Source organism: Reyranella sp. CPCC 100927, from assembly GCF_007859315.1.
Lineage (GTDB): Bacteria > Pseudomonadota > Alphaproteobacteria > Reyranellales > Reyranellaceae > Vineibacter.
This window is the reverse complement of record NZ_VOHA01000005.1, coordinates 54841-168145: the sequence shown is the minus strand read 5'-3', so window position 1 is coordinate 168145 and position 113305 is coordinate 54841. Positions and strand designations below refer to the sequence as shown.

The following is a 113305-nucleotide window of genomic DNA, read 5'->3' as shown; positions in this document are numbered from 1 at the left end:
CTCAGCGCGCTATTTCTCGGCGAGATCCGACATGCCGATATTGTCGGAGATCTTCGGCTCTCGTGGCGGCACGTAGGTCAGCTTCGCCGCGGCGGCCAGTTTCGGCAGATCGCCCTGCTGCTCGAGGGCGCCTATGGCGCCGTCGACCGCCTCGATGAGCGCTGCGTTGGCGGCAAGCCCGACAAAGCCCATGTTGACGCCGATGCGGTGATAGAAGCCGGTGGCCTTGATCTTCGTCTCCGGATGCTTGGCAACGTAGGCATCGAGGCGCCGCAGGTTGACCATCGTCGCATCGAAGGCGCCGGCGTCGAGCATCGCCAGCGGATCCTGCCGCTCGGGAATCAGGTGCGTGATCTGGTTGACGAAGCGCCCGTCGCGGTAGGTCATCAGGATCGCATCGCCGAGCGTGCCACCTTCGAGGCCGATCTTCAGCCCGTCGAGATCGGCCAGGGACGCAATCGGCTTGGTGACCGTCCCGCCGTTCACCACGATGGTCAGGACCGAGCGGTGATAGGGTCTGGTCGGCACCAGCGTGCCGAGCGTCACGCGGCGGCGGCGGTCCTCCGGCTTGCCGCCGTCGAAGCCCGGCAGACGGGCGATTTCGACGCGCGGCTTGCCGAGCGTTCCCTTGATGAGCGGATAGCCCGCGACAAGATCGCAACGCTTGTCCGACAGCAGGGCGTTGGCCTGAACGGTGAGGCTCGAATCCATCTCCAGCTTGGTCTCGAACCACTGGATCTCGAGCTTGCGATCGAGCCGTTTGGCCACGGCCTCGGCGACCGCCAGATCGAACCCGCTCGCTTCGTTGCCCTGGTGCAGGCTGTAGAGCGGGATGTCCTCGTTGAGGCATACCCTGAGGCTGCCCTCGGCGAGCACCGGGGGACTGCACAGTGCCGCGACGGTGCCGGCGATCACGAATGCCGCGCGTACAGGCCCTTTGCGCATCACTTGCCCCGCGTGAGCACGTAGGCCCACAAATCATCGATCTGTTGAGCCGACAGCTTGTCGCCCCACGGCGGCATGTTCTTCTTGCCTTTCGTGACCGACTCCTCGAAGCGCGGCTTGTCGCCCTCGGGGAACTGCCGCAGATCGTAAGCCACCGTGCCGGGAGTCACCATGTTGCGGCCGTGACAGTGAAGGCAGTTTTTGGCGTAAAGCTGTTTTCCCTTGTCGGCGTCCTGCGCTGCTGCGCCGACGCTGATCGTTGCAACCACTGAGAACACCATCACGAACGCATAGTGCCGCATCATCGTATCGAAACCCTCGAATGAAAAAGAGGGCGGCCCCTGTCGAGGGCCGCCCGCTCCCGTCTATTCGGGCAGCAGCCCGAAGACCCACAGCGAGCCGCCGGGCGGCACCGCGGCCAGACGCTCGTCACCGGCGAAGATCGAGTAGACGCCGCCGATGCCGCTGGTGACGGCCACGTACTGCACGCCGTCCTGCTCCCAGGTGACCGGCTGGCCCTCGATTCCGGAGCCGGTCTTGAACTGCCACAGCTTCTTGCCGTTATCGGCGTCGAACGCCTCGAACTCGCCGGTCAGCTGGCCGCTGAAGACGAGGCCGCCGGCGGTCGAGAGCACGCCGGAGAAGCGCGGAATGGCGCTCGGCACTTCCCACTTGGACTTGCCGGTCATCGGGTCGATGGCCTTGAGGTAGCCGCGCGGGCCGTCCTTGGGCCAGACGAAGCCCAGGCTCAGGTCGATGCCCAGGTACCATTCGCCGACCTTCCACTCCGCCGGAATGGCCTTGTAGTTGAGGCCGAAGTTCAGCGTGTTGGCGTAGGCCAGGTTCTTGGCCGGATTGTAGGACATCGGCTGCCAGTTCTTGCCACCCAGCAGCGAGGGTTGCACCTCGACCTGCTCGCCGGCGCGCGCCTTGCGCGGAACGTCGGTCTCGATCGGCCGGCCCGTCTTCAGGTCGATGCCGCTCGCCCAGTTCACGTTCGCGATATACTTGTTGGCCGCCAGCGGCTTACCCGTCGCACGGTCGATGACGTAGAAGAAGCCGTTGCGGTTGGCGGTGAGGATGACCTTGGTCGGCTTGCCGCCGATGTTGAGCGTGGCCAACACCATCTCGGCGACCGAGTCGTAGTCGAACGGATCGTTGGGCGAGAACTGGTAGTGCCACTTGATCTTGCCGGTCTGCGGATCGAGCGCCAGCACCGAGTTGGTGTAGAGATTGTCGCCCTTGCGCACGGCGGCGTTGAACGGGCCCGGATTGCCGATGCCCCAGTAGACCGTCTTGGTCTCCGTGTCATACGACCCCGTGATCCAGGTCGAGCCGCCACCGATCTTGGCCGTATCGCCCGGCCAGGTATCACCGCCCGGCTCACCCGGCAGCGGAATGGAGTGCGTGCGCCACAGCCGCTTGCCGGTCGCCGGATCCCAGCCGTCGATGAAGCCGCGGGTGCCGAACTCGGCGCCCGAGATGCCGGTGATCACCACGCCGTCCGCGACGAGCGGCGCCACGGTCATCGAATAGCCTTCCTTGAATTCGGCCGCCTTGACCTTCCACAGCTCCTTGCCGGTCTTGGCGTCGAGTGCCTGGACATGGGCGTCGAGCGTGGTGCGGAACAGCTTGCCGTCATAGATCGCCACGCCGCGATTGATGATGCCGCAGCACACGATGCGCGGCGTCTCCGGCGGATACTCGACCTTGACCTTCCACAGCTGCTTGCCGGTCTTCGCCTCGATCGCCATCGTGGCGGCGTTGGTCGTGATGTAGATCACGCCGTTGTGGACGATGGGCTGCGATTCCTCGGCCCGGTTGTCGTCGAGGCTGTAATGCCACAGCGGCACCAGCTTCTTGACGTTGGTCTTGTTGATCTTGGTCAGCTTGCTGTAGCGCTGCAGATCGTAGCCCATCCCGTAGTTCAGGACGTTGCGCGTATCGTTCTGGCCTTTCGCCAGATCCGCCGCGGTCTGCGCGTACGCCCCCACGGGCACCAGCGCCGCTACCATTGCTCCAAAGAGCAGTTGTCTCATGCTCCCCTCCCTCTCATCTCCAGGATGCCGTTACATTCGACCACGCGCCCATCCGCTCGCCGGCACGTTGGACCGGCGCTTTCGGCGCACTGCAGTGTGATGCGTGAACGTGTTTGTTGACGGAACTGCGCCTGATGAGCGGATCGTGGATTAGGCGACACGCACGGCCGCCTACACCGTCATCCGTCGCGGCTCCTGTTTTTCATGTGCTCCCTCCGCCTTGGTGATCCGCTTCACTCCCGTGGGTGTTCTGATCGTTTGACCAAATTGTGAAACTAGTTCGTGGTGGTGTCTAGTGAACGTTTATACAGCTTGATTCACCACGGTGCTCAAACAGCGGTTGCCCGGGCCGGCCGATCGCAGTGCGATCGCTGCAACCACAGGTACATCGCGATCGCACTCGTTTCCCAAGGAGATCACATGCCAGCCGAGCAACCCGTTCGCCGCTATCCCGAGATGCGAAGCAAGGTTGTCGTCGTGACCGGTGGCACCAGCGGCATCGGCCTTGCCGCGGGGCAGGCCTTCACCCGCGAGGGCGCGGTCGTGGTCCTGGCCAGCCGCGACGAGGCACGCGCTCAGGCAGCACTGCGCCTGTTTCCCGACGACGCGCCGGTATCCTGGATCACCTGCGATACGGCGGACGGCGCGTCGGTCGCCGCGCTGATCGAGCAGGTCCAGGCTCGCCATGGCCGCCTCGACTACGCGTTCAACAACGGCGGCAGCAGCGGTGGCGGCGGCCCGATCGCAACGATGAGCGAGGACACCTGGCGCAAGGCCATCGACGGTTACCTGACGTCGGTGTTCCTCTGCATGCGCCAGCAGATCCCCGTCATGCTGGCGGGCGGCGGCGGTGTGATCGTCAACAACGCGTCGGTCGACGGCCTGCGCGCCTATCCCTTCCCCGGCGGCGGCGCCTATGCCGCCGCCAAGCACGGCGTGCTGGGCCTGACCAAGAGCGCCGCACTGGAACACGCATCCAGCGGCCTGCGCATCACGGCCGTCTGTCCCGGCTGGGTCGATACGCCACCCGTCGCACGGTGGTTGAACGATCCCGCGGCCGCGGCCGACATCATTCGCCAGACGCCACGCGGGCGCATCGGGACGCCCGAGGAGATCGCCAACGCCGTCCTCTGGCTGTGCTCCGACGCCGCCTCGTTCATGATCGGCAGCCCGCTCATCGTCGACGGCGGCTACATGGCGTGACGGCAGCGCGCCGCCGGCGCGCTGTGGCTCTCACAACCCCAGCAGCGCCTTGGCCATGATGTTGCGCTGGACCTCCGAGGAGCCGCCGTAGATCGTGGTCTTGCGCTGGTTGACGTAGCGCGGCGCGGCATCATCGACGTACTCGCCGCCCACCGGCACGATATTGGAGTCGTAGTTGCGCAGTTCGGTGAAGGGCTGCGCGTAGTTGGCGACGGCCTCGACGGCAAGCTCGGTGACCTTCTGGCCGGCCTCGGTGCCGCGCATCTTCACCACCGAGGCCATGAAGCCCGGCGTGTCGCCGGTCTTGAGCGAGCTGTAGAAGCTGAGCTCGTTCATCTCCACGGCATCGATCTCGATCTCCAGCGCCGCCATCTTCTCGCGCCACGTCGGATCGTCGGGCAGCTTGCGGCCGTCCTTGGTCTGCGTCGCGGCGAGTTCCTCCAGGTGGCGGTAGGCCTTGCGCAGGCGCGGCCCGTAGGCCTGCCCGCCGCGCTCGAACTCCAGCAGGTATTTGGCGTAGGTCCAGCCCTTGTTCTCCTCGCCGACGCGGTTCTCGACCGGCACCTTGACGTCGGTGAAGAACACCTGGTTGACCTCGTGGCGGCCCGGCGCCCGCGTGCCGTCGCCCAGGTAGATCGGATCGACCTTGATGCCCGGGCTTTTCATGTCGATCAGCAGGAAGGAGATGCCCTCCTGCGGCTTGCCCTCGCCCGACGTGCGCACCAGGCAGAAGATCCAGTCGGCCCAGTGGGCGTTGGTGGTCCAGATCTTCTGGCCGTTGACGACGTAGTGGTCGCCCTCACGCACCGCGCGCGTGCGCAGCGACGCCAGGTCCGAGCCCGAGCCCGGCTCGGAGTAGCCCTGGCACCACAGTTCCTCGGCGGCGGCGATCTTGGGCAGGAAGCGCTTCTTCTGCGCCTCGCTGCCGTACTTCATCAGCACCGGTGCCACCATCTTGATGCTGAACGACGACAGGTACGGCGAATCGGCGCGTGCCATCTCCATCTCGAAGATGAACTTCTGCGTCGAATTCCAGCCCGGCCCGCCATGCTCCTGGGGCCAGTTGGGGCACAGCCAGCCGCGCGAGGCGAGGATCCGCTGCCACTGCACCAGCCGCTCGCGTGAGACATGGGAGCTACGGCTGCGGCGCGACTCCTCGGCCACTTCCTTGGGCATGTTGGCCGCGATCCAGTCGCGCACCTCGCGCTGGAACGCGAGCTCCTCGGCCGTGAATCGCAGGTCCATGTCGTCACTCCATCGTCCGTTCATCACCCTGTCACGCAATTGTCGGACAACGGCGGCGGGGACTCAAGGCGCCGTCGGTGCCCTCTTTCGCGCCTCGCGGGCGGAAGCAATGTCGGCCGGCAGTGTACGTCCCTTGACGCATGGCGCAGGCAGCGTATGTATGCGTCGCGCCTTTGGGCGCAGGATCAAGGAGGTTCAGGAGTTCGAGATGGCCAGCATGGCGAACAAGCCCAGTGTCTTCATCGACGGCGAGGCCGGCACGACCGGGCTCGGCATTCGCGAGCGTCTGCGCGCGGTGTCGGGCATCGAGGTCAAGAGCGTCTCCGCCGAGCGACGAAAGGACCCTGAGGCGCGCCGTGCCGTGATGGCCGAGGTCGACGTCGTCGTGCTGTGCCTGCCCGACGATGCCGCCCGCGAGGCCGTCACCATCGCCGACTCCCTTGGCGACAAAGCGCCCCGCGTGCTCGACGCCAGCACCGCGCACCGCGTCGCGCCGGGCTGGGTGTTCGGCTTCCCCGAGCTCACCCCGGCGCAGCCGGCGGCGATCCGCGCCGCGCGCAAGGTCGCCAACCCGGGCTGCTACCCGTCCGGTGGCATCGCGCTGGTGCGACCGCTGGTCGATGCCGGCATCATGCCCAAGGACTACCCGCTGATCGTCCAGGCCGTCAGCGGCTACAGCGGCGGCGGCAAGAGCATGATCGAGGCCTTCGAAGGCGGCACGGCGCCGGCGTTCGAGGTCTATGGCCTGCGCATGGAGCACAAGCACGTGCCCGAGTTGCAGGTGTACAGCGGGCTCACCCGCCGGCCGATTTTCGTTCCGTCGGTGGGCAACTACCGCCAGGGCATGATCGTCGACGTGCCGCTGCACCTCGACACGCTGATCGGCAAGCCGACCGCGCGCGACCTGGAAGCGGTGCTGATCGAGCACTACCGCGGCAGTTCGCGCATCAGCGTCGTGCCGGTCAACACGGCCGACAAGGCGAGCGACCGGATGGAACCGGAAGCGCTCAACGAAACCGACCGCATGGAACTGCGCGTCCACGGCAACGAGACGTACGGCCAGGTGATCCTCTCGGCACGCCTGGACAATCTCGGCAAGGGCGCCTCGGGCGCGGCCGTGCAGAACCTCGAAGTGATGCTCGATCTGGCGGCCTGAAGCGCCACGCGCAAATTGCAGAATGGGCGCCCCACAGGGCGCCCATTTTCTTTGCTTATCGATGCCATAAGAAATCGAAAGAGGCAGGGTATCGCTAACCGTGATTTAAATGATGGCTCACCCGTATCGAGGGAGGTCAACGGTGCGCCTGTTCATGATGATCCTGCTTGTGGCATTGCTGCCGCAGACCGCACACGCGGCCTGGTACATCTACTGTCGCAACGATCGCATCGTGATCGACATGCGGCCTCTGTCGCAGATGAAAAGTGGCCGCGACGACTCGACAATCTGCATCATCGGCCCAAACTTCGAGTTCGGCCCTGATGCCCGGGACTGGGTGGAAAAGAACCTGCGCAAGAAGGAGGGCGACTCCTGCTCCTGCCGATAGGAACCCACGCGGATCGACTTGACTTGCTTCCGGCGGGCAGGGAATTTCCGGGCCTCATCGCTTCCCTTGCACGAGGTTTTCCCATGATCGGCCGGCTCAACCATGTGGGTGTCGCTACCCCTTCGATCGAAGAGTCGGTACGGCTCTACACCGAGGTTCTGGGGGCCACCAAGGTGACCGCCAAGAAAGCCATGCCTGAACAGGGCGTCTGGGTCTGCTTCGTCGATCTGCCGAATTCGCAGATCGAGCTGATCGAGCCGTATGGCGACAACTCCCCCATCACGGCCTTCCTGGCGAAGAATCCCAAGGGCGGGCAGCACCATGTGTGCTTCGAGGTGAAGGACATCATTGCCGCCCGCGACGATATGAAGGCCAAGGGCGCCACGGTCCTGAACAATGGCGTGCCACGCATCGGCGCGCACGGCGTTCCCGTGATCTTCGTGCATCCCAAGGACATGGGCGGCGTTCTGGTCGAGCTGATGCAGGAGCCCGGCGCCGCGCATTGAGGCGGCCTTTCTAGAGACGACACAGCATGGCACGCTGGAGACGCCGGCTCCTGGGGGTCGGGGGATCATAAGGGGGAATCCGGTGATCTACGTGCTCGGCGCCGTGTTCGGGCTGGCCTTATGCGCACCGGCATTCTTGGTCGGCTCGATGCTGCTCTCAAGAGCGCGTCAGGGACAGTGGCGCCTGGCGTTGGGCTATTTCTTCCTGATATTCGGCACCCTTGGCGCCCTCATCAACGTGGCACGGCTGGATCTGACAACGGGGGCGGCTTTCATAGCCGTCACCCTGCTATGTCCGGTGTTCGTCATGTGGGAGCTGAGACGGGCCGATCGCGATACGGCACCTCCAGCGGTTGGACGTCATGTGTCGCAGCTGGACGGCCCGGTCATTCGAAGACGACGCTCCCAGCGCCAGGGCCGCGACCCCACGTAGCGTCATGCAAAAGCCAAGGACAAGCACAAAGGGCGCACCGTGGTGCGCCCTCGTCGCATCGGAGGGCCTCCCCAACACCTGTTGGGGAGGCCGATGAGATCAGCGCTTGGAGAACTGGAAGCTGCGGCGGGCGCCGGCCTTGCCGTACTTCTTGCGCTCGACCACGCGCGGGTCGCGGGTCAGGAAGCCGCCATGCTTCAGCGGCGGGCGCAGCTCCGGCTCGTACTTGGTCAGCGCCTGCGAGATGCCGTGGCGCACGGCACCGGCCTGGCCCGACAGGCCACCGCCGGTGACGGTGGCAACGACGTCGTACTGATCGATGCGGCCAGCGACCTGGAACGGCTGCTGGATGATCATGCGCTGGGTCGGGCGCGCGAAATAGATCACCTGGTCCTTGCCGTTGACCGTGATCTTGCCGGTGCCGGGCTTCACCCAGACACGGGCCACCGCGTTCTTGCGGCGGCCGGTGGCATAGGCCCGGCCCTGGGCGTCGACTTCCTTGGTGCGCTGCACCGGCTCCTGCGACGACGACAGGGCGGCGAGATTGGTCACGGCCTTACGCAGGCCGGCGGTCGGGGTCGTGGGTTCGGCAGCCATCTTACGCGGCCCTCACGTTCTTGCGGTTCATGGCCGCGATATCAAGCTTGATCGGCTGCTGGGCCTCATGGGGGTGGCTGGCACCCTTGAAGACACGCAGGTTCTTCATCTGCTGGCGCTGCAGGGGCCCGCGCGTGATCATGCGCTCGACCGCCTTCTCGATCACCCGCTCGGGGTACCTGCCGCCCAGGCGCTGGCCCATGGTGGCTTCCTTGATGCCGCCGGGGTAGCCGGTGTGCCAGTAGAAGACCTTGTCGCGCAGCTTGTTGCCGGTGACGCGGACCTTCTCGGCGTTGATGACGATGATGTTCTCACCGCAATCGACGTGCGGCGTGTAGGTCGGCAGATGCTTGCCGCGCAGGCGGGTGGCGATGATCGTGGCGAGCCGGCCGAGCACCAGCCCGTCGGCATCGATCAACACCCACTTCTTCTGCACGTCGGCAGGCTTGATGTTGAAGGTTTTCATGATCCGATCCAAAAAAGCACGCGGGCGCCCCGCAGGCCGCCCGACCGGCGCGCTCAATACGGCCCGCCGGCAATGGTGTCAAGCGGCCTGAGCTCGGGCACGGCCAATCCGGCCCGCAAAATCAGGCTTTTAGAAGTGTGGTATTATTTTACCCCATTTCGGGGCGGCGTCGGAATAGCATAGGTCACCGTCGCCTGCGCAATCGGCGCCGCCGTGCCATCCGACAGGATGGTGAAGTCGGTCACCGCCAACCGGCGGCCCAGCTTCAGCAGGCGCCCCTGCCCGATCAGGTCGCGCCCGCCCTCGCCGGCGCGCAGGAAATTCATATTGAGGCTGCTGGTGACAGCCATTGCCACCGGCCCGATCTGGGCCAGGATCAGCAGATAGGCGCCGCAGTCGGCCAGCCACATCAGGGTCGGCCCCGACACGATGCCGCCGGGCCGCAGGTGCTGTTCGCCGGTGGGCATGCGCAACCGGATCGACTGCGCATCGATGTGCTCGACCTGCAGTCCCAAGTGCTTGGATTGTGGAAAGGATGTGTCGAGAAACTGCAGCAGTTCCGGCCCGCCCATCAGCGGCATCATCGCCTCGCGCTCGTGCTTGAAAAGGCCACGACCCTAACGGGCGCTTCAGCTCTCAACAACTGAGCGTCTGGACGCCACCGCGCGCAAGCCCCCTCAAGCGCGGTGACGTCCAGATCTCCCCCTGCCGTTATCGGCCAGGTCCTCAATATCTCATCTATTAAAGTGAAATGTCAATTGCAATATTGCGGTAAGTTTTGATTAAAATCATATAATTAGAAGCTGATTCTAAACTTAGAAATTAGATTATTAACCAGCCTTAAATCACAGAAATCCGATCAAAAATTGGCATCGCCCGGAAGGGTACGACGTTCGGCGCACAGCGACGTCCTTCATTCGGATGATCTTGCGTATCGATCATGCGAAATTGTCGCCGCGCCGGTTCTGGACAGCGCGACCGGCACGCCGGAAGATCGCCCGGCGCACATTGCAGGGCGCCGCCTGTTGGAGTTGCCTATGACCGCCGCCCCCACCGCGACCGTGAAAACCGCCGCCCCGGCATCGAACGAACCGGTGCTACTGCGCCAGGACGAAGGCCGGGTCGCCGTCCTTACCCTCAACCGCCCCCAGGCCATGAACGCCCTTTCGGGCGAGCTGATTGCGGCGCTGGATGCCGAGTTCGAACGGCTGATGAACGACAAGACGGTGCGCGTCGTCGTCATCCAGGCCAATGGGGGCGCTTTCTCGGCCGGTCACGACCTGCGCGAGATCCGCTCCAGCACCGAGTACGCGTTCCACTTCGATCTGGTGACGAAGTGCAGCGCCATGATGATGAAGATCCGCAAGCTGCCGCAGCCGGTGATCGCCAAGGTGCACGCTGTGGCCACGGCGGCCGGCTGCCAGCTGGTCGCGGCATGCGACCTGGCCGTCGCCGCCAGCGATGCCAAGTTCGCAACGCCGGGTGTGCATATCGGCCTGTTCTGCGGCACGCCCTCGGTGCCCTTGGGCCGCAACATCGGCTCCAAGCGTGCGCTCGACATGCTGTTCACCGGCGAGCCGGTCAGCGCCGAGACGGCGCTGCGCGACGGCCTGGTGAGCCGCGTCGTACCGCCGGCCGAACTCGATGCCGCCACCATGGCATTGGCGCAGCACATCGCCACCAAGTCGCCGCTGGTGCTGGCCCAGGGCAAGGAGCTGTTCCACAAGCATATGGAGATGGATCTCGAGCAGGCCTATGCCTACGCTAGCGCCTTCATGGCCGGCGGCATGATGCGCGAGGACGCCAAGATCGGCATCGACGCCTTCGTCAACAAGAAGGCCCAGCCGGAGTGGACCGGGCGCTGAGACCATGGATGGATCCCCTGCTCCGGTCGCTCCCGTGGCGGTCGATCATGACCGCTACGATGATGCCTACATGCGCCAGGTCCTGCGCGACGTGAAGAGCATCGCCATGGTCGGCGCCTCGGCCAACTGGAACCGACCGAGCTATTTCGCGATGAAGTACCTGCTGGACCACGGCTTCAAGGTTTATCCGGTCAATCCGGGTGCCGTCGGCCAGCAGATCCTGGGCCAGGCTGTTTATGCCAGCCTCGACGACCTGCCCGAGCGCGTCGACATGGTCGACATCTTCCGCAGTTCCGAGGCCGCCGGCCCGGTCACCGATGCCGCCATCGCCCACGGCGCCAAGATCGTCTGGATGCAGCTGACCGTGCGCAACGATGAGGCGGCGCGCCGCGCCGAGGCAGCCGGGCTGCGGGTGGTGATGAACCGCTGTCCCAAGATCGAGCATAGCCGGCTGATCGGCAAACTCGAATGGCACGGCATCTCAAGCGGCGTCATCTCGAGCAAGAAACGGCGGCTGTAGCCCCTCTGGGAGCGCGGGACGGAACGGTTGCGCTCTCCAGCCCTCAGCGCTGTGTCAGGCGCTGGACCTCGCGTTCGACGATGCGCTCGACCAGCTCCGGCAGGTTCTTGTCGAGCCACGCCTGCAGCATCGGCCGCAGCGCGTCCTTCACGACGTCTTCCAGCGTAGGGCCCCCGGCGCTGGCGACAGGTGCCGGCGTCTCCGCCACCACCGGCGGGCTCGCCGCCTCGACGGCACGGGCCAAGCGGTCCATCGCCGATGAAATCGGATTCGAGGCCAATGCTCGCGCGGTTGCAGGCGCCGGTGCAGCGCCCCGTGCTGCGTCGGGATCGTCGACCAGGTCGGTCAACAGCAGGACATCGTCCTGCCGCACCGCGGCGGCAGCGGGACGTGGCGGCGGGCTCGCCATGGTATCCCCTTTTGCGGCCACGGACGGCTTGACCGCCGCGTCCGCCTGGCGACTGCCGTCCTCCTGAATGATGCGGCGGATGGACGACAGGATGTCGTCCATCGATGGGTCCTGATGCGGCTTGCCGTCGGCCATCGCGATTCCCTCCGGCTCAGTTGCTGCCGAGGCCGATCCAGGAGTCGCGCACGCTCTTGTAATATTTCTCCTCGTCGTAATACACGACCGGCAGCCGCAGCTGACGGGCGGTGAGCTGTCCGAGTTCGCTGATCAGGGTGTAGTGGCCGACCACCATGTCGCGCCGCGCCGATACCAGCTGCACCTGAGCGTCGAGGAATTCCTGCTCGGCGTTGAGCACGTCGAGCGTGGTGCGCGATCCGACCTGCGCTTCCTGGCGCACGCCATCGAGCGCCACCTGTGCCGCGCGCACCTGGGCGCTGATCGAGTCGACCCGGGCGCGGGCCGCCTCGAACAGGCGGAAGGCACGGATCACCGCCTCGGCCGATTGCCGTCGGGCGCTGTCGAGCTCGTTCTGGCGCTGGCCGTGCAGTTGCTTGGCCTGGCGGACCCGGCTGTACTCGGCGCCGTTCTGATATAGCGGCACCGTCACCTGCCCACGCAGCGAGTAGGAGTAGAGGTGGTCCTTCCTGACCTGCTGATCGAAAGCACGCGATACGGTGCCGACGACCTGCGCCGTGGGCAGCAGGTCGCCGATGGCATTGTCGATGGCGTAGTTGGCGCTGGCGATGCGGTGCTTGGCGGCGATCACGCGCGGCGCGGCTTCCAGCCCGATCGCGACCGCCTGGTCCTCGCCGGTCGGCACCGTGTTCATCAGCGGTGCTTCCTGCAGCTTGGGTCCCGGCCGCGCACCGACCACGCGCTGGTAGGCCGCACGCGAATTGGCCGCCTGGGCCTCCGCCGCCGTCAGGTCCGACTGCGAACGCGCCAGCCGCGATTCGGCCTGCGCCACGTCGGTACGGGTGAGCTCACCCACCCGGAACCGGGCATTGGTGGCCGCCAGCTGTTCCTGCAGCACGCGGACGTTATTGCGCCGCAGCAGCACGGTGGCGTCGTCGCGCACCACGTCGCTGTAGGAGCTCACGGTGCCCAGCAGCACCGCCTGCTCGCGGTCGGTCAGGGTGGCGCGCTCGGCCAGGACGTCGGATTCGGCGCTGCGCGTCTGGGCGACGGTCTTGCCGCCGCGAAACAGCGGCTGGGTGACGCTGAGCGCGTAGTTGTTCGGCCGCAGTTCCTGTTCGCGCGGATTACGCAGCGAGCTGTTCTGCTTGTTGATGCCGATTTCGCCCTGGCCGCGGATGACCGGCCGCCAGCCGGCCAAGGCCTGGTTTACGGTCTCGTCGACCTGGCGCAGCCGAGCCCGCTGGGCCAGCAGGTCGGGGTTGGAATTGTATGTCGAAACAAACGCTTCGATCAGTGTCTGGCCGTGCGCTCCAGCCAGCGGCATTGTCGCGCTGGCGGCCAGCACCCAGGGCGCGAGGCTGCGGACGATCCGATTAACGCCGGTACGCGAACGCATCAAAGGGTTCCCCTTTTTGCCGATCGATCCGCAAACGGGTGCCCAGCCGCCTGCGCATGCCGGGAACAGTCTAACATCGACGTTTGGGTGCACGGTAGCGGCATATGCGGCCGCACCGCGATCAATTGGCGACCATTCGGCGCCGAGACCGCCAAGCCTGCCTAAAAAACGAACCGCGCCGGCGCGGCAAAGCCCGGCAGCGCCGGCGTACCGGCATCAAAAACCGGCCGTGACGAGAACACGCCACCGACCTTGCGGCCCAGGTGAGCCTGCCCGGGGTAGCCGGGAACACCACCGCCGACAATCGCGACCAAGCGTCCCTCTTCCGCCAGTTGGGCGGTCAGCGTGTCGGGAATGGCCGGCACGGCGCCTTCGATCAGGATGATGTCATAAGGCGCCTTGGCGGCATGGCCGGCGGCGAGCGGCCCCTCGACCACCGACACGTTGGCAGTCCCCAGGGCCGGCAGAACGCTGCGCGCGCGCTGTGCCAGCGCGGCATCGCATTCCAGCGCCACGACCGACGCCACCAGCCGTCCCAGGACGGCGGCGCCGTAGCCGGGCCCGGCGCCAACCACCAGGGCGCGGTCTTTTTCCCCGGGCTGCGTCATCTGGACCAGGCGTGCCAGCGCCGTCGGCTCCATCAGGTAGCGGCCCTCGCCCAGCGGCACCGCCTCGTCGGCGTACGCGAGCGCCGCCCGCGCATCGGGCAGGAAGCGCTCGCGCGGCAGCGCCGCCAGGGCATCCAGCAGGACGGGATGCACGATCTGGTTGGGCCGGAGCTGGCCCTCCACCATGTTGCGGCGGGCAAGAGCGAAGTCGGTCGGCATGGAACTCAACGGCAGCGTTGCGACGCGGCGGTTATAAACGGGGCTCCCCCCGGGAGCAACGCCGCTGCGGACAATGTCTTATCCCTCGATCTTGACCCTGCACGGGGCAACGCCTTATACCCCGCAGGCCAAACGCGCCGGCCCGATGGCAGAATGGCTATGCAGAGGACTGCAAATCCTTTTATGTCGGTTCGATTCCGGCTCGGGCCTCCACGCGCGCAAAGGGATGCGGCAACGGAAAAACCCCTTGCAACGCAAGGCGGTGTCTGTAAAAAGCCGCGCTCTCGGACGGTGACCACACCCGTTCGCGACATGTGATCCGGAGTAGCTCAGTGGTAGAGCAGGCGGCTGTTAACCGCCGGGTCGGGGGTTCGAATCCCTCCTCCGGAGCCACATCTAGTGCGACCACATAAATTATTTAATATCAAAGACTTAGAGAACTGACACGGTAGGCAGTGGTAGGCAGTCTATGGTAGGCAGTGCGACGTGCCTGCTTAAATCTCAGGAGGTTCCCAGTCCTCCCTTTGCGCAGTCCCATTCCTGCGCCTCTCGAACCGCTCGGCTTCCGCTTTCAGGCCAGCATCAACGAGGCGAAGTAACCGCTCTCCGCCGGTTGCTGAGCCTACAGGCGAGAACATCAGGTCGCCGCCTCCGTGCTGCCGTTCCACTTCTCGGAGCACATCGGCTATCGCAGCGACGGTATCCTTGACCTTCAGTCGGCTCGCACCTTCTAAAGGAACGGCGGACGCCCTTTCGGTGGCCAGCGCAAGATCAGTGTGGGCAATCCACCTGTTTCGCCAGTCGCGGGCGAAGGCGGTGGTCAACAGAGCCGCGTTGACCAGTTTGTTGACCGTCGCTCTCCCGTTGTAGTCGGCTATCAATGGCGGAAGCGTTTTGATGGTCAGCTTCGGCTTGCCGTATGAGTTCGGTTCGTCGGTCAGTCGGGCGATGTGAAGCAGCGTGTCGGCCCACAGCACGTCTTGAACGACTCGGAAAAAGAGGGGCGCGGACCTGTTGAGTATCTCCACACGGCTCTGCCGCTTCCCGTACAACTCGACGTACTCTTCCCACTTCACATGTAGCCAAACGACGTCCTGCCAAAGAGCGTCGAACACGACGCCCAATGGTTCACCCATGCGGCGGACACGTTCTGCCTTTGCTTCCTCGGCTGTGAAGTTCCTTCCTGACATCGCCCCTTCTCCAGTGCCCCACAGACGAAGCCATCAGACCGGGCGCAGAACGGTCTTTGCTCCGGCCGGTCACACCTGTTCGATCAGCTTCTGACGAACCTCGCGGAGGTTCTCGTGTTTCCGCGTGTACACCATCATCTTGTGGTGCGGGACGCTTCCGAAGATGAAGTGCTCTATCTGAACGACTTCGAGAACGTAGTTAGGAGCGTAGCCTTCGAGCATCAAGCTAAGGAGATCACCTCTGCTTATGGCGCCGAAAGGCGTCTCGCTCTGATAGCTGACGAGGACATCGTCGAAGCTGCCCGACTCATAGATTTCTAGGTAGTACGTCACCGCACAATCCTCTTCTGAGTATCTGAGGTCAGTCACCCCTGTTGTACTGCTGAATCAAAAATTTCTGACCGCTTCCACCCACCGTAGTACGCAGCGAACATCGGTTTCGCGTGCAACAATGAACTGATCAGGGATTCAATCTCCAAGAGTAGCCCATAGAGCGCCCATGGGCCCGTCGCCCGTGTTGTCCTCGTTGTGCCGTGGCCATCGACCGAACGAGCGCAAAAGACTCCGCTGCCGATGACGAGAGCGCCATCGAGCCCAGCCTCTGCGACCTTTGCCGCCACGGTGTCTTCACCTTTCCATCCCTGGTATCCGACCGCAAACAACGGAACATGCCGCGTCGGAGATCGGCCGACCGTGGCTGTCGCTCCAGCGTCACGCTGCAGCTTGTGTAGCGCTTCTGCCGTCTGTTGCACCTCGGACCACTGGCCCATGAGGTCGGATTTAACCTCGACGACCGCACAGACGCTCTCTGCAAGGTAGAGGCGTGGCGCCACCCCGGAGAACAAGGGGAACGACAAGGATCCGCCGTACTCGATGACGATATCAAGCTGGCCGCTTCGCTCCCCGTGAACGTCGGTGATGTCCCCCGTTCCCACCCGGAAGGACGGCGGGATTACATTGGACAAGACCAAGTCGATAAAGCTCTCACGCTCCCGCCCCTTGCTGGAAGACGACGACCCCCGGCCGCCCCTATGAACTTCCATCAAAAGGTTCTGAATGGCCGATAGCCGGCCCTCAACGATGGCATTGGTCATCGTACGCTCGCTGCGCCCCAATCCACTCCACACGCCCTCAACCAGTCCGCGAAGGTGTCACGATCAGCCTCCAGAAGAAACGCGAACCGGGTCCGGTTTGGAGGTTCTGAAGGAGACCATGACGCATGTCGCTCGAAAGCGAGTTCGTTGGCCTTGCTGCGGAGAAGCCTGAAGCGGCGGTCATCCCACCCGCCGGCCGGCATGGGGATGTCTACGGTGTGCTTGTAGTGGCGCTTGAAGTGGTCGAAGGGGTTGGTTCGGCGGCGCATCGGGGCATTAGAACGAATCGGGAACACACCGTCAAGGTGGGCCGCTGGGCCCCGATTTTCCGTAGCGCATCAATCTGTGGGTAGTCGACCGAGCGAGCGGCGCCGACTCCCCCACTGGGGGGTGGCCGCCTGGGCCCCACGCCTGGTGCGCCGAAAGGGCCGGCCCAAGGGGTGGGTGTGGGGCGCCGAGGCCGGCACCAACGCCAGCCCCGGCACATCATCAGCCCTTGCTCAAGACCACGCGACGGCGGCCCATGAACACCGTGAACGTCTTGGGCTGGCGCAGCGTCGCCCACAGCGGTGCCGTCTCGTCCTTGATCGTGTGCAGATCGTAGCGGCCGACACGAACGTAGAGGCCTGCCGTGGCGTCAATCTCAAAGCCGGTGGTCTTGATGGTCATGTCGATGTCCTCCTCGCTTGGGGAGACACATGGATGCCTGATCATCGGGTCGAGCAGTAGCGCATCTTCGGAATCCCACCGCCGGCAGATTGTCATTGTTGCCGCGCAATCGTTGCGCCAGTGCAAGGGTCGGAGGGCGCGTGTGGCACAGCCCGCGCCACACCGCATCGACCAGCCTCGACAGCACCATCACTCACATCAGACTACTCATGTGGTGATCAGCATCACGACATTCGGTTGCGCGGGAGGATTCTAGTCAGGTTTCACGCCCACTCTTTTCAGCGGGAGGGCTTTGAGGAAGGGGCTCGCAATCGGCTGGCAACGTAAGCCAACTGGCGGTTCTCGGTGGCTCTAGATGAGCATACCGGCCACCACTGCGGCGCGGGCAGTCACGACCAAAACCGCCCGCAATTATCACCGCAGCCAGATCACGACCGTCCTTCGTGAGGCAGGTTCCAGCCGCACGTTCTCCTATACGCGTGCCATCCAGCATGCAGGTCACAGGTGCGACGCCGAAAGCGATGGTTTGAGCCAGGAAATTCCAGGCCGCGACACCGTAAGGCTCATTAAACGGAGGCACATGCAAGCCTTGAAGCTGCACGGGGAGGCCGTCCACCACAATCGTGTCCCCACGCTGCGGATGAGCAGCGGCAAAACCGGTAACCGTGCGCGATTGCGCGGAAACCGCTGAAGGGTCCGCAACGATCAAGGTAGCAAGGGCGAGGGAAAGACGGGCGACGCGCTGCATGATGTAATTTTGGCGATGAATCGCAAAAAGCACAATCGGCTTGCGGAGCGCTGCCAAGGCGCGGCGTGATGGGCCGCTTGACGCCGCGATGAAGGATTGTGTAAAACCTCGAAACGTTCGTTACGAGGCAATACACATGGACAAGTTCGTCGCCTATCTCCGAGTCTCGACCGCTCGTCAGGGCCGCTCAGGCCTCGGTCTTGAGGCGCAGCGGGAAGCGGTGCGGGCGTTCGTGGCGTCGAGGGCGGGTAAGATCATCGCTCCTGAGTTCATCGAGGTTGAGAGCGGTAAGAAGGACAACAGGCCCAAACTCACAGCGGCGCTGGCTCGGTGCAAGGCGACAGGAGCAACGCTGGTCGTTGCCAAACTCGACCGCCTGTCGCGCAACGCGGCGTTCCTGCTGACCATGCGCGACAGCGGCGTCCCGTTCGTGGCAGCGGACATGCCCGACGCCAACGACCTGACCGTGGGCATCATGGCTGTGGTGGCGCAAGCCGAGCGCAAAGCCATCAGCGAGCGCACGAAGGCCGCCCTCGCCTCCTACCGACAGCGCTTCGAACGCGGCGAGAAGGACGCCAAGGGCCGCAAGCTGCGCAAGCTGGGCAACCCGAACGGGGCCGCCAACCTCGTTCCTGGAGGCGGCACCGAGGCTGCATCGGCCAAGGCCCGAGAGTTCGCTGAAGGGCTGCTGCCGATGGTGACGGAACTGGAGGCCGAAGGGCTGTCGTTGAACGCCATCGCCCGGCGGTTCAATGAGGACGGTATCCAGTCGCGACGTAGAGGCGTCTGGACCGCCAAAGCCATCGCCAACCTGAAGGTTCAGGCCGCTTAATCGTCTCGAAATGGAATCACTTCTAAGGCCCTTTTCGGACTCGCTGGAGAGGTGCCGTTCGCGCCCTTGTGCTGGGCCGTCGCGACCCTCGATCGAGTCCTGTGGCCGTCCTACGGCCGCCCTACGAGTCCCGCTGACCGTCCTGCGCCCTGTTCGAGGACCGCTTAGGGACAGCACGAGCGCCCACGGTGCTGCCAGCGGCGGTCTACCGACGCGCCAGGCGCCGGTTGGGGGATGTCACAAGACTTCCCGTTGGGACTAACCACAATCCTTGCCATTTGGACCAACGCCCATGTCCGGGCACCTGTTTGTTCGGGTGGATCAGGGGGTTCCGGGTACCGATCGTGCTTGGCGTTTTTGCCTCGTGTGCGTCTTCGGGCAGGCCGGCCCTCCAGCCCCAACGCCCCTCAACCACCCCAGCAACGCCGCATCAGCGCACCATCACGGCCCCCAGAAGGCCGCCCCTCCGGTCTCAAGAATCAACTCGCTCAAGCCCCCTATAGAGAAACCCGGAAGTCGGCCCTTGAGCGAGTTCATTAGAAGCACTGACTTCGCTCTAACTATCTGAAATTACGCAAAAATCACCGCGACACGCTTGCGGGGGACGACCAACCACGCCCCAAGGAGATCAGTCATGCCAACTGCGGATACTCGCGCATCCATCATCGATCTTCGCGCCCTGCCGGACCGCAACCGTCACCAACGCCGTGCCTTGAGGGCCATCCTGCGGACGCAGCCTGCCGCCCTGCAGTGCGACGACCTTGCCACCACCGCTCACGACATCGCATGCGGCCTTCTGGAGGCCCGTGGACAAGTCCTCAATGCGGCCCATCGGGGCGTCATCATGACCATGGTCGGGCAGATGGCATGTCAGTTGATGCTGAAGCCTGATCTGGTCGGGATGCCGGCCGGTGTCGGCGTCGGCAAAACCACGTCGATCGTCGGCTTCGCTGCTGGCCTGCACCGCTGCGGCTTGAAGCATGGTCGCCCGTTCCTTGGGAAGTCGGTCCTCATCACGGCGTTCAAGATCGAGGCGCTGGTCGAGTTGCGTAACGACATCCTGGCGCTTGGTGTGCCGGCGGATGCGGTCGGCATCATGTTCGACAAAGACGAGTTCAAGAAGAAGGACGGCATCGACCGGTCCGGCTGGCCGTTGCCAACTGACGATCCGTCGCGCTGTCCCATCCTGCTGGTCACGCACAACCGCGTCACTGGAACGAAGGGCGACATCGACCGAGCAGCGCCGTTCATCAAGTTCGCTGGCAAGGATCGTGACCTTGTGATCGTGGACGAGGCCCTGTCGGCGTTCCGCGCACAGGCGTTCGAGGCCGGCAAGGTCAGGTCTCTACGTGCGGCGCTGGAAGAGTTCGAGCGCAACCCGGCTGTGAAGTTGTGCCGTGATCATCTGGCCGCTGTGCTGGATCGTCTCGCGCCTGCTGAGACTGCCGAGATGCGAGGAGAACGGGCGTACATAGCGACGCTACCCGTCCTCGACCCTGCGGCTCAGAAGGAAATCCTTCGTGTCGTTCGGACCACTGCCGACAGCGTCAACGTGATGGCGTTGAAGAAGGTGCTGGATTTCAGCGGCCATCGCGTCCGGCTCATCTTCGTGAAGGAAGATGCTGACGCCGTCGACAATAAGGCGGCCGTGGCTCGCATCATACCGTCAGTACCGCCGTTCCCGAACGTGGTCGTGTTCGACGCGTCGGCCGTCCTCACTCAGTTGAAGGATGTCGGCTCGCGCATCCGGCTGCACGACAGGTGGAAGGAGTTCATGTCGATCAAGGACTATTCCACTCTCCGCATCCGATGGCGCAAGGGATCGAGCGGACGAAGCAGCGTCGTCAAGCGCTGGAATTCTCCCGCGAGCGACAAGCGCTCTGTTGAGGAGGTCGATGAAGTGGTCGGCTTCGTGAAGTCCGTTCCCGCCGACGCGGCTTGCGTCATCTTCGGGTTCAAGCCAGAGGACAAGGGCGGTCATAGTAACGTCGAGCAGATCAAGCGTCGGTTGGCCAAGGCCGATGTCGTTGTCGATCCGGCGCAGGATGGAGGCTACCTTGAGGTCGAGGAGTTCGACAGCGCCGGCATCCTCACAACGGTCCGCAAGCCGCGCATCATGGTCATCAACTGGGGTCAGCACACGACAACGTCAGCGTTCAAGCACGCTACGTACGTCTGCTTGCCCAGCGTTCTGCACCTATCGGACCTCGTTCAGCTTGCGTCGGTAGTCGCAAGGACTGGCGACGAGGAGGTCAAGCGCGGGCTCCTCGGGGAGATGGACGACTTGTATGCGGCGGAACACGCGTCGTGCATCTACCAAGCCATCGGCCGGTCAGCCCTGCGGGACACCGTGGACGGCAAGGCCAAGCCGGTTACGGTGTTCCTGTGGCACGACAACGTTGACGTGATCGAGCGCTTGAAGACGGTGTTCCCTGGCATGCCCGAGCATGTTGACGTAACACCCGTTGATGCGACACCGCCGACTGCTGATGCGATTGTCGGGCAGAAGATCGTCGCTGGTCTTCAATCGTTGCCGACTGACGCCGGGCGCATCTTGGTCCGTGACTTCCGTGTGAAGTTCGGAATGACGGATGGCGACGGTGTCCCTGACGCCACATTCAGGCGGGCTCGCGTCGCCATCGAACAGAACGGCTCGATGCATCGCACAGGATGGGTTCGACAGGGCCTATCGTTCGTCAGCACCAGCAGCGCCGCAGCATTCGGCTTCACAAGCGAAGCAGCGTAACCGTCAACATCTCAACCGCACCACCGAGGCCCGCCATCGCGCGGGCTTCATTCATTTCGGAGACAACCACCAATGACACCGCTCGATATGACGTGCCGCGTCTGCGGCGTAGAGCTTACCGTCAACAACACCTGCCCGAGCTACCTCATCGCAAGAAAGCGTCTGTGCCGCTCGTGCGACTCCAAGCGCCAGCGTGTCTACCAGATCGCAAACCGCGAGAAGGTGAACGCGAGCCGACTAAGGCGAAAGCGAGAGCGTGATGAACAGCTTCGTCGCCTGATCTCCATTACTCACCCAGGTCTATCCGAGGACATGGCCGGCGACCGGCGACTCCTGAACAGGGTGCAACGAGAAGACCTCGAACGACGGATCAACGTCGCGAGTGGAAGGGCCATGCGATGAAGACCTTGATCGAGCATCGCCCACCGCCGCCCTGGACCGTTGGACCATCGCTACCCCCGAAAGTCCCCTTACGCGGCCCCTGGATTGCTCTTCCAATGCTGCGCATGAACACCGTTGGTCGTCTCCTCATCGGCATCACGACCCTCGACGGCATCGACGGTAGAGCAGTCGTGAAAATCGAGGGCCGCGATAGTGGCCGCATCTCGACGCTCGCCACCGTCCAGAAGCCCGAATCCAAGAACTACTGGAACCCTGATCGTGTCGCGTTGCGGATGCCGTGGGTACGGGCAACCATCGTGTCGGTCGATCCCGATACGATCGTGATGGCCCACCTCGACGCATGATCCTTCTCCACGAAGCCCAAGGGGACGCCGTGTCGGACTGGTGGACAGCAGTTCCGCCCCCGCGCTCGACATCCGCCCCCATGGCAGAGACCATGAAGGGCGCTCCACGTCCTGTTCATCTGACCATCAAGAACGGTGAAGCGTTCGTTGAAGTTGTCGGACGCGACAGCGTAGGCGGTCCTGAGCACACCCTAGCAGTCCTCTCAGCATCCGTTCCGATGGCTATGGTACGGCTGTCAGCGCAGTTCCGGGCGATTGTATGCCACGCTGATGAGGGCGCTCTCGTGTCCGTCGAGGTTCCCGGTCGTGGTCGTCGCGTCGTCGAGAGCAGGACCACAAAGCCGCGCCTGAAGCGCCTCGTAGATCGCCCCGAACCCACAAAAAACAAAGAGAGCACTTTTCAATGAACATTCTCATCGACGTCACAGCCGCCAGACACAAGCCGTGGAAGCCGGTAACCGGGGAGTGGCGGCGCGTTACCGACATCATCGGCATGACCATCAAGGGCAACGTTCGCTTCCGAGTCGAAGGGAAGCGTCCTGACGGCACAGCAACTCTACTCGCGACGTTCGAGCGCGACCGCACTGAGAGTAAAACCGCGTTAATAGTCGTGCGGCGGAACAAGGTCATCCGCATTGTGATCGATTTCGCGGAACCAGGCTCGCGCCTGCAGGTGTGGACCTGAGCGCGTCCGCGTCTCCCGCGAACCTAATCAACAACAACCCCTTCAAGCACATTCGCCAGCTTTCACGGCCCTGCATCCTGCAGGCCGCTGGCAAGCCGTGTTCGCTTCGGCCGGCGCGGTCCTCTCAACCTCAATGGAAACCTGACATGACCAACAAGACCACTACCGCCCTACGCATCGAGCCAAAGGTCGTCGAACCTGAGCTTATCGAGTCCATCCCGCCGGCTGCGCCGAACATCGTCGTGTGGCCTGAAGGCGCTGACCGTCCACGCAAGGTCACGACGACCACCATGCACGACGGCAGCATCCGCCACAACTTTTCATAAGTAGCACGCGACAACATGATCCATCTCATAGACAGCGTCTCGACAAACGAGTCGAGCGCTCCCATCACCGTCCCCACGCACATCCGTCGCGCTGCCCCGCAGCGTGTTGTTCAGATCGCAATCACCGGCACCATCGCGGTCGCGATCGAGGGGCGCATGACGCCGGACGCTCAGTGGCTGCCGCTGCACACGGTCACTACCAGCGGTGCCACGCTGATCGCGTTGCTGCCGCAGATGCGGGTTACCACGTCGGGTGCTGAAGCCGGCTCCGAGGCGTCCGTATGGCTGGACGCTGAGCAAGCCTGATCAACACCAACCTGAAAGACAACGAAGCAATGACTGATCACAAGGCCCCTCTCCAGGGCGCCGACCTCGAAGCCGCAGAGCGCTTGCTTAACGACATGACCGCGCCCCGCCGCAGCAGCCAGCAACCACCCGTCGACACATGGTCGAACCAAATGGGTCAACCGGGTGTATCGCACACGCCTGGCTACGGCACACAGATGCACAGCAATCCAGGCTGGCAGGGTCCGACTACAAGCGTTGGGATGACCGGTTTGGAAAGCGTTCGACGCGACCACGGAGGCCCGGCTACTGACGGCATCCGCGAAAGCGATATGATCCAGATCGCAGGCGACATGCCTATCTCGGTTGGTGGCGCGGTGGCGCTCGGGTGGCTCATCGAGTCATCGCCGGGCACGTATGAGGAGACGGCGCTCGGGCGTCAGTATTTCGGCAAGGCGCCTTTTAACGCAGCGGACGGGACCAGAAAGCCCAACTCGTCCGCACAGCAGGGCAAGACCGACGACAACAGCGATCCCGCGCCGGAACCGATAGAGCGACTGTCCGATGAAGCCGAGCATATTCTCGCGGCCCACGCCACTACGGTCGGGGCTCACGGTGCGAATGCGTCGATCGAAGTTCTGTACCTGAACGAAGGCGAGATTCCAGACGCGTTCGCGGGACAGCTTGCAGCCAAGACCGGTTTATCGCCGGACGAAGTGCGTGTACAGATGACGACCGTCACGACAGAGTACGAGAAGCAGGCGCACATTGCCCTCGGTCTCAGCGGTGACGCCGCTCAGGAAGCTGTCAACTGGCTCTGGGAAAATCGCGGAATGGAAATGCGCGAGGCAGTTGGCGAGCTTGTGTTGATGCGTTCGATCAAGGCTCTGAAGGAGCTTGGCGAGGCATACGCAAGACGCCGCTAGGTCCACACAAGCACACCTTCAACAACGCTGCGGGCGGCCCTCAACAAGCCGCTCGCGGCACTCCCTCAATCCCCATCAAGGCAACACCATCACCATGGCAGTACCTCCCCGCGTCCAAGTACGAGAACCCCAGTTCAACAATCAGCTACGCCCGGCAACGGTCCCCGTCGATACCTACGTAAGGCCCGCGCCAGTCGACCCGAACAACGGGTTCGTGGCACTCGCGAAGGGCCTAGCGCAGATCAACCCACATGTTCGTCGATACCTTGAAGACGACGTTGAAGACCGCAAGGTCGAAGCCGAGCAGTGGGCACAAGGCAAGATCGCAGGCCTGACGAATGACGAGGCGAAGAAGCTCGTCGCGGATGGCTCTATGCCGGAATTTGCCGACCCGTGGAAGCGTGCCGCGCTTACGAAGTACACGGGCATCCTGGCCGCAAGCGCTGCCGCCAACGAGGCTACACGCATCTACAGTACCGATTTCGATCGCGTGAACGGTGACGTCGACGCGATGCTGAAGGGTGTCTACACGGCAGCCACGAAGGGCTTCGAGGGCGACAAGGTCTTCATGGCCGGCTTCGGTAGCTCATGGCTCAGCAGCGTCGCCAAGCTGCGCGGCCAGCAGGTCGTCGACAAGTCGAAAGATTTCCAGACCGACAAGATCGAGAAGGTCATGGGCGTATTCCGCGTCGACATCGACAACGCGGTGGCGGCCGGTGACCTGTCGCGCCTGAGCGGTATCATCAACTCGCGGTACGCAGCCAACCATTCCGTCCTGTCGATGAACAAGCGAGATCAGGATGACATCGTGTGGACGCTGGCGCAGCAATACGCCACCAATGGCCGCAAGGACGTCGTCGAAGCTCTGCTGAACCACAAGGGCGCCGATGGGACCATGCTACGGGACCGCGCAAAGTTCGCAGCGCATGCGGAAGGTCTGCTGAATAAGGCTGACGACGTCGCTCACAAGAATGGCCGTGAGGGCGCGATTGACGAACGCGTGGCGTGGTTGACGAAGTCCGATCGCGGGGAACTGGACCACGATGCTTTCAAAGCGTGGTTGTCCAAGCCTGAGAACAAGAACAAGTTCAAGCCGAGCGACATCGAGCAGATGCTTCGCAACGATGCCGCACACAAGCTGACGAACGCCAACAAGGAAGCCGCGAAGTCCGCCGCGCTCGATCTGGACCGCACCATACAGGCGCAGGAAGACCGCGCCCTTGAATACGGCATGCGTGCCGGCGAGATGGGTACGCTGTCCGCCGTCGACCGAGTCCCGTTCTTCACGAAGGAGGATGTGAAGTACGGACGCAGCGAGCCGAGCGGCGGATGGTCTGCTGCCGAGTTCCGCACAAAGGTCATCGACAAGTACCTCGCCACGTCACAGGCGCAGTTCGCGGCCGACGTGAAGTCCGTTGGTGAAGCCGAGGCCACAAAGCGGCAATGGAATCGTGAACTTGCGTGGTTCACGAACAACGGCGTCAACCACCCGAAGTGGGAGCAGGTTCTTGGCGCGGGTGCGCAGGCCGCGTCACTTCCGACAATCGCAGGCCAGGCGCCCAGCCCGGTCGCTCAGGCGGGCGCTGACTTGTACGTGCGTCTGTGGGCGCAGGCTCCGAACATGGCCGCCGGCATGCTCAAGGACCGCAAAGCGATGCAGTTCTACGAGGCGTATCGGCTTGCTCGCGAGGGCAGCGGAGACCCGAAGCACGCGCTGTTGATGGCGCTGAACTACACGGCAGACCCGACGCAGTTCGATAAGCCTGAATATCGTGCGAAGCTGAACGACGTGAAGACTGCGGCAGACCGCATCGACCCGACGGGATGGTTTGGAACGGCACCGAAGAACAAGGCGTGGCTTGCATCCATGGTCAATGAGCGGGCGCAGTTCTACGCTCACTGGACATCCGTTGACGAGGCAGTGAAGAACGCTGCCGACCATGTGAAGCGCAACATCGCAGTCATCAACGGCTACGCCATCCCGAAACCGCAGGGCGTGGACGGCAAGCAGGTGCCGCCCGGCTTCGAGAAGCTGATCGAAGTACGGCTCGAAGCGTTCACCAAAGAGCACGGCAAGAAGTATGGCTTCGACAAGGATGACTTGATGGTCATCCCGACAGACAACGGCTTTGGTGCGTGGAAGATCGTGATGGCCGGAACGCCGTTCGACCCGTTGTCATATGGCGAGAAGTCGACGACGGCGCCGATCTTCACTGCGAAGGACTTGTGGGATGACTACAAGCTGACGCAGTCCGCTGCTGACTCGAAGGCGCGGTTCGAGGCCATCCATGGTCAGGATCAAGGCGCCCTGTACGGCCGCCTGAAGAAGGCGTCAGAAGTCAAGCAGCCGACCATAGGGACGCAGCTTCGGCCTGATCTACAGCGCAAGCTGGATGAGGCGAACAAGGCCTTCATGGATTGGGTCATGGGGCGGTCTCAGGACACGTCGTTCAAGCGCAACGACCAGTACCCGCAGCAGCCGCCTTACGTGAAGTAGAGCCACCCTGAACGCACCGAAACGGACCATTGCGGGCATCTTCACGGTGTCCGCAGTGGGCTACGATGGGACCCTCGGGCGGCAGAGGAAATACAGCCCATGTCCACGCGCAAAGAGCATCGCCTTACCACAGTAGAGAAGACCGACAGCGATGTTGTGCTAACGGTAGAACAGTTGAAGGTGGCCGAAGTGCCGGGCACCGAAGATGACGATCTGGTGTGCGGCGAATGTGGAGCACACATCCTATCGCACTTCACTCCGACCACGGCCGCCTACAACTTTGTCTCCAAAAGCGGGCGTCTCTTGGCCCAGTGCCAAGCATGCGGTTCCCTCAACCTGCTAAGCACAAAGACGATGCCGCTGTCTCCTTCGAGCGATCACAGCCCAGGATAGCGTATCTTCTCGACTGCCTTCTTCACCTGCTTGCGCAGTTCGGCTCCACTGTATTGCCGGCCAGTGAAGTCCTTGCGTTCGTGCCCGACCAAAGCAGCAACGACATGCGGCTCGATGCCGGCGTCGTCAAGCTGCGTGACCACGCCATGGCGTATCGAGTGGAATACCTTCGTCGATGGATACCCCAGCTTCCGAGCCAGTCGGCCGAACCGTTTGCCTACGCCGGCGCCACGCCCGTTGTACTGGTTCTCTGCTTCGAGACGTAGAAGGAAGCCGTCCTTCGACTCCTTCACGAGCCGTGTGACTGTCACCTTGAGCTTCTCGTGAACCGGCACCATGCGATTGCCGCTCGGGGTTTTGGCGTCGTCAATCTTGAGCCACCCGCCAGATGCGTCGTCGGACTTCAACTGGCACAGCTCCTCCCTCCTCGCCCCGGTGAACGCTGCGAGCATGATCAGGTCCGCCAACACATCGTCACCGCCCTCCTTGGCTGCCTTGAACACCGCCGCGACTTCCTTGGGCGTGAACGCTTCACGGGCTCGCTTCACTGCGCCCTTACCACGCTCTCTGATGTCGACGTTGTGAAACGGCAGGACATCTTCCGACACCGCCTCGATACCCTGTAGCCACCGCCAGAACGCCCGCAACGCGGCCAGCTTGCGGCGGATCGTAGACGGCGTCAGAGGCTTCCCTCCACGCGGCCTCGATGCGTCCTCCTCGCGCAGCTTGGCGACCCATGCGACGGTCGCCTTCTTGCTGATCAGGTCCAGAGTGGCGTGGTCCTTGGCGAAGTCCTCGACGTCGCTGCGGTCCATCTTCGCGTTGCGTAACTCGACTTCCTTGATGCGGTGTACGAACCACTCCTCAATGAATGACGCTGTCGGCTTCCGACCTCCTACAGCGATCTTCAAGAAGGATGCTGCTTTGTCGCCGGCCAGCACCGCGACAGCCAGGCCTTCATCACCCTGGAACCGATCATCGTACGTCGCCGCACGCTGCGCCGCCTTGAAGCCGCCGGGCACGAACCGGGCTGCAGCAGTACGGACGGCAGCATCGCGGGTCGCCATCTCCAGCGCCATTGCATTCGTATCGTGCTCGTCGGCCGGCGCTGCATCTGCAATGGCCGCTTGGAAGTCGAGCGCGATCACATCTGTATTTTTTTGCTCGGGCCGGCCTCGCCCTTCCTTCAACTTGCGCCATTCGGCTGCTAGCTCCGCAAGGCCTGTGCCGTCCTGTAAGCACGCCTTCGCTCTGGCTACGCGAGTCTTGAGCTTGGCGAGTTCCGGCAGCGCAGCGATCTTCGCTGCCTCCAGATCAGTCTTGCCGGTCGGGCGCCACAGATCGCGCTGACCGCCGAACGCCTCGCGCACCTTTACCGGGACCCGGAACCGGATGTACCATTGGCCCGACTGTGCGTTCCGGTGTTTCGCAAGTGGGATGTGCATGGCGGCAGGCGCGTTCATGGCGTTGTCTCGGCTCGGCATATGGTAGGCATATCTTGGTAGGCAGTTCGGCCGAGAAATGCAATAGATGCTGATGTTTTGGGCGCTCGGAGACCATGGGACTCGGCTCCCTCCTCCGGAGCCACTCCCCCAGCATGATCGCCGTGACCTACGAACCGCTCGCGCGGTCGACGTCGCGTTGGCCCCTGTCGGCGGACAGGCAGGCAGACCACGTCATCGGCACCGCTTCGAGACCCGCCGCGACGGCGACCTGCGAGCCCTGCGCACTCGGGCTCTGGCAGGCGATGCGCCACGTGCGGCCAGCCCGGGCCAGAGCCTCGATCGCTGCCGCGCGATAGGAACAGGAGTCGGGATAAACGACCAGCGGCACCGGCTTCGTCGGCATCGAGGACGTTCACTCCCTGGTCGTCGAGCGGACGCTGGGCATGACCGACACTGCCGCGCACGCGCGCGTCATGCTCGATGCGACCGCGCTCGAAGAAAGCTCCGCTGACGCCAAGGCTGAACATCGAATGTCCTGCGGCGCCGGCGCGGGACTTTACGACTCAATGTGCCTGCAGTGGCATCCCAGTCGTGCGATGGTAGATTCGGCCATCCTGCTGTGGCAGTTGCGCGAAGAGCAACCTGTCGAGCGTTACCGCCCCTGGCGGCTTGGTTTGGCCGATGACAAATCCCGGCCGGCTGACGTCGATCAACGCCCATTGTCGGCCGGAGTAGGCAAACTCGAGACCGTTGTCGTTCTTGAAGCTCCCCTGAGGCACGGCGACCCAGACGTCCTGGCCGGAATACACAAGCAGATAGTCGACCGGGATCTGTTCCAACAATGACGCCAGAAGCACGGCCTTATCCGGGCTGCTCCCCTGTTGCGACAAGAGGGTCTCGGCGGGCCGTTTGGCAACGCGGTCTGTCTGTGACGGGTTGGTCTGGATTTCGCCGGCGACGAAATCCGCCAGCCGCTGGATTTTCTTGTCCGGTTCCGTGATTTCCTTGACTAGTTCCTTCACGAAGCGCGTGAGGGACGGTTCTGCCGGGCGGGCGACAATGGCGCCCCAGTTGGTGAGGGCTCGGGTTCCCGCTTCCCTCACGTATTGGCTGGAATCGGCCCTCAGCGGTCCGCCGCGCAGCGATGCATTCTGAGCGAAGGATCTGAGTTCGCCAGTGCTGATCGTATAGTCGGCACCCCTGTACTTGGACGTCAACCCGCCTTGCGTCCGCAGCCGGACGTTGTCGATATCGGTCGCAAAGAACGCCCATTTCGCGGGTGACCGCTGGAAGGTGTAGTCGGGAAACCGCGCCTGCAGGCCCTCATCGGTTCCCATGATGACGCGCTCCGGATCGGCGACGAATGTCGCGGCAACGGCCGTGACGCGCGCCTGCACGTTCCCGTCGCCTGCGTCGGCCTGGCTCAGCGCGAAATACACTCGCTTCCGGCGGGCATCGAGAAACACCAGTTCGGCGTTGCCGATCAGCTTTTTCTTAAGCTCTAGGCCCGAGAATGCCGGCCGCGCGAGCAGCCAGAGAACGACATCCTGGTTGGGGTCCGGCTTGTCGGAGGTGGTCGCAATCGACTCGCCGCGGCGAAAATCTACCGCCTTCCCACCGCCCTTCATCAGGGCGGTCACATGGCTGCTGAGTTGCGCGAAATTGAGGTTCTGCCCATCGACCGCAGCAAACGAATTGATGCCGATCACCTCGCCGCGGCTGTTGATGAGTGGCCCGCCTGAGGAGCCCCGCGAGATCGGTGCTGTCGTTTGGATGACGGCTACACCTTTGACGATACGCTTCGCGCTGACGATGCCAGTGCTGATTGTCCCCTGCATGCCCAGCGGGCTGCCGGCGGCGACGACGCTCTCGCCGATCGCGACAGCGCCTGGATCACCCAGTCGCAGGGTTGTGACTGCCGTCGCGTCGGGACATTCCAGCACGGCAAGATCATGCGGTTCGTCGATCCGGGCTGACGCGACGGTAAACTCCTTTCTATCGAGCGTCGCCACGCTCACGACCTTTCCGCCGCTGATCACGTGAAGGTTGGTGACGACACGCCGCGCGGCGACGAAAAAGCCGCTGCCGCTCTTGATGAGCTGCCCCTTCTCGTCCTTGATCAGCACGGTCACCAGGGCCGGCAGCGCCTTGCGAGCAATCGACTCCACCGGCAGCGCAGGTTCCTTTGCGCCAGCCGGCGCAAACACCCCTGAAAAGGCAATCATCAGGAGGATGAGCCGCATGATGCCGCGGGAACGCCCCTTCGGTGGCCGCTGCGTGTCCGTACGTGCCCGAAGGAGCGCGTACACCGTCGCCAAGCTGCCTCTGTACTCCGAACTCCCCGCCATGCGCTCTATCGCTCTATCCACTTTCTTTCACTCGGGAAGATACGCGGCGGCGCAAGAACACGCAAAAGTAATCTCCGACCTGGCGTCCTATGCCATCGGTAGCAGGACGGGCAGCGCATGGCGGCGGCGGGCCTCGAAGATGATCGATGTCTCGACGCGCGTGACACCCGGGTTGTTCGTGAACTGATCGAGCGCGAGGTCCTTGAGGTGCTGCGTGTCGCGCACGACGACGTGGGCCACGACGTCGTAGCGGCCTGTCACGAGGAACGCGAAGCGAACCTCCGGCACCTTGACGATCTCGTCCATGAAGCGATCGACCATACTGCGCTTGTGTTTCGCCAATTCGATCATGAACAACGCTTCGAGCCCGATCCCGAGCGCCTTCGGTTCGACCTCGACATGCATGCCACGCAGGATGCCGGCATCGCGCATCCGCCGGATGCGCTCGTGCGTGGAGGATGGTGCCAGTCCAACCTGCGCACCGATCTCCTTGACCGAGAGCCGGGCGTTATTCTGCAGCAACCCCAGAATGGCGATATCCATTCGGTCGAGGTCGGCATTCTGGTCCGTTTTCCGTAAACTGTTCGTTCGATCAGCAGCCATGCCGACGATAATATCGCTAAATCTTGACCCTGACAGTTGGAATTCGGTCATGGCCGCCTTGGACCTTCCCGCCTTCGGCCGCCTCGGTGCGGCTGAAGTCGACCGCTTTCACCGCGACGGTTTCCTGGTCGTCGAACACCTGTTGCCGGAGTCGCAGATCGCCGCGCTGCGCGAGCGCTTCCCCCGGCTCTTTGCCGGTCGCTTCGATACCGGCGTCTACCCCGACGAATGGTACTGGCGCGAAGGCATGAGCCTGCCGGACGTCACGCGTCACATGGCCAATGCGTGGAAAGCCGATCTCACGATCGCCCGACTCGTGCTGTCCGCCGACCTGGGACGTGCCGCCAGCCGCCTGACCGGCTGGTCCGGCGCCCGGCTCGGCCAGGATACGATCTGGTGGAAGGCGCCGAAGACAAAGCCGATTGCGCATCATCAGGACACGTCCTTCATGGACTTCCTCGATCCCGCGCAGACGGTGACGTGCTGGATCACGCTCGACGACACCCATCCGGACGCCGGCACGCTCGAATACGCACCGGGTTCGCACCGCTGGCCGCTGACGCCGTTGCCCGATGCCTTCCATGGCGAGGACGACTACCGCGCACAGATGAAGGCGGCCGCTCAGGCGGCCGGTGTGGCGGCGCCGGTGCCGGTTCTGATCGACGTGCCGGCGGGGTCGTGCGTCTTCCATGCCGGCGAGACCTGGCACGGCTCCGGCCCGAACACGACGGGCGATCGGATGCGCCGCGCCATCGGCATCCACATGATCCCGGCGAACGCGCAATTCAGCGATCGCGCCGGCGGCTACATCTATCGCCGTTACCAGCGGACCGGCGATCCATCGCTGGATGAGAGCTTCTTCCCGATCCTGTGGTCGACCACCGGACAGCGCACCGACTGGATTGACGGTTATTGCGCGACCGGCAGGCGCGTGAAACCGCCGATCGCCCAGGCCCTGGCTGTGTAGCACCCAGCGACAGGGATCATTGGATCGCCGCCCCGCCCCGCTCGATCGCCGCGGCCAGCCGGTCGAACCCGAAACCCGTGCCGTCACGACGCGGCGCGATATCCGCTTCATGCACGAAGACGGCCTGCTCGGTGTACAGCATGCGCGTGCCTGACGGCGCCGGCGTGAACTCGACGGTCGCCTGGGAGCTGGACACCAACGCATCGTCGATGCGCATGGTGAAGGCGTAGATGATGTGCCGTCCGCGCTCTATGTCCAGGTAGTGAGCACGGAACGCGTGCGCGCGGCCGTCCTGGTCCAGCAGCCGGCTGACCTCCTCGCCGCCGGTGCGGAAGTCCATGCGCACCTCGATCGGCTTCCAGTCGGGATGGCAGTCCGTCCAGCGTTGCTTCAACGCTGGATCGGCAAAAAAGCGAAACGCATTGTCGGGCGCACCCGGCAGGGCGCGCTCGATCACGAACGTGGTGTGGGCGTATGGGATCATGGCTTGCCTGCCCTCTGCTCGTCTTCCATCAACTGCTGCAGCCGATCGAAGGCTGCGTTCAACGCGCGCTTGTGGCCAGCCAGCCAGTCGTCGATCGACTGCAGCGCCTGCGCGCGCACGGCGAAGGTGCGCACGCGGCCGGCCTTCTGCGACGTCACCAGGCCGGCGCTTTCCAAGACCTTCAGATGCTTCACGGCCGATGGCATCGCCATGTCGTGCGCCCGCGCCAGTTCCTTTACCGAGGCTGGCCCGCGCGCCAGCTGATCGACCATGCCGCGCCGGTAAGGATCGGCCAGCGCCTGGAACAGCGTATTCAAGCTGTCATGAGTCTGGATCATCGCCACCGCCTACCGGAAGCGCGCCGGCATATCCTGATTGAACGGAAAGAAGTGAAAGTACGGCCTCGCCTCTTCGATCACCCGCGCCACCGAGGGGCGTGCCATCAGTCGCTCGAAATAGTCCAGCAAGTGGCGATGATGGTCGGTGATGGGATGAATGATCGCGGCATAGAACAGTGCCGGCGCGGCGGCGCAGTCCGCGATCGTAAACTGCGCGCCGGCGGCCCAGCCGCCCGGCGCCACCTGCCGATCGACCAGCGCATAGGCCATGTCCAGCGTGCGGCGCGCTTCCTGCACGCCCGCAGGATCCTTCTGCCCTTCGGGGCGCAGCCGGTCGCCGACGATCCGCTGCATCGGCTCGCTGACATACAGGTCAAATGTCCGATCCCACAGCCGGGCTTCGAGCCGGGCAGCGGCGTCGACCGGCAGCAGCGGACGCGGCCCGGGATAATGAGTGTCCAGGTATTCGATGATGATGGTGGTTTCGGGGATGATCCGATCGTGTCGGCTGTCGCGAAGCAGCGGCATCTTTCCCGTCGGCCATCGCTCGACATGCGCCGCCCGAGCCACCGGATCGCCGAGGTCGACGAGCTCGGTCGCAAAGGCCGTCTCCGCTTCATAGAGCGCGACCAGCACCTTGTGACAGTACGCTGCCAGCGGATGGTAGTAGAGCATCAGGGTCACGGGGTGTCCTCAATAGTTTCCGGTCAGAGAAACTATCGAGGCACCGGATGCCAGGCAAGGCATAGTTTCCATGATCGGAAACTATTGAGGATGTCAGCGGCCGCCAGCGCCGAACACGGTCAGGCCACCCTCGATGCCCCGTTTCGCCGCCACGCGATTGACCCACTCGGCGTGCTCGCGCAGTGGAGCACGTGTGGCGGCGACATAGCGCTTGAGCCCCTTGTTCCGGGCGGCGCTCAGGTAGTCGTCGAACACCGTGATGTCCCAGGCGTGCATGGCCCGCTGGCGGCGCAGGAAAAAGAGCTCCAGCGCGTCGGGCGGCAGGGCACCGGCCGCCTCGATGGCGGCGAGATCGATCGCCGTCGGCTGCTGCGGCAGCACGACGCCCAGTTCGGCCGCGATCGGGCGCATGATGTCCATGCCCAGTTGATGGCCGTCGATCACCATCGTGGCGAGCGCCTTGATCTCCGGATCATTTGTCGCCTTCAGCACGATGCGCGCCAGCGCCTGTTCGCGCAGCGCACCGGCGTACTCCCAGAGAATGAAAAGCTTGTCGTCGAGCTGCCGGGGATCCCGCGCCGCGGCGCGGTACGCCGCTGCCTGGACCGCGTCGTCGGCCGATTGTGCGGCGGCGGGCGCAGCTGTCATCGTCGAAACTCCAAACGTCAGAACCAGGAATGCAGCGGACAGGAACGGCCGGCGAACCGGCAGAAGACGCCTGCCCCACGCAGCACGATGGACATCGAACATCGTCAGTGACCTCTCGCATCTTACTTATCGTAAGTTACGAATGGTAGTATTTAACGTCAACGGCCGACCTACCGTCTGGCCGCTTCCCGCCCATCACACCGACGTTACGGGCGCAGCCCCCGTGCCCGTACCAGGCGGCGGCGTACAATCCGATACCGAACACCTGCACGCGTGATGCCGCGATCCCGACGCCCATGCTTGAGTGGAATTGTGGCAGAGGCCATTTGCTTCCGAAAAACAACCGGATCCGGTTGTTTGGATCAATTTGGACAGAAGTGAATTTATACGGTTGTAAAATATCCGCCGGGTTGTAACTGTCACATGAACATCTAATGCCAAAGACCTGAATTATACGGCTTTTTGAGTGCCGTCTCATGTGGGGAAACGAATCGATGATCGCGCGAAAGGTGTTCCTGCCGCTGACGGCCGGCATGATGCTGGCCGCCCAGGCATCGGCTCAGACCGCCACCACGAGCTTCACTGTCACGGCAACGGTCATCGCGGCCTGCGCGGTTACGGCGGCTAATCTCGTCTTCGGCGACTACAACCCGACATCGGGTACGGCACTGGATGGCTCAACGACTGTCACCGTCGCCTGCACGCCCGGAACGAACTACACGGTTGCTCTGAACAACGGGGCCAATTTCGACACGACGCGCCGCATGGCGGCCGGCATCAATTTTCTCGGCTACGAGCTTTACAAGGACGCCGGACGCACCCAGCGCTGGGGAAGCGCGGGCGGCGAGATCCTGACCCCGGGCACCCCTGCCGGCGTTCTGCCAGCCCCCTTCACGGTGTTTGGACGTGTACCGGCCGGGCAAGCGGTGCCCACCGGCGCCTATCTCGACACGGTCGGCGTCACCGTCACGATCGGCACGCCTTGAGTCGACACCGTCCCTGCCCTTTCCGCCGCCCAGAGAGAGGCCACCAGCACGAAAGGAACGTCAGGTGAAGCCACTGGTCATCGCGCTGTTCGGCCTGCTGTGCGGGCTCAACGCCGCCCTGGCATCGTCGCTCGAGATCACGCCGATCCTCGTCGAATTCCAGGCCAACCATCAGGCCCAGACGCTGACCATCACCAATCGCTCGACGCAGCCGACGCGCGTGCAGATCCGTGTCTTCGCCTGGACCCAGCCGGCGGGCGTGGATCACTACGAACCAGCCACCGACATCGCGTTCAGTCCGCCTTTCGCCGACATCGCGGCCGGCGACCGACAGGTTGTCCGCCTGGTGTCGCGCCAGGCCGCGCCGCGCGGCCGTGAACAGGCCTATCGCATCTTCATCGACGAGCTGCCCACCGGCCGCGGCGGCCCCGGCATCGAGATTCCCCTGCGCATCATCGTGCCGGTCTTCATCGGCGTGGCAGACAGTCAGAAATCAGCGCTGGCGTGGTCGGCGCGGCTGATCGCCCAGGACCGGCTCGAGCTCACGGCACGCAATACCGGGGCCCGGCGCCTGCGTGTCAGCGGGCTGCAGGTGATGTCTTCAGGCGCCATTCTGTCATCGGCGGCGTCCGCAGCGACCGTCCTGTCCGGCGGCGCCTATCGCTGGACCGTACCGCTCAAGCGGCAAGGCGTGCGCGCCGGCGGCATGATCGCGCTGCGGGGCGACAGCAGCGACGGTCCGATCGATGCCAATGTGTCCGTGGCCGGCCCCTAGGCATGCGCGCCAGGCGATCACGGTCCTGATCCTGCTCGTGGGCGTCGTCACTGACGGCGGCGCTTTCGCGCGCACGCTGTTGCTGGATGTCGTGGTCAACGACCGGCCGACCGGCCGGGTCGGCGAGTTCCGGGAGGAGAACGGCAACTTGCGCGCAGCACCACGGGATCTCCGCGAGCTGGGCCTCGATATCGGTGCTCACAGCACCGCCGGCGCGGATGGCAAGATTGCGCTGTCGCAGATTCCCGGCCTCCGCTACGACGTCGACCATAAATCCCAGCTCCTGCGGATCACGGCGCCGGCCGCGGCCGTTGCCGGCACCATCGTGGGTATCGACTCTTCCGATTCACCGGCGCTGCGGGCGCAGTCGGCCACCGGCTTCCTGCTCAACTACGATGTGTTGGGCACACGCGAACGCGGGCGCATCGATGTGTCGGCTCTGGGCGAGGCGCGACTGTTTTCACCCTGGGGCGTGCTCAGCACCACCGGGCTGGTGGCATACGGTAGCCGTTCAAGCCTGCGCACGACCCGCCTCGAGTCGACATGGACCTATTCCGAACCGATGACGCTGCGGCGCTACAGGATCGGCGATCTGATCACGGGTGGCCTGGCATGGACGCGCCCCATGCGCCTGGGCGGTGCCCAGATCACGACGGACTTTGCCCTGCGTCCGGACCTTGTCACCTTCCCGACGCCGGATATCCGCGGCGAGACCGCGGTGCCCTCGACCGTCGATGTCTTTGTCAACGGCGTGCGACAGCTGTCGCAGCCCGTCGCCGACGGCCCGTTCTCAGTACGCAGCCTGCCGATGATGACCGGGTTCGGCGACGTCGTTGTTGTCGTGCGCGACGCGCTGGGGCGCGAGCGCTACCAGAACCTCAGTTTCTACGCCTCGGGCGATCTGCTGCGCGAAGGCCTGTCGGCCTATGCCGTCGAGGCCGGCCTCGTACGCCGCCGCTATGGGCTGCGCAGCCTCGATTACGGCGGCGCGGCCGGCAGCGCAACCTACCGTTACGGGCTGGCGCCGTGGTTCACGATCGAAGGGCATGGCGAAGCTGGCCTCGGTACGGCTGTCGTGGGCGTCGGCGGTGTCGTGGCGCTGGGCGCGTTCGGGCGCGTGGCGGGCGCCCTATCGGCGTCGCGACAGGGCGGCCGGTTCGGCACGCAGGGATACATCAGCTACGAGCGCCGTTCACCGCGATGGAACATCTTCGCCTCCAGCCAGCGCGCTTCTGCCGGCTACCGTGACGTGCCGGCCATCGCCGACCGCTCGGCGCTGCGGTTCCTCAACCAGGCTGGCGTCGGGCTGACGCTCAACGGCATGGGTTCGATCAGCGTGGCACTCACCGACATCAAGTACAGTCGGGGCGCGCGGCAGCAATTCGTGTCGGGCACCTACAACGCCCCGGTTTTCCTGGGCGCTTCGCTCTACCTGACGGCTTTCGCCAGCCTGCGCGACAGCACCTACGGCGCGACGATCGGATTGGCCCTTCCCTTCGGCCCTCAGATCACGGCCGGCAGCGACGTGAGCGTCGATCGCGACGGTTGGCGCGCCAGCGTCCAGGCTGCCCAGACGCCACCCTACGAAGGGGGATTCGGCTGGCGCCTGTCGAACACGGAGGGCACCTTCACGCGCCGCGAGGCGACGCTGAGCTATCAATCGCGCATCGGCGACGTCGAGGCGACGGCAGCGCAGTTCGACAAGACCCGTGGCGTGCGCGCCGGCGCCCGCGGCTCGCTGGTGGTCATCAACGGCGGAGTCTTCCCCGGCCGTTTCATCGACGACAGCTTTGCCGTGGTCGACACCAACGGACAGGGCGGCATCGCCGTATCGAACGAGAACCGCACCGTCGGTAGCACCGGCCGGTCCGGCACACTATTGATCCGGGATCTGCGCGCATACCAACCCAATCGCATCTCGATCGATCCACAGACCGCGCCCAACAAGACCGAGGTCGGCCGCGACGTCGTCGAGGTCGTGCCGTCCGACCGCTCCGGCGTCATCGTGCGCTTCGGCGTCGAGCCCATCGAGGCGGCCGTGGTCACGCTCACCCTCGAGGATGGTCGCGCGGTGCCGCTCGGCGCCCAGGCCACGCTGGAGGGTACCGGTGAACGCACCGTCGTGGGCTATGACGGCCAGGCATATTTCCGGCACCTGAAACCGGACAACGTCGCGCTGGTCGAGGGCCCGTTCGGGCGGTGCCAGGCCACGTTCGCCTATCAGCCGCGTGATGGCGTCGCGACGATCGGGCCGGTGCGATGCCACCGCCGATGACCTGCCCCCGAGCGACCATCGCTGTTGCGGCTGGCCTGTCGCTGGCCGCGGCGCCGGCTCTGGCGCAGACCTGCACCGCCACGTCGACCGGCGTCGCCTTCGGCGCCTACAGCACGACCCAGGTCGCGCCGACCGACGCCACCGGCAGCGTCAGCGTCCGCTGCACCGCCTTGCTCAGCCTGACGGTCAGCTACACGGTCGACCTCGCGACCGGCGGCAGCGGCACCTACAGCGCCCGCGCGATGGCCCAGGGTGCCGCCACGCTCGGCTACAACCTCTACACCACCGCGGCCCGCACGACCGTGTGGGGCAACGGCACCGGCGGCACGAGCCGCATCTCGACACTCGGCATCCTGATCACGCCGCTGACGCCGCACAACGCCACCTATACGGTCTTCGGGCGCATCCCGGCACGCCAGAACGTGACCATCGGCCCCTACACCGACGGCATCCTGGCGACCGTCACGTACTAGCGTGGCTGTTTCTACCGCGGAGTTCCCGGCATAATAGGCCAGCCCAATCTCAGGAGTCGTGTCATGGAGTTAGTCATTCCCAGCGCCGCCAACCTCGGCCTGTTCATCGCCGCGGCGCTGGTCCTGCTGTTGACGCCGGGGCCCGCCGTGCTCTTCATCATCGCGCGCTCGGTCGAACAGGGCCGGTTGGCCGGCTTCATTTCTGATCTCGGCATCCACTCCGCGACGCTGGTGCACGTGGCGGCCGCCGCGCTCGGATTGTCGGCCCTGCTCGCCTCCTCGGCGCTTGCCTTCAGCATCGTCAAGTACGCCGGCGCCGCCTATTTGATCTGGATCGGGCTCAGAAAGATCTTCGGACGCAACGAAGCACCGGGCGATGACCAGGCGCTGGCGCGCTACAGCTACTGGCAGCTGTTCCGCGACGGTTTCATCGTCAACCTGCTGAACCCGAAGACGGCGCTGTTCTTCCTGGCATTCCTGCCGCAGTTCGTCGAGGTGAGCCGCGGCCATGTCGCCACGCAGATCGCGTTCCTCGGCCTGCTGTTCGCGTTGATCGGTTTTGTGACCGATGGCTGCTACGCGCTGGCGGCGGGCACGGCGGGCGGCTGGCTCAAGCGCAGCCGCGGCTATCTCAAGTTCGAGCGCTATGTGACCGGCACGCTCTTCATCGGGCTTGGTGTGACGGCGGCTTTCGCCGGCAACGGCAAGAAGTAGCGGCACCCCTACGCCGCTGCCGGCTCGCCCAACGACAGCATCAGGCGGTTGGCCCAGTTGAAGAAGGCGGCGGCGTGGATGACATCGGCGATGGCAAGGTCGTCGAGACCGGCGCGGCGCAGGCGTTCGACATGTTGCGGTCCGAACGCCACTGGCGTGGCGGTCAGCGCCACCGACGCCGCAACGATGGCGTTCCAGCGCTCGTCGAGCTCGACGCCGACACCGTCGTCGAGCAGGCGTTGCACGTCGGCTTCGCGCTTCGAGTAGGTCGCGGCAAAGCGTGCATGCACGGACGCACAGTAGATGCAGCCGTTAGACCGGGATGTCGCCGTGGCCGCCAGTTCGCGTTCCGCCCGCGGCAGCCCGGCGTCGGGATTATAGAAGATGTCCTTGTCGGTCCGGGTGCGCGCGCCCAGCACATCGGGATCGCGCGCCAGCAGGCGGAAGTACGGCGACTTCGCGCGCGCGGCGTCGACCAGGCCAGCCAGGTGACGTTCGGTCAGCGCCTCGACCGCCAGGGGTTCGAGCCAGGGAAGCCAGTCGAGCTGATCGCGGGTGAAAACCGTGGGTGCCGTGTGTGCCGGCGGCGTCAATGTCGTGTCGGTCATGATGTGACCTCGCTCACGCGGCGCGTGACAGGGTGCGCAACCCTGCGACAACGCGGATCTGGAAGGACAGGAACGCCACGAGCTGCGAGAGCGTGACGATGCCGGTGGTCGACCAGCCGGCATCGAGCAACGCCTGCAACGCCGGCGCGGCGGCATCGCGCGGATGGAAGACCAGCATGTGCGTATGCTCGAACGCCGCGGCCAGACGCCGGCCAAGGCCATGTGTGGTCTCGGCGCTCGCCCGATAGGCAGGACCCGCCGTGTCCTCTGCGCTCAGCGGGCCCGCAGGATAACGGCCGTAAGGACCCGTGGCCCGGCTCTCGGCGAGGGCCGCGTCGATCGCCGTTCGCACGGCGTCCGACGCCCCGCTGGCGGCAAGGCCATCGGCATAGAACGCGGTGATCTCCGCCGCGTCATGCAGGCCGGCAATGAAACGGGCGACAGCGAACCGCTCCACCGCGCTGACATCGCCGAGATCCTGGGGGGTGAACAGCGCACGGAAGCTCACCTGCGCATGGGTGCGCGCATCGGGCCGGCGGGCGCGGATCGCATCCAGCGTAGTGCCGGGCTTGATGCCGACCAGAGTGTCGATAACGTCGCTCTCTGCTGCTGACATGATCATCCCTTCCATACGTCGCAAGCCGTCACGCCACCTGCCGGACGCCCGGTGTGCGGTCGAGCCCCCACCCCAGCGCCGGTGCCACGACATCGGATATCAGCTCGATCGAGCGCAAGGTGAGCGCATGCGGCGGGTCAACCGAGTGCACCTGGACCGCCACGTCCGTGGCACGATCCAGCGTGCTGTCCAGCGCCAGGGAGGCGATCACGTCGCTCGACGTGCCGAGGTGCACGTCGAATGCCGCGATCAGGTCGTCGACGGACTCGGCACCCGATGCGCGCCCGGTCTGGGCGAAGCGGTTGCGCAGCCGCCCCAGGCCGATCTCGGCGTAGCGCAGGGCGTCCGTGCGGTCGTCGGCCACGAACACGGAGCGCGACGCCAGGATACGGGGTGTGCAGCCGGGCGGCAGCGCCGCCAGATAGGCATCGATCATCGGGTTCTGGATGTCGGCCAGCGATCGCGCCGGCGCGTCGGCCGGCCGCGGCTGCGTGCGCGAGAGCAGCAGGCCGTCGCCTGCCGCCCCTGCCCGCGCGGCCCCTTCCACGCTGAAGGTCGCCTGCCAGACGCGCTGCGCCAGAGACGCGGCGGTCGGATACAGCCGATCGCCGCCCGGCAGCGGCTGGCCCGTCCAGGCGTCACGCAGCATCTTCAGGTGCCGCGTCATCAGCATCGTGCGCTCGGCACTTTGAAAACCGAAGGCGGTGAACGCCGACAGGTTGCCACCGGGCCCCACGCCGACCTCCAGCCGCCCGCCCGACATCAGATCAAGCACGGCGGTATCTTCCGCCACCCGGATCGGCAGCTCCAGCGGCAGCGTGATGATGCCCGTACCCAGCCGGATCCGCGACGTCTGGGCCGCGACATGGCCGAGAAACACCAACGGCGCCGGCAGGCCACCCTCGCCTTCGTGGAAGTGATGCTGCGCCACCCAGGCCGAGTGGAAGCCGCAGCGTTCGGCGTGCACGATCTGCGCGCAAGCCAGCCGGTAGCGCTCCGCCGGCCCGGCCTCATCGAGCACGCGTGTGAAGAAGCCCAGCCGCTTGGGCGAAACGGCCATCGTCATCGGCTCGTCCTCTGTCCGTCGTCCCAAGCGTAGCGAGAGATCGCCGCGAAAGGGAGAGGCCATCGGGCCCGCGTCATGCCGCCACCGGCATTCTCTTGCCGGGGATCGCGTCGATCAGCTCGCGCGTGAAGCTGCTGTCCGGGTTCTCGAACACCGTCGCGACCGGGCCAGCGTCCACCTGCCGGCCGCCATGCATCACCGACACCGTATCGGCGATCTGCCGCACCAGCGCCAAGTCATGCGAGATGAACAGGTAGGTCAGGCCGAGCGCCTGCTGCAACTCGTCGAGCAGCGCCAGGATCTGAGCCTGGACCGTGACGTCGAGCGCCGACACCGCCTCGTCCAGCACCAGCACGCGCGGATCCAGCACCAGGGCACGCGCAATCGCCACCCGCTGTCGCTGTCCACCGGACAGCGCTTGCGGCCGGCGCGTCAGGAAGCTTTCCGGCAGGCCGACGCGGCCCATCATGTCACGCACCTTGCGGGCCCGTTCGGTGCGGTTGATCGGCTCGAAATTCAGCAGCGGCTCCGCAATGATCTCGGCAATGGACTGCCGCGGGTCGAGCGAGCCGAACGGGTTCTGGTAGACCAGCTGGATCTTGCGGCGGAACTGGCGCAAGGCCTCGCCGCGCAAGGTCGTCATATCGATGCCTTCGATCACGACGCGCCCCGATGTCGGCTTCAGGAAACCGGCCACAGCCCGCGCGGTCGTCGTCTTGCCCGACCCAGACTCGCCGACGATGGCGTGCGTGGTGCCACGCAGTACCCTGAACGACATGTCATCGACAGCCCGGAAACGCGCCCGCGATCCGCCGACGGGATAGTCGTGCGTCAGGCTCTCGACGACGATGGCGGCTTCCGTCGTTGCGGCGGCCGTCCGATGCCGCGCGGTCTGCAGCGATGGTGCGTCAGCCAGCAGTTGCCTTGTATAGGCGCTTTTCGGTCCGACCAGGATATCGCGCACCGGCCCCTGCTCCTGAATCGCGCCGTCGCGCAGCACCACCAGGCGATCGGCGCGGTCGGCGGCGACGCCCAGGTCGTGCGTCACCAGCAACACCGACGTACCGTTCTCGCGCCGCAGCTCGTCGATCAGATCCAGGATGCGCCGCTGCACCGTGACGTCGAGCGCGCTCGTGGGCTCATCGGCCACGATCAGGTCGGGCTTCAGCGCCACGGCAATGGCGATCAGAACGCGCTGGCGCATGCCGCCGGACAGTTCATGCGGATACTGTCCGGCGCGCAGCTCGGCGGGTGTCAGGCCAACCCGCGTCAGCAGCTCCAGCACGCGGGCCTGGATGGCGCGGCGGTCACCCCATCGGTGGATCTGCAGGATCTCGGCGAGTTGCGCGCCGATGGTGCGCACCGGATTGAGCGAGCTGCCTGGATCCTGCGGAATCAGGCTGATGACGGCGCCGCGCACGCGATCCAGGCGACGCTGCGACCACGCCGCGATGTCGGTGCCCTTGAGCCGGATCGCGCCGCCGTGCACGCGCCCGTTGCCGGCCAGCAAACCCAGCACGGCCTGTGCCGTGGTGGTCTTGCCGGATCCGGATTCGCCGACCAGTGCCACCACCTCACCCGGATCGACGTGAAACGAGATGCCGCGCACGACGCGATGCTCGGCATCGCCGACCTTGTAGGCAACGGCGAGATCATCGATCTCGAGCAGCGGGACGCTGTTCGCGGGAGATTCCTCGCTGCGTTCGGAATGACGTGCACTCATGGTTCGGTCCGCCCGATCGACGTGCTGATACGATCGGCGGCCAGCACCGCCACCACGACCACGACGCCGGGTGCTGCCGTCAGCCACCAGGCGCGCGACAGGTAGTTGCGTCCTTCCGCGATCAAGAGGCCCCACTCCGGCGTCGGCGGCGGCGCGCCATAGCCCAGGAAGCCCAGGGTGGACAGCGCCAGGATGGCCGACCCGAACTGCAGCGCGGCCAGTGCGATCACCGATGTCAGCGAGTTGGGCAGGATGTGTCGCCACAACACGGCGATGAAACTGCCGCCGCTGCCGAAGGCGGCTTCGACATACTCGCTGCGCCGCACGCGCACGACCTCCGAGCGGGCGAGCCGCGCGAAACGCGCCACCGACACCACACCGACAGCAACGGCAACGTTGATGGTACCAAAGCCGAGCAGCACGATGATGCTGAGCGACAGCAGCAGCGAGGGGATCGCCAGCAAGGTATCGACCAGCCGCATGACGGCAGCATCGAGCCAGCCGCCGCGGGCACCGGCGATCAGGCCCAGCGTCGTGCCCAACAGCAGGCCGACCGTGACGGCCACGACGGCGCCGGTCAGTGAGTGGCGGGCACCGTGGACGATGCGCGCATAGAGGTCACGCCCCAGCCCGTCGGTACCGAGCCAGTGCTCGGCGCCGGGCGGCCGCAGTTGCTGGCCGGCCACGCCGTCCACGGGGCTGTAGCTGGTGAAGAGATCAGGTGCGATCGACCAGGCCAGGACGACGGCGACGACCAGCCAGGCCAGCGCCAGTCCCGGCTGCAACCGTCGCAGACGGGTGCGCCACGGCCTGTTGCCCGCTACTGCACCATCGGTACGCTGCAGGATCGGCGCCGTGGTATCGGTCATGTCGATGCTCCGGGCCTGGCGCCAAGGCGCGGGTCGAATACCGGGTACAGCAGGTCGACGATCAGGTTGATGATGACGAATGTCGCCGCCGAAATGACGACGATCGCCTGCAGCACCCCGGTATCGTGGCTGTCGACCGCCTTGTAGGTGAGGCTGCCCAACCCGTTCAGGCCGAACACTGCCTCGGTCACGACGGCGCCCGCCAGCAGTTCGCCGAACAGGACGCCGGCGATGGTGAGTGTCGGCAGCACCGCGTTGCGCGCCACGTGTTTCCACAGCACCCATTGCCGCGATGCCCCCTTGGCGCGCGCCACGGCGACGAAAGGTTGTGCCAGTACCGCATCGATGTTGCGGATCAGGATCTGCGCCAGGGGCGCCGAAATCGGAATCGCCAGGGTCAGCACCGGCAACACCAGGCGCTCCACCGGCCCCGGACTGATCACCGAAACGAGATTAAGCTGAAAGGAGAACAGCTGGATCAGCATGATGCCCAGCCAGAAAACCGGCAGGGAGATGAACAGCGACGGTATCGATTGCACCACCGTGCGCAGCCACGACCAGGCGAAGGCGGTGGACAGCACCGCGATGGCGACGGCCAGGATCGCGGCGGCCAGGAAACCCAGCCCGGCCAGCTGGAAGGTGGGCGGCAGGCTCACCAGCAGCCGGTCGCGCACCGGCACGCCGGCCTGGATCGAGTAGCCGAAATTGCCGGTCAGGAAATTGCCCAACGTGTGGGCGTACTGTTCCCAGATCGGCCGGTCGGCGCCGTAGGATGCCCGGATGTCGGCGATCTGATCGGCCGTGAGACCCAGCTCCGGGTTCATGAACTTGATCAGGATCGCATCACCGGGTAGTGCCTGCAGCAGCAGGAACGCCGCCGTGAACGTGATCGCGAGGATCAGAAGCGCCTGGCCCAATCGGCCCAAGAGGTAGTTCAGCATCGTTTGTCCGTGCGTGCGCGAGTAGCCTCAGCGCCCCTCGATCCATGTGGCGTAGAAACTCGGCCGACCGACGGCCTCGAAGCCGACACCCTTCACGCGCGGTGACGCGGCAAACGCCTGCGGCTCCTCGAAGATCGGGATCGCATAAGCCTGGTCGAGCACATAGGCCTGCACGTCGCCCACCAGCACCAGCCGCTTCTCCGGATCGGGCTCCGAGGCGATGGCCTCCAGTAGCGCATTGAGCTTGTCGTCGACGAAGGTCTCGACCTTGGTGCTCACCCCGCCTTTCTGCAGCAGCACGTTGCGGGTGGTCGGATAGTACTGGCTGCGGATCACGTCGGGATCCGCTCGCCCGACCATGGCCGGCGATATCGGCGTCTTGCGCGGATCCAGATTGTCCACGATCCGGCTGCCGGCATCGCCCGCCAGAACATTGAGCTTGACGCCCAGCCGGGCCCATTGCTGGGCGATCAGCTGCAGCGTCTCCTTGTTCTGCGGCTGTGGCAGCGATTCATAGGCCGTCAACACCAGGTCACGTCCGTCCTTCTGGCGGACGCCGCGCGGGCCGAGCTTCCAGCCGGCTTCGTCCAGCAGGCGCGCCGCCAGCGCCGGATCGTGCGCCAGCTTGGCGGACTGATCGACATAGCCTTGCGCCGTGGCCGCGATGATCGACGTCGCCCGCGGATAGTTTGCCGAGAACAGTGTGGTTACGATCTCCTGGGTGTTGGTGGCATGCAACAGTGCCTTGCGCACCCGCAGGTCGGCGACCAGCGGGTTGTCCGGCCGGAAGACGACGCTGTTGTTGATGCCGCGTGTCGAGGGCGCGTAGATCAGGAAGTTCTTGGCCAGAACCTGCTTCTCGTCATACGCCTGCACCTGGCGGATGACGTGCGCCTGCCCGGCCAGCAACGCGCCGATGCGCACGCTGTCTTCCGACGTCACGATGATCTTGATGCCGTCGAGCAGCGGACGGCCCTGGTGCGGATGCCTGGCCGGTCCCCAGGCATAGTCCTTGCGGGCGACCAGAACGAGCTCACGGTCGAGCACCTCGCTTGCCACCACGAACGGCCCGGAGCCGATGATCTTGGTGGCATCCCCCAACTGGTCGTAGGGCAGTGCCAGGGTCTTGAGCGATACCAGACCCGAGCCGATCACCGAGGTGCCTTGCAGGAAACCCGGTGACGGCCTGTGGAAGAAGAACCGTACCGTCAGCGCATCGACCACCTCGCTGCGGGCGTAGTTTGTGATCACTTCCGACACGGGATGCTTGAGCTCGCGGTTGCCCAACCCATAGGTGTCGTAGTTCTTCGCCACGGCCGCGGCATCGAGCGGTGTGCCGTCGGAAAACGTCACGCCCGGACGGATCTTGAACGCGTATTCGGTCGCATCTGCGTTGACGGTCCAGCTCTCGGCGATCCACGGCTCGATCGCGAGCGTCTGCGGGTTCTGGTATGTCAGCTTGTCGGTGATCTGATTCAGCACGCCGCCGTTAGGGTAGAAGCCGCCCGACGGCGGGTAGAGATTGGTATGGGACTGCTGCTCCAGGTAGATCAGCGTACCGCCCTTGGTCGGTGCGCCGGCCTGAGCGAAGGCCGGCCCGGTCAACAGGAACATCGCGCCGGTGATCAGGCCGAGGCGTCTGGTGAGAGACAAGATGGGATCCTTCCGTCATGCTGGCGCGGCAGGGCCAACGCGGCGGCGCAAACTACGCGTCCGGCCGCCCTGCCGCTTTTCAGATTTTCTTAAGATGGCCTTAAGCCTGTGTTTGTGATTCAAAACCCTGCCGGGATGAAGGCCGGCAGCTTGGTGTCGATGAAGTCCCTGACCTGCGGCGATTTGAACACCTCGACGAACGCCTTCAGCCGCGGATCATCCTTGCGGTCGGCGCGCGCGGTGAGTCGCAGCACCAGGCCGTCGTCGATGGTGCGGTCGATGATCAGCGCCGTTTTGGGATCACCACCGGCCAGGATGAGGTACGTAATGTTGACCAGGGCCAGGGTCACGTCGTCGAGCGCGCGATAGAGCTGCGCCGGATCCAGTTCGATGACCTCGATCTTCTTGGGGTTGTCGATGATGTCGTGCTTGGTGACCGTGAAGCCCTTGCCCGGCGTCAGCTTGATCAGGCCGGCGCGTTCCAGCAGCTGCAAGCCACGGGCACCGTTGAGCGGTTCATTGGGAATGCCGACCTTGGCGCCCGGCTTGACCTCGTCGATGCTCTTGATCTTGCGCGAGAACAGCCCCACCGGCGCGATCACCCCCACCTTGTCGACCTGGACCAGGTTGAAGCCGCGGTTCTTGTTCTGCAGCGAAAGGTAGGTCGCATGCTGGAAGAAGTTGGCGTCGATGTCGCCGCTGTTCACCGCCTCATTCGGCGTCACCCAATCGGAGAACTCGATGACCTTGACGTCGATGCCCTTCTCTTTCGCGAGCTTGGCGACATATCCCAGCAGCTGCCCCATCGGTCCGGCGCTGGCACCCAGCTTGAGAGGTTCGGCGGCCCAGGCTCCCGCGGCGAGGCTCAAGGTAACGCCGGCAGCGATCACCTGATGCACAAAACGCTTGATCATCTTCTCTGTCACCCCTCTGCATTGGAGTGACCATTTCTCGACATCAGCTTCAGAATACAAGACAGATTAACTTGTCACCGTGTTAAGTATTTAACGAATACTTCGTCTATTCAGCCGCGATCTTCGTGGCACCGATACGGTGGCTGGCACCGGGATGGCCGCCCGACAACCGCGCCTGCCCTTGGCCGAACAGCTTCTCGCGCAACACGCCGGGCGCATAGTCGCGCTTGTAGCGGCCGCGACGCTGCAGTTCGGGCACGACATGATCGACCACGTCCACGAAGCTCTCGGGCGTGACGGCATAGGCCAGATTGAAACCGTCAACGTCGGTGGCATCGACCCAGGCCTCGAGTTGATCGGCCACGGATTGCGCTGTCCCCACGAAGACCGGCCCGATACCGCCGATACTGAGCTGGTCGACCACATCGCGTACTGTCCAGATGCGGCTGGGATCGGCGCGCGTGATGTTGTCGAGCGCGGTGCGGCTGGCGTCGCTCTCGACGTGACGCACCTGCTGATCGAGGTCGAGCGTCGAGAAATCGACGCCGGTCCAGCCCGACATCAGCGCCAGGCCGCCGCGATAATCGGCGTAACTGCGGTATTCGTCGTATCTGGCTCGCGCCGCCGCCTCGGTTTCGCCGACCACGACGGTCGCCAAGGCAAAGATCAGCATGTCCTGCGGATGACGGCCTGCCGCTGCCGTCAGGCGACGCAGGTCGGCGACACGCGGGCCGATGACGGCCACGGACGGACCGGAGACGAACACGCATTCGGCGTGGCGGCCGGCAAAAGCGCGGCCCTTGCTGGAGGTGCCGGCCTGGTAGAGCACCGGCGTCCGCTGCGGCGAGGGTTCACCGAGATGGATGGCATCAACGCGATAGAATTCGCCGGCATGCTGGACCCGATGCACCCGGGCGGGATCGACGAACAGGCCGCGCGCATGATCGCGCACGACGGCATCGTCCTGCCAACTCCCTTCCCACAGCTTGTAGACGACCTCCAGATACTCCTCGGCGAGGTCGTAGCGATCGTCGTGGGCACGCTGGCGATCGAGCCCTGCTCCCTTGGCGGCACTGTCAAGGTAACCCGTGACGATGTTCCAGCCGATGCGGCCGTCGGTCAGGTGGTCCAGCGTCGTCATCCGGCGGGCGAAGACGTAGGGATGCTCGTAAGACAGGTTGGCGGTGATGCCGAAGCCGAGATTCTTGGTCACGGCCGCCATGGCCGAGACCAGCATCATCGGATCGTTGATCGGCACCTGCGCCGCACTTCCCAGCGCCGCATCCGGCGTGCCGCCGAACACGTCATAGATGCCCAGCACGTCGGCGATGAACAGACCATCGACCTTGCCGCGTTCCAGCAACTGCGCCAGATCGGTCCAGTACGATAGTCGCTTGTAGTCGGCCGACCGGTCGCGCGGATGCCGCCACAGCCCCGGCGACAGATGGCCGACGGTGTTCATCTCGAAGGCATTGAAGCGGATCTGCTTGGCCATGGACTGTCCTCTCGATCCTCCCCAGCGACGCTGGGAGGTGCTCTCCTGGGAGCGCGGGGCGTCCCGCCCGCCTCGGCGCATAGCGCCGAAACATGAGCGGGCCAGAGGCCCGCGCTCCCAGGCAAGCTACCACACCGGCTGGTAGGCGCCCTTGAAGCGGTTCAGCACGAATTGCTTCACCGGGTCGGAATGATACACCGAGATCAGCTGAGCGACCCAGGGCTTGTCCTTGTCCTCCGTCCGCACGGCGATGATGTTGACCCAGGGGCCGTCGGCGGCTTCCTTGATCAAGGTGTCTTTCACCGGGTCGAGGCCGGCCTGGACGGCGTAGTTGTTGTTGATCGAGGCCGCATCGACATCCGGCAGTGAGCGTGGAATCTGCGCCGCATCGAGCTCGATGAAACGGAAGCGTTTGGGATTTTCTGCGATGTCGGCGACGCTGGCCACCACGTTGGCGGGATCGCGCAGCTTGATGATGCCGTTGGCGTGCAGGATATGCAGCGAGCGGGCGCCGTTGGTCGGGTCGTTCTGGATCGCGAGCGTCGCGCCGGGCGGGATGTCGGCGAAGCTCTTGTACTTGCGCGAGTAGAAGCCCATCGGCGACGCGATGGTATCGGCGACCTTGACGATCTTCCAGTTGGTCTTGGCGATCTGGTTCTTCAGATACGGCTCGTGCTGGAAGGAATTCGCCTCGGTCTCACCCTGCGCCAGGGCCTGGTTGGGAATGACGTAGTCGGTGAACTCGACGACCTTGATGTTGACGCCGCGCTCGGCACCCACCTTTTTGACGGCGTCGAGGACCTCGGCATGCGGCCCGGCGGTGACACCGACACGAATGGTCGGAGGATCGGCGGCCTGGGCTGCAAGCGATGACAGGAACAGAGCGGCCGCGATGCTCGCGCCGATACTGCGTTCAAACATAAGAGGCTCCTTTGATCCCTCCCCGCTGCACGGGAGGAAAATGATCACCGCTGGCGAATGCGTTTGTTGAGGCGTCGCGACAGGGTGTCGCCGATCGACTGCACGCCCTGCACCAGCACGATGAGCACGACGACGACGGCCGCCATCACGTCGGGCATGAAGCGCTGGTAGCCGTAACGGATGCCGAGGTCGCCCAGGCCGCCGCCGCCGACGGCACCGACCATCGCCGAGTAGCCGATCAGGCTGACAACAGCGAGCGTCAGGCTGAGCGCGATGGCGGGGATCGCCTCCGGCAACAGCACCTTGCGCACGATCTGCAGCGGGCTGGCGCCCATGGCGCGCGCCGCTTCGACCAGGCCGTGGTCAACTTCACGAATGGCCGTCTCGACCAGCCGCGCGATGAACGGCGCCGCGGCGATGCTGAGCGGCACGATGGCGGCGCTGGTGCCGATCGAGGTGCCGGCGACCAGCCGCGTCAACGGAATGATCGCCACCACCAGGATGATGAACGGCGTCGAGCGCGTGGCGTTGACGACGAAGCCGATGATGCGGTTGAACAGCGGCGCGGCAAACAGCTCGCCCCGGCCGCTGGTGGCCAGGAAGACGCCCAGCGGCACCCCGGCCAGGGTCGCACAGGCGATCGCGATCGCGACCATGCGCAGGGTATCCAGCGTGGCTTCCGCGATCAGCCAGACGATCTCAGGTGACATAACCGAGAATCTCCACGTCGAAATCCCGCTGCCGCAGATAATCGAGGGCCGATGCCAGCGTGGCGTCGGCCGCGGGCAGTGCGACGTTCAGAATGCCGAAAGGCTTGCCGGCCACCTCGTCGATCTGGCCGGCGACCAGGTTGGCCTCGATGCCCCGCTCACGCGACAGCTGAGCCAGCACGGGCTCGCTCGCGAAGTGGCCGCGGAACACGATCCGCACCAGCGCCTGGCTGCCCGGTTGGACGTCGGCCGAGAGCCGGCGGGCCACGCTGGGCGGCAGCGCCCGTCCGGTGGCACTGCCCAGGAATGACCGCGTCGTGGCGTGCGCCGGCCGGGTGAAGATATCGAACACGTCACCCTGCTCGACCACCCGCCCCGCTTCCAGCACCGCGACCTTCTGCGCGATGCGCCGGATGACGGACATCTCGTGGGTGATCAGCAGGATGGTGAGTCCCAGTTCCCTGTTGATGCTGGCCAACAGGTCGAGGATCGACTGCGTCGTCTCGGGGTCGAGAGCCGACGTCGCCTCGTCCGACAGCAGCACCTTGGGCTCGGTTGCCAGGGCGCGGGCGATGCCGATGCGCTGCTTCTGGCCGCCGGACAATTCCGCCGGGTAGCGGTCGCGCTTGTCGGTCAGTCCCACCAGTTCGAGCAACGGTTCGACCCGTGCCTTGATGGCTGCCTTGCCGACGCCGGCGACCTCCAGCGGCAAGGCGACATTGTCGAACGCCGTGCGCGAGGACAGCAGGTTGAAATGCTGGAAGATCATGCCGATCGACCGGCGCACGTCGCGCAGCGCCGGCTCGGGCAACGCCGACACCTCGACGCCGTCCACGATCACGCGACCGCCGGTCGGTTTCTCCAGGCCGTTGGCGAGGCGGATGAGGGTCGACTTGCCGGCACCGCTGCGGCCGATCACGCCCACGATCGAGCCACGATCGACGTCGAGATCGATCTGCTCGAGCGCCGTGACCGCCGCCCCGCCTTGACGCGCGGGAAAGGCCTTGTGCACGGCTTCGAAGCGGATGATGGCGTCAGCGGTCTGCGCGGCCAATGCGGTCGGCTTGAAGAGAGGTGTCTGGATGTTCATGGAACTGAGGCACGCTGACGCACGAAGGCTCCCGTGTTGGAGAGCGCTGAGCGTTAGCGTCGACAGCGGTGACCGGGCAAACCACTTTTCCTAAACCCGCCGACAAGAGAATCTTCAGACGGCGCGGCCACGTGTCGCGGCGGTTGATGGAATCTCTTCGCGGCATGTCGGGACGCGCGGCCGCCGTTCGTCCTTGGGGCTCTAACGATCAGGAGACAACGATGACCGCCACGCCCGTCCCCGCCACACCGACCTCCGACCGCGAACTGGTCCTGGTCCGCATCATCGACGCGCCGCGCGAGAAGCTGTTCCGGGCCTGGACCGATCCCGACCTGCTGAAGCAATGGTTCGCGCCGCGGCCCTACACGACGCCCTTCGCCAAGCTCGACGTGCGGCCCGGCGGCACAGCCGATGTCGTCATGCGCAGTCCCGACGGCGAGGACATGCCTGTCCCGGGCGTGTACCTGGAGGTCGTGAAGAACGAGCGGCTCGTCATGACCGATGCCTACACCGAGGCCTGGAAGCCGTCGGAAAAGCCGTTCATGACCACGATCATCACGTTCGAGGATGCCGGCAACGGCAAGACCAAGTACACCGCCGTCGCACGCCACTGGACGGTCGCCGACCGCGAGGCGCACGAGAAGATGGGTTTCCACGAAGGCTGGGGCCAGTGCGCCGATCAACTGGCGGAACTGGCCGCGACGATCTGATCCGGCGCACTTCGTGACGAGCGCAGGTGGATGCGGAGCATTCACCTGTGCTCACCATGAAGGCCCTCGACTACCACCGGGCCAGGAAGCCGCCGTCGACAATCAACTCGGTGCCGGTGACGTAACGCGCATCGTCGCTGGCGAGAAACAGGGCGGCGTGCGCGATGTCATTGGGATCGCCGATCTCGCCCAGGGGAATCTGCCGGACCATCGCGGCCTTGGTGGATTCGATCGAGCGGCCTTCGCGCGCCAGTGCGACGAAGGTCTTCTCCAGCGCCGGTGTCTGGATCATACCCGGCGCGATGGCGTTGACGCGGATCTTGTGCGGCAGTTCAGCGAAGCGCATCGCCGCCGACTTGGTCGCCGAGATGACGGCCGACTTGGCCGCCGCGTAGGCAATGTTGTGCGTCGAGCCGCGATAGGCCGCGACGCTGGCGATGTTCACGATGGCGCCGCGAGCCCGCATGGCGGCGGCCGCCGTCTTCATGCCGTAGAAGACGCCGTCGGTGGTGACGCGAAAGGCCTCGTCCCAGACATCGTCGGGCATGGTGTCGACGGCGCCGGCCTTACCCGAATAGGCGGCGTTCACCAGGATATCGAGCCCACCGAACTGACCCACGACGGCATCGATGAGTGCGCGCCAGCTCGCGGGATCGCCGGCGTCCAGCCGCATGAACTGCGCTTCGCCGCCCGCCGACCGGATCATCTCGGCAACCGAGGGGCCACGCCGCTCGCTGACATCGGCCACCGCAACGCGCGCGCCTTCCCGCGCGAAGACCCGGCAGATCGCCGTGCCGATGCCGCCGGCACCACCCGTCACGATCGCAACCTTCCCCTCCAGCCGCTTCATTCCAATCTCCTGCTGTATTGCCGGAACAAGATTCCCCACAGAGACACAGAGGACACTGAGGGGCACAGAGAGAACGAGTTCGCGCGCCTGTCGTGCGCACTATCCTTCTCTGTGTTTCTCTGTGTCCTCTGTGCCTCTGTGGTGAATCTTCTTCATCTTCCTCGTCATCCCGAACGCGCCATGCGGGCGTCGCGCAGGGCGCTGCGGCGCACCTTGCCGGCGTCGTCGCGCAGGAAGTCGTCGACGAACTCGAACGTGCGCGGGATCTTGTAGCGGACCAGCCGCGACTCGAGGTAGGCGCGCAAGGCGTCTTCGCCGACCCGGCCACGCGCGTCAGGCGCCAGCTGCACCAGGGCGTGCACGCGATGGCCCATGTCCTCGTCCGGCAATCCGATCACGACGCTGGAGCCAACGTCGGGATGGGCATCGAGCGCGGCCTCGACCTCGGCCGGATAGATGTTGGCGCCACCCGACACGATGAGATCGGTGCGCCGGTCGACGATGTAGAGATAGTCGTCGGCGTCGAGATAGCCGAGATCGCCGATCGACTCCCAGTCACCCAGCGATTTGGCGTCGGCGCCGAGATAGTGGTAGGTCGAGCCTCGCCCCGCATCAGGCAAGAAGAAGATCTCACCCACCTGCCCGGGCGCGCAATCGCCGCCCTGCTCATCCACCACCCGCAGCCTCGAGCCCGGCACGATGCGGCCGACCGACCCCTTGTGCGCCAGCCATTCAGTGCCCGAGATCACCGTCGCCCCCTGACGTTCGGTGCCGCCGTACAGCTCGAAAATGCGCTCCGGTCCCAGCCAGTCGATCCACTGCTCCTTGAGCCACATCGGGCAGGCCGATGCCATGTGGAAGACCACGCGCAGGCTGTCGAGATCGAACGCGGTGCGCTGCTCAGCCGGCAACCGCCAGATGCGATGCATCATGGTCGGCACGAAATTGACCCACTGCACGCGATGGCGGGCGATCAGATCAAGTGCCTGCAGCGGATCGAACCGGCTCATGCTCACGACATGGCCGCCGATGAACAGCCCGGCATGCATCAGGCTGAACGGCGCATTGTGATAGAGCGGCCCGGGATTCAGCAGCACGTCGCCCGGCTGCATGCCCAGCATGCCGGTCGCGGGATCCCATGCCGCCGGCATGTGATCGACGATGATCTTGGGGCGACCGGTCGAACCGCCGCTGCTCATGGCCTTCCAGTGCGGCGCAATCTTCACCGGCAGGGCATCGGCCGACAGCGCGGCGTCCGGCACCTGGCCGGCCGGCAGCACGTTCCAGCCCGGCAGGCGCGCCGGATCGGGACCGACCACGAGGCTGGGCCGTACCAACTCGACGATCGCCCGCAGTTCGATGTCCGGCAGGCGCGAGGACACGATGTTGGGCGTGGCGCCGAGCTTCCAGATCGCGAACGAGGTTTCGAAGAACTCGAGGCTGTTGGGCAGCGCGATGGTGACGAAATCGCCCTCGCCCACGCCGCGTGATGCCAGCAGCCGGGCCCGGCGGTTGGCGCGCGCCTCAAGCTCGTCCCAGCGCAGTGTGACGTCGTCCTGCGTCAGCGCCGCGCGCGCAGGGTCGCGCGCGGCATGATAGGCCGGCAGGCTGCCCATCGGGACCGCGACCGCCGGCGACGGCTGCAACGCGGACGAATTGAGAGTGACCTCGGCCATCGGAGATCTCCCGGTGCGTTTCCTCTTTGCTTGGCGGACAAATTCTACCGTCTGGTCGATAAAATCAACCATGTTCTTCCTCCCCTGTTTCGTGGGGAGGATTACCGTCCCTTGCGCGGCTTCAGGCCGGTGCGGAACAGCTGTACGAACGCCTCGCCGATCTCGCTGGGATCGTTGGGTCCGGACGGATCGTACCAGTACGTGATCCAGTTCAGGGCGCCGTACATGGCGAAAGCCGCCATGCGCGGGTCGCACGACGCGATCGATTTGTCCTTGATGCCCTCGGCAACGATGTCGCGCAGCACCTGTGTCGCCTCGCGCAGGCCCTGGCGGAACTTCTGCAGCTCGGCATCCTCGCTGCCGACGTCGCGGATGGTCATCACCAGGCATTTGCCGTAGTCGGTGGAAATCGCCTCGGCGTAGCTTTTCAGGAAGATCTCGAGCTTCTCGAGGCCGACCTTACGGCTCTCTGTAGCATCCTGGATCGTCTTGCTGATGCCGTCCCACACCCGCGCGCGGCACTCGGCCAGGATCTCGGCCTTGTTCTGCACGTAGTAATAGATGGTGGGCTTGGTGACGTTCAGGCTGGCGGCGATATCGTTCAGCGTCGTGTTGCGATATCCCTTTTCCTGGAACAGCCGAGCAGCCGTGGCGATCACCGCCTCGCGCTTGACGTCATAGGCCTCGGCGCGTCGCCGCCTGCCGGGCCGCCACAGCGGCTCTGGCGGCTGTCCCGCCGGCCGCGTTTCTTGCGATGCCATCGGACCTCGTTGCTGTATGGCTCACCGCGGCAATCATACAGGATTGCATGTTGAAATCAGATCGATTTCTAATGACCGGTCGGTCCAATTTCGCGCTGCGCGCGTTGAAGCCATGCCGCCGTGCCTGTATGGAAAGGCCATGAGCATCGCCACGACGGAATCGCCCTGGGGCAGCACGCCCCGCAAGCACCGGTCCAAATTCCAGCTCAAGCGCGACGCCGTCCTGGAGGCGGCCGCCGCGTTGTTCCGCCAGCGCGGCTACGAAGGTGCCTCGCTGAACGAGCTGGCCGACATCCTGAACATCACCAAGCCCACGATCTACTACTACGTCGAAAGCAAGGACCGGCTGCTGCTGGATATCAAGATCCAGGTCCAGGAGCAGATCCTGACGTTCATGAAAGCGACCGTCGCCGGCCCCGGCACCGCGCTTGAAAAGCTGCGCGCCATCATGATCCGCTATGCCGAGTTCATGATGTCGGACTACGGCACCTGCCTGTCGCTGATCGCCAACCGCGAGATCGGAGAAAAGGGCCGCATCGAGGTGGAAACGCGTATCGAGGAGGCCAACCAGATCCTCTATCGCCTGCTGGACCAGGGCAAACGCGAGGGCAGCATGGTCGTGCCCGACCGCGTCGTGGCCTGCCATGGCCTCTTCGGCTCGCTGAACTGGATGTCGCAATGGGCCAAGCCGGACGGCCGCCTGCCGCCCGACAAGCTGATCCCCATGCATGTCGACATCCTGCTGTCCGGCGTCGCCGCCCCTACCGCACGCGCACCTGACAAGCCCAAGCGTCGCCGTAGTTAGCATTATCGCTGTCATCCCGAGCGCAGCGCGGGATCCAGGAGCGGCGCTGGGTCCCCCTCGCTGCGCTCGGGACGACAGCGATCGTCTCCATTGACTTACCGACCGGTAGATATAATTTAGATCAACCGGAGGAAACCAATGACATTCGAGCTGACCAGCCTGCTGAAGCGCGCCGTGCAGTTGCATGGCCGCGAGGGCGCCACCGTGCACGGCACGCGCCAGCGTACCTGGGCCGAGATCGCGACGCGGTCGGCGAAACTGGCCGGTGCCCTGCGGGCATTGGGGGTACGGCCCGGCGATCCAGTGGCGATCCTGGCGCATGCGTCGGACCGCTATCTCGAGTATCTCTGGGGCGTGCTGTGGGCCGGCGGCGTGCTCGATCCGATGAACGTGCGCCACGCGCGTCCCGAGATCGCCTATTGCCTCAACGACTCGGTGGCCAAGATCCTGCTCGTCGACGGCGCCTTCGCCGCCATGACGCCGGCACTGCGCCAGGACGCGCCCCATCTCGCGACCTTGATCTGGATCGGCGACGGACCGGCACCCGACGGCATGCTCGACTACGAGGCACTGGTGGCACGGGCCGCACCGGCCGAGGACGCGCGACGGCGCAACGATGACCTCGCCGGCATCTTCTACACCGGTGGTACCACGGGCCAGGCCAAGGGCGTGATGCTGAGCCACACCAACCTGATGACGGCGGTGCTGGTCGGCTACGGCACGCGCATGGTGGCCGAGGGCTCCGCCCTGTTGCACACCATGCCCCTCTTCCACCTGTCCGGCATCGTGACCATGCTGTCGGCGACCGGGCGCGGCAATCGCAACATCCTGCCGCCGCGTTTCGAGCCCGGCGAAGCGCTGCGCCTGATCGAACAGTATCGCCCGACCGCGGTGGTGTTCGCGCCCACCATGCTGCAGATGCTGCTCGATCATCCCGCCTTCGCGCAGACGGATGTGTCCAGCCTGGAAACCGTGACCTATGGCGCCTCGCCGATGCCCGAACCGCTGCTGCGGCGCGCGATCGCCGTGCTGCCCAAGACCTGCGGTTTCGTGCAGGCCTACGGCATGACCGAGACGTCGGCGTCGGTCACCCTGCTGGGTCGCGAGGACCATGATCCGGATGCGCCGACCGCGCATCGCCTGCGTGCCGCCGGCCGCGTGGTGCCGGTGTCCGAGCTCCGCATCGTGGGCCCCGACGGCAATGAGGTGCCACGCGGCCAGACCGGCGAGATCGCCGCCCGCGGCCCCAATGTCATGCTGGGCTACCTCAACAAGCCCGAGGAGACGGCCAAGGCGCTGCGCGACGGCTGGATGCACACCGGCGATGGCGGCTACATGGACGAGGATGGCTACATCTACGTCGTCGATCGCATGAAGGACATGATCGTGTCGGGCGGCGAGAACGTCTATTCGGTCGAGGTCGAGTCGGCGGTCAGCCGGTTCCCGGCCGTCGCACTGTGCGCCGTGATTGGCATCCCGCACCCCAAGTGGGGCGAGGCGGTGCACGCCATCATCCAGCTCAAACCCGACGCCTCGGCCACGGCCGAGGAGATCATCACCCACTGCCGCGAACAGATCGCCGGCTACAAGTGCCCGCGCTCGGTCGACATCCGCAGCGAGCCGCTGCCGCTCACCGCCGCCGGCAAGATCCAGAAGAACGTCCTGCGCGCCCCGTTCTGGGAAGGCTACGCGAGGCGGGTGAACTGACTTGCTGTCGTCGTGAGTGCAGCGAAGGACCCTGCGGTACATCGCGTGGCCAAGGCGGAACGAGTGCGTTCTATTGAAGATCTCATCACAGAGTTCCGCACCGGCTACGCCGACCACAAGGAACGAAACGGCGCACGGTGGTCTGGGCAAACGCTGGGGGCGCGCGACTCCGTCGCGCGTCTTCGTCTGGATCGACACATGACGCGCCACGGAGTGGCGCGCCCCCAGCGTGTGATCGACCTGCCTTGGCCAGTTTCCTTTCAGGCACAGAGGGCACAGAGGCTCACAGAGGAAAAAGAGACGCGACCGAAGGCGCACCCATGACCTCTCTGTGAGCCTCTGTGCCCTCTGTGCCTCTGTGGTGAATCTTTCCTGCCTTGAAACACGCACCCTCTTCGATCGACGCACCGCGAGGTCCTTCGCTGCGCTCAGGACGACAGCAGATTTGCAGCACAGGTAGACCCCCGCACGATCCCTCGCTACGCTTACGATGATCAAGACGCGAGGTGTTGCGCATGGATGTCGTTCGCTCATCGCAGGACCACCGGTGAAAGCGCCGCCGCATCGGCGGATCGCCTTCTATGTCGCCGCGGTAGCCGGCGTGATCGCCTGGCTGGGCGGGCGCTGGCTGGCGCCCGGGCTTGACGTCATCATCGCCGCCGACGCGTTCTTCCTGTTCTACCTGGTGCTGGCGCTCACCGGCATGCCACGGCTGACGGCCAACTTCCTCAAGCACCGTGCCGACAGTGCCGACCAGCCGGTGTGGATCATCTTCGTCGTCACGCTCGCCACCGCGGTCGTCGCCCTGGTTTCGCTGTTCATCCTGATCAACCGCAAGGAAAGCCCGGGCACCTTGGCGCTGGTACTGACGCTCGCTTCGGTGCCGCTGGGCTGGTTCACCGTCCACACGATGGCGGCGCTGCACTACGCGCACCTCTATTGGCAGCCGCCGGCCATCGGCGCGCACGCGCGGCGCGGCCTGCAGTTCCCCGGCGATGCCGAACCGAACGGTTGGGACTTCCTCTACTTCGCCTTCGTGATCGGCATGGCGGCCCAGACCTCCGACGTCGCCGTGACCGTCCGCATCATGCGCGTGACCTGCCTGGTGCACTCGATCATTTCGTTCTTCTTCAACACGGTCCTGGTGGCCGCCGCCGTCAACGTGGTGGTGTCGCTGGGCAGTTGACCCTGGGAGCGCGAGCCTCCGGCCCGCTCATGTCGCGGCGCTACGCGACGCGGACGGGACGGCCGCGCTCGCAGCCGTCGTTGCGGCTGACCGTGGCTTTCAGAACCTCCACCGCGATCTCCTGCGCCGCCCGGGCGCAGGCGGAACCGATCGCCAGCAGCGGCTTGTCCCGTGTCAGCAGCCGGGTCGGCACGAAGCAGGCGAGTACGCCCGATGCCGTCTCGTCGGCGGCGCCGATCGAGGCCATGACCGGTGTCATGCCCCCGGTGCTCGCCGCCTGCTCCGACGTGTAGAAGCCCTGCCTCCGGCCATTGCGCACGATCTGCTCGATCCGCGCCGCGATCTCCTGCCCATCGGCCGGCTGGTCGTGGCGCAGATGCGCCAGCGCATCGCTGCGCTTGCGCGCCGGCAGCGCGGCGGCGAACAACCGGCCCAGCGCGGAGTCGAACAGCGCGATGCGCGCGCCGGTATCGATCCCGTACGGCGCGGCCTGACCGTCGGTGGCACAGCGATCCACGCAGATCACCGTCTGCCGCGAGGCTGCCACCAGCACGGCGCTGCCGCCGAAGCGGGCGACCAGCGCTTCCAGATGCGGGCGCAGGCGGTGCCGCGCGCGATTGTAGTGCTGCACCGCGAAGCCCAATGCCAGGGTCGAGGACGCCAGCGAGTATTTGCGCTCGCGCCGGCAGTAGGCGAGGTAGCCGAGCTCGACCAGCGTATGCGTCAACCGCGACACGGTCGGCTTGGGCAGGCCCGTGCGGGTGGCGATCGCCTGGTTGCCGAACTTCCCGTCGCCGTCACGGAAAGCCTCGAGGATGGCGAGGCCACGCGCCAGCGAGGTGACGAATTGGCGGCTCGCCACCGCCTCGTCGGCGGACAGCATGGCGTCGTGCGGCAGGTGTACCTGCGACCACGGTGTCTGGTGCATCGATGCCCTCATCGTCTTCGGTTCAATCGAGCAGAACCCACTTCTGACCGTCGAACTGTCTCAATCGAAGGCGGCGGTATGCCGCGACGTCTTGCGGTGTCGTCGTCAAAGCGATCCCCGGCAGCAGCAACGGCGGTCGAAGATCCTTGAGATTCTTGGCCGCATTCATGATGTTCTCTCGCGTCAAATTGCTGCCAACACGCTGTAAGACATGCTGCAGCACCGACGCCGTCAGGTGCGAGGCGACGCAATCGTCGAGCGGCTCCTGTGGTGCCCAGTTTTTCATGAACGCGAGGTAGTTCTTCATGTCGTCGTCGTTCGCCCACGCCGGATCGCTGGGCAACTTGACGAACGCCGTCGAAATCACGCCGACCGACTTCTCGAACCCGGCGGGTGCCAGGACCTGGCTGATGGCACCCGACGCGTTGACCAGGAGGTGCAAGGGCTTCCAGTCGAGATCGTAGACCTTACGGATCGCCTGGGTGGCGAACTTCGGCGTGCTGATGTTGATGAGCACGTCCGCTCCCGATGCCTTGAGTGCGATGATCTGCGACTCGATGGTGGGATCCGTCGTCTCGTAGCTCTGCTCGGCCACCAGCAGTTTCTTGCCCGTCTCACCCAGGGCGTGTTTCAGCCCATGCAGGTGGTCCTTGCCGAAATCGTCGTTGGCGTACAGAACCCCGATCCGGGCATTCGGCCGGTGCTTCAGCACGTAGTCGGCGTAGATTTTCTGTTCGATCTGATATGACGGGTAGAGCGGCATGGTCCACGGGAACCTGGCCGTATCGTTGAATTTCGACGCGCCGGTCGAGATCATCAGCTGCGGTACCTGCTTGGTGTTGAGGTACTTGTGGACCGCCGTATTGGTCGGCGTACCGACGGTGCCGAAGATCAGCAGAACCCGGTCCTGCTCGACCAGCTTACGCGTCTGTTCCACGGTCTTGGGTGGACTGTAGGCGTCATCCAGCGAGATGAAGTTCACCTGCCGGCCGTTGATACCGCCTTCGCTGTTGAGCCTCTTGAAATAGGCGGCCAGACAGCGACCACCGACGCCGTAGGCCGACACCGGACCACTGTAGGGAATGGTGTGGCCGATCTTGATCTCGCTGTCGGACGCGCCCGGACTGTACTTTTTCTCCTCGGCGGCGGCTGCCGAGAGGGTCAGGCCAACAACCACGCACGACAATACGGGGAACCAGCTTTTCATGACGTCCTGCCCGTCCGAGTGCTTCATCTAGTTCATCAGGACCCATTTCTGGCCATCGAAGCGCTGCAGGCGCAGCGTCGTGTAGGCAGCGACATCCTGTGGCGTGGTGCGCAGCGTGATGCCCGGCAGCAGCATGGGCGGCCGCAGATCCTGGATGCTCTTGGCCACTTTCATGACGTTGTCGCGCGTCAGCGTATTGCCGGCACGCTGCAGCACGTGGTGCAGCACCGATCCGGCCAGGTAGCCCATGGCGCAGAAGGCATCGTCCGGCGAATCCTGCGGATCCCACTTCTTCATGAAGGCGACGTAGGCCTTGACGTCCTCGTCCTGCGCCCACGCCGGATCGCTGGGCGTCTTGATGAAGGCGGCGGTGATCAGGCCGACCGAATTCTCCAGCCCGGCCGGCGCCAGCACCGAGCTGATCGAGCTCGAGGCGTTGACGACCAGATGCAGCGGCGCCCAGCCGATGTCGCGCGCCTTGCGGATGGCCTGGGCCGCGAACTTGGGCGTGCTGATGTTCACGAACACCGTGGCGCCCGAGGCCTTGAGCGCGATGATCTGCGAATCGATGGTGGGATCGGTGGTCTCGTAGCTCTGCTCGGCCACCAGCAGCGCCCTGCCCTTCTCGCCCAGCGCCTGCTTCAGGCCGTGCAGGTGGTCCTTGCCGAAGTCGTCGTTGGGATAGATGACCGCGATCTTGGCGTCGGGCCGGTGCTTGAGGATGTAGTCGGCGTAGATCTTCTGCTCGAGGTGATAGGAAGGATAGAGCGGCGTCGTCCACGGGAACTTGGCGGTGTCGTTGAACTTCGACGCGCCGGTCGAGATCATCAGGTGCGGCACCTGCTTGGTGTTGAGGTACTTGTGGATCGCGGTGTTGGTGGGCGTGCCCACGGTGCCGAAGATCAGCAGCACCTGGTCCTGCTCGACCAGCTTGCGGGTCTGCTCCACCGTCTTGGGCGGGCTGTAGGCATCATCCAGCGAGATGAAGTTGATCTGCCGGCCGTTGATGCCGCCCTCGCTGTTGACCTTCTTGAAGTAGCCGGCAATCGCGCGTCCGCCCGATCCGTAGGCCGACACCGGACCGCTGTAGGGCATGGTGTGGCCGATCTTGATCTCGGTGTCGGACACGCCCGGCCCGTAGTCCTTGGCCGCGGCGGGCGCCGCGGACAGCACGGCAATGGAGAACAGTCCGGCCAGCGCCGGCGCCCAGAGCTTCATCGTTTCCCACCCGGTGATTTGCTGCGTTCGTTTGGCGATCAGTTTATCGACCAGACGGTAGAATTTAGACTCCGACGTGCCTTGTCAAGGCCGCTCGCCATCCGTGGCCGCGCGCGTAAGGTCGCGTCAGACGATCAAGGAGACCCGCATGACCGCCCGGCCCAGCCCCTACCGCTTCCTGCTGATCAACCCATTCAGCCTGGCGCCGGGCAGCAGCTTCCAGATGCGCCCAACAGACGGCCCCAAGGAAGAGCAGCTCTACAACCATGCCGACGTGGCGCCGGTGCTCGAAGGCGTCGACTGGGATCTGCATCCCGGTGCACGCGCGACACACGGCAACTGGCCGGTCGAGACCCGGCAGGAGTTCCTCTCGGTCGGCGCCAATCGCCTGCCGCTGGTGCGCGAGGCCTGCGCCGGTGGCCGCTACAACGCCATCGTGCTGTTGGGTGGTGGCGATCCGGCATACATGGAGGCGCGCGAGATCGGTCGTCAGTACCGCATCCCCATCACATCGTGCGCCCATGCACAGATGCATGTCGCCGGCCTGCTCGGCGACAAGTTCAGCATCATCGACGTCTCCGAAACCCACAACATGCAGATGGCCCACCTCGTCGTGCAGTATCGGATGACCGGGCGGTGTGCCTCGATCCGCAACGTCAACTTCCCGCTGCCCAAGCCGCACCTGCCCGACGAACGGCCGATCCAGGCCGAGCGCGACCGGGCGCTGGCGGGCAAGCCCTCAGTGATGTTGAGTGCTGCCGTGACCGAGGCGGTCGCCGCCATCGAGGACGACGGCGCCGACGTGATCATGCTGGGCTGCTCGGCGGCCTACTGGATGCAGCCGCTGCTGCAGAAGCGCCTGAACACCATCGGCTGGGACGTGCCGGTGCTCGAGGGTTATCGCTGCGCCATCGCGGTCGCCAAGACTCTGGTCGACCTCGGTGTCGACGCCAGCGGCCTCGCCTTCCCCGGCGAGCGGCCGGCGAAGTGGCGGCGCAAGAAAGTGTTTTGACGCGCGCGGCGGCGGCCGGTGCTGGACAACCGGGACTCGCTTCCGTACCATCCTCAGGTCTCGCAAGTTCAATAACCATTCAGGCGCGAGGCACCATCCCGGATATCCATACCGACTCGAACGGAAGGTATGACCATGGCCACACCGCTCCGGGCCGTGCCATCGCGCAGGCCTCGTCTCCCGCATCCCCACGCCGCTCTGGGCTATCTGCGCCGCCGCCGCATCGTCGGGGCTCCGCTCGCCGTGCTAGCGTTGCGCAGCGCGCAGGCGCAGGGTCACTGGCCCAATCAGCCCATCCGGCTGCTGGTCGGCTTTCCTGCCGGCGGCTCCGCCGACATTCCCGCACGCGCGCTGGCGCAGGCAATCGGCGACACGCTGGGCCAGCCCATCGTGGTTGAAAACCGCGCCGGCGCCGGCGGCGCCATTGCCGCCGAAGCCGTCGCGCACGCCTCGGCCGACGGCCACATGCTGCTGATGCTGCCGTCGGGCGCCCTGCTGCTGCCGATGCTGCGCCGCAGCCTGCCCTTCGATCCCTACACCGACTTCCAGCCGATCGCCATGGTGGCCGAAGCGCCGCCGGTGCTTTGCGTACCGTCGGCATTGGGCATGACCGACCTCGCTGCGTTCATCGCTCAGCTGCGGCGACCCGATCACGCGCTGACGTACGCGCTGTCAGGACCAGGCACCAGTTCGCAGATCAACTTCGCGCTGCTGATGCAGGCTACCGGCACGACGGCCGTCGCCGCCATGTATCGCGGCGATCCCGACATGCTGCGCGATCTGCTGGCCAATCGCGTGCAGGCGACATTCCTGTCGGTGCAGACCGCGCTGCCGCATATCGCCAGCGGCGCGCTGGTCGCGCTGGGTGTCGCTGGCGAGACGCGATGCTCGGCGATGCCGGGCGTGCCGAGCATGGCGGAGCTCGGCCTGCCGTCGGTCGCCTACGTTCCCTGGTGGGGCATCGCCGCGCCCAAGGGGCTTGCCCATCCGATCCGTGATCGCCTGGCCGTGGCCATCCGCCGCGTGGTGACGTCGGCTGACTTCCGCCAGCGCCTGGCGCAGCTCGGCGCCGATCCACGCGATCTCGGACCGCAGGACTTCGCCGCGCTGATCGCGGCCGAGCGACAGCGGCTTGCCGCCATCGCCACCACGGCCGGACTCAAGCCGGAATGAAGTCAGGGCCGGGCGATTCCGGCGCCTGTTCGTGACGCCTGTCGATGGTGTCGGCCTTTTGACCGTTCGTGGATTTTTCCACCTGGCGCATACCAGCGCGCTTTCTTCCGGACTGCGGGCGAAGGATCAGTCGACATGCTTCTCACGATCGCCGCCTCGGCCACAGGTTCGATGTGAGCAGACCGGCCCACGGCCTCGATCGCCATGGCACGGACATGGGCGTCAGGGTCCGCGTCGAGCAGCTGGATGGCCTTCTTCAACAAAGGACCGTCCGTGGGAAGACAGGCGTCTGTCTTGCAGCGATCACAGCTCAGGCTGTGCAAAGCCGAAACCCTCACCCGCGCATCGGGATCATCCAACATCTTGAGCAGCGGCTGCATCGCGTCTGCGGTCAGCAATCGGTCAAGCAGACGACAGCATTGATAGCGGGCTTCGGCGTCCGGATGCTGCAGCCCCTCGACCAACACCGGAACCGCTGCCGCACCGCGGCCTATGAAAACGCGCATCGCCGTCCCTGCCCGGTAGGGACGAGCAAGGTCTTCGATCAATGTCGCGTCGTCGACGTCCATTCGCCTTGCATAACTCTCTTGTGAGGCAAGTCAAGCCGGCGCGTCGCGGAGCACCGCATCACAGGCACCGCAGATTGAATGGTGGGATACGCCCCTAATCACGAAGCCGGCCCAGATCACGTCAGGTGGCTAAGCGGCGTCGCCGGGGAATCCGGCATTCGATGCGACCTCTTGATTCGCTGCCGCTGCTCAGACCGCTCGAACTTCGGCAAGCCGCTTGATTGCGTGCTCGTCGTTCCAGCAGACGGCGGCTTCCCATGCGGCCGATGCTTGCGCGGCGATGTCATGCGCGTCGCCGTCGAGGCCGGCGGCGTTGTGGGGCAGCACCAGGTCAAGGTCGGGGGCGTCGACGTGCGACTCGTCCCAGTCGATCAGCGCGACCCGATCTGCGGTCATCCGGATATTGCGCGGATTGGGGTCGCCGTGGACGACGCATGTCCGACGCCCGATGAGCCGAGCCCACGCTGCTCGGCATCGAGCAACGCCCTCCGGCGGCATCGCGCCGAGGTCGATCCTCGTCCCGGTCTCGGCGTGCAGGAGGTCGGTCGACGATCGCCAACCCGGGCGCTGCGGCCAGCCCTGCGTCAACCGATGCAGCCGGCGGAGCGTGTCGGCCGCGCGCCGCCAGTCGGCCTCCGTCTCGGGCGGTCCGCCCTCCACATATGTCATCACCACCAGGCCGTCCGCGAACAGCCGGCCATCCATCGTCGGGATCGGCACTGGCACGGTCAGACCTTCCCGGGCGAGATGTTGGAGGAGCTCGGTCTCCCACGCGAGATCAGCGTCGCTCCTGGCACCGATACGACCGACCGCGAGGTGCCCGTGGACGCGCACGCTCCACACGTCGTTGGCAACGCCGCCAGCGAGCGGTTCGATGCGGGCGGCGTCTTCACCCCACTGCCCGAGTGCCTCCCATCCCACTGGCGACATCCTCGATCAACCCGATTGGTGCTTGGCTTTAACAGTATCCATCGTAACCGGCGAGGTTGGGTTGCAACTGAGGTGCTGAAGCAGGCGGCGATGGCATGAGGGGCCTGTCTCCAGTGCCACGGAAGGAGTTCGTGCGGCCGTGCACTCGCCTCCGCGATCGGAGCCGGCGAAGAGCCATGCCTTCCCTGTCCGCCACACCCGCTTGACAGGCGGTGGCTGTTGCCTATGATGATCCATATAGGTAACCGCGTTTCACTAATAAAACAAGAGCGGACACGCGATGACGACCACATGGCACGACGTAGCAGCGCCTGAGGACGTAGCGGAGGACATGCCCATCACGGTGAAGCTGGGCGACCGTGATGTCGGCCTCTATCGCCTCAATGGCGAATTCTATGCGCTCGAGGATGTGTGTCCTCACGCCTACGCCCTGCTCTCGCAAGGCTTCATCGAGGGCGACGAGATCGAGTGCCCGCTGCACGGCGCCAAGTTCCACATTCCCACCGGCCGCTGCACCAAGGAGCCGGCTGATCGCGATCTGCGGCGCTATGACGTGAAGCTCGAATCCGGGCGCCTGTTCGTCGGCGTCGCGTGAGGTTCGGAACAATGCCCGACCTTCGCATCGAATTCCGCAACGTCACCAAGCGCTTCCCGCCGCGCGGCGCTGGCGCCCAACCGGTGGTGGCCGTGCAGAACGTGTCCGTGTCGATCGGCGACGGCGAGATCGTGGCGCTGATCGGGCCCAGCGGCTGCGGCAAGTCCACCCTGCTCAACATGGGCTCGGGCCTTTATCTGCCCAGCGACGGCGAGGTGCGCATCGACGGCCAGCTGGTCAGCGGCCCCAATCCGCAGGTGGCGTTCATGCTGCAGAAGGACCTGCTGCTGCCGTGGCGTACCATCCAGCAAAACGCCGAGTTCGGGCTCGAAGTGCGCGGCATGCCGGCGCGCGAGCGGCGTGAGCGCGCCAAGGCGTTACTGGCAAAATGCCATCTCGCCGGTTTCGAGAACCACTATCCGCACCAACTGTCGGGCGGCATGCGCCAGCGCGCGGCGCTCGCGCGCACCTTGGCCGTCGATCCGGTCGTGCTGCTGATGGACGAGCCGTTCTCGGCACTGGATGCGCAGACCAAGATGGTGCTGCAGCAGGATCTCGCCCGCACCTTGGCGGCCGAGAAGAAGACGGCGCTGCTGATCACGCATGATTTGGTCGAGTCCATTACGCTCGCCGACCGCGTTCTGGTGATGAGCCAACGTCCGGGCACGATCATCGAGGAAATCCGCCTGGATGACCTGCCGGACCGCGACAACCCCATGGTGCGCCGCAGCCGGCCGCGCGTGCACGAGTACGCCGCACGGCTGATGGAGCTGCTGCACATCTATGACACCGCCGACGCCCGTGCGGTCTGAGTATGTCTTCGATGCGACGCCTCCTGTCATCCCCGAGCGTAGTCCCCGCCGTCATCCCGAGCACAGCGAGGGATCTTTTCGTCAGAGCGCACCGTGCGCCGTTTCGAAAAGATCCCTCGCTGTGCTCGGGATGACGGGTGGGCTCAAGCCGTTTCAGCCGGAGACCCGACGATGTTGACGAAGCGAGCCTTTATGACCTCGACGGTCGCCGTCGCAGCCACCGCCATCGCGGGATCTGCGCGCGCACAGGCCGAGGAAATCACCTACCTGCTGCCTGCCGCCGCGTTCCTGCCGGCCTTCGGGCCGTGGATGCTGGCGCAGGGCCGCGGCTACTACGCCGCCGAGGGGCTGAAGGTGAACTTCGTCGTCGCCAAGGGCGGCGTCGATGTCGCCAAGCAGGTCGGCGTCGGCAACGCCCTGATCGGCGGCGCCATCGGCGACACGCCGATCATCGCGCGCGCCCAGGGCATCCCGGTCAAGGCCGTCGCCGTGCTGGGCGGCCGCTCGCTGACCCAGCTGGTGGTGCATGACGGCAAGGGCATCAACGGGCCCAAGGACCTCAAGGGCCGCATCATCACGACGATGGCCTACCAGGACACCACGTTCTTCGCGCTGCAGGGCATGCTGGCCTCGGCCGGCTTGAGCAAGAACGATGTCGATGCGCAGGCCGCCGGTCCCGCCGGTGTGTGGCAGCTGTTCGCCGCCGGCAAGGCCGACGCGATGGCTGCCGTGCCCGACTGGATCGCCTCGGTGACCGACGCCGGCATCAAGATCAAGATCTTTTCGTCGGATGACTTCTTCAAGAGCATGGCGCAGGCGATCCTGGTCGCCGACGACACCATCCAGAAGCGTCCCGACGTGGTGCGCAAACTGGTGCGCGCCACGCTCAAGGGCATGCAGGACATCATGAAGGATCCCGCTGCCGCGGCGCGCGACTACATCAGCGCCGTGCCGCAGCACAAGGGCAAGGAAGCCTATATCGAGGCCGTGTTCCGCCTCTACAACACCTACGTCTATCCGGGCCAGACCGTGCTGGGCACCATCGACGCCGAGCGGCTGGCGGCGGTGCAGCAGTTCTATGTCAAGGAAGGCATCGTGCCCAAGGCGGTGCCGGTCGCCGACCTGTTCACGAACCAGTTCGTGCAATAGCCATGGCCCACGTCGCCGACGCCGGCAGCGACGCTGCCGTCACCGACAGGACACCAGCTGCCGCGGTCGCGCCTGCGCCAGCCGGTACGTCGGGCTTCACCGCCGGCACGATCATCGCCAGCCTCGCGGTGCTGGCCGCCTTCCTCGCTGCCTGGCAATGGCTGCCGGCGATGGCCGGCGTTCCCGAGTTTGTGCTGCCGCCGCCGTCGACGGTGTGGACGGAGTTCCTGCGCATGCTGGCCAACGACCGGCTGCTGTGGCACGCCGGCATCACGACCTTGGAGATCATCGCCGGCTTCGCGCTGGGCTGTCTGCTGGGCATCGTGATCGGCTTCATCCTGGGCCTGTCGCCCAAGACCGAACTGGTGCTGTCGCCCTACATCCTGGCACTGCAGATCGCGCCCAAGGTCGCCTTCGCACCGCTGTTCGTGATGTGGCTGGGCTACACCGTCTATCCCAAGATCCTGGTCGCCATCCTGATCGTGTTCTTCCCGGTGATGGTGAACGTGCTGACGGCGGTGCGCACGGTCGATCCCGATATGGTGAACCTCGCGCGCTCCTTTTCGGCCAGTCGCCTGCAGGTGTTCCGCATGATCGAGTACCCGGCCTCGCTGCCGCCGCTGTTCGCCGGCCTGCGCATCGCTGCGACGCTCGCGGTGATCGGCGTCGTCGTGGGCGAGCTGGTGGGCGGCAATCTGGGCCTGGGCTATCTGCTCACCTACGGCGAGGGCCAGGGCAACACGGCGATGGTGTTCGTCACCATCATCCTGCTGACCCTGATCGGCATCGTCGCCTATGCGGCCGTGGTGCTGGTCGAGCGCCGGGTGCTGCACTACATGCCCAAAGCACAGCACGTCTCGGTGTGATGCCCATGCTGCGCGACCGACGCATCCTCATCACCGGCGGCGCCCGCGGCCTGGGCCGCGCCTTCGCCGAGGCGGCCATTGCCGCCGGCGCGCGCGTGGCGATCGCCGACATCCTGGAGGATGCCGGCCGCGCGACAGCCGAGGCGATCGGCGCGGTGTTCGCTCCCGTCGATCTCGCCGTGCCGGAGTCGATCGAGGCCTGTGTTGCGGCGGCAGACGCCGCGCTGGGCGGCCTCGACGGCCTGGTCAACAACGGCGCCATCACCAACTCCGGCGGCAAGGGGATGGCAGACCTCGATCCCCAGACCTGGGACCGCGTCATGGCGGTCAACGTGCGCGGCACGTGGCTCGCCACTCGCGCGGCGCTGCCCGCGCTGCGCGCCTCGGGTCGCGGCCGCGTGGTCAACATCGCCTCCGACACCGCCCTTTGGGGCGCGCCGCGGCTGCTGGCCTATGTCGCGAGCAAAGGTGCCGTGATCGCCATGACCCGCTCGCTGGCACGCGAGTTGGGCAGCGACGGCATCACGGTGAACGCCGTGGCGCCGGGACTGACCCTGGTGGAAGCCACCGAATACGTGCCGGCCGACCGGCACCGCCTCTATGTCGAGGGCCGCGCGATCAACCGCACGCAGGTGCCCGACGATGTCTGTGGTGCCGTGACCTACCTGCTGTCGGACGCAGCGGGTTTCGTCACGGGCCAGCTGCTGGCCGTCAATGGCGGCTTCGTGATGCATTGAGAGACGAGAGGAGACGATCATGCCAGACACACCGATCAAGGACGCCAAGGCCCCGCGCTCATGGGATCGTGCCGACGGTGCCAGCTTCGAGCAGTGGATGGAGTCGCGCGTGGCGCGGCATGAGACCCGCCGCTACGACTGGGACGCGCTGAAGTTCCAGGCCGACTTCGATCCGAAATATCGCCGCGCCCAGATGCGCTACGTCGGCACCGGCGGCACCGGCGTGAAGGCCGATACCAAGACCGTGCCGGCCGAGCACTTCACCTTCTCGACCATGCTGCTGCCGGCCGGCGCCGAAGGCCCGATGCACATCCACACCGACGTCGAGGAGATCTTCTTCGTCCTGCGCGGCACGGTGAAGGTGACCTGCGAGAAGGACGGCGAGCGCTGGGAAACCGTGATCGGCGATCGCGACCTGATCTCGATCCCGCCGGGCGTCTATCGCGGCGAGATCAACATCGGCGAGGAGGACGCGCTGATGTGCGTGATGCTGGGCGCCGCCAGGCCGATCACGCCAACCTATCCGCCCGATCATCCGCTGGCGAAGATCAAGCGGTGATTCCCCGGGAGCGCGGGCCTCTGGCCCGCTCATGTCAGGCGAAAGCGCCGCTTTCGCCTTGATGCGGGCGGGACGCCCGCGCTCCCAGGAGGCTCATGATGACCAACCTCGCCGATACCCTGCTCGCGCCCTACCCCGCCGTCCGGCAGCAGACGGCGCGTGGCATCGTGTCCTGCCGCACGGCAGGCAGTGGGCCAGCGCTCTGCCTGTTGCACGGCATCGGCAGCCAATCCGGATCTTGGGTCCGGCAGCTCGATGCGCTGGCACCGCGTTTTCGCGTCACCGCGTGGGACGCGCCGGGCTACGGCGGGTCCGACCTGCTTCCAGCGGTGTCGCCAGTCGCTGCCGACTACGCCGATGTGCTGGCCGCTCTGCTTGACGCGCTCGGCATCGAGCGCACCGTGCTGGTCGCGAGTTCCCTGGGTGCCCTGATCGCGACGTCGTTCGCGGCACGCCAGCCGCACCGCGTCGCGGGCCTCATGCTGCTGAACCCGGCCGGCGGCTACGGACTGGCCGAGCCGGCCGAACGGGAGGCCAAGCTCGCGGCGCGCCTGGATCGCATGGCCCGTCTCGGGCCCAACGGCATGGCGCGTGAGCTTTCCGCCGGCATGCTCTCGCCCGCCGCTTCCGCCGAGGCCCGCGCGCTCGCCACCTGGAGCATCGCGCAGCTGCGCCCCGACGGCTACACGCAGGCTGCCCGCCTGCTGGCGCATGGCCGCCTGGTCGAGGACGCTGCACGTTACGATGGACCGGTGCTGGTGATCGGCGCCTCGGCGGACACTGTCACACCGCCGGCCGGTTGCGAGCGCCTCGCGCACGCCTTCCCACATGCACGCTACCGCCTGCTGCCGGAGGCGGCCCACCTTTCATACCTCGACGCGCCGCAAGCCGTGAACGCGCTGATCACCGATTTCGCGGCCGGCTGCACACAGGGAGTCGCTGCATGAGCGAGGCGACATCACGCTACAATGTCCCCGGCCTGGAGCGCGGGTTGCGGCTGCTGCAGCTGTTCGACCGTACGCGCCGGCGACTCACCGCAGCGGAGATGGCGCGCGGGCTCGAGATCCCGCGCTCGACCGCGTTCCGCCTGGCCCAGACCTTGGAGGCCCTCGGCTTCCTCGAGCGCGAGGGCGACACCTACCGCATCGGCACGGCGATCCTGCGGCTGGGCTTCGAGTATATCGCCTCGCTGGAGATCGCCGAGCTCGGCCGGCCCGTGATCGAGCAGCTGCGCGATGCGACCGAACTGTCGGCACAACTGGTGATCCGCGACCGCCGTGAGGTGGTGGTGGTGCTGAAGGCCTCGCCGACCTCCACTTTCGTGAGCAGCGTCACGGTGGGCACGCGCATGCCGGCGCATGCCACCATCCTGGGCCGCATCCTGCTGGGTGACATCGACGATGCAGCGCTGCGCGCACTCTACCCGGAGGCGACGCTGCCACAGGTCTCGCCGCACGCGCCGCGCACGCTCACTGAGCTGAAACGCCTGGTGCGCGAGGATCATGCGCGCGGCCATGCCGTGAGCGAATCGTTCTTCGAGCACGGCATCTGCGCCGTGGCGGCACCGGTACGCGACCACAGCGGCCGCATCGTCGCGGCGGTCAGCGTCACGGCCCAGCGTCCGAACCTGGAACCCGCGACGCTGCGCGAGCAGCTGGTGGTGCAGGTGTGCGCCGCCGCAGCCGAATTGTCCCGCAGGCTCAATTACCGTCCCGCCGAAGCGGCGTGATCGATCTCAGGAGGCAGCCATGGCAGAGCGAGGCACAATGAGGGTGCATCTGCCCGCCGCGAATACGGCGGAGGTGATCCCCGATTTCAATCCCTACCTTGAGCCCTACCGCAACCCGCGCCGCGACCAGGGCGCCGGCTCGGGCCACATCTACGGGCCGGCACAGCGCGACCTGATCCAGTGGCAGACGCGCCCCGCATTGCCGACGGCCTACGAACAGGCGCTCGCCGATACGCTGGAGCAGATCTTCGCCCAGCGCCTCTACGAACTGCCCGAGATCGTCGCGGCGCTCAACCGCGAGGGCCTGCGCACGCCCGATGGCGCGACGTGGACCGAGGCCAACTTCCAGGACACCTTGCGCCAGCTGGGCAGCCTGGCGTTCGGCTCACCCTAAGCGCGAGGAGCCACGACCATGGCCGATCCCCAGGCAATCGAACAGCGCGTCAACCGCGGCCTGTTGAACCAGTGGTATCCGGTGCTGCCAAGCTGGGCCGTCGCCGGCACGCCGGTCGGCATCACCCGCTTGTCGGAGAACCTTGTGCTGTGGCGCGATGCCGGCGGCGCGATCCACGCGCTGGAAGACCGCTGCCCGCATCGCGGCGCGCGGCTGTCGCTGGGCTGGAACCTCGATGACCGGCTGGCCTGCTGGTACCACGGCATCGAGGTCGACGGCACCGGCACCGTGCGCCGGGTACCGGCGGTCGATCGCTGCCCACTGGAAGGCCGTCAGGCCGTCAAGCGCTATCCGGTACAGGAAGTGCGCGGCGGCATCTTCGTCTATTTCGGCGATGACGCGCATCCCGAACCCTGCCCGCTGCAGCTGCCGGAGGCGCTGATCAGCGACGAACACGGCGCCATCCTGTGCTTCGCCCATTGGCACTGCAACTGGCGCTACGCCGTCGACAACGTCATGGACCCGATGCACGGCGCCTATCTGCACGCGGTGTCACACTCGATGGCTGCCGGTGACAAGTCGGCCACCATGCAGATGCGCAAGACGCCGACCGGCATGATCTTCGAGAAGACGAATCAGCGCGACGTCAACTTCGACTGGACCGAGTTCGGCGACACCGGCGCCATGTGGCTGCGGCTGGCGATTCCCTACCGCGCCAACGCCGGCCCGGGCGGCAGCTTCGGCATTTCCGGCTTCGTGACGCCGGTCGACGAGGATAACTGCACGGTCTTCTTCTGGCGCACGCGCCAGTGCACCGGCTGGGTGCGCGATGTGTGGCAGTTCATGTACCGCACCAAGCTCGAAGGCCTACACTGGGCCGTGCTCGAACAGGACCGCACGGTGCTGGAGAACATGGCACCCAACGCGCGTTCGCGCGAGTTCCTCTACCAGCACGACACCGGCCTCGCCCGCCTGCGCCGGGTGATGGAGAAGAAGGCCGAAGCCCAACTCGATACATTGGCGCAGGCGCAAGCCAAGACGGCGGGCATAGAGCATGTTCATGTACGCACGTTGTCGTCCTGAGCACAGCGAAGGACCCTGCGGTGGGATGTTCATCAGCGACAGCGTGTTTGGCGCAAAGCAACAAGATTCACCACAGAGGCACGGAGGACACAGAGGGCACAGAGATGATGAGACGGCGCACCGGCGGCGAGCGACAGCTCCCCTCAGTGATCTCCGTGTCCTCTGTGCCTCTGTGGTGAACCTTCATCGCCCCACAGCACAACCCTGTGTCATCGAAGCATCGCAAGGTCCTTCGCTTCGCTCAGGACGACCACAATGACCACCGCCTCGCCCTTCGGCCTGCAGGACCGGGTTGCCGTCATCACCGGCGGTTCGTCCGGCATCGGGCTCGCCACCGCGCGCCTGATGCTGAATGCCGGTGCACGCGTCGCCATCTGCGGCCGCGACGGCGCGCGGCTGGAGGCGGCTGCGGCGACGCTCGTCCGTGACGCCGGCAACGATCGCCTGCTGGCACAACGCTGCGACGTGCTCGATGGCGATGCGGTCGCAAGCCTGGCCGACGCTGTCGCACGCCGTCTCGGGGCCGCCGACATTCTGGTGAACAACGCCGGTCAGGGGCGCGTGTCGACCTTCGCCGACACCACGGACGCCGCCTGGCGTGAAGAGCTCGACCTGAAGTTCTTCAGCATCGTGCGCCCGACACGCGCGTTCCTGCCGCAGCTGCAGCGCTCCGACGCCGGCGCCATCGTGTGCGTGAACTCGCTGCTGGCGCGCCAGCCCGAGCCGCACATGGTCGCCACCTCGGCGGCGCGTGCCGGCGTGCTCAACCTGGTGCGCTCGCTCGCCACCGAGCTGGCGCCGCAGCACGTGCGCGTGAATGCCGTGCTGATCGGCCTGGTCGAGTCGGGCCAGTGGCGCCGGCGCTTCGAGACACAGGCAGCACCCGGCGAAAGCTGGGAAGCGTGGACGGCCGCACTCGCCGCCCGCAAGGGCATTCCGCTCGGCCGGCTGGGGCGGCCTGAGGAAGCAGCGAATGCGATCACGTTCCTCGCCTCGCCGCTCGCCTCATACACCACCGGCACCTTCATCGATGTCTCAGGAGGACATTCCCGCCATGTCTGATCGCCCGCGTCGCGTGACGGTGGGAGACCTTGTCGCAGCGTTCCTGGAACGTTGCGGCGTGCGCGCCGCCTTCGGCGTGATCTCGATCCACAACATGCCGATCCTGGACGCCTTCGGCCGCCGCGCTGCGGCCGCCGAAGCCCAGGGCCTCCCTGCTCCCATCCGCTTCGTGCCGGCGCGCAGCGAGCCGGGTGCGGTGAACATGGCCGACGCCCATGCGCGCGTGTCCGGCGGCCTTGGTGTGGCCGTGACCAGCACCGGCACCGCCGCCGGCAACGCCTGCGGCGCCATGGTCGAGGCGCTCACCGCCGGCACACCGCTGCTGCATCTCACCGGCCAGATCGAGACGGCCTACCTCGATCGCGACTTTGGCTACATCCACGAAGCGCCGCGCCAGCTCGACATGCTGCGGGCGGTCTCCAAGGCCGCGTTCCGGGTCCACAGCGCCGAGACGGCGCTGGGTACCTTGCGCGAGGCGGTGCGCGTGGCGCTGACGGCGCCCTGCGGCCCGGTGAGCATCGAGATCCCGATCGACATCCAGGCCGCCGAGGTCGACATGCCGGCCTCGCTGGCGCCGGCAGAGATCGCGCTGCCGCAGCCCAACGCAGCCGAACTCGATGCGCTGGCCGACCGCCTCGCCGGCGCCCGCCGCCCGCTGCTGTGGCTGGGCGGCGGGGCCCGCCACGCCGGCGACGCGGTGCGCCGCCTCATGGCGCTGGGCTTCGGTGTGGTCACCAGCGTGCAAGGCCGCGGCATCGTGCCCGAGGATGATCCGCGTTCGCTCGGCGCGTTCAACCTGCACGGCCCGGTCGAGACCTTCTACGCGACCTGCGATGCGCTGCTGGTGGCGGGCTCGCGGCTGCGCGGCAACGAGACACTGAAGTACAAGCTGAAGCTGCCACGCCCGCTCTATCGCATCGACATCGACCCGCAGCAGCACGGCCGCGCCTACGCCGACGACGTTTTCATCGCTGGCGACTGCGCCGCCGTCCTGAACGGACTGGCCGATCGGCTGGATGGCCGCATGACGGTCGATCCCCGCTTCGCGCGTGACCTCGCCGCCGCGCGCGCGTCGGCCGAGACCCTGGTGAACGACGGGCTCGGCCCCTACGCCGTGTTGGTCCACGCCCTGCAGCAGGCTACCGGGCGCGACTTCGTGTGGGTGCGCGACGTCACGATCTCCAACAGCACCTGGGGCAACCGGGCGCTGCGCCTTTCCGGTCCGCGCGATGGTGTGCACGCGCTGGGTGGCGGCATCGGACAAGGCATCCAGATGGCGCTGGGCGCCGCGCTGGCGGCCGGCGATCGCAGGACCCTGTGCCTGGTGGGCGACGGCGGCCTGCAGGTCAATCTCGGCGAGCTGGCGAGCCTGGTGCAGGAGAAGGCCAATGTCGCCGTGGTGCTGATGAACGACCGCGGCTATGGCGTCATCCGCAACATCCAGGACGCGCAATACGGCGGCCGGCGCTGCTACGCCGACCTGCACACGCCCGATTTCGCAACGCTGGCCCAGTCGCTCGCGTTGCCGTTCCGCCGCATCCGCGATATCGCCGGCGTCGGTGCGATCCTTGAACAGGCGCTGGCGCAGGACGGTCCGGTACTGATCGAAGTCGACATGGTCGCCGTCGGGCCGTTCACCAAGGCCTTCGCCGGCCCGCCAACCGAAAAGGTGCTGGCATGAGCATCCTGGGCATCGACCGCATCACCTACGGCGTCGACGATCTGGCGACCTGCCGTCGGTTCTTCCTCGACTGGGGCCTGCACCTGGTGCGCGAGGCCCCCGAGGTTCTCGAATTCGAGACGCTCAACGGCTGCGAAGTCCATGTGCGGCACACTGACGACCCTGCGCTGCCGGTCGCGATTGAAAGTGGGCCGACCCTGCGCGAGGTCGTCTGGGGCGTCGAGCGTGCCGAGGACCTGACGCGCCTGAGCGCCGCCCTGGGTAGCGCAGCCGGCGATGTTCTGCGGACGACCGACCCCAATGGCCTGGGCATCGCGTTCCGCGTCTCCCGCAAGCGCGCGGTGCAGGTGCAGGGCGTACCGGTCAATGCCTGGGGTCAGCCCGGGCGCGGCGTCAATCAGCGCAGTACCTTCTACGAGCGTGCCGAGCCGGTCGAGGTCGGTCACGTCGTGCTGTTCACTGACCGACTCGCCGACGCCGAGCGCTTCTACGTCGAGACCCTGGGCTTTTGCGTATCGGACCGCTATCCCGGGCGCGGTGTGTTCCTGCGCTGCGCCGCCGAGGGCGGCCATCACGACCTGTTCTTGCTGCAGCCGCCAGGCGTCAAGCGCGGCCTCAACCACGTGGCGTTCGTCGTGCGCGACATCCACGAGGTGTTCGGCGGCGGCCTGCATATCAGCCGCTGCGGCTGGGAAACCGAGATGGGCCCGGGCCGCCATCCGATCTCATCGGCCTACTTCTGGTACGTGAAGAATCCGGCCGGCGGGCTTGCCGAGTACTACACCGACGAGGACCAACTTGACGGTGCCTGGCAGCCGCGCGAGTTCCAGCAAGGACCCGACGTTTTCGCCGAATGGGCCGTGGTCGGTGGCATCGACGGCACCACCCGCCGCGCCAAGCGGATGTGATGAACAACGCCACTCCCGAACCGATCGTCATCGTCGGTGCCGGCCAGGCTGGCGGCTGGGCGGCGAAGACCCTGCGCAGCGAAAGGTTTGCCGGCCGCATCGTGCTGCTGGGTGACGAAGCACATCCGCCACATGAACGGCCGCCGCTGTCCAAGGCCGTGCTCGCCGGCGAGGCTGCGCCGGAAGCGACGCACCTGTTCAAGCCGGAGGACTTCGCCAAGCTTGATCTCGATTGCCGGCCCGGCGCGCGCGTCGCCGCCATCGACCGTGCGGCACGCACAATCACGCTGCAAACGGGCGAGGCAATCGCCTACGGCCGGCTGATCCTCTGCACCGGCAGCCGCGCGCGCACGCTCGGTGTGCCCGGCGCCGACGCACCCGGCGTTCGCTACCTGCGCACGATCGATGACGCGCTCGCGCTGCAGGCCCAGCTCGTCGCCGGCCGCCACCTGATCGTGATCGGCGGCGGCTGGATCGGCCTGGAGGTCGCGGCCACCGCGCGCAAGCGCGGTCTTGACGTGACCGTGATCGAAGCGCTCGACCGCCTGTGTGCGCGCGCCTTGCCGGTCGAGGTGTCGGAGCACCTGCTCGCGCTGCACATGCGCCACGGCGTTACCGTGCGACGGGGCGTCGGCGTCAGCGCCATCGAGACGTCGGGTAGCGGCATCACCGTCGTCCTCGCCGACGGCCATCGCATCGCGGGTGACCAGGTCGTCGTCGGCGTCGGCGTCGTGCCCAACACCGAGCTCGCGGCAGCGGCAGGTCTTGCGGTCGACAACGGCATCGTGGTCGACGACGCCGGCCGCACCACCGATCCCGCCATCTTCGCTGCCGGCGACTGCACCAACTTGCCATTGGCGTGCCTCGATCGCCGTGTGCGGCTGGAATCGTGGGCCAATGCGCAGAACCAGGCCATCGTCGCGGCCAAGACCGCGCTGGGCCAGGACGTCCGTTACGACGAGCTGCCGTGGTTCTGGTCGGACCAGTACGACATGAACCTGCAGATGCTGGGATATCCCGCACACTGGCCGGAGTCGGTCGTGCGTGGCGATCCCGCGTCCGGCAGCTTCAGCCGCTTCTACCTCGAGGACGGACATCTCAGCGCGATCGTCTCGATCAATGCCCCACGCGATTTGCGCGCGGCGCGAAAACTGTTGCAGGCCCGCAAGCCGGTCCGCCCCGAGGATCTCGTCAACCCTGCCATTCAACTGCAGCGCCTGTGATGCTCTTCCTGGGAGCGCGGGCGTCCCGCCCGCTCATGTCTCGGCGCGGCGCGCCGATGCGGGCGGGACGCCCGCGCTCCCAGGATTCCAGCTCTCTATCAATGGAACCCGATGACATGAAACGCCGCCTGCTTCTTTCCCTGCCCCTGCTGGCTGCCCTGCCGCCCGCTCTCGCCGGCACGCGCGCCCGCGCTCAGGCGCCGTTTCCCAATAAGCCGATCCACATCTTCGTCACCGTCTCGGCTGGCGGCTCGATCGACACCATCGCGCGCGCGATCGCCGAGGACCTGGCGCAGCGCATCGGCCAGCCCGTCGTGGTCGAGAACCGCCCGGGCGCCAACGGCAACATCGCCGCGACCGCGGTGGCGCGTGCGGCGGCGGATGGCTACACCCTGCTCGCCACCGGCGGCAGTACGCTCAACCTCAACCCGCATCTCTACAAGCAGCTGCCGTTCGATCCGATCAAGAGCTTCGTGCCGATCACCATGACGGCACGCACCAACTTCATCCTGGTCGTGCACCCCAAGCTCAACGTGAACACGGTCGAAGAATTCGTCGCGCTCGCCAAGGCACGCCCGGGCAAGCTGAATTACGGCTCCGCCGGCAGCGGCAGTCTCATCCACATCGCCACCGAGCTGTTCAACACCGCGGCCGGCGTCGAAACCAGCCACGTGCCCTACAAGGGCCTGGCGCCGGCGGTGAATGACCTGCTGGCCGGCCAGATCGATTTCATGTTCGATTCGGCAACGACCATGTCGCACATCCAGGCCGGCAAGCTGAAGGCGCTGGCCGTGGTCGGCCCCAACCCGCTGCCGGCACTGCCCGACCTGAAGGTGCTGGCCGCACACGGCATCAAGGGCGTCGAGGTGGCGTCGGGATGGCATGGGCTGCTCGCGCCCGCCGGCACGCCGCCCGACATCGTGGCGCGGCTCAACACGGAGGCGCGCGCCGTGCTGGCCACCGACAAGCTGCAGAAACTCATTGCCGCGCTCGGCGCCGAGCCCGCCTCCAGTACGCCGAACGAACTGGCCAAGACCCTGGCGATGGACATCGAGCGCCTCGGTCCCATCGTCAAACGCACCGGCGCCAGCCTCGATTAGGCTGTATCGATGCTCGCCGCCACCGCCGGGCCAGGGCAAGAGTAACCCGCATCGGGCAGTGATCAGCTACAGCGGAGCGTTCTGGCCGACCTGCTGGTGAAGCTTGCGGCGTTCCTCGTCGGTCAGCTCGCGCACCTGCTCGCCGGTGAAGGTGCCATTGCCCAGCACACGGAACATGCCCTGGGCATCGTAGCCTTGCTGGCTACCACCGGGGCGGGGCGGCGCGTCGTCGCGGCGCTGCGTATCGCCGCCACCCTGGCCGCCGCCATAACCCAGCACTTCGACCGTGATGATCGACGGCAGGTCACGCGGTGCCTGCCGCGCCTGCCGTGACGGGTCGGTCGTGGCCGCGGCCGCACCGGCCGTGGTGGAGGCCGACAACATGGCGCCGACATTCGGCGGCGGTGCCTTGGGCACGCCCGTGATCGAGCCCTGCACCTGGATGTTGGCCGCGTTCAGGATGTGCAACGCCGCCAGGTTGATGCTGCCCGACACGCGGATGCCGGCCTCGCCTGCGTCGATCGTGCCCAGCGGCGCGATCAGGTCGATGTCGCCGGCGGGCACTTCCGGAATCGGCGCCAGCGTGGCGATGCCGGCGCCGGTGGACGGCACCTGCGGCGACAAGGTTACGTTGCCGTAGTTGTCGTACACGCGCTTGGTCGGCGCATAGACGACGGTCGTCTTGGCACCGCGGCCGGCGTTGATATCGCCCACCGCCGACCAGATCACGATATCGCCGCCGAAAGTCGTCATGATCCGCGACAGGCCCAGCAGGACGCTGTCCCTGCTGTAGATCTCGATGTCGCCCGAGCCCTGGGTCAACAGGCCGGTGCTGGGCGGCGGCGCCACGCCGTTGGCGCCCAGCAGAATGCCGCCGCCGGGCGTGAAGGCCTGGATGCCGCCGCCGAAATCGGTGTGCACGCCGGCATTGCCGATCAGCGTGATGGTGCCGCTGTAATCGATCCGGGCGCCCGCCGCATCCGTGTCGGGCAGCAGCGTGGCGATCGCCTGGCGACCGCGCAGGTAGCTGCCGAAGCGACGGCTATCGGGATCGTTGTACTCGCGCCCGCCCTGGCGCAGCTCCTCGAAATAGACCTGGCGGACGAACACCGCCTGCTGCTCGACCGGCAGATGCTGGAAGTAGGCGAGCGCGCCGGCCGCGCCGCCGTCATAGCCGAACCGTTCGGCGAGCCAGGCCACAAGTTCTGCCTGGTAGGTCTTCGCGACCTTCCCGTCCTGGTCGGCCAGCGGCCGCAGCGGGTCGGCGCGGTTGGCCGGATCCAGGTAGCGCGCGGCAAAGCGCGCGTAGGCCGGCCCGTTGACGCCGACGCCGGCGAGCAACGTGATGCCGGCGCCGTCGCGGCGGTCGCCGGTGATGACCGGGCCGATGCTGTTGATGGTGCCGCGCGCCTGGTAGATGTCGCTGCCGGCCCGCACTTCCAGCAGGCCGGGTCCGGCAATGTTGATGCCGGCATTGACGATGTCGCGGCCGGCGGCAATGAGCGAGATATCGTCGTTGTCGTTGTTGAGGATCAAGGCGGTGAGATTGAGGATGTCGCGGCCGGCACGCAGCCAGACCGGCTTGGCGGCATTGTAGCTGGCGACGTACGCGCCACCGACATAGTCCTGCCGGATGTTGCCGATCTCCAGGTTGCTGATGTCACCGGTGAGCGCATAGATGCGGATCGGGTCTGGATCGCCGGCATGGACGTTGACGGCCGATGCGGTGAACGGCCCGTGCACGAACGCCACGTTACCGTAGTAGCCGCCGTACCAGTAGAACCCGGCGCTGTCCTCGCGCGGCCCATTGACGCCGGCGTAGTGATTGGTGGCCAGGACCGTGCCGCCGGAATCGACAAGGTTCCAGCCCGGGCGCAGCGGCGTGGCGAGATCGTCCGGTGATCCGCCTGAAACAGAAATGTAGGATGGTCCGCTCGTGGTGACGGCGCCGTAGCCATCGATGGCGTCGCGTGCCAACAGCTCCAGCGAGCCGCGCGCGGCCGGCATCAGGTTCATCATGTTGGGGGAGAAGATGATGCTGCCGCCGGCGGCCACGACGCTGAGGTTGGGCGGGTAGAACGTGCCGTAGAACGTCTGCATCGGTGACACGTACCCGCCGGCCGAGAACAGGTCGATCGCCGTCGTGCCCGTCCACAGAGTGAACCAGCTCGTGCCGGCAGCCGTCTGCGCGCCGTCGCTTGCCACCGGCGCGCCACGGGCGGTGACGCGGCCCGGATCGGCGGCGATGAACATCGACAGATCGCCGCGTGCCGACAGGGTCGCGCGTCCGTCGCCCGGCGCCACGGCCAGGCCGCTGTACATGTTGGCGACGAACGGCGCCTGGTTGTCGACCGGCCGCGGGTCGTCCATCCGCGGCACGCCGTATTGCTTCAGTTCCGTCTGCCCGATCGAGCCGGCCAGCACGCGGATGTCACCACGCACGTTGGTGACCAATCCCTGGAACAGTGAGATTGTCACCATCGTAGGGTTGAGGCGGCCGCCGACGCGCAGGGTCAGGTCGCCGCCGCCGGTCTGCGCCAGCGTGCCGTCGGCACTGACCCGGCCGCTGCCGCCCACGGCGATGTTCAGCGCATCGGTGAACAGATCGAAGCCGCCGCGCGAGATCGGATTGATGAGGCCCGCGTCGCCGCCGGCCTCGACCGTGACGTTGCCGCCGCCCAGCGCACCGATGCCGGCAAAACCCGCGACCTTGATCACGCCCAGAAGGTTGTCGGCGACGTAGGACCCGAAGTTGATGCCCCACGCCGTGGGTTGGCCCAGATCGGCGCCGCCCTGCCGCCACAGCCAGTCGCCGATATCGTGGGTGCTTTCACTCATATCGATATTGCTGACGGCATAGCTGCTGACCCGGCCCTGGGCCGACAGCAGCACATCGCCGCCGCCGGTCGTGAACCACATGCGCGTGCCGCTCAGCGCCGCCTCGTAGTCGGGATAGCCCAGCACGGTGCCGTCGTAGCCGGGCGCCAGTGGCAGGTTGTGCTCAGGCCCCACCGCGATGGCGGTTCCCGCCGTGTAGACACCGAACAGCGAGTCCTGCCGGTAGTCGCCGCCGGCCAGCAGGTCCAGCGTGCCGGTTCCGGTGCGGATCACGCTGAAGACCCGGCGATCGGGGAAATAACCCGAGAAATGCTCGTCCGACAGAACCAGATCGCCGCCGCCGGCGAGACTCGAGCGCGGCCGCAGCGTGCGCGTATCGGCCGACGCGGTGTCGGCGCCGGCGACCAGCCGCATCGACCACGACAGCGATCCCGGTGCCAGCATCGGCGCGATGGCCCAGATCCGACCCGCGCGGCCATCGGCCCAGCCATGGTCGTCCGGCGTCGCCGGCGGCGGCGCGAAGCCGTCGTTGATGCTGCCGTTGACCAGCAGCCGGCCGCCGGCGCGGATCACCACGACGCCGGGTTCGCCCGACCCACGACGTGCCGGATCGGCGTCCGGTCCATACCGGTAGCCGGAGAAGTCGAGGTCACCCGCGATGGTGAGATCGCCGCCGGCTGAGGCACTGAGGATCTCGACGCCCGGACGCAGATGGAGACCATGGGCGTCGAGCCCCGCCAGGCGTGCGCGCAAGGCATCGTTGCCGCGCGCGGCGTCGATGAAGGTGGTGCTGTCGCCATGGATGCGATCGAGCAGCACCTGATCGACGAGTCCCCCGTCCGCGGCATAGCGGCGCCAGCCGTTGATCGCGATGCTCGCGGCGCCGCTGATGTCGAGCGGCCCGGCGGCACTGATCGCAATGTCGCTGTCGATACCGGCGGCGACGGTGCGCGGCGCGTTGAGCTCGAGCCGGCCGCGGGCCACGCCGTCGGCAGCACGCAGGTCGATGACCGCGCCGCGGGCCAGCGTCAGCGTGCCGTGCGTCGTTGTCAGCTCGATCTGCGCCGTGTTCGCCGCATCGATCGGCGCGCCGCGGCTGTCGACCCGCAACACCGTGCCGTGCGCATCGAGCATGCCGCCCGTACCGAGCACCAGGTTGTCGCGGGCGGCAAGCCGGATGATACCCGCCCCGCGCCCGCTGGCGTCGATCCGGCCGTTGATGGTCAGGCTGCCGCCATCGACGGCAATGGTGACCCGACGTGCCCTAACGTCGTCACCGACCACCAGATCACCGGTCTTGATCACGAAGCTGCGGGCGCCGAACACCTCACCCTGGTTGAGGCGACCGTTCAGTCCCGCGAAATCGTCCAGCACCCGGGCCCGGATATCGACGACGCCGGCCTCGAAACCGGTGTCGGCGGCGCCGCGCAGGCGTCCGGCCAGAGCAACGCTGCCATCAGCCCCTGTGGCCGTCACCTTGATCCTGCCGGCGTCGTTGTTGCGCGCCGAGACGTCGATCGTCGATCCGGCGGCCTGGCGGATGGCGCCGTCGGTGCTCTCCATCACCAACTCGCCGCCCCAGCTGTACCGGGTGACGTCGAAGAACCGCACGCCCCGTCCCGACAGGTCGATGACAGCACGATCGTGCAGCGCGATGTCGCTCGCTGCTTCCAGCATCAGACGGCCGCTGGGCAGCGCCACTGCCGTGTCCAGTGTCACGCGCGTGCCGGCCAGCCGCACTTCGCCGCCCAGCGCCGTGATCGTCGCGGTGTCGACCGACGCTGCGCCGGCCGGCGCGCTCACCGTGACGGCACCGCCCGATCGATAGGTCATGAAGGAGCCGGCCTCGCCCGTCAGCAGCGGGGTACGCAGAGCGAGGCTGCCGCCGCCATAGGTGCTGGCGCTGGCGCCGGTGTGATAGACGGCAAGGCTGCTGCGGTTATTGGCGCTGATCCGCTCGCTGGCCTGCAGGCTCACGGCCGAGAACCCCAGCATCAGGCGATCAAGCGTCGCCTGAGTCTGCGGTCGCGCCGACGGATCGTAACCGAAGACGATCTGGCGGGCGTCAACGACCAACGCGCCGCTGCCCGTTCCGGCCCCGCCGGGCCTCACGGCACCCGGGCCGACACTGACATAGGGCTTGTCGACCGTGCCCATGCCCTGGACGAGGCCGCTCCAGATCAGCGTGTCGGTCGCGATCGTCGCGACCTCGCCCGGCCGGCCCCAGCCGTACAGGGCCGGCGTATTCAGGATGAGTGCCGTGCGTGTGGCGCCCGTGCTGCGCATGTCGATGGTCACGCCGCCGAAGATGTTGATCGAACCGCCGACCGTGAACGTCAGCCGCTCGACCGGGGTCATGCCGGATGCGGTCGGATGCAGCAGCCGCGCGATCATCGACTGGGTCAACCGCCAGCCCGAACCGATCGCGCCCGCCGCCTCCGCCGCGGCGAACGAGGCCGCATCGCCGATGTTCAGCTCGGGCAGGCTCAAGGTCAGGAAGCGTGCATTGAGCGCCGCCTGCCCGGGATCCACGGCGCCGGCGGCGGAGAACGCGATCGTTCCCTGCGTGCGCAGGATCGCACCGTCCTGCACTTTGATCGTGCTGGGCCGCGCATCAAGGATGGGCGGCAGGAAATGGAAGTAGCCGTTGGCGACCGTGAGGATGGCGCCGGCCTGCGAGTTACGATCGTCCAACGAGTCGGAGAACACATAACCCAGGCTGGAATCGATGCCGTTCGAGCTACCGGCCGAGGTGTCGAGCGTGGCGCCGCGCTCGATCACGATGTCGCGGCCGACCACGAAGATCTGCCCGCCACGCAACGTGGCACCCTGGCGCACGGCGACGCCGGCGTCGTTGCCGTTGAAGATCACACGCGGCCCCAGGGCCGTGGAGGTGCTCCAGTCGAAGGCCAGCTCGTAGCGATAGACACCGCCGATCAACAGCGCACTGGCGTTGAAGGCGGACAGATCCTGTGCGTTGAGCGACACCAGCCCCGGCGTTGCCGGTGCACCCGCGGCCTTGACCTCGATGCCGGTGTTCGCGATGACGGCCAGCGTTCCGCCATAGCCGCCCCGGGCCGGCGCGAACAGCGCCTGGCCGTCGAAGCGCAGCGTCTCGCCCTTGGCCGCGCCGAAGCTCAATACCAGCGTCTTGCCGTCCACCGGCAGGCGCGGGCGCACCGCGTTGAAGGTCGCCGCGTTGGCGAGCGCAAAGGCGCTGTAGCTGGTCTCGTTGTATTGCGAATGGGTGCGCACGATAGACGCCGGCGTCAGCGTCAGCAGCGTGGGCAGCACGTCACGGATGGCCGTGTTGGCGACACTCAACACACCAGCAGCAACGTGCGAGCCGTCCGCCAGCCGCGCCGTCGCATCGACCGGCGCGGCGCCGCCGATCTCGACCCGCCAGGCGCCCGGCAACAGCGCGTATGTCGACGGCAGCAGCGTGTAAGTGCCTGCCGGCAAGCCGCCGACAGCCCGCGACAGCGTGACCTGTTGGCCCACGACCGGGTCGCCGGCGCCGGTCTCCGGTGCCAGCGGCGCGTAGGCCGACGCATAGCCGGGAACGATGGCGTAGACCCGAGCGCCCGGCGTGCTGCCCCGGTTCGCTGCAGGATTGGCATTGGCAAGCGCTGTCCTCAGGACATCGACCGAGCCGCCGCGGCCGGTGAAGAACGCCGCGCCGCTGAGCTCGCCACCGCCCGACAGGTCAAGCAGCGCGCCGCGGTCAATGTCGATGCGGCCGACACCGAGTGTAATACCCTGGTTGACGCCGTTGTCGCCGACCAGCGCGGCGAGGTCGGAGAAGGCGACCTTCTCGCCATTGTAGGTATAGCTCAGCCCATCGACCGTTCCGCCGTAAGGCACGATCAATCCGGCGGCGCTGACCGATGTGACGCTGCCGGGCAGCAGGGTCGCCGCCATCTGCTGGGCGTAGCGCGGATCGGCCTTCGACACGCCCTCGCCGAGCACGATGGTGCCGAGCGGCGCCCGAACGATACCGCCCTGCTCCATCGTGGCGGCCATCAGCTGCAACGAGCCAAAGACGGACGCGGGGAGCGGCGGCGGCGCATCGCCCAGGCCGCGGATGGCGATGACGGCGTTGGGGTCGAATGCAATATCGTAAACCGCATCAGGCTTGTAGACGCCCGCCCGGATCGTCGCCTTGGCGCCGGTTGTCGGATAGAGCTGAGCGGCCGTGATCGTGAGCCGGCGGCCGGCATCCACTGAGCCGTTGCCGATCCGCACGTCGCCGCGGCTGATCAAGGCGACGTCGGCGAAGCCTGGCAGATCGATCGGCCGATTGTGGACCGGTGCGATACCGTGCTGGGCCAGCGCACCGAAGTGGACCGCGTCGCGCAGGTCGATCAGGTCGGCCGTGACCGTCAGATGCCCCGCGTTGACGGTCGGCATCAGCCAGCCGTAGCCCGTGTAGGTGATGCCCGCGTAGTAGAGCGTGGGATCGTCGGGAAGCTCGATGTTCCCCTGGCCTGCCAGCACCACGTGCGGGGCAGCCAGCGAGACACGCGCGGCCGGCGTCGTGGGTGCCACCGACAGGATACCGCGTTGGAGGATCAGGCTTCTTCCCATGGCCAGATCGACATCACCGTCGAAGCGGAAGATGTCGCGGCTCCACAATGACAGGGTATCGAAGCCGCCGGCCCTGACCTGCTCGACGCTGAGCCGCGCCTGTCCATAGGGCAAGGCCGGATCGTGAACTCCCGCCACGAGGCCGTCCGGCTGTGTGCGGCCGATGCGCTCCTGGGTGATCGTGAAGACATGCGGCCCGCGCGCCGCGCCCAGGAACGTGTTGGAGACATAGGTCGTCTCCAACGTGAGCTCGAGCCTGCCGCCGGCTGCCCCCTGCCCGCCGGCGGCTGCGCGCATATCGCCGTCCAGCAGCAGCCCGGCGCTCGAGCCGATCGCGATCGTGCCGCCGGCGCTGGCGCGCGTGACGGACGCGCCTGCATCCATGCGGCCCGCGGGCAGATCGAGGTCGACCGCCGTGCCCGATGCGTCCAGCCGCGCGCCGTCGCGGATGATCACCAGCGCGCCGGTCGGCCTCTGGCCGCTGTCGATGCCGATGCGGATGGCGCCACCCTCGGTGACGATGCCGTAGCGTCGGCCGTTGGCATCCCGGGCGGTCACGGCCTGCGCCGATACGTCGAGCACCGCCGTCGCGCCGATCCAGATCGACTGGCCCGGCGCATTCATGCCTGGCTCGCGGTTGAACACCTTGTCGTTCACGATCGTGACGCTGCCGCCGGGAGCCACGATCGCGCCGTCGACAGTGATCTGCCTGATGGTGGCCAGCCGGACCGACCGGCCGGGATCGACCGTCACGGCCGCGCCTCGGTCCACCCGCAGGTCCATGCCCGCGAGGATGAGGTTCGCGCCGGCGCGCTGCGTCAGGCGCCCCGTGACAGGATCGTCGCGATAGACCGGCGGCAGCCATTGCGCCAGCACCTGTGCGGGCGTGCTGCCCGTCGGCGCGGCGAAAGCGGTATCGGTGGCCCGCAGCACCGGCATGGCAACGTCGATGCGCGCCCCGTCACCGATGACAAGGCCGGTGAGGCTGGTGAGGCTGTAAGTGGAGAAGCCGGTCTGGAAGAGACCGGGGTCGACGGCGAAAGGCGGCGCAAAGCGGACGGCCTCGGTGAACGCCGTGCCCTGGGGCACCTTCTGCCCGGGCCGGTACGTGTAGCCCTCGTAGGTCCGGGAGCCGGCCACCAGCGTGAACTGGAACGGCCGGACAGGAATACCGCGCGGAAACACGGCGGCCGGGACAACCATGCCGAACGGCAGGCCACCCATGAACGCGGCAATCCGCGTGCCGGCCGGCAGGACCGCGCCGGCGCCATAATACCGACCGTCGCTGGTGGCCAGCATCACGCCTGGCGGCAGCGTCCATGTCGACGCGGTGACGATCACTTCTTGATTGGTCGGTGTGGTGGTGGCCGGCAGCGGGGTTTCCAGTGGCGTTGTCGAGCGCATCTCCGTCACGGTGACCGGGATGATGCCGCCGGGCAGAATCGCAAGGTCCTGCGCCAGGACGACACCCGTGGGTGCCCGTTCGTTGGCGCGCAGCACGCCGCCGGCCAGGACCGCGTCCTTGCCGATCAGAACCGTCACCGGCGATTGCAAGCTCAGCGTACCGCCGCCGGCGACACCGGCGGCGCGCAACGTGCCATCCAGCGTCAGGGTCGCACCAGTGATGACGTCGTGCGCCGGCACGCCGACCTGCAAGGTGACGTCGCCACCACGGCCACCGAGCAGTTTGCCGATTTCGAGCCAGGCGGCACCCGACGACACGTCGATCAGGCTGCCCCGCTCGATCGTCACGCTGCCCGTGGTCGCGACGCTGACGGTGCCGCCGTCGACGTAGGCCAGGCCGATGCGACGGGTAGGATCCAGCACGGCGTTGGTCCACACGCCGCGTACGTCGATGGCTGTACCCGCCTTCAATGTCACGCCGGCCGCGCCATCGAGCGTCAGCGCCTGCGGCGTAAACTCGCCGGGATTGCGGCCCGGCACCTTCAGGATGTTGGTGATGCTCACCCGGCCGCTGTGCGCCGTGATGTCCGCGCCGATCGTGGTCACGGGCGCGGTGATCGACAGCGATCCGCCGTCGGCCAGCGTCAGCGGCGCATCGATGGCGACCGTCTGCGTCGTGGTGAGATGGAGCCCGCCCAGCGCCGAGTCGTTGAGCCGCCGGGCATCGAGGAGAACGGTGTTGGTCCGCGCCGACGGCAGCGGTGTTGCCGCACCGATGGCGGATACGAGCGGTGCAACGGCACCGACGACGATCTTGCTGTCATGCCCGCCCTCAACGCCCAGGGTGCCGTAACGTCCCACCGTCAGCGACCCGGCGCGTGGCGCGGTGTTTTGCGGCAACGCGTAGCCGTCGGTGACACCGCCGGGTCGGGCTGTGGCCTGGCGCTGCCCCGCCACGACACCGGCCACGATCGTGCCGTCGAAGATCGTCGTCGGTGCCGACAGGATGAGTCCGCCAGCGTCGCGGCCGATGGTATAGCCGGCCTCCCAGCGCAAGCTTTCCCGGCCCTTGCCGAGCGGGTTCATCCAGATCTCGGTGACACCCCAGCGGGCATGCTTGCGCACGAAGCCCTGCCCCAGGCCATAGAACAACTGGTCGGCGGGGGCGCCATTGACGCTGTAGACCCGGCCGTCGCTGCCCAGCAGGTTGGTGGTGCGGATGTAGCCGCCGTCGTAGGAGACCGCACCGCCCGAGACGTCAAAGATTGCGCCCTGCTGCGCTACGACCTCGCGCGCAGACAACGCGATCGTGCCGCCCAGCGCTGCCCACTCACCGATCCGATGGCCGCTGTTGTTGAGGTAGCCCCGGACCTCGAGAAGCCCGCCCCTCGTGTAGTAGCGCTCGCTGGCATAGCCACCGGTACCGGCTGGCACCAGGACCAGGTCACGCGTGTCAATCCAGACGTCGCTGCTCTTGAGATGACCGCTGTCGCGGTTGATCGGCGCATCCCGCAGTTCGTTGCCCTGGATGCTGACCTTGAGATTGTTGCTCGACATGGGCAGCAGCACGTCGCGCGTGCCCGAAACGTCGATCAGGGCGCCGTCAACGGCCAGCACGCGCCGGGCGGCGCTCACCGCCACCTGCCCGCCCTGGGCCTGGGTGATCGAGCCGCGCTGGAAGACCACGTCGCCGCCGCTCACGATCTCGACGCGCGACTGGTCGAGCCGGTCGGGCAGCAGGCTGAGATTGGTGAACTGCGCATGCGCGACCGGCTGGTGCGCAGACGCGCTCGACGCGGTGATGAGCGCCGAGCGCTGGCTGTCGAGCGCCGTCTCCACGCTGTCGAGTTCGGGCAGGATGGCACTCAGGCTGCCGGTCGCCAGGACCACGCTGCCCTGCGTATCGGACGCCGCGTTGAGCAGATGGATCGTGCCGCGGGTGTTGACCGAGGTCGTGGCCAGCGCCACCCCAGCCTGGGTCACCGACCGCCCGACCAGCGTGATGTCGCCCTGCTGGCTGAAGATCAGGCCGGCGTTGACAACCGTGCCACTGGTGCTGCCGGCGCCGATGATGGGTGCGACCTCGCTGCCGCGCGTGGTCGAACTCTGATTGGCGTCCGTGCCGTAACCGCGGCGCAGGATGAAGTCGTCGCCGGCCGCCAGCAGCGCCTGCCCCTTCGGTGTGGCGATCGTGCCGGCGTTCTCCACGCCAATGCCCAGCAGGGCAACGAAACCGCCGCCGCTCGTCACCGATGTCGGTGTGTGGGTCGTGATCTCGGCACCTGCCTCGACCCGCACCAGGCCCGCGGCTCCACGGAAGCTCGGCACGTAGGCGCCTGCCGCCTGCGCGCTGTAGATGCCGGCGGTGCGGAACTGCTCGTCGGTGATGCCGGCACTGGAGGCGATCAGCGCATGCGTGTTGACCTGCGCCGAGCCGGTGAAGATCACCCCGTTGCGGTTGATGATATAGACGTGTCCGTCGGCTTTGATCTGACCAGCGATCCGCGAGGGGCGTGCCGCCGGATCGCTTACCCGATTCAGGGCCACCCATGTGCTATTGCCCTGCTGATCGAACCGGACCGTGGTCTCCCTGCCGACATTGAATGTCGTCCAGTTCAGGATCGCCTTCGCTTCCGTTTGCTTGATGTCGACCTGGGTGCGACCATCGACCTGCGTCTGCGTCGGCAGCCGGGCACCGGTCCAGACGCCAGGTACCGCGCCCGCCCCCAGCGCCACCACGAGGCCATCCGGTGTCAGGCCATTGGGAACCGCCGCTGGCGTCCGCAGCGCAAGATTGCGGGCCGCATTCTGCGCCGCGCGCATCGCCTGGACAGCCTGCGTCGTGCGCTGCAGCGCATTGCTTGCCTGTCGCGCCTGCTGCATCGCCGCCGCCTGCTGCGCCGTAACAGCCGCCACCGGCGCCGCCGTCCGGTTGCCGCGCAGGATGTCGCGCGCCTGGGCCGGCACGCTTGCCGTCACCAGCGCGGCAACGCTCACGCTCGCCAGCAGCGACGCGCGCCGAGGCCGCCGGTTCAGAACAACAGCGCGATCAGCGGCGGCGGGAACGGACATCGACAACTCCTGGCAGGGGCCTCTACCACCAAGACGGACCATCCCCGCCAAACGCGCACGGGTATCGACACAAGACTGATTCCGCCGAAGCGGCGGGTCCCGGTCGTCATCAGCGGCGTCAACCCAACAGCACGATGCCACCGGGCAACATTCGCACGCGCACCGCAAAGGCCTGCTCCAATCGGCTCAGGATCTCGTTCATGCGATCGGCCCGGAAACGGCCGCTGACCGGCTTGCGGCCCAGTTCGGCGTTGACCAGAATGATCCGGCCCGGCCGGTAGCGGTTGATCTCGTCCACCACTTCAGCCAGCGGCGTGGCACGGAAAACCACGATTCCGCGTTGCCAGGCCGAGGCGGCCTCGGCATCGACCGTAGCCACCCGCCCCAGACCTGCAGCGCCATAGCGCACCTGCTGCCCGGGGCCGAGCACCATCCTGTCCGTGCCCCGCTCGATCCGAACATCGCCGTCGAAGCATGTCACGCACACCGACGCCCCGGCATCACCCTGCAGGTGGCGCACATCGAAGCGGGCATCCGTGCCGATGGTGCTGCCAGCGGCGGCCAGCACGATCAGCGACCGCCGCGCCTGCGGCTCCATCACAAAGGACGCTTCGCCGGCGATCAGTTCGACGCGATCGGCAAGTCCTTCGGCAGGCCGCACGACGAGACTGGTCTGCGTGTTCATGCGCACGGCCAGACGATGGGCCAGCGTGATCTGCCGCTGCTCGCCGGTGGCGGTCCGGTAGTCGGCATTGAGCTCGGATAGCGACGGCCAGAGTCGAAACGGCGGATCGACAACGGCGTAGGCGGCAGCCGCCGCCGTCGCAAGTCCGCCGCCCAGCAACACCCGGCGAGACGCGGTCCGGCGCGGATACGCTGCGTTCAGGGCCAATGCGCCACGGTCGGCCTGCACGCTACGCGCCGCCGATGCGATCTCCCCCCACACCCGGCTCGCTTCGGTAAATGCGGCCCTGTGCGCCGCGCTTCGCGCGCACCAGCGCTGCAGCGCTGCCGAATCCTCGGTCGTGGCGCGGCCGGACACCAGCCGCTGAACCCAGGCGACAGCCTCGCGCTGCAGCGGATCGAGGGTGGTCGTTTTGCTTCTGGCCTCGCTCATGCCTGTGTGGCGCCTTGCAGCGTCCTCCCCACGATCAAGCGACGTCGGGCCAGGCCGGCCCCTGCCACCAAGACGAGTCTTGCGGGCGTAACGCGCACGATCAGCCCTTCGTCTCGCCGCACCGGGCAACGCAGTGCTCGTGAGCCAGGCGCAGCTCTTTCGACACCAGGCGCAGCGAAATACCCAGACGATCGGCGATCTCCTGGCGCGGCAGGTTGTCGAGCCGTGCCGCCAGCAGGATCGCCCGCCGGCGTGGCGGCAGTTCGGCCAGGACGGCGGCCAGTACCTGATGTTCGGATCGCGCTTCGGCAACCTGCGCCGGACCCGGTGCCGCATCGGCGAGATGAAGCAGGCTGTCGATCTCAGCCGTCGACAGATGCCGCTTCTCGGCGCGCCGGCGATCCTGCGCCACATTGAGAACGACACGCAGAAGGTAGTTGCCGGGATTGCGAACCGTACCGATGGCGTCCGCCCGCGCCAATCGCAGCCATGTGTCCTGCATCACGTCGGCGGCCACATCGGTTGAACCCAGGCGCCGCGCAAGACGCGTCTTGAGCTCGTCGTAGCAGTCGAGAAAAAGCCGGCGAAGCGTAGCCAGCGGTGTTTCCGTCATCGCCGGGATCTCGCCGGACCGTGACCCGCACCATCGGTCCCGCAGCCCATAGTCACGTCGGGTGCCTGCGGCACGATCAGGATGAGGACGGGCTGAACGAAACCCGGTGGCGGCGGCGCGCCGATGGTCAGGCGCTGCAGGGTTGCGTCAATCCGGGCGTCGAGATCGGCGGCGCCGGTCGAACTCAGCCGTTCGTGCCTCTGGACGTCGCCCGAGGGGCCGAGCCAGAACACCACCGCAACGCGATAGCTGCCCGGCAGCGCCGTGCTGTTCCAGCAGAATGCCTGTCTCAGGCTGGCCTGAATGCGGGCGTAGTACCATTGCTGGAGGGCTGGTGCCGCGGCGGCGCCCCTTGTCTGGCGGTGGTCTGGCGTCGACACCAGGACGAAGGACTGATCCGCCATGAACCGGGGCGAAAGCCCGGTCCCCTCGAGCAACTTCAGCAGCGCGGCTTCCGGCGTCAGCAGGCCGCGCACGGCCATCGAGCGTCGGCTAACGACCATGCCGGTGCTGTAAAGAACCTCGCGCCCCGTGGCATCGCCGTAGCGGTCGAGCGCCGACGCCAGCGGCTGAGCCGGAATGTCGAAAGCGACCAGCCGGTTTCGTGGGCTCCTGTCGCTGCCGGACGTCGCAGCGATCGCTTCATCAGGCGCCGCGAGGGCGGCCCCTGCGCCTGGAATCAAGGCGAGCGCGAGACAAACTGCCCGGCAGCGCCGGGCAATCCCCCAACAAGACCGTCGCGCACGGAGGCTGGAACCAGGCAAACGTTATCGACCCGCAGGCTGCTCGCATCGGCGGGCTACGCTAAGAATGATCCTTTACATCATTGTTGCACGATGGCGACGCGTGCCGGGATAAACCGGGGTTATCGCTGGCGCGCTATCGGCTGCCCACCCCGCCCTGATAGTCGCGCCGCACCTGCGGGTAGACCCAGGCGCCGCCCCAGGTGTAGTCGTAGGCCATATTGAAATCGAGCCAGCTTTCGCTGTGGTACTGCGTGAAGCTCGACTGCACGCCGGCGTGTGCGGTCACGAGCTGGTGCGGGGCGATCGCCTTGAACGCCCGGGCCATAGCGTGCACGGCGCTAGCCTTGCCCTCGGCGTTGCTGTCGCCGGCCACGATCCAGGCGATATTCTGGTACGCTCGATAGCGGTTCGCGAGATACCGGCCCCACGCCGTCGCGTTGTGATCATTGATGTACACCTCGAAATCGCCGCCCTTGGCGCCGAACCAGGCCGGTGCGAGCACGAGATAGAAGCCCGCCGCGCTGGCCTGCCGGATCACCTCGTCGGCGTGCCGCATATAAGCCTCGCTCACCGAGGCGACATCGAGGATCCTGCCATTGGGGAACGGCCGGTTGCCGTTGACGTCGGGCTCGTTGACCAGATGCGCCTCCGGCGCCGCGCCGGCCGGCAACACCATGATCTGCAGCGTGTTGAACCCGCGTGCCTTGCGGTTGACGAGGTAGGCGTGAATGTCGGCGGGTTTCCCCTTCCAGATCATCCACCACGGCGTATCGGCCTGATAGAAGAACGGCCGGCCATGACGGTCCACAAGATGGCGACCAGTGCGGCTGACTTTCAATGGAAAGGCCGGCGCTGGCGCCGCTGCGCGCGGCCGGCCTGTCTCGAGCACCAACACCCAGTCGCCATGACCGATCGCATTGTTGCCCGGCGTCGCGAAATCGCGGCGGCCGCTGTTGGCCAGCGCTGATCCGGCGATGGCTCTGTATTTGCCGTTCGTGGGATCGAACCAGCGCGCCATCACCGGGCCAGCGAGCCGGCCCATATCGATGCTCACGGTGCGCGGGGTCGGGATGTAGGCGATCACCAGGCTGCCGTCGCTGGCGCGCGCCGTCGTCGCATAGTCGACCCCCTCGCCGGCGCCGGCCGTCATGACCGTGCCGTCGAGATCAGGCACCAGCTTGTGCCAGGCGCGCGTGGTGAAAAGGTCGCTGGTGTGCTTCATCTGCGCGGCGCTGGCGGCATTGAGCGCGGCGGGGAAGTCCTGATCCCATCGCAGGTCGCCCCACCGCCATATCCCCTTGGCGCCGTAGGCATGACCGGCACCGCCCGACAGGATCGTCCAGTATGCCTGCTTGCGCGTGATGAAGTCGTACGGCTTGGGGCCCCACTCGCCCTCGTAGTGGCTCTCGCCGAGGATGACCGGCTTCGCGATGACGGCCGGACGCCCCTGGGTATCCTGCGCCACGGCCGGCATGGCGCTCGCCAGAGCAGCGATCAAGGCGATCGAGAGCAACCGTTTCATGACAGTGCCGAATTTTGGCAGGCTCGGACACTGACGACAATCGTGGCTAACGCCACGCTGCCTTGGATATTACGAGCCCACCGTCACGTCCGCATCGTGGGTCACGGGGAAGTTCACCGACCGCGCGATGAAACACCTGGCGTGCGCCACCTCGTGAAGGTCGCGCGCCTTCTGTAGATCGGTCCCCGGCGCCAGCACCACGCGCGGACGCAACACCACTTTTTCGAATTGCCCGGCACCACCGGCCGTCTCTTCCACCATGACGCCCTCGGCCGCGTCCTCGTAGGCGAGAACGGCGATGCCGGCCGCGGCGCACAGCCCCATGTACCACAGGTGATGGCAAGCGCAGAGCGACGCCACCAGCAGGTCTTCCGGCGTCCAGCGTGCCGCATCGCCGCGGAACACCGGATCCGACGACCCGGCGATCGGCGGCTTTCCGGGCATCGTCAGCGCATAGGCGCGGACATGGTTGCGAAACGAAGGAGAGTCGTCACGACCGGTCCACTGGAGGCCCAAGCGGTAGGTATGCACACGCTCAGTCACGGGAATCTCCTTCGTTGGGGGTGGCCGGCGGACCTAGCCGATGGCGCGCTTCAGGCCGCCGGTCTGCGGCGCCGGTTGGCTGGCGATCTCGTCGATCTCGGTGATGTCGACATTGCGCGTCTCGCGGAACGTCCACACCCAGAGGCCGACGAACAGGAACTCCGCGGCGCTCACCACCACGATGGGCGCGTAGCCGTAGAGCGGCAGCACCATCGGCACGACCAGCGGCGGCAGGAAGGCCAGGCCGCGCGCGACCTGCAGGGCGCCCGACATCCCCGTCGTGCGCACCGAGGTCGGGAACGCCTCGCTGAACAACGCACCGAACACGGTGGCGCCGTTCGCCCCCACGAAGAGCACGAAGAACGGCACAAGGATCAGCCAGGAATGCAGGAGCGTGCTCCACGTCGTGGCCAGCACCACCGCGGCCACGGTCGCCGTCACCATGAGGATGGAGAGCGTCCAGCGCCGTCCGACGCGGTCCAGCAGCCAGGATCCCAGGGCGTTGCCGACAAGGCCCGCGACACCCGAGAAGAACAGCCACCACGACGCCTTGGTGACGGTGAGTCCTTGCGAAACCAGATAGGACGGCAGGAATGTCGCGATCCCGTAGTAGGCGAAGAAGTAGACGGTCGCCAGCACCAGGCACTTGGCGAAGGGCACCATGAAGGCGGCCGACCAGATCGTCTCCCAGGCCCGGCGCGCCGACTCGGCGTGGCGTGCCTGGCGTTCCCACACCTCGCTCTCCGGGCTCATGGCGCGGACGTAGAGGGCGAAGAGCACGGGCAGACCGGAGATAGCGAAGGTCCAGCGCCAACCGATCTCGGGCGCCACGTAACCGCCCACCAGGGCCGCCAGCATGATGCCGACAAAGCAGCCGCCATAGAGCAAGCCGCTCCAGAAGCCGCGCCGGCGCGTCGGCACCAACTCCGAGACCAATGACTGCCCGACGCCATACTCGCCGCCGATCCCCAGGCCGCCGATGATGGTGAGGAGCAGCATCGTCTCGTAGTTGGGCGCGAAGGCGCGGGCGAAGGTCGCGAGCGCGTAGATCACGATCGTCAGCACCAGCGTCGGCTTGCGACCCCAGCGATCGGCGATCCAGCCGAAGATGATGCCGCCCACCGCCAGCGACAGCAGCTGCGAGGAGAAGAGCCAGCCGGCCTGCACGACGCTCAGGCCGAACTCGGCGCGGATCGGCAGCACCAGGAAGGTGAGAAGGAAGACCTCGTAGTAGTCGAAGACCCAGCCCAGGTAGGCGCTGATGAAAGCCGCTCTCGTCTTGCGATCCATGATGTCTTCCTCCCCTTCTCGTTGCCCCGACAGACCCCGTGCTCCGGTCAGGCGGTTGCGGCCGCCAGCAATGCCCGGTCGTCCACCACCTCCAGGGCATGGGGATGGGGATTCATGATGTAGTTGTTGGAATGCTTGCGCCGCGGTCCGCCGGGTACCGGCCGGTTGTCGCCGCGGCTGTAGGCGAAGTAGAGGTTGCGCCGGTCGCGGTCGGACCGGTTCTCGGTCGAGCCGTGCACGAGATTGCCGCAGAAGATCACCACCGTGCCGGCCGGCCCGGTGCATTCGACGATGCCGCGGCGCGCGACAAGGCTCTCGACCCTGGGATCCGGCACGATGTGCAGCGGATAGCTGGTGGTCCAGGTGTCGTAGACCGGGTCGATCATCCCCTCATGATGCGAACCCGGCAGGAAGCGCAGCGGACCGTTCTCGGTCTTGGTGTCGTCGAGCATGACCAACACCGTCAGCATGTCGCGGTGCCCGCCGTGCGGCATGCCGTCCATGTGCCAGCTCGTATAGTCCTGGTGCCATTGGAAGACGTCGCCCTTGCCTGCGACCTTGTAGTTGAGGCGCGACTGGTAGAGATAGACACCCTCTCCCAGGAGCTGCTTCACCGGTTCGAGCACGCGCGGGATGCGGTAGGCCGCGGCGCAGGCCGCCGAGTCGATCTCGATCGCCCAGGCAGCGCGGATGCTGGTGCCGTCCTTTTCGATGACGTTGGCGTCGGGATGACCGCGGCGCGGCGTGCGCAGCATCTCGGCATCACGCTGCAGGAGCGCGACCTCCTCGGGGCTGATCAGGCCCTTCAGGATCAGGTAGCCGTCACGGTCATAGTCGGCGATTTGCTGCTCTGTCAGTTTCATGACCTTCCTCCACGGATTGAAGTCGTCGCACGACGCGATTAAGACGTCCAAAACCCCGAACGATCGTTATTAAGACCGTTTCAGTCTCAATTTGATCGGCCGCCCGCCGTCGGCGCGGGCAAGCTCGCGGGCGCGGCGCAGGGCTGCGGCCAGCGTCCGCTTCAACAGCGATGGCAATGCGTGCCGCCCCTCCAGGACATCGAGGGCCGCCTGTGTCGTGCCGCCGGGGCTTGTCACCGCCGCCTTCAGCGCCTCGGCACGGTTCGCGCCATCCACCAGCATGTCGGCGGCACCGACCACGGTGGCGCGCACCAGCGCATCAGCCAACCCGACCGGCAGACCGATGCGAGCGGCGGCGCAAGCGAACTGTTCGACAAAGGCGAAGACATAGGCCGGACCGCTGCCCGACACCGCCGTCGCCAGGTCGATCTGCGCCTCCGCCGTGACCCACACCGTCTGGCCAACCGTGGCAAAGACACGCTGGCACAGCGCTCGCACGTCCTCGCCCGGCCCGTCGGCGTACATCACCGTCATGCTGCGGCCGACCATGGCCGGCATGTTCGGCATGGCGCGGAACACGGGACGTTGCGGCCCCAGCGCCGCGCGCAGGCTCGCGCAGGACGTGCCGGCGGCGATCGACACGACCGCGGTTTCGGCCGGCAGCACGGACGCCACCGGCGGCAGGACGAGCGGCAGCGCCTGCGGCTTCACGGCCAGCACGACCAGCGCGGGCGGCTGTTCCTCGCCCAGAGCCGCCGGCGTCGCGCGCAACATCACGGGCGCATCACCGAGGAGGCCACGCGCGCGATCCATATCGGGATCGATCGCGAGCACCTGAAGGCCATCGGTCGCCGCGAGGCCTCGTGCCAGTGCCGCACCCATGTTGCCACAGCCCACGACAGCGATGCGGATGGGGTCGCGATCGAGGGTCATGCCGGGCCTGTCTCGTCGGGCAGCGACATCAGGGTCGCGTTGCCGCCCGCCGCCGTCGTGTCGATGGACACCGTGCGCTCTGTGGCGAAGCGCGCCACGTAGCGCGGCCCACCTGCCTTGGGGCCGGTGCCAGACAGGCCTTCGCCGCCGAACGGCTGCACGCCCACGACAGCACCGATCATGGAGCGGTTCACATAGAGATTGCCGACACGGGCGCGCCGGCGCACGGCTTCCACCGTGCGGTCTATGCGACTGTGCACGCCCAAGGTCAGCCCGTAGCCGGTCGCGTTGATCTCATCGATCACGGCATCGAGGTGGCCTGCCGACCACCGCACGACATGGACCACGGGGCCGAACACCTCCTGTGCGAGGCGGTTGCCGCCCTCGAGCTCGACCAGCGCCGGCGCCACGAAGTTGCCGACGGCGCAAGCCGGATCAAGCGGCGCACGGTGCAGGATCCGCCCCAGGCCCGACGACAGATGTGCCTCGACCCGGTCCCGGGCTGCCGCGTCGATCAGCGGCCCGATATCAGTATCCGGGCGCGCGGGATCAGCCACGACCAGTTCGGCCATCGCGCCGCCCAGCATGCGGATCACGGCATCGGCGATCTCGGCCTGCAGGTAGAGGACGCGCAGCGCCGAGCAGCGCTGGCCGGCGCTGCGGAAGCCCGAGGTCATCACGTCGGCCACGACCTGTTCGGGCAGCGCCGAGCTGTCGACGATCATGGCGTTGATGCCGCCGGTCTCCGCGACCAACGGCACGATCGGACCATCCTTGGCTGCCAGCGTTCGCGCGATCGCGCGGACCGCCGCGGTGCTGCCGGTGAAGGCGACCCCGCGCAGCCGCGGATCGGCCACCAGCGCCTGCCCGACGGCGACACCGCCCGGCAGCAAGGCCAGCACGCCGGGCGGCACGCCCGCGGCTTGGAGGATCGCCACGGCCCGCGCCGCGATCAGCGGCGTCTGCGGCGCCGGTTTGGCCAGCACGGGATTGCCGGCGACCAGCGCCGCCGCAACCTGGCCCATGAAGATGGCGAGCGGAAAGTTCCACGGACTGATGCACGCCATCGGGCCGCGGCCATGCAGCGTCAGCACGTTGCTTTCGCCCGTCGGTCCGGGCAAGCGGTGTGGCGCGAACGCGCGGCAGGCCTCGCGAGCGTAGTAGCGGCAGAAGTCGACAGCTTCGCGCACCTCGGCGACGGCATCACCCAGGGTCTTGCCGGCCTCGCGGACGCACAGCGCGATGAAGGCGTCGCGGTCGGCCTCCAACAGGTCCGCAGCGCGATCGAGGATGGCAGCGCGCGCCGCGACGTCGGTCGCGGCCCAGCCTGGAAACGCCGCGTCGGCCAGTTCGACGGCACGATCGACATCGCTGATCTCGGCTTCGACCACGTGGCCCATGATACGGCGGCGGTCGGACGGATCGACGACGGGACGCTCTGTCCCGCCACGGCTTTGGCTGCCGACCAAGGGCGCGGCCTTGTGGATAGCAGACCAGACCGGTGCCAGCCGATCCAGGAGCGCGGCCGTGGCATCGCGGTCGGCAAAATCGAAGCCTCGCGAATTGAGCCGGTCGGTGCCGAACAAGTCGGCGGGGCGCGGAATCGGATGGACGGGCTGCACCAAGAGGGCCTCTGCTTTCACGACAGGATCGGCCAGCACGTCGTCGAGGCCACGCCCGGCGTCGGCGAGCTGATGGAGGAACGAACTGTTGGCGCCATTCTCCAACAGGCGGCGCACGAGATAGGGCAACAGGTCGCGATGGCCGCCGACGGGTGCGTAGACGCGACAAGCAAAACCCTCGCGCGCGACCAGCGCGTCATAGAGGCCGTCGCCCATGCCGTAGAGGCGCTGGAATTCGAAGTCGCGCCGATCGCCCGCCCACTCGATCAGGGTCGCCACGGTAAGGGCGTTGTGGGTGGCGAACGCTGGATAGAGATGGCGAGCTTGCAGCATCCGCCGCGCGCACGCGAGATAGGAAACATCGGTCAACGCCTTGCGCGTGAAGACCGCGTAGTCGTCGAGCCCCTCCTCTTGTGTGCGTTTGATCTCGGTGTCCCAGTAAGCGCCCTTGACCAACCGTACCGACAAGGTTCGGCGCGTGGCGCGTGCGAGGGCTTCCAGCCAGTCGATCACGCCCACAGCGCGCTTCTGATAGGCCTGGACGGCGACGCCGAAGCCTTCCCAGGCAGCAAGCTGCGGTGCGCGCATCACGCGCTCAATCAGGTCGAGCGACAGGTCCAGGCGCTCGGACTCCTCGGCATCGACCGTCAGGCCAATGCCGGCGGCCGCCGCCTCCACCGCCAAGGCCAACAGACGCTCGCCGAGCATGCCCAGGCAGCGCTCGGCCTGCAGCGGTTCATAGCGCGGATGCAGGGCCGAGAGTTTCACCGAGATGGTCGGTCGCCGACGTGGCACGGGCGTGCGCGCGACGGCCAATGTTCCGGCGTGGCCGATCGCGTGCCGATAGGCGTCGAAGTAGTGGTCGGCATCCGCCCGCGTGCGCGCCGCCTCGCCCAACATGTCGAAGGAGTGACTGAAAGCCCCCTGCTCCGCGGCGGCGCGACGGGTAGCCTCCTCGATGGAGCGGCCCAACACGAAGCGGCGCGCCATGAGCCCCATGGCGGCAGTGATACCGCTGCGCAGGACGGGATCGCCGCCGGCGGCCAGCAGGCGCGTCAGGGCATTGTCGGCTGCGTCGGTGCGCGCGAGAAAGGCGCGGCTCAGCGCCAACGCGCGGTTGATGCCCTCGAGGACCAGCGAGTTCGATCGCGCCGAGGACGCCCAGTCACCCGACAGAATCTTGTCGCGCACCAGTTCACCCGATGTCGCGGCGTCCGGCACTCTCAGGAATGCCTCGGCCAGCCGCAGCAGCGACAGGCCTTCGGGCGTGCCCAGCCGATAGCGGTTCAGCAACTGCTCGCTCGATGTGCCGGCGCTGTGCGCCCGCAAGCGGCGCACCAGGTCGATGGCGCGTGCGTGGACGCGCTGCCGCGCCTCATCCGACAGCCTGGCATCATCGGCCAGTCGGCGGGCGAGCGTTGCCTCGTCGCAACGATGCAATGCGCGCAGCGTAGCGCGCAGGCGCGGCACCGCATCGGCGCGGATCTCGGAGGGAAGGCTGGTATCGGGCATGGACCGGCACAGGTTCGATGGGCGCCGCGATCAGGTGAGGCCGCCGACGCAGACCTGCTTGATCTCGAGGTAGTCGGCGATGCCATACTTCGAGCCTTCGCGACCGACGCCCGATTCCTTGAAGCCACCGACGGGCACGATCTCGGAGGCGAAACTGCCCTCGTTGATCGCCACCGATCCGAACTCCAGCGCCTCCGCGACCCGCCAGGCGCGCGCGAGGTCCCGCGTGAAGAAGTATCCGGCCAGACCGTATCGGGTGTCGTTGGCCAGGCGAATGGCGTCCGCCTCGGTCTTGAACCGTACCAGCGGCGCCACCGGCCCGAACGTCTCCTCGCGGCACACCAGCATCTCGGTCGTGGCGTCGGCGAGCACCGTCGGCTCGTAGAAACCACCCCCGAGGGCGTGGCGACGCCCGCCGGTCAGGATGCGGGCCCCACGTTTGCGTGCATCGACGACGTGGGCATCAACCTTGGCAACGGCGTCAGCGTTGATCAGGGGACCGATCGCCGATCCGTCCACCGTTCCGGGCGCGACGCGCAGGGCTTCCACGGCGCGCACGAACTTGTCGGCAAAGGCGTCATAAACATCATCCTGGATGAAGAACCGGTTCGAGCAGGTGCAGGTCTGCCCCGAGGCGCGGAATTTCGAGGCCATCGCCGCCATCACCGCGCGGTCGAGGTCGGCGTCGGCGAAAACGATGAAAGGCGCGCTGCCGCCCAGCTCCAGGCTCAGCTTTTTCATCGTGCCAGCGGCCTGGCGCATCAGCAGCTTGCCCACCTCGGTGGAGCCGGTGAAGGAAAGCTTCCGAACAACGGGATTGCTGCAGAGTTCCCCGCCGACTTCGGGAGCGCCCGCGGCGCTTGATGTGATCACGTTCAGCACGCCGGGTGGCAGCCCCGCCTCCTGCACCAGCGCGGCCAAGGCCAGCGCCGAGAGCGGCGTGTCCTCCGCCGGCTTCAGCACCAGGGTGCAGCCGGCGGCCAGCGCCGGGCCGCACTTGCGGGTCACCATGGCGCTGGGGAAATTCCACGGCGTGATGGCGGCCACGACGCCGACCGGCTGCTTCAGCACCAGGATGCGCCGGTCGTTGCTGTAGGTCGGGATGACGTCGCCATAAGCGCGTTTTGCCTCCTCGGCGAACCAGTCGATGAAGCTGGCGCCGAACAGCACTTCGCCGCGGGCTTCCGGCAGCGGCTTGCCCTGCTCTGCCGTCATGATGGCGGCGAGATCGTCCTGATGGGCGACGATCAGGTCGAACCAGCGGCGCAGGATCACCCCGCGCTCCTTCGCCGTCTTGCCGCGCCACGCCGGCAGCGCCGCGTCGGCCGCCGCGATCGCGCGCACGACATCGGCGCGGCCCATGTCGGGCACATGCGCGACCGGGTTGCCGGTCGCCGGATCGACAACTGCGAACCGGCGCTGCGTGGTCGCGTCGACCCAGGCGCCGCCGATGAACGCCTGCTGTCGAAGAAGCGCGGCGTGCTTGAGCAACGGCGCGGGGGCAACCGTGGCGATGGTGCTGTCGGGCATCGTGGTCTCGTCGGTGGAAAGAAGAGCGTGAGGCGAGCGGACGGTCAGGCAACCCATTCGCTGACGGGCGCATTCGCCTCGTGCAGAGGCTGGGAGATGACGTCGACCAAGGTCGGCCCGTCGTGCGCGATCGCCTGCGCCAGGGTGGCGCGCAGCTTCTCGGGATCATCGACCCGGAAGGACTTCACGCCGTAGGCAGCCGCGACGGCGGCATGGTCGGTGCGGTCGAAGTCGACCGAGAAATAGCGTCGATCGAAGCCAGTCTTCTGCCCTGCCTTGATCCAGCCGTAGACGCTGTTGGACAGGACGATGAACGTGATGGGCAGCTTGTGGCGAACCACCGTTTCCAGCTCACCCACCGTGAATCCGAAGCTGCCGTCGCCCATGACGGCGATGCACTTCTTGTCCGGACGACCGAATTGCGCGCCGATCGCAGCGGACAGGGAGTAGCCCAGCGCGCCGTGGGCGCGGTTGGTGATGAAACTGCGGCCGGTCCGGCTGCTCTGGAAGTAGGCCGACAGATACGGACACGGCGTACCCGGGTCGGCGACCACCACGGCATCCTCGGGTGCGACCCGCTGCAATTCGGCGACGAAGCGCTCCGGTCGGATCGGCCGTTCGTCAGAGCGGGCGAACTTTTCGAAGGCTGTGAACTTTTCCGCCTTCAGACGCACGAGCGTGGCGGGCTCGATTCTCGATGTGGCCGGCGTCGTCTCCAGTGCCGTCGCCAGGGCTGCGAGCGCCAACCGAGCGTCACCCACCAAGGCGACATCGGCCCGATAGTTCGTACCGATCACGGTCGGGTCGATATCGATATGCACGACCTTTACCTTCGCGGGATCAGGGAAACGCCAGCGTTCGGTGGTCACCGAACCGGCACGGCAGCCGACGAAGATCACGAGGTCGGCGGCGGCCACGATCTCGCGTGTCTGCGGCGTACCACCATTACTGCCCACCACGCCGACACTGAGCGGATGCTGGTCGGACAGGCTGCCCTGGCCGCTGATCGTCGTGGCGACCGCCAGGCCGGCGGCTTCCGCCAGTCGCGTCAGTTCGGCTTCGGCACCCGACAGCACGACACCACCGCCGCAAATCACCACGGGCGTACGCGCCGCGCGGATCAGGCGGACCGCCTCTTCGACCGCCGCCGGATCGGGCGCCACGCGGCGCGACGGATAACGGCCCAGGGCCTCGTCCGCCCAGACGCTGGCAGAGTCCACGGGACCCGTCTGCACATCGTATGGCAGGCCGATATGCGCCGAGCCCGGCTTGCCGGTCGTCATGTGGGTGAAGGCAGCACGCAAGGTCCGCGGCACATCGACGGACCGATCCAGCACGGCATTCCATTTGGTCAGCGGCCGGAACAGGCTTTTCTGGTCGAGCTCCGTGAGCGCAAAGCGGCCGCGCGAGGACACCGACACATCGGTCGTCACGGCGAGGATCGGCACGGAAGACTCGTTGGCCTCGACCAGACCGGGAAGAATGTACGTGGCACCACCGCCACTGGGCCCCTCGCAGATACCGACCTTGCCGGTGACCCGGGCATAGGCATCGGCCATGTAGCCCGCCGAACGCTCGTCGCGCGTGAGCACATGCTTGATGCCATGGTCGAGACGATGCAGCGCGTCATACAACGGCAGGCTGGTGTCGCCGCACAGGCCGAAGACATGCGTCACGCCATGCAGCCGCAACATATGGACAAAGGCCTCTGCTCCCGAAAGCTCGTTCATTCATCTCTCCCTGGGTGGGAAGCGGCCGGCGTGGTGCGCGACGCGGTGTTTCATCTGAATGAAGCTTTAGTTGCACGGAGCGGGTTATATCTCCAATATTATCAATGACCTTTATTGAGAGCGTTGAAGATATGCTCGACCACCTCCCCGACATCGACCTGCGGCAGATGCGTTCCTTCGCAATCGTGGCCGAGGAGCTTCATTTCAGCCGCGCCGCCGAACGGCTGGGCATTGCGCAACCGCCGCTCAGCCAGCAGATCCGCCGTCTCGAGGCGAAGGTCGGCTGCCGTCTGTTCGATCGCGGTACCCGCAAGGTCGAACTGACGGAGGCCGGGCGTGCCTTGCTGACGACGATCCGGCGCATCCTGCTGGACGTGTCGACCGGCGTCGAGCAGGCCAAGCGCATCAGCCGTGGCGATGCCGGTGTGCTCGACGTCGGTTTTCCCGCGACCGTCGCGCTCGCGATCCTGCCGCAGGTCATCCGATCGTTCCGGCAGCGTTACCCGGACATCGAATTGCGGTTGTCTGAACTGCCGACGACACCGCAGCGCGACGCACTGCGCGCCGGCGCGCTCGATGTCGGCTTCCTGCGCGAACCGGAGGCCGACAGCACGCTGCAGATGGAAACCGTGATGAACGAACGGTTCATGGCCGCGCTCCCGTCCAGCCACCGCCTGGCCAGCCGCGAGACCATCGCGCTGTCGTCATTGGCACAGGAGCCGTTCGTGCTGTTCCGGCGCGATGTCGGCCCGATGTTCCACAGTCGCATCCTGGGTCTCTGCGGCCAGGCCGGCTTCACGCCACGCATCATCCAGGAGTCGCTCGAATGGCAGACCGTCGTCAGCCTCGTGCGGGCTGGCCTGGGCGTATCGATCGTTCCCGAGTGCGTGGTGAACCTGCGGCTGAAGGGCGTCACGTACCATCCGCTCGCCGCGTCGAAGATCCGCACGTCCGTTGTGATGTGCTGGCGAAAGGATAACCGCCGGACGGCCCTGCTCCACTTCATCGACGTCGTGCGCAAAGTCACCCGCAACCAGGCGCCGCCCGCCTAGCAGCCTGCGGACGTAGCGCGCGGTACCGGAACGCGGCCACGCTGCCTTCGTGTACCGCGAGCGAGTGATGGACCGTCAGGCGTCCTTGTAGACGGGCGGGCGCTTTTCGAGGAAGGCGCGCAGGCCCTCGGCGAAGTCGGCGCTGCGGGCGCACAGCACCTGGTTGCGGTTCTCGATGGCCATCGCGGCCTCCAGCCCGGGTGCATCGACGGCGAGGTTCAAGCCCTCCTTCGTCAGGCGCAGCCCCATCGGGGCGGCAGAAAGCATCTCGTCGATGTAGGGCTGCGCCGCCGCTTCCAGGTCGGCGTCGGGAACGACCTCCGAGACGAGCCCCGTCGCCAGCGCGCGCTGGGCGTGGATGAAGCGCCCCGTCAGCATCAGCTCCGACGCAACCGACAGCCCCACCAGGCGCGGGAGAAAGTAGCTCACGCCCATGTCGCAGGAGGACAATCCAAGCCGAATGAAGGCAGCGTTCATGCGCACGCTCTCGCCGGCGATGCGGATGTCAGCCGCCAGCGCGAACGCGAGGCCGCCGCCGCAGGCCGCGCCATGGACGAGCGCGATGATCGGCTGGGGGCAACGGCGCATCTTCTGATAGACGTCCGCGAGATAGCCCTGAAAGCCGAAGCCGCCGCCGAACGGCTTTTCACCCTCGCCCGCGGCCTTGATGTCCAGACCAGCGCAGAACGCGCGGCCGGCGCCGCGCATGACGACAACGCGGCAATCGCGGTCGTGGTAGAGGCCGCCAAAATACTCGGCGAGTTCACCGGCCATGCGCGTGTTGATGGCATTGAGCATCTCCGGCCGGTTCAGGGTCAGCCAGTGGACGTTTCCGCGGGCCTCCACCTGAAACGTCTCGTAGCTGTGCGGCATGACGTGGTCTCCTGCGAGAAACCCAAACTCTCAAGACAGCGCGAACTTGCGCCTCAACGTGGCGATTTCGATTGCGCGCGCCGGATCACCGGCCCTGCTGGCCGTCGTCGACGCGGATGCTGGTGCCGGTGACCGCATCGGAGGCCGGGCTCACCAGGTAGAGCAGGGTCGAGTCAAGCTGAGCGGGATCGCCCAGGCGCTTGCGCGGAAAGTGGGCGGTGATGTCGCCCATGCGGCTCAGCATCCCGTCCATCATCTCCGAGGCGAAGGCGCCCGGCGCGATGGCGTTGACGTTGATGCCATAGCCGGCCCACTCGACCGCCAGCGCCTCGGTGATGCGCACGACGGCAGCCTTGCTCACCGAATAGAGCGCAGCCCCGCTGCCGCGGTAGTTGTAGGCGGCCGACGAGGCGATGTTGACGATGCGCCCCGGCTTGCCGGCCGCAATCAACCGCCGCGCCACCTCGCAGGAGAGCACGTAGGGGGCGCGGATGTTGATGTCGATGACCCGGTCGATGAGCTCCAGCGGCATCTTGTGCGCGCGCTGGGCGTCGGGGATTCCGGCGTTGTTCACCAGGATGGTGACGAGCCCCAGCGCTTCCTCGGCCTTGGCCACGGCTGCAACCAGCTGGCCGGCATCAGTGGCATCCATGGCGACCGGGACCGCCTGCCCGCCCGCGGCGCGGACCTCCTCTGCCAGCGCCTCCAGCCGCTCGACCCGCCGCGCCGCCAGCGCCACCTTGGCGCCGCAGCGCGCCAGCACCTTGGCGAAGCGCAGGCCCAGCCCCGACGAGGCGCCGGTGACCAGCGCCGTCTGGCCCGACAAGTCGACGGAATTGTTGGGCAACGGATAGTTCACGACGCTACTCATGACTTGGCCCTGCCGCTGGTGGGGATGTCCTTGAAGGGCACGTCCTTGTCGACGCGGATGTCGCCGGGCAGCCCCAGCACGCGCTCGCCGATGATGTTGCGCAGGATCTCGTCCGAGCCGCCTTCGATGCGCGTCGCCGGCGAGCGCATCAGCAGCGACTGGAAGCGACCGTCCTGCGGACTCGTCTCGTCCCAGACGACGCCGGCCTGACCCTGCAGATCGAGCGCGAACATCGCCAGTTCCTGCATCGTGGCGCCGGCCACCAGCTTGCCGATCGAGCTCTCCGGTCCCGGCGTCTGGCCCTTGCTCAGCGCCGTGATCGCACGCATGCCGGTGTACTTCAACCCGCTCTGGCGCACCGCGAACTGGGCCAGCCGCGAGCGCACCGCCGCATCGTTCGCCGCCGGCTCGCCGTCGACCTCTGCCTCCAGGCAGAAGCGGAACAGCTCGGGGAAGTATGTCGACATGCCGGTGCCGATCGACAGCCGCTCGTTCATCAGCGTGGTGAGCGAGACCTGCCAGCCCTGCCCGACGGCGCCCAGGCGCTGTGCGTCAGGAATGCGTACGTCCTTGAAGTAGACCTCGTTGAAGCCCGACTGGCCGTTGGCCTGCTTGATCGGCCGCACCTCCACACCTGAAGTGCGCATCGACAGGAAAAACATCGTCAGCCCCTTGTGCTTGGGCACATCAGGGGCGGTGCGGGTGATGAGCAGGCCCCAGTCGGAATGCTGGGCGCCGCTGGTCCAGATCTTCTGGCCGTTCACGATCCAGTCGCCCGAGCCGTCCTCGGCGCGCACGGCGCGCGTGCGCAATCCGGCCAGGTCGGAGCCGCCTGCCGGCTCGGAGAACAGCTGGCACCAGATCTCCTCGCCCGAAGCCAGCGGCGGCAGGAGGCGCTGCTTCTGGTCCTCGCCGGCCCAGGCCATGACCGTCGGGCCACACATGCCGTGGCCGATGACGAAGGGGCCGGAGAGGGCGCTGTAGATGCCCTCCTCCTGGCCCCAGATCACCCGCTCGATCGGCGAGCGGCCGGCACCGCCGTATTCCTTCGGCCAGTGCAGGCAGGCCCAGCCTGCTTCTGCCTTCTTCTTCTGCCAGGCCTTCGAGGCCTGCAGTGGGTCCTCGCTCTGGACGGCGCTGGAGCCGAAGCTTGCGCGCTTCAGCTCCGGCGCGAGATGCTTCGGCGCATGGGCATCGATGAAAGCACGGGCCTGGGCGCGGAACGTGGCTTCCTCGGGCGTATCGTCAAAATCCATCGTCCGCCTCCGTCAGGCCGCTGCATTGAGATTGCCGGCGCTCATGCGTTCGATCAGCAGGCTCTCCCAGGTCGAGAGCGAGCCCAGTGCGAGTGCCAGCGCATTGGAACGCCGGTAAAAGAGGTGGCAGTCGAAGGCCCAGGTAAAACCCATGCCGCCGTGCACCTGGATGTTGTTCTTGGCGCAGTGCTGGAACGCCGTGGTGGCCGAGACGCGCGCCGTCGCGGCCGCCACGGGCAGCTCCACCGCACCCGACGCCAGCGCCCAGGCAGCGTAGTAGCAGTTCGACCGCGCCAAGGTGGATGAGACGTACATGTTGGCCAGCATATGCTTGATCGCCTGGAACGAGCCGATCGGGCGACCGAACGCCATGCGGTCAAGCGCGTAGTCGCGCGCCATCTCGAGTGCACGGTCGGCGCCGCCGACCTGCTCGAAGGCCATCAGGATGGCAGCGCGATCCATCACCTGGGTCGTGACGTGCCAACCGTCGCCCGTGCCGCCCAGCGGCTCGGCCGGCGCGTTGTCGAAGGCAATGCGCGCCTGGCTGCGCGTCGGGTCGATGGTCTTCAGCGTGTCGCGGCTGACGCCGGGGCCGTTCAGGTCGACCACGAACAGTGAGACGGCGTCCGCGCCGCGACCGCCTCCGGCGCGCGCCAGCACGATGGCGACGTCGGCGATGTCGCCGTCAGATACGGGCGACTTCACGCCGGACAGGCCTCCGCTCGCAACGGCTGTCTGCACCTTGTCCGGCGTCATGCGCCCCTGTCCTTCGACGAAAGCGAAGGTGCCCACGGCCTGGCCGCTGGCGAGCTTCGGCAGCCATGCCCGCTTCTGCGCCTCGGAGCCCGCCTGCAGCAGAAACTCGGCGGCGAGGTAGATGGAAGACGCTACCGGCACGGGCGCCAGCGCCCGACCCAGCTCCTCGGCCACGACGCACAGCTCGAGGTGAGAGAGGCCGACGCCGCCGTAGGCCTCCGGGATCGCAGCGCCGAGTACGCCCAGCTCGGCGAGGCCCGCGTAGAGGCCACGGTCGAACGGCTCGGGCCCCTCCAGGATGGTGCGCACGGCGGCCGGCGTGCAGCGCGCGTCGAGAAAGCGCCGGACCTGGTCCTTCAACGCTTTCTGTTCTTCGGAAAAATCCAGGTTCATCTGCCGCCCCTCGCGCGGTGCACTTTCGGCGGCATCCTATCGCCCTCCTTTCATCGGTCGCTATTGCCCTCGCCCGCATAGCGATCGCTGCCGCAGAATCTCCACGCGCGGGTCGCGCCAACGCGATCGCGCGCCGGCCAGCGCTGCCGTGTCCGGAATCCACCTAGCCGTGATCGGGCTTGGCGCGCTTCGGGATACCGGGCGGTGGGTCGGTGCGTTGGAAACTCGGCCGCGTGGCGTGCCGTTCGTAATAGCGGGCCAGATTCGGCGCCGCGGCAACGGCTGCCGCGCCTTCCGGGAACTGCTGCACGCGATGGAGGATCGGCAGCAGGTTGATATCGGCGAAGGTGAACTGGTCACCCACGAGATGGCCGCTGGCGGCGACCGCCTGGTTGAGAATGGCGACCTGCTCGCGCAGCGCCGGCATGACGGCATCGATCGCCACGCGATCGGGTTCCTTGCCGGCGAGCATGGGCACGATGTAGGCAACGACGTAGGTCCGGATGAGCGTGCGGTCCATCACCGTGTTGACCAGCGATACCCATTGCTCGGTGAGCGCGCCCAGGTGCGGATCGGTCGGCAGGACGTATGGCGCCGGGAAGCTGCGATCGAGATACGTGGCGATAGCTTTCGATTCGAACAGCGCGACATCGCCATGGCGCAGGACCGGCATCTTGCCCAGGGGGTGGATGGCCCTGACCTCCGGCGCGTGCAGCGGCCGCTCCGTCAGCACGTACTCGATCCTCTTCTCCTCGCAGACCATGCAGACGGCCCGCGTGTAGGTCGATTGCATCGAGCCGATGATCTCAGGCGGCGACATGGCTCTCTCCCCGGTGCCTCTGAGCTGATGTCTGCGCTTCGCTCAGGATACCCTAGTCCGGTTCGACAACTTCCGTATGACGATGGTAAGGCGGCACGGAACGACAATCACCAACT

General features: G+C 66.4%; 104 protein-coding genes and 2 tRNA genes. 47 read left to right on the top strand and 59 right to left on the bottom strand.

The features are described 5' to 3' along the window. Nucleotides 1–9: 9 nt before the first annotated feature. Genes FQU96_RS16190 through FQU96_RS16180 form a run of 3 tightly spaced genes read right to left on the bottom strand, consistent with a single transcriptional unit; the run spans nt 10 to nt 2984 of the window. A complete protein-coding gene (locus tag FQU96_RS16190; RefSeq protein ID WP_146542341.1) occupies nt 10–945 on the bottom strand; it encodes an ABC transporter substrate-binding protein in 936 nt (311 codons plus the stop codon). Then, nucleotides 945–1250, bottom strand: coding sequence for a cytochrome c (locus FQU96_RS16185; protein ID WP_146542340.1), 306 nt, complete (start codon nt 1248–1250; stop codon nt 945–947). The genes FQU96_RS16190 and FQU96_RS16185 overlap by 1 nt, the downstream gene beginning before the upstream one ends. Before the next feature lie 60 nt (nt 1251–1310). Next, complete coding sequence (locus FQU96_RS16180) at nt 1311–2984, bottom strand: methanol/ethanol family PQQ-dependent dehydrogenase (RefSeq protein ID WP_146542339.1); 1674 nt, start codon at nt 2982–2984, stop codon at nt 1311–1313. Nucleotides 2985–3404: 420 nt separating this feature from the next. On the opposite strand from FQU96_RS16180, the gene FQU96_RS16175 reads away from it, so the two are divergent. Then, on the top strand, nt 3405–4187 hold the full coding sequence (locus tag FQU96_RS16175) for an SDR family NAD(P)-dependent oxidoreductase (protein WP_146542338.1): 783 nt from the start codon (nt 3405–3407) through the stop codon (nt 4185–4187). 30 nt (nt 4188–4217) lie between these two features. Here the strand turns inward: FQU96_RS16175 and FQU96_RS16170 are convergent, their stop codons facing one another. After that, nucleotides 4218–5432 carry an acyl-CoA dehydrogenase family protein gene (locus FQU96_RS16170; protein ID WP_146542337.1) on the bottom strand — a complete coding sequence of 405 codons (1215 nt, stop codon included), beginning with the start codon at nt 5430–5432 and terminating at the stop codon, nt 4218–4220. A gap of 208 nt (nt 5433–5640) precedes the next feature. On the opposite strand from FQU96_RS16170, the gene argC reads away from it, so the two are divergent. The 4 genes from argC (at nt 5641) to FQU96_RS16150 (ending at nt 7915) form a co-directional block, all read left to right on the top strand. Further along, nucleotides 5641–6588, top strand: a complete 948-nt coding sequence (gene argC / locus FQU96_RS16165) for an N-acetyl-gamma-glutamyl-phosphate reductase (protein ID WP_146542336.1) — start codon at nt 5641–5643, stop codon at nt 6586–6588. Nucleotides 6589–6730: 142 nt separating this feature from the next. After that, nucleotides 6731–6976, top strand: coding sequence for a hypothetical protein (locus FQU96_RS16160; RefSeq protein WP_146542335.1), 246 nt, complete (start codon nt 6731–6733; stop codon nt 6974–6976). A gap of 83 nt (nt 6977–7059) precedes the next feature. Continuing rightward, the gene (gene mce / locus FQU96_RS16155; protein WP_146542334.1) at nt 7060–7482 is read left to right on the top strand and encodes a methylmalonyl-CoA epimerase; all 423 of its coding nucleotides are present in this window, start codon (nt 7060–7062) and stop codon (nt 7480–7482) included. Nucleotides 7483–7564: 82 nt separating this feature from the next. Next, nucleotides 7565–7915, top strand: coding sequence for a hypothetical protein (locus tag FQU96_RS16150; protein WP_146542333.1), 351 nt, complete (start codon nt 7565–7567; stop codon nt 7913–7915). 99 nt (nt 7916–8014) lie between these two features. Here FQU96_RS16150 and rpsI read toward each other — a convergent pair whose 3' ends face one another. From rpsI to FQU96_RS16135, 3 genes are all read right to left on the bottom strand, one after another. After that, nucleotides 8015–8512: a 30S ribosomal protein S9 gene (gene rpsI, locus FQU96_RS16145; protein WP_146542332.1), complete on the bottom strand. Its 498-nt coding sequence runs from the start codon at nt 8510–8512 to the stop codon at nt 8015–8017. A 1-nt stretch (nt 8513) separates the two neighbouring features. Beyond that, nucleotides 8514–8978 carry a 50S ribosomal protein L13 gene (rplM, locus tag FQU96_RS16140; RefSeq protein ID WP_146542331.1) on the bottom strand — a complete coding sequence of 155 codons (465 nt, stop codon included), beginning with the start codon at nt 8976–8978 and terminating at the stop codon, nt 8514–8516. A 143-nt stretch (nt 8979–9121) separates the two neighbouring features. Then, nucleotides 9122–9559 (bottom strand): PaaI family thioesterase, encoded by a 438-nt coding sequence (locus FQU96_RS16135; RefSeq protein WP_255468371.1) that lies wholly within the window; start codon nt 9557–9559, stop codon nt 9122–9124. Nucleotides 9560–10015: 456 nt separating this feature from the next. On the opposite strand from FQU96_RS16135, the gene FQU96_RS16130 reads away from it, so the two are divergent. Continuing rightward, nucleotides 10016–10843, top strand: a complete 828-nt coding sequence (locus FQU96_RS16130; RefSeq protein ID WP_146542329.1) for an enoyl-CoA hydratase — start codon at nt 10016–10018, stop codon at nt 10841–10843. Nucleotides 10844–10847: 4 nt separating this feature from the next. Beyond that, nucleotides 10848–11363, top strand: coding sequence for a CoA-binding protein (locus FQU96_RS16125; RefSeq protein WP_146542328.1), 516 nt, complete (start codon nt 10848–10850; stop codon nt 11361–11363). A gap of 43 nt (nt 11364–11406) precedes the next feature. Here the strand turns inward: FQU96_RS16125 and FQU96_RS16120 are convergent, their stop codons facing one another. From FQU96_RS16120 to FQU96_RS16110, 3 genes are all read right to left on the bottom strand, one after another. Next, on the bottom strand, nt 11407–11907 hold the full coding sequence (locus tag FQU96_RS16120) for a DUF2497 domain-containing protein (RefSeq protein WP_146542327.1): 501 nt from the start codon (nt 11905–11907) through the stop codon (nt 11407–11409). Between the two features lie 16 nt (nt 11908–11923). Next, nucleotides 11924–13306 (bottom strand): TolC family outer membrane protein, encoded by a 1383-nt coding sequence (locus FQU96_RS16115; RefSeq protein WP_146542326.1) that lies wholly within the window; start codon nt 13304–13306, stop codon nt 11924–11926. Nucleotides 13307–13467: 161 nt separating this feature from the next. Further along, complete coding sequence (locus FQU96_RS16110) at nt 13468–14133, bottom strand: protein-L-isoaspartate O-methyltransferase (protein WP_146542325.1); 666 nt, start codon at nt 14131–14133, stop codon at nt 13468–13470. A gap of 139 nt (nt 14134–14272) precedes the next feature. Here FQU96_RS16110 and FQU96_RS16105 point away from each other — a divergent pair. Continuing rightward, nucleotides 14273–14346, top strand: a tRNA-Cys gene (locus FQU96_RS16105). 105 nt (nt 14347–14451) lie between these two features. Further along, nucleotides 14452–14526: transfer RNA gene (locus FQU96_RS16100), tRNA-Asn, on the top strand. Nucleotides 14527–14627: 101 nt separating this feature from the next. On the opposite strand, the gene FQU96_RS16095 is transcribed toward FQU96_RS16100, so the two are convergent. The 4 genes from FQU96_RS16095 to FQU96_RS16080 all read right to left on the bottom strand — a co-directional run bounded on the left by FQU96_RS16095 (nt 14628) and on the right by FQU96_RS16080 (nt 17086). Further along, the gene (locus tag FQU96_RS16095; RefSeq protein WP_146542324.1) at nt 14628–15323 is read right to left on the bottom strand and encodes a hypothetical protein; all 696 of its coding nucleotides are present in this window, start codon (nt 15321–15323) and stop codon (nt 14628–14630) included. A 69-nt stretch (nt 15324–15392) separates the two neighbouring features. Next, complete coding sequence (locus FQU96_RS16090) at nt 15393–15656, bottom strand: hypothetical protein (RefSeq protein ID WP_146542323.1); 264 nt, start codon at nt 15654–15656, stop codon at nt 15393–15395. 32 nt (nt 15657–15688) lie between these two features. Next, nucleotides 15689–16417, bottom strand: a complete 729-nt coding sequence (locus FQU96_RS16085; protein ID WP_146542322.1) for a DUF6602 domain-containing protein — start codon at nt 16415–16417, stop codon at nt 15689–15691. 489 nt (nt 16418–16906) lie between these two features. Further along, nucleotides 16907–17086 (bottom strand): hypothetical protein, encoded by a 180-nt coding sequence (locus FQU96_RS16080; protein ID WP_146542321.1) that lies wholly within the window; start codon nt 17084–17086, stop codon nt 16907–16909. A 355-nt stretch (nt 17087–17441) separates the two neighbouring features. Here FQU96_RS16080 and FQU96_RS16075 point away from each other — a divergent pair, with 355 nt between their 5' ends. The 10 genes from FQU96_RS16075 (at nt 17442) to FQU96_RS16030 (ending at nt 27270) form a co-directional block, all read left to right on the top strand. Beyond that, nucleotides 17442–17777, top strand: a complete 336-nt coding sequence (locus FQU96_RS16075) for a hypothetical protein (RefSeq protein WP_146542320.1) — start codon at nt 17442–17444, stop codon at nt 17775–17777. Nucleotides 17778–17970: 193 nt separating this feature from the next. Beyond that, the gene (locus FQU96_RS16070) at nt 17971–18666 is read left to right on the top strand and encodes a recombinase family protein (RefSeq protein WP_146542319.1); all 696 of its coding nucleotides are present in this window, start codon (nt 17971–17973) and stop codon (nt 18664–18666) included. 634 nt (nt 18667–19300) lie between these two features. Next, the gene (locus FQU96_RS16065; RefSeq protein WP_146542318.1) at nt 19301–21412 is read left to right on the top strand and encodes a hypothetical protein; all 2112 of its coding nucleotides are present in this window, start codon (nt 19301–19303) and stop codon (nt 21410–21412) included. Between the two features lie 398 nt (nt 21413–21810). Next, complete coding sequence (locus tag FQU96_RS16060; protein WP_178130542.1) at nt 21811–22158, top strand: hypothetical protein; 348 nt, start codon at nt 21811–21813, stop codon at nt 22156–22158. Between the two features lie 403 nt (nt 22159–22561). Then, the gene (locus FQU96_RS16055) at nt 22562–22843 is read left to right on the top strand and encodes a hypothetical protein (protein WP_146542316.1); all 282 of its coding nucleotides are present in this window, start codon (nt 22562–22564) and stop codon (nt 22841–22843) included. A gap of 146 nt (nt 22844–22989) precedes the next feature. After that, the gene (locus FQU96_RS16050; RefSeq protein ID WP_146542315.1) at nt 22990–23169 is read left to right on the top strand and encodes a hypothetical protein; all 180 of its coding nucleotides are present in this window, start codon (nt 22990–22992) and stop codon (nt 23167–23169) included. 15 nt (nt 23170–23184) lie between these two features. Further along, on the top strand, nt 23185–23475 hold the full coding sequence (locus FQU96_RS16045; protein ID WP_146542314.1) for a hypothetical protein: 291 nt from the start codon (nt 23185–23187) through the stop codon (nt 23473–23475). A gap of 242 nt (nt 23476–23717) precedes the next feature. Continuing rightward, a complete protein-coding gene (locus FQU96_RS16040) occupies nt 23718–24380 on the top strand; it encodes a hypothetical protein (RefSeq protein WP_146542313.1) in 663 nt (220 codons plus the stop codon). 214 nt (nt 24381–24594) lie between these two features. Beyond that, nucleotides 24595–26877, top strand: coding sequence for a hypothetical protein (locus FQU96_RS16035; protein WP_146542312.1), 2283 nt, complete (start codon nt 24595–24597; stop codon nt 26875–26877). A gap of 99 nt (nt 26878–26976) precedes the next feature. Continuing rightward, entirely contained in the window at nt 26977–27270 is a 294-nt protein-coding gene (locus FQU96_RS16030; RefSeq protein WP_146542311.1) for a hypothetical protein, read from the top strand. On the opposite strand, the gene FQU96_RS16025 is transcribed toward FQU96_RS16030, so the two are convergent. The 4 genes from FQU96_RS16025 to FQU96_RS16010 form a co-directional block, all read right to left on the bottom strand. Beyond that, nucleotides 27255–28733 carry a tyrosine-type recombinase/integrase gene (locus FQU96_RS16025; protein ID WP_178130540.1) on the bottom strand — a complete coding sequence of 493 codons (1479 nt, stop codon included), beginning with the start codon at nt 28731–28733 and terminating at the stop codon, nt 27255–27257. The two genes, FQU96_RS16030 and FQU96_RS16025, sit on opposite strands and share 16 nt — an antisense overlap. A gap of 148 nt (nt 28734–28881) precedes the next feature. Continuing rightward, the gene (locus FQU96_RS16020) at nt 28882–29118 is read right to left on the bottom strand and encodes a hypothetical protein (protein ID WP_146542309.1); all 237 of its coding nucleotides are present in this window, start codon (nt 29116–29118) and stop codon (nt 28882–28884) included. A 160-nt stretch (nt 29119–29278) separates the two neighbouring features. Then, complete coding sequence (locus tag FQU96_RS16015; RefSeq protein WP_178130539.1) at nt 29279–30958, bottom strand: trypsin-like peptidase domain-containing protein; 1680 nt, start codon at nt 30956–30958, stop codon at nt 29279–29281. Between the two features lie 192 nt (nt 30959–31150). After that, a complete protein-coding gene (locus FQU96_RS16010) occupies nt 31151–31606 on the bottom strand; it encodes an Lrp/AsnC family transcriptional regulator (protein WP_218574741.1) in 456 nt (151 codons plus the stop codon). A gap of 109 nt (nt 31607–31715) precedes the next feature. Here FQU96_RS16010 and FQU96_RS16005 point away from each other — a divergent pair, with 109 nt between their 5' ends. Continuing rightward, complete coding sequence (locus FQU96_RS16005; RefSeq protein WP_146542306.1) at nt 31716–32633, top strand: phytanoyl-CoA dioxygenase family protein; 918 nt, start codon at nt 31716–31718, stop codon at nt 32631–32633. 16 nt (nt 32634–32649) lie between these two features. Here FQU96_RS16005 and FQU96_RS16000 read toward each other — a convergent pair whose 3' ends face one another. The 4 genes from FQU96_RS16000 to FQU96_RS15985 all read right to left on the bottom strand — a co-directional run bounded on the left by FQU96_RS16000 (nt 32650) and on the right by FQU96_RS15985 (nt 34787). Beyond that, nucleotides 32650–33117 (bottom strand): SRPBCC domain-containing protein, encoded by a 468-nt coding sequence (locus tag FQU96_RS16000; protein ID WP_146542305.1) that lies wholly within the window; start codon nt 33115–33117, stop codon nt 32650–32652. Next, complete coding sequence (locus tag FQU96_RS15995) at nt 33114–33455, bottom strand: helix-turn-helix transcriptional regulator (protein WP_146542304.1); 342 nt, start codon at nt 33453–33455, stop codon at nt 33114–33116. Before FQU96_RS15995 ends, FQU96_RS16000 begins: the two co-directional genes overlap by 4 nt. Before the next feature lie 9 nt (nt 33456–33464). Further along, the gene (locus FQU96_RS15990) at nt 33465–34139 is read right to left on the bottom strand and encodes a glutathione S-transferase family protein (protein ID WP_146542303.1); all 675 of its coding nucleotides are present in this window, start codon (nt 34137–34139) and stop codon (nt 33465–33467) included. Nucleotides 34140–34232: 93 nt separating this feature from the next. Continuing rightward, nucleotides 34233–34787: a DUF4142 domain-containing protein gene (locus tag FQU96_RS15985; RefSeq protein ID WP_178130538.1), complete on the bottom strand. Its 555-nt coding sequence runs from the start codon at nt 34785–34787 to the stop codon at nt 34233–34235. A 494-nt stretch (nt 34788–35281) separates the two neighbouring features. Here FQU96_RS15985 and FQU96_RS15980 point away from each other — a divergent pair, with 494 nt between their 5' ends. The 5 genes from FQU96_RS15980 to FQU96_RS15960 all read left to right on the top strand — a co-directional run bounded on the left by FQU96_RS15980 (nt 35282) and on the right by FQU96_RS15960 (nt 40010). After that, on the top strand, nt 35282–35773 hold the full coding sequence (locus FQU96_RS15980) for a spore coat U domain-containing protein (protein ID WP_146542301.1): 492 nt from the start codon (nt 35282–35284) through the stop codon (nt 35771–35773). 64 nt (nt 35774–35837) lie between these two features. Then, nucleotides 35838–36548, top strand: coding sequence for a molecular chaperone (locus tag FQU96_RS15975; RefSeq protein WP_178130537.1), 711 nt, complete (start codon nt 35838–35840; stop codon nt 36546–36548). 37 nt (nt 36549–36585) lie between these two features. After that, complete coding sequence (locus FQU96_RS15970) at nt 36586–38823, top strand: fimbria/pilus outer membrane usher protein (protein WP_178130536.1); 2238 nt, start codon at nt 36586–36588, stop codon at nt 38821–38823. After that, a complete protein-coding gene (locus tag FQU96_RS15965) occupies nt 38820–39296 on the top strand; it encodes a spore coat protein U domain-containing protein (protein ID WP_178130535.1) in 477 nt (158 codons plus the stop codon). Before FQU96_RS15970 ends, FQU96_RS15965 begins: the two co-directional genes overlap by 4 nt. Nucleotides 39297–39359: 63 nt before the next feature. Further along, nucleotides 39360–40010: a LysE family translocator gene (locus FQU96_RS15960; protein WP_146542297.1), complete on the top strand. Its 651-nt coding sequence runs from the start codon at nt 39360–39362 to the stop codon at nt 40008–40010. An 8-nt stretch (nt 40011–40018) separates the two neighbouring features. On the opposite strand, the gene FQU96_RS15955 is transcribed toward FQU96_RS15960, so the two are convergent. The 12 genes from FQU96_RS15955 to FQU96_RS15900 form a co-directional block, all read right to left on the bottom strand. Then, complete coding sequence (locus FQU96_RS15955) at nt 40019–40618, bottom strand: alkylhydroperoxidase domain protein (RefSeq protein WP_146542296.1); 600 nt, start codon at nt 40616–40618, stop codon at nt 40019–40021. A 13-nt stretch (nt 40619–40631) separates the two neighbouring features. Next, nucleotides 40632–41234, bottom strand: a complete 603-nt coding sequence (locus tag FQU96_RS15950) for a CMD domain protein (protein WP_146542295.1) — start codon at nt 41232–41234, stop codon at nt 40632–40634. A 28-nt stretch (nt 41235–41262) separates the two neighbouring features. After that, nucleotides 41263–42300, bottom strand: coding sequence for a putative FMN-dependent luciferase-like monooxygenase (locus FQU96_RS15945; RefSeq protein ID WP_146542294.1), 1038 nt, complete (start codon nt 42298–42300; stop codon nt 41263–41265). A 73-nt stretch (nt 42301–42373) separates the two neighbouring features. Further along, complete coding sequence (locus FQU96_RS15940) at nt 42374–44023, bottom strand: ABC transporter ATP-binding protein (protein ID WP_146542293.1); 1650 nt, start codon at nt 44021–44023, stop codon at nt 42374–42376. Beyond that, nucleotides 44020–44892, bottom strand: coding sequence for an ABC transporter permease (locus tag FQU96_RS15935; protein WP_146542292.1), 873 nt, complete (start codon nt 44890–44892; stop codon nt 44020–44022). Before FQU96_RS15935 ends, FQU96_RS15940 begins: the two co-directional genes overlap by 4 nt. Next, nucleotides 44889–45833: an ABC transporter permease gene (locus FQU96_RS15930; protein WP_146542291.1), complete on the bottom strand. Its 945-nt coding sequence runs from the start codon at nt 45831–45833 to the stop codon at nt 44889–44891. Before FQU96_RS15930 ends, FQU96_RS15935 begins: the two co-directional genes overlap by 4 nt. Before the next feature lie 27 nt (nt 45834–45860). Continuing rightward, nucleotides 45861–47447: a TIGR04028 family ABC transporter substrate-binding protein gene (locus FQU96_RS15925; RefSeq protein WP_146542617.1), complete on the bottom strand. Its 1587-nt coding sequence runs from the start codon at nt 47445–47447 to the stop codon at nt 45861–45863. Between the two features lie 158 nt (nt 47448–47605). After that, a complete protein-coding gene (locus tag FQU96_RS15920) occupies nt 47606–48400 on the bottom strand; it encodes a MetQ/NlpA family ABC transporter substrate-binding protein (protein ID WP_146542290.1) in 795 nt (264 codons plus the stop codon). A gap of 106 nt (nt 48401–48506) precedes the next feature. Continuing rightward, entirely contained in the window at nt 48507–49895 is a 1389-nt protein-coding gene (locus tag FQU96_RS15915; RefSeq protein WP_146542289.1) for an LLM class flavin-dependent oxidoreductase, read from the bottom strand. A 126-nt stretch (nt 49896–50021) separates the two neighbouring features. Beyond that, nucleotides 50022–50816, bottom strand: coding sequence for a MetQ/NlpA family ABC transporter substrate-binding protein (locus tag FQU96_RS15910; RefSeq protein WP_146542288.1), 795 nt, complete (start codon nt 50814–50816; stop codon nt 50022–50024). Nucleotides 50817–50860: 44 nt separating this feature from the next. After that, nucleotides 50861–51526, bottom strand: coding sequence for a methionine ABC transporter permease (locus tag FQU96_RS15905; RefSeq protein ID WP_146542287.1), 666 nt, complete (start codon nt 51524–51526; stop codon nt 50861–50863). Next, nucleotides 51516–52616, bottom strand: a complete 1101-nt coding sequence (locus FQU96_RS15900; protein WP_146542286.1) for a methionine ABC transporter ATP-binding protein — start codon at nt 52614–52616, stop codon at nt 51516–51518. Before FQU96_RS15900 ends, FQU96_RS15905 begins: the two co-directional genes overlap by 11 nt. Before the next feature lie 221 nt (nt 52617–52837). On the opposite strand from FQU96_RS15900, the gene FQU96_RS15895 reads away from it, so the two are divergent. Beyond that, entirely contained in the window at nt 52838–53326 is a 489-nt protein-coding gene (locus FQU96_RS15895; RefSeq protein ID WP_146542285.1) for an SRPBCC family protein, read from the top strand. Between the two features lie 70 nt (nt 53327–53396). On the opposite strand, the gene FQU96_RS15890 is transcribed toward FQU96_RS15895, so the two are convergent. The 3 genes from FQU96_RS15890 to FQU96_RS15880 form a co-directional block, all read right to left on the bottom strand. Next, the gene (locus FQU96_RS15890; RefSeq protein WP_146542284.1) at nt 53397–54176 is read right to left on the bottom strand and encodes an SDR family NAD(P)-dependent oxidoreductase; all 780 of its coding nucleotides are present in this window, start codon (nt 54174–54176) and stop codon (nt 53397–53399) included. Between the two features lie 164 nt (nt 54177–54340). Further along, entirely contained in the window at nt 54341–55852 is a 1512-nt protein-coding gene (locus FQU96_RS15885; protein WP_218574740.1) for an AMP-binding protein, read from the bottom strand. Nucleotides 55853–55953: 101 nt separating this feature from the next. After that, nucleotides 55954–56613: a TetR/AcrR family transcriptional regulator gene (locus tag FQU96_RS15880; protein ID WP_146542283.1), complete on the bottom strand. Its 660-nt coding sequence runs from the start codon at nt 56611–56613 to the stop codon at nt 55954–55956. 139 nt (nt 56614–56752) lie between these two features. Between FQU96_RS15880 and FQU96_RS15875 the strand changes: the two genes are divergently transcribed. The 3 genes from FQU96_RS15875 to FQU96_RS15865 all read left to right on the top strand — a co-directional run bounded on the left by FQU96_RS15875 (nt 56753) and on the right by FQU96_RS15865 (nt 60311). Continuing rightward, nucleotides 56753–57418 carry a TetR/AcrR family transcriptional regulator gene (locus FQU96_RS15875; protein WP_178130534.1) on the top strand — a complete coding sequence of 222 codons (666 nt, stop codon included), beginning with the start codon at nt 56753–56755 and terminating at the stop codon, nt 57416–57418. Nucleotides 57419–57556: 138 nt separating this feature from the next. Then, nucleotides 57557–59125, top strand: coding sequence for a long-chain-fatty-acid--CoA ligase (locus tag FQU96_RS15870; protein WP_146542281.1), 1569 nt, complete (start codon nt 57557–57559; stop codon nt 59123–59125). Nucleotides 59126–59672: 547 nt separating this feature from the next. After that, nucleotides 59673–60311 carry a DUF1345 domain-containing protein gene (locus FQU96_RS15865; protein WP_255468370.1) on the top strand — a complete coding sequence of 213 codons (639 nt, stop codon included), beginning with the start codon at nt 59673–59675 and terminating at the stop codon, nt 60309–60311. A gap of 40 nt (nt 60312–60351) precedes the next feature. Here FQU96_RS15865 and FQU96_RS15860 read toward each other — a convergent pair whose 3' ends face one another. Genes FQU96_RS15860 through FQU96_RS15850 form a run of 3 tightly spaced genes read right to left on the bottom strand, consistent with a single transcriptional unit; the run spans nt 60352 to nt 63664 of the window. Further along, entirely contained in the window at nt 60352–61239 is an 888-nt protein-coding gene (locus tag FQU96_RS15860; protein ID WP_178130533.1) for an IclR family transcriptional regulator, read from the bottom strand. A gap of 22 nt (nt 61240–61261) precedes the next feature. Beyond that, nucleotides 61262–62446 (bottom strand): ABC transporter substrate-binding protein, encoded by a 1185-nt coding sequence (locus tag FQU96_RS15855; protein WP_146542278.1) that lies wholly within the window; start codon nt 62444–62446, stop codon nt 61262–61264. Between the two features lie 27 nt (nt 62447–62473). Then, a complete protein-coding gene (locus FQU96_RS15850) occupies nt 62474–63664 on the bottom strand; it encodes an ABC transporter substrate-binding protein (protein ID WP_146542277.1) in 1191 nt (396 codons plus the stop codon). Nucleotides 63665–63812: 148 nt separating this feature from the next. Between FQU96_RS15850 and FQU96_RS15845 the strand changes: the two genes are divergently transcribed. Together FQU96_RS15845 and FQU96_RS15840 are read left to right on the top strand one after the other, a co-directional pair. Further along, entirely contained in the window at nt 63813–64676 is an 864-nt protein-coding gene (locus FQU96_RS15845) for an aspartate/glutamate racemase family protein (RefSeq protein ID WP_146542276.1), read from the top strand. A 135-nt stretch (nt 64677–64811) separates the two neighbouring features. Next, nucleotides 64812–65849: a tripartite tricarboxylate transporter substrate binding protein gene (locus FQU96_RS15840; RefSeq protein WP_178130532.1), complete on the top strand. Its 1038-nt coding sequence runs from the start codon at nt 64812–64814 to the stop codon at nt 65847–65849. A 2-nt stretch (nt 65850–65851) separates the two neighbouring features. Here FQU96_RS15840 and FQU96_RS15835 read toward each other — a convergent pair whose 3' ends face one another. Continuing rightward, a complete protein-coding gene (locus FQU96_RS15835) occupies nt 65852–66418 on the bottom strand; it encodes a HEAT repeat domain-containing protein (RefSeq protein ID WP_146542274.1) in 567 nt (188 codons plus the stop codon). Between the two features lie 189 nt (nt 66419–66607). Continuing rightward, nucleotides 66608–67339, bottom strand: coding sequence for a phosphotransferase enzyme family protein (locus tag FQU96_RS15830; RefSeq protein WP_146542273.1), 732 nt, complete (start codon nt 67337–67339; stop codon nt 66608–66610). Nucleotides 67340–67628: 289 nt separating this feature from the next. On the opposite strand from FQU96_RS15830, the gene FQU96_RS15825 reads away from it, so the two are divergent. From FQU96_RS15825 to FQU96_RS15755, 15 genes are all read left to right on the top strand, one after another. Then, a complete protein-coding gene (locus FQU96_RS15825) occupies nt 67629–67943 on the top strand; it encodes a non-heme iron oxygenase ferredoxin subunit (protein ID WP_146542272.1) in 315 nt (104 codons plus the stop codon). Between the two features lie 11 nt (nt 67944–67954). Continuing rightward, nucleotides 67955–68755 (top strand): ABC transporter ATP-binding protein, encoded by an 801-nt coding sequence (locus tag FQU96_RS15820; protein ID WP_146542271.1) that lies wholly within the window; start codon nt 67955–67957, stop codon nt 68753–68755. A gap of 171 nt (nt 68756–68926) precedes the next feature. Next, complete coding sequence (locus FQU96_RS15815) at nt 68927–69904, top strand: ABC transporter substrate-binding protein (protein ID WP_146542270.1); 978 nt, start codon at nt 68927–68929, stop codon at nt 69902–69904. 2 nt (nt 69905–69906) lie between these two features. Next, on the top strand, nt 69907–70770 hold the full coding sequence (locus FQU96_RS15810) for an ABC transporter permease (RefSeq protein ID WP_146542269.1): 864 nt from the start codon (nt 69907–69909) through the stop codon (nt 70768–70770). Between the two features lie 5 nt (nt 70771–70775). Next, on the top strand, nt 70776–71507 hold the full coding sequence (locus tag FQU96_RS15805) for an SDR family oxidoreductase (protein WP_218574739.1): 732 nt from the start codon (nt 70776–70778) through the stop codon (nt 71505–71507). Between the two features lie 19 nt (nt 71508–71526). After that, nucleotides 71527–72066, top strand: a complete 540-nt coding sequence (locus FQU96_RS15800; protein WP_146542267.1) for a cupin domain-containing protein — start codon at nt 71527–71529, stop codon at nt 72064–72066. A gap of 98 nt (nt 72067–72164) precedes the next feature. Beyond that, nucleotides 72165–73013 (top strand): alpha/beta fold hydrolase, encoded by an 849-nt coding sequence (locus FQU96_RS15795; RefSeq protein ID WP_218574738.1) that lies wholly within the window; start codon nt 72165–72167, stop codon nt 73011–73013. Beyond that, entirely contained in the window at nt 73010–73795 is a 786-nt protein-coding gene (locus tag FQU96_RS15790; RefSeq protein ID WP_146542265.1) for an IclR family transcriptional regulator, read from the top strand. The genes FQU96_RS15795 and FQU96_RS15790 overlap by 4 nt, the downstream gene beginning before the upstream one ends. Before the next feature lie 19 nt (nt 73796–73814). Further along, nucleotides 73815–74189, top strand: a complete 375-nt coding sequence (locus FQU96_RS15785; RefSeq protein ID WP_218574737.1) for a recombinase-like helix-turn-helix domain-containing protein — start codon at nt 73815–73817, stop codon at nt 74187–74189. A gap of 18 nt (nt 74190–74207) precedes the next feature. Continuing rightward, a complete protein-coding gene (locus FQU96_RS15780) occupies nt 74208–75272 on the top strand; it encodes an aromatic ring-hydroxylating dioxygenase subunit alpha (protein WP_146542264.1) in 1065 nt (354 codons plus the stop codon). A 255-nt stretch (nt 75273–75527) separates the two neighbouring features. Then, nucleotides 75528–76334, top strand: coding sequence for an SDR family oxidoreductase (locus FQU96_RS15775; protein WP_146542263.1), 807 nt, complete (start codon nt 75528–75530; stop codon nt 76332–76334). Continuing rightward, nucleotides 76327–78015, top strand: a complete 1689-nt coding sequence (locus tag FQU96_RS15770) for a thiamine pyrophosphate-binding protein (protein ID WP_146542262.1) — start codon at nt 76327–76329, stop codon at nt 78013–78015. Before FQU96_RS15775 ends, FQU96_RS15770 begins: the two co-directional genes overlap by 8 nt. Then, nucleotides 78012–78923 (top strand): VOC family protein, encoded by a 912-nt coding sequence (locus FQU96_RS15765; protein ID WP_146542261.1) that lies wholly within the window; start codon nt 78012–78014, stop codon nt 78921–78923. The genes FQU96_RS15770 and FQU96_RS15765 overlap by 4 nt, the downstream gene beginning before the upstream one ends. Next, complete coding sequence (locus FQU96_RS15760; protein WP_146542260.1) at nt 78923–80146, top strand: NAD(P)/FAD-dependent oxidoreductase; 1224 nt, start codon at nt 78923–78925, stop codon at nt 80144–80146. Before FQU96_RS15765 ends, FQU96_RS15760 begins: the two co-directional genes overlap by 1 nt. 116 nt (nt 80147–80262) lie before the next feature. Beyond that, nucleotides 80263–81246, top strand: a complete 984-nt coding sequence (locus FQU96_RS15755) for a tripartite tricarboxylate transporter substrate binding protein (RefSeq protein ID WP_146542259.1) — start codon at nt 80263–80265, stop codon at nt 81244–81246. 66 nt (nt 81247–81312) lie between these two features. Here FQU96_RS15755 and FQU96_RS15750 read toward each other — a convergent pair whose 3' ends face one another. From FQU96_RS15750 to FQU96_RS15695, 12 genes are all read right to left on the bottom strand, one after another. Beyond that, a complete protein-coding gene (locus FQU96_RS15750) occupies nt 81313–93147 on the bottom strand; it encodes a filamentous haemagglutinin family protein (RefSeq protein ID WP_178130531.1) in 11835 nt (3944 codons plus the stop codon). A gap of 118 nt (nt 93148–93265) precedes the next feature. Beyond that, entirely contained in the window at nt 93266–94264 is a 999-nt protein-coding gene (locus tag FQU96_RS15745) for a FecR domain-containing protein (protein ID WP_146542257.1), read from the bottom strand. A 100-nt stretch (nt 94265–94364) separates the two neighbouring features. Next, complete coding sequence (locus tag FQU96_RS15740; protein WP_146542256.1) at nt 94365–94877, bottom strand: RNA polymerase sigma factor; 513 nt, start codon at nt 94875–94877, stop codon at nt 94365–94367. Next, complete coding sequence (locus tag FQU96_RS15735) at nt 94874–95560, bottom strand: TonB C-terminal domain-containing protein (protein WP_146542255.1); 687 nt, start codon at nt 95558–95560, stop codon at nt 94874–94876. The genes FQU96_RS15740 and FQU96_RS15735 overlap by 4 nt, the downstream gene beginning before the upstream one ends. Nucleotides 95561–95756: 196 nt before the next feature. Next, on the bottom strand, nt 95757–97145 hold the full coding sequence (locus FQU96_RS15730) for a DUF4038 domain-containing protein (protein WP_146542254.1): 1389 nt from the start codon (nt 97143–97145) through the stop codon (nt 95757–95759). 69 nt (nt 97146–97214) lie between these two features. After that, complete coding sequence (locus FQU96_RS15725) at nt 97215–97688, bottom strand: OsmC family protein (protein ID WP_146542253.1); 474 nt, start codon at nt 97686–97688, stop codon at nt 97215–97217. Nucleotides 97689–97721: 33 nt separating this feature from the next. Then, a complete protein-coding gene (locus FQU96_RS15720; protein WP_146542252.1) occupies nt 97722–98978 on the bottom strand; it encodes an MFS transporter in 1257 nt (418 codons plus the stop codon). Nucleotides 98979–99025: 47 nt separating this feature from the next. Beyond that, nucleotides 99026–99841, bottom strand: a complete 816-nt coding sequence (locus FQU96_RS15715) for a phytanoyl-CoA dioxygenase family protein (RefSeq protein ID WP_146542251.1) — start codon at nt 99839–99841, stop codon at nt 99026–99028. A gap of 69 nt (nt 99842–99910) precedes the next feature. Beyond that, nucleotides 99911–100774, bottom strand: a complete 864-nt coding sequence (proC, locus tag FQU96_RS15710; protein ID WP_146542250.1) for a pyrroline-5-carboxylate reductase — start codon at nt 100772–100774, stop codon at nt 99911–99913. Continuing rightward, complete coding sequence (putA, locus tag FQU96_RS15705; protein ID WP_146542249.1) at nt 100771–103908, bottom strand: bifunctional proline dehydrogenase/L-glutamate gamma-semialdehyde dehydrogenase PutA; 3138 nt, start codon at nt 103906–103908, stop codon at nt 100771–100773. The genes proC and putA overlap by 4 nt, the downstream gene beginning before the upstream one ends. A 30-nt stretch (nt 103909–103938) precedes the next feature. Further along, nucleotides 103939–105438 (bottom strand): NAD-dependent succinate-semialdehyde dehydrogenase, encoded by a 1500-nt coding sequence (locus FQU96_RS15700; RefSeq protein ID WP_146542248.1) that lies wholly within the window; start codon nt 105436–105438, stop codon nt 103939–103941. Nucleotides 105439–105482: 44 nt separating this feature from the next. Then, the gene (locus FQU96_RS15695; RefSeq protein WP_146542247.1) at nt 105483–107168 is read right to left on the bottom strand and encodes a thiamine pyrophosphate-binding protein; all 1686 of its coding nucleotides are present in this window, start codon (nt 107166–107168) and stop codon (nt 105483–105485) included. Between the two features lie 131 nt (nt 107169–107299). Here FQU96_RS15695 and FQU96_RS15690 point away from each other — a divergent pair, with 131 nt between their 5' ends. Continuing rightward, nucleotides 107300–108220 (top strand): LysR family transcriptional regulator, encoded by a 921-nt coding sequence (locus FQU96_RS15690; protein ID WP_146542246.1) that lies wholly within the window; start codon nt 107300–107302, stop codon nt 108218–108220. A 75-nt stretch (nt 108221–108295) separates the two neighbouring features. Here FQU96_RS15690 and FQU96_RS15685 read toward each other — a convergent pair whose 3' ends face one another. The 5 genes from FQU96_RS15685 to FQU96_RS15665 all read right to left on the bottom strand — a co-directional run bounded on the left by FQU96_RS15685 (nt 108296) and on the right by FQU96_RS15665 (nt 113189). After that, on the bottom strand, nt 108296–109093 hold the full coding sequence (locus FQU96_RS15685; protein WP_146542245.1) for an enoyl-CoA hydratase/isomerase family protein: 798 nt from the start codon (nt 109091–109093) through the stop codon (nt 108296–108298). Between the two features lie 85 nt (nt 109094–109178). Then, nucleotides 109179–109964, bottom strand: coding sequence for an SDR family NAD(P)-dependent oxidoreductase (locus FQU96_RS15680; protein ID WP_178130530.1), 786 nt, complete (start codon nt 109962–109964; stop codon nt 109179–109181). After that, complete coding sequence (locus tag FQU96_RS15675) at nt 109961–111220, bottom strand: acyl-CoA dehydrogenase family protein (RefSeq protein ID WP_146542244.1); 1260 nt, start codon at nt 111218–111220, stop codon at nt 109961–109963. The genes FQU96_RS15680 and FQU96_RS15675 overlap by 4 nt, the downstream gene beginning before the upstream one ends. Before the next feature lie 12 nt (nt 111221–111232). Beyond that, nucleotides 111233–112369 (bottom strand): acyl-CoA dehydrogenase family protein, encoded by a 1137-nt coding sequence (locus FQU96_RS15670; protein WP_146542243.1) that lies wholly within the window; start codon nt 112367–112369, stop codon nt 111233–111235. Between the two features lie 163 nt (nt 112370–112532). Next, nucleotides 112533–113189: a glutathione S-transferase family protein gene (locus FQU96_RS15665; RefSeq protein ID WP_146542242.1), complete on the bottom strand. Its 657-nt coding sequence runs from the start codon at nt 113187–113189 to the stop codon at nt 112533–112535. Nucleotides 113190–113305: the final 116 nt, after the last annotated feature.

Bases quoted from the DNA above. Each gene is read 5' to 3' on its own strand.
- FQU96_RS15995 (WP_146542304.1), bottom strand. From the start codon at position 33,455: ATGATCCAGACTCATGACAGCTTGAATACGCTGTTCCAGGCGCTGGCC.
- FQU96_RS15765 (WP_146542261.1), top strand. From the start codon at position 78,012: ATGAGCATCCTGGGCATCGACCGCATCACCTACGGCGTCGACGATCTG.
- FQU96_RS16095 (WP_146542324.1), bottom strand. From the start codon at position 15,323: ATGTCAGGAAGGAACTTCACAGCCGAGGAAGCAAAGGCAGAACGTGTC.
- FQU96_RS15820 (WP_146542271.1), top strand. From the start codon at position 67,955: ATGCCCGACCTTCGCATCGAATTCCGCAACGTCACCAAGCGCTTCCCG.
- FQU96_RS16180 (WP_146542339.1), bottom strand. From the start codon at position 2,984: ATGAGACAACTGCTCTTTGGAGCAATGGTAGCGGCGCTGGTGCCCGTG.
- FQU96_RS15915 (WP_146542289.1), bottom strand. From the start codon at position 49,895: ATGGCCAAGCAGATCCGCTTCAATGCCTTCGAGATGAACACCGTCGGC.
- rplM (WP_146542331.1), bottom strand. From the start codon at position 8,978: ATGAAAACCTTCAACATCAAGCCTGCCGACGTGCAGAAGAAGTGGGTG.
- FQU96_RS15900 (WP_146542286.1), bottom strand. From the start codon at position 52,616: ATGAACATCCAGACACCTCTCTTCAAGCCGACCGCATTGGCCGCGCAG.
- FQU96_RS15860 (WP_178130533.1), bottom strand. From the start codon at position 61,239: ATGCACCAGACACCGTGGTCGCAGGTACACCTGCCGCACGACGCCATG.
- FQU96_RS15985 (WP_178130538.1), bottom strand. From the start codon at position 34,787: ATGACAGCTGCGCCCGCCGCCGCACAATCGGCCGACGACGCGGTCCAG.
- FQU96_RS15960 (WP_146542297.1), top strand. From the start codon at position 39,360: ATGGAGTTAGTCATTCCCAGCGCCGCCAACCTCGGCCTGTTCATCGCC.
- FQU96_RS16020 (WP_146542309.1), bottom strand. From the start codon at position 29,118: ATGCCGACGAAGCCGGTGCCGCTGGTCGTTTATCCCGACTCCTGTTCC.
- FQU96_RS16075 (WP_146542320.1), top strand. From the start codon at position 17,442: ATGAGCATACCGGCCACCACTGCGGCGCGGGCAGTCACGACCAAAACC.
- FQU96_RS15690 (WP_146542246.1), top strand. From the start codon at position 107,300: ATGCTCGACCACCTCCCCGACATCGACCTGCGGCAGATGCGTTCCTTC.
- FQU96_RS16080 (WP_146542321.1), bottom strand. From the start codon at position 17,086: ATGACCATCAAGACCACCGGCTTTGAGATTGACGCCACGGCAGGCCTC.
- FQU96_RS16085 (WP_146542322.1), bottom strand. From the start codon at position 16,417: ATGACCAATGCCATCGTTGAGGGCCGGCTATCGGCCATTCAGAACCTT.
- FQU96_RS15670 (WP_146542243.1), bottom strand. From the start codon at position 112,369: ATGAACCTGGATTTTTCCGAAGAACAGAAAGCGTTGAAGGACCAGGTC.
- FQU96_RS16110 (WP_146542325.1), bottom strand. From the start codon at position 14,133: ATGCCGACCGACTTCGCTCTTGCCCGCCGCAACATGGTGGAGGGCCAG.
- FQU96_RS15770 (WP_146542262.1), top strand. From the start codon at position 76,327: ATGTCTGATCGCCCGCGTCGCGTGACGGTGGGAGACCTTGTCGCAGCG.
- FQU96_RS15720 (WP_146542252.1), bottom strand. From the start codon at position 98,978: ATGGATCGCAAGACGAGAGCGGCTTTCATCAGCGCCTACCTGGGCTGG.
- FQU96_RS16115 (WP_146542326.1), bottom strand. From the start codon at position 13,306: ATGCGTTCGCGTACCGGCGTTAATCGGATCGTCCGCAGCCTCGCGCCC.
- proC (WP_146542250.1), bottom strand. From the start codon at position 100,774: ATGACCCTCGATCGCGACCCCATCCGCATCGCTGTCGTGGGCTGTGGC.
- FQU96_RS16170 (WP_146542337.1), bottom strand. From the start codon at position 5,432: ATGGACCTGCGATTCACGGCCGAGGAGCTCGCGTTCCAGCGCGAGGTG.
- FQU96_RS16015 (WP_178130539.1), bottom strand. From the start codon at position 30,958: ATGCGGCTCATCCTCCTGATGATTGCCTTTTCAGGGGTGTTTGCGCCG.
- FQU96_RS15665 (WP_146542242.1), bottom strand. From the start codon at position 113,189: ATGTCGCCGCCTGAGATCATCGGCTCGATGCAATCGACCTACACGCGG.
- FQU96_RS15870 (WP_146542281.1), top strand. From the start codon at position 57,557: ATGACATTCGAGCTGACCAGCCTGCTGAAGCGCGCCGTGCAGTTGCAT.
- FQU96_RS16040 (WP_146542313.1), top strand. From the start codon at position 23,718: ATGACCGGTTTGGAAAGCGTTCGACGCGACCACGGAGGCCCGGCTACT.
- FQU96_RS15845 (WP_146542276.1), top strand. From the start codon at position 63,813: ATGACCGCCCGGCCCAGCCCCTACCGCTTCCTGCTGATCAACCCATTC.
- FQU96_RS15935 (WP_146542292.1), bottom strand. From the start codon at position 44,892: ATGACCGATACCACGGCGCCGATCCTGCAGCGTACCGATGGTGCAGTA.
- FQU96_RS16190 (WP_146542341.1), bottom strand. From the start codon at position 945: ATGCGCAAAGGGCCTGTACGCGCGGCATTCGTGATCGCCGGCACCGTC.
- FQU96_RS15965 (WP_178130535.1), top strand. From the start codon at position 38,820: ATGACCTGCCCCCGAGCGACCATCGCTGTTGCGGCTGGCCTGTCGCTG.
- FQU96_RS15980 (WP_146542301.1), top strand. From the start codon at position 35,282: ATGATCGCGCGAAAGGTGTTCCTGCCGCTGACGGCCGGCATGATGCTG.
- FQU96_RS15745 (WP_146542257.1), bottom strand. From the start codon at position 94,264: ATGAGCGAGGCCAGAAGCAAAACGACCACCCTCGATCCGCTGCAGCGC.
- FQU96_RS15800 (WP_146542267.1), top strand. From the start codon at position 71,527: ATGCCAGACACACCGATCAAGGACGCCAAGGCCCCGCGCTCATGGGAT.
- FQU96_RS15930 (WP_146542291.1), bottom strand. From the start codon at position 45,833: ATGCTGAACTACCTCTTGGGCCGATTGGGCCAGGCGCTTCTGATCCTC.
- FQU96_RS16120 (WP_146542327.1), bottom strand. From the start codon at position 11,907: ATGGCCGACGGCAAGCCGCATCAGGACCCATCGATGGACGACATCCTG.
- argC (WP_146542336.1), top strand. From the start codon at position 5,641: ATGGCCAGCATGGCGAACAAGCCCAGTGTCTTCATCGACGGCGAGGCC.
- FQU96_RS16000 (WP_146542305.1), bottom strand. From the start codon at position 33,117: ATGATCCCATACGCCCACACCACGTTCGTGATCGAGCGCGCCCTGCCG.
- FQU96_RS15925 (WP_146542617.1), bottom strand. From the start codon at position 47,447: ATGTTCCTGTTGACCGGGCCGGCCTTCGCTCAGGCCGGCGCACCGACC.
- FQU96_RS16045 (WP_146542314.1), top strand. From the start codon at position 23,185: ATGATCCATCTCATAGACAGCGTCTCGACAAACGAGTCGAGCGCTCCC.
- mce (WP_146542334.1), top strand. From the start codon at position 7,060: ATGATCGGCCGGCTCAACCATGTGGGTGTCGCTACCCCTTCGATCGAA.
- FQU96_RS15700 (WP_146542248.1), bottom strand. From the start codon at position 105,438: ATGCCCGACAGCACCATCGCCACGGTTGCCCCCGCGCCGTTGCTCAAG.
- FQU96_RS15890 (WP_146542284.1), bottom strand. From the start codon at position 54,176: ATGAAGCGGCTGGAGGGGAAGGTTGCGATCGTGACGGGTGGTGCCGGC.
- FQU96_RS15805 (WP_218574739.1), top strand. From the start codon at position 70,776: ATGCTGCGCGACCGACGCATCCTCATCACCGGCGGCGCCCGCGGCCTG.
- FQU96_RS15825 (WP_146542272.1), top strand. From the start codon at position 67,629: ATGACGACCACATGGCACGACGTAGCAGCGCCTGAGGACGTAGCGGAG.
- FQU96_RS15940 (WP_146542293.1), bottom strand. From the start codon at position 44,023: ATGAGTGCACGTCATTCCGAACGCAGCGAGGAATCTCCCGCGAACAGC.
- FQU96_RS15875 (WP_178130534.1), top strand. From the start codon at position 56,753: ATGAGCATCGCCACGACGGAATCGCCCTGGGGCAGCACGCCCCGCAAG.
- FQU96_RS15880 (WP_146542283.1), bottom strand. From the start codon at position 56,613: ATGGCATCGCAAGAAACGCGGCCGGCGGGACAGCCGCCAGAGCCGCTG.
- FQU96_RS15910 (WP_146542288.1), bottom strand. From the start codon at position 50,816: ATGTTTGAACGCAGTATCGGCGCGAGCATCGCGGCCGCTCTGTTCCTG.
- FQU96_RS16030 (WP_146542311.1), top strand. From the start codon at position 26,977: ATGTCCACGCGCAAAGAGCATCGCCTTACCACAGTAGAGAAGACCGAC.
- FQU96_RS16125 (WP_146542328.1), top strand. From the start codon at position 10,848: ATGGATGGATCCCCTGCTCCGGTCGCTCCCGTGGCGGTCGATCATGAC.
- FQU96_RS16010 (WP_218574741.1), bottom strand. From the start codon at position 31,606: ATGGATATCGCCATTCTGGGGTTGCTGCAGAATAACGCCCGGCTCTCG.
- FQU96_RS15905 (WP_146542287.1), bottom strand. From the start codon at position 51,526: ATGTCACCTGAGATCGTCTGGCTGATCGCGGAAGCCACGCTGGATACC.
- FQU96_RS16130 (WP_146542329.1), top strand. From the start codon at position 10,016: ATGACCGCCGCCCCCACCGCGACCGTGAAAACCGCCGCCCCGGCATCG.
- FQU96_RS16055 (WP_146542316.1), top strand. From the start codon at position 22,562: ATGAACATTCTCATCGACGTCACAGCCGCCAGACACAAGCCGTGGAAG.
- FQU96_RS15815 (WP_146542270.1), top strand. From the start codon at position 68,927: ATGTTGACGAAGCGAGCCTTTATGACCTCGACGGTCGCCGTCGCAGCC.
- FQU96_RS15895 (WP_146542285.1), top strand. From the start codon at position 52,838: ATGACCGCCACGCCCGTCCCCGCCACACCGACCTCCGACCGCGAACTG.
- FQU96_RS15785 (WP_218574737.1), top strand. From the start codon at position 73,815: ATGGCAGAGCGAGGCACAATGAGGGTGCATCTGCCCGCCGCGAATACG.
- FQU96_RS15780 (WP_146542264.1), top strand. From the start codon at position 74,208: ATGGCCGATCCCCAGGCAATCGAACAGCGCGTCAACCGCGGCCTGTTG.
- FQU96_RS15945 (WP_146542294.1), bottom strand. From the start codon at position 42,300: ATGACGATGGCCGTTTCGCCCAAGCGGCTGGGCTTCTTCACACGCGTG.
- FQU96_RS15750 (WP_178130531.1), bottom strand. From the start codon at position 93,147: ATGTCCGTTCCCGCCGCCGCTGATCGCGCTGTTGTTCTGAACCGGCGG.
- FQU96_RS16175 (WP_146542338.1), top strand. From the start codon at position 3,405: ATGCCAGCCGAGCAACCCGTTCGCCGCTATCCCGAGATGCGAAGCAAG.
- FQU96_RS15885 (WP_218574740.1), bottom strand. From the start codon at position 55,852: ATGGCCGAGGTCACTCTCAATTCGTCCGCGTTGCAGCCGTCGCCGGCG.
- FQU96_RS15840 (WP_178130532.1), top strand. From the start codon at position 64,812: ATGGCCACACCGCTCCGGGCCGTGCCATCGCGCAGGCCTCGTCTCCCG.
- FQU96_RS15795 (WP_218574738.1), top strand. From the start codon at position 72,165: ATGACCAACCTCGCCGATACCCTGCTCGCGCCCTACCCCGCCGTCCGG.
- FQU96_RS16025 (WP_178130540.1), bottom strand. From the start codon at position 28,733: ATGAACGCGCCTGCCGCCATGCACATCCCACTTGCGAAACACCGGAAC.
- FQU96_RS16070 (WP_146542319.1), top strand. From the start codon at position 17,971: ATGGACAAGTTCGTCGCCTATCTCCGAGTCTCGACCGCTCGTCAGGGC.
- FQU96_RS15755 (WP_146542259.1), top strand. From the start codon at position 80,263: ATGAAACGCCGCCTGCTTCTTTCCCTGCCCCTGCTGGCTGCCCTGCCG.
- FQU96_RS16135 (WP_255468371.1), bottom strand. From the start codon at position 9,559: ATGCCGCTGATGGGCGGGCCGGAACTGCTGCAGTTTCTCGACACATCC.
- FQU96_RS15685 (WP_146542245.1), bottom strand. From the start codon at position 109,093: ATGCCGCACAGCTACGAGACGTTTCAGGTGGAGGCCCGCGGAAACGTC.
- FQU96_RS15730 (WP_146542254.1), bottom strand. From the start codon at position 97,145: ATGAAACGGTTGCTCTCGATCGCCTTGATCGCTGCTCTGGCGAGCGCC.
- FQU96_RS15775 (WP_146542263.1), top strand. From the start codon at position 75,528: ATGACCACCGCCTCGCCCTTCGGCCTGCAGGACCGGGTTGCCGTCATC.
- FQU96_RS16005 (WP_146542306.1), top strand. From the start codon at position 31,716: ATGGCCGCCTTGGACCTTCCCGCCTTCGGCCGCCTCGGTGCGGCTGAA.
- FQU96_RS15675 (WP_146542244.1), bottom strand. From the start codon at position 111,220: ATGGATTTTGACGATACGCCCGAGGAAGCCACGTTCCGCGCCCAGGCC.
- FQU96_RS15920 (WP_146542290.1), bottom strand. From the start codon at position 48,400: ATGATCAAGCGTTTTGTGCATCAGGTGATCGCTGCCGGCGTTACCTTG.
- FQU96_RS15855 (WP_146542278.1), bottom strand. From the start codon at position 62,446: ATGAAAAGCTGGTTCCCCGTATTGTCGTGCGTGGTTGTTGGCCTGACC.
- FQU96_RS16065 (WP_146542318.1), top strand. From the start codon at position 19,301: ATGCCAACTGCGGATACTCGCGCATCCATCATCGATCTTCGCGCCCTG.
- FQU96_RS15835 (WP_146542274.1), bottom strand. From the start codon at position 66,418: ATGGACGTCGACGACGCGACATTGATCGAAGACCTTGCTCGTCCCTAC.
- FQU96_RS15715 (WP_146542251.1), bottom strand. From the start codon at position 99,841: ATGAAACTGACAGAGCAGCAAATCGCCGACTATGACCGTGACGGCTAC.
- putA (WP_146542249.1), bottom strand. From the start codon at position 103,908: ATGCCCGATACCAGCCTTCCCTCCGAGATCCGCGCCGATGCGGTGCCG.
- FQU96_RS15810 (WP_146542269.1), top strand. From the start codon at position 69,907: ATGGCCCACGTCGCCGACGCCGGCAGCGACGCTGCCGTCACCGACAGG.
- FQU96_RS15790 (WP_146542265.1), top strand. From the start codon at position 73,010: ATGAGCGAGGCGACATCACGCTACAATGTCCCCGGCCTGGAGCGCGGG.
- FQU96_RS15760 (WP_146542260.1), top strand. From the start codon at position 78,923: ATGAACAACGCCACTCCCGAACCGATCGTCATCGTCGGTGCCGGCCAG.
- FQU96_RS15950 (WP_146542295.1), bottom strand. From the start codon at position 41,234: ATGTCAGCAGCAGAGAGCGACGTTATCGACACTCTGGTCGGCATCAAG.
- FQU96_RS15850 (WP_146542277.1), bottom strand. From the start codon at position 63,664: ATGAAGCTCTGGGCGCCGGCGCTGGCCGGACTGTTCTCCATTGCCGTG.
- FQU96_RS15680 (WP_178130530.1), bottom strand. From the start codon at position 109,964: ATGAGTAGCGTCGTGAACTATCCGTTGCCCAACAATTCCGTCGACTTG.
- FQU96_RS15955 (WP_146542296.1), bottom strand. From the start codon at position 40,618: ATGACCGACACGACATTGACGCCGCCGGCACACACGGCACCCACGGTT.
- FQU96_RS16185 (WP_146542340.1), bottom strand. From the start codon at position 1,250: ATGATGCGGCACTATGCGTTCGTGATGGTGTTCTCAGTGGTTGCAACG.
- FQU96_RS16050 (WP_146542315.1), top strand. From the start codon at position 22,990: ATGACCAACAAGACCACTACCGCCCTACGCATCGAGCCAAAGGTCGTC.
- FQU96_RS16060 (WP_178130542.1), top strand. From the start codon at position 21,811: ATGAAGACCTTGATCGAGCATCGCCCACCGCCGCCCTGGACCGTTGGA.
- FQU96_RS15695 (WP_146542247.1), bottom strand. From the start codon at position 107,168: ATGAACGAGCTTTCGGGAGCAGAGGCCTTTGTCCATATGTTGCGGCTG.
- FQU96_RS15740 (WP_146542256.1), bottom strand. From the start codon at position 94,877: ATGACGGAAACACCGCTGGCTACGCTTCGCCGGCTTTTTCTCGACTGC.
- rpsI (WP_146542332.1), bottom strand. From the start codon at position 8,512: ATGGCTGCCGAACCCACGACCCCGACCGCCGGCCTGCGTAAGGCCGTG.